At 59.8% G+C, this 114011-nt stretch carries 102 protein-coding genes and 1 rRNA gene (2 of these 103 running past the window's edge); 42 read left to right on the top strand and 61 right to left on the bottom strand.

All coding sequences use genetic code 11. The features are described from left to right. Both earP and ACA055_RS21375 read left to right on the top strand, forming a co-directional pair. A protein-coding gene (gene earP / locus ACA055_RS21380; protein ID WP_497680457.1) for an elongation factor P maturation arginine rhamnosyltransferase EarP crosses the window boundary here: on the top strand, positions 1-184 show its 3' portion. 959 nt of this gene lie to the left of the window's left edge; 184 of the gene's 1143 nt are visible here — the last part of the coding sequence; its start codon lies off the left edge, out of view; it ends in the stop codon at positions 182-184. A gap of 48 nt (positions 185-232) precedes the next feature. Then, complete coding sequence (locus ACA055_RS21375) at positions 233-802, top strand: elongation factor P (RefSeq protein WP_032626910.1); 570 nt, start codon at positions 233-235, stop codon at positions 800-802. Positions 803-992: 190 nt separating this feature from the next. Here the strand turns inward: ACA055_RS21375 and ACA055_RS21370 are convergent, their stop codons facing one another. From ACA055_RS21370 to ACA055_RS21355, 4 genes are all read right to left on the bottom strand, one after another. After that, positions 993-2009, bottom strand: a complete 1017-nt coding sequence (locus tag ACA055_RS21370; protein ID WP_497680456.1) for an alpha/beta hydrolase — start codon at positions 2007-2009, stop codon at positions 993-995. A gap of 32 nt (positions 2010-2041) precedes the next feature. Then, on the bottom strand, positions 2042-2461 hold the full coding sequence (locus tag ACA055_RS21365; RefSeq protein ID WP_027925717.1) for an organic hydroperoxide resistance protein: 420 nt from the start codon (positions 2459-2461) through the stop codon (positions 2042-2044). A gap of 350 nt (positions 2462-2811) precedes the next feature. Continuing rightward, positions 2812-3273, bottom strand: a complete 462-nt coding sequence (locus ACA055_RS21360; protein WP_497684461.1) for a MarR family winged helix-turn-helix transcriptional regulator — start codon at positions 3271-3273, stop codon at positions 2812-2814. Between the two features lie 69 nt (positions 3274-3342). Then, complete coding sequence (locus tag ACA055_RS21355; RefSeq protein ID WP_497680455.1) at positions 3343-4299, bottom strand: LysR family transcriptional regulator; 957 nt, start codon at positions 4297-4299, stop codon at positions 3343-3345. Positions 4300-4425: 126 nt separating this feature from the next. On the opposite strand from ACA055_RS21355, the gene ACA055_RS21350 reads away from it, so the two are divergent. Beyond that, entirely contained in the window at positions 4426-5160 is a 735-nt protein-coding gene (locus ACA055_RS21350; RefSeq protein ID WP_497680454.1) for a sulfite exporter TauE/SafE family protein, read from the top strand. Here the strand turns inward: ACA055_RS21350 and ACA055_RS21345 are convergent. Then, positions 5150-6004 carry a LysR substrate-binding domain-containing protein gene (locus ACA055_RS21345; RefSeq protein ID WP_497680453.1) on the bottom strand — a complete coding sequence of 285 codons (855 nt, stop codon included), beginning with the start codon at positions 6002-6004 and terminating at the stop codon, positions 5150-5152. The two genes, ACA055_RS21350 and ACA055_RS21345, sit on opposite strands and share 11 nt — an antisense overlap. Positions 6005-6100: 96 nt before the next feature. On the opposite strand from ACA055_RS21345, the gene ACA055_RS21340 reads away from it, so the two are divergent. Together ACA055_RS21340 and ACA055_RS21335 are read left to right on the top strand one after the other, a co-directional pair. Next, entirely contained in the window at positions 6101-6316 is a 216-nt protein-coding gene (locus ACA055_RS21340) for a DUF1127 domain-containing protein (RefSeq protein WP_497680452.1), read from the top strand. 64 nt (positions 6317-6380) lie between these two features. Beyond that, positions 6381-7610, top strand: a complete 1230-nt coding sequence (locus tag ACA055_RS21335; RefSeq protein WP_497680451.1) for a winged helix-turn-helix domain-containing protein — start codon at positions 6381-6383, stop codon at positions 7608-7610. A gap of 123 nt (positions 7611-7733) precedes the next feature. Here the strand turns inward: ACA055_RS21335 and ACA055_RS21330 are convergent, their stop codons facing one another. After that, complete coding sequence (locus ACA055_RS21330; RefSeq protein ID WP_497680450.1) at positions 7734-9080, bottom strand: class II 3-deoxy-7-phosphoheptulonate synthase; 1347 nt, start codon at positions 9078-9080, stop codon at positions 7734-7736. Between the two features lie 163 nt (positions 9081-9243). Here ACA055_RS21330 and ACA055_RS21325 point away from each other — a divergent pair, with 163 nt between their 5' ends. Continuing rightward, the gene (locus ACA055_RS21325) at positions 9244-9999 is read left to right on the top strand and encodes a spermidine synthase (RefSeq protein WP_497680449.1); all 756 of its coding nucleotides are present in this window, start codon (positions 9244-9246) and stop codon (positions 9997-9999) included. A gap of 109 nt (positions 10000-10108) precedes the next feature. Here ACA055_RS21325 and ACA055_RS21320 read toward each other — a convergent pair whose 3' ends face one another. After that, a complete protein-coding gene (locus tag ACA055_RS21320) occupies positions 10109-10900 on the bottom strand; it encodes a crotonase/enoyl-CoA hydratase family protein (protein ID WP_497680448.1) in 792 nt (263 codons plus the stop codon). A 422-nt stretch (positions 10901-11322) separates the two neighbouring features. On the opposite strand from ACA055_RS21320, the gene ACA055_RS21315 reads away from it, so the two are divergent. Further along, a complete protein-coding gene (locus tag ACA055_RS21315) occupies positions 11323-12996 on the top strand; it encodes a DEAD/DEAH box helicase (protein WP_008146183.1) in 1674 nt (557 codons plus the stop codon). Between the two features lie 198 nt (positions 12997-13194). On the opposite strand, the gene ACA055_RS21310 is transcribed toward ACA055_RS21315, so the two are convergent. Continuing rightward, complete coding sequence (locus ACA055_RS21310) at positions 13195-13962, bottom strand: DODA-type extradiol aromatic ring-opening family dioxygenase (protein WP_497680447.1); 768 nt, start codon at positions 13960-13962, stop codon at positions 13195-13197. Between the two features lie 103 nt (positions 13963-14065). On the opposite strand from ACA055_RS21310, the gene ACA055_RS21305 reads away from it, so the two are divergent. Next, a complete protein-coding gene (locus ACA055_RS21305) occupies positions 14066-14719 on the top strand; it encodes a thiopurine S-methyltransferase (RefSeq protein ID WP_497684460.1) in 654 nt (217 codons plus the stop codon). A 190-nt stretch (positions 14720-14909) separates the two neighbouring features. Here the strand turns inward: ACA055_RS21305 and htpX are convergent, their stop codons facing one another. Next, on the bottom strand, positions 14910-15797 hold the full coding sequence (htpX, locus tag ACA055_RS21300) for a protease HtpX (RefSeq protein ID WP_064676487.1): 888 nt from the start codon (positions 15795-15797) through the stop codon (positions 14910-14912). Positions 15798-16113: 316 nt separating this feature from the next. Further along, on the bottom strand, positions 16114-17325 hold the full coding sequence (locus tag ACA055_RS21295; RefSeq protein WP_247292446.1) for a pyridoxal phosphate-dependent aminotransferase: 1212 nt from the start codon (positions 17323-17325) through the stop codon (positions 16114-16116). 226 nt (positions 17326-17551) lie between these two features. Between ACA055_RS21295 and msrB the strand changes: the two genes are divergently transcribed. The 3 genes from msrB (at position 17552) to ACA055_RS21280 (ending at position 18994) form a co-directional block, all read left to right on the top strand. Continuing rightward, entirely contained in the window at positions 17552-17947 is a 396-nt protein-coding gene (gene msrB, locus ACA055_RS21290; RefSeq protein ID WP_497680446.1) for a peptide-methionine (R)-S-oxide reductase MsrB, read from the top strand. A 103-nt stretch (positions 17948-18050) separates the two neighbouring features. Further along, complete coding sequence (locus ACA055_RS21285) at positions 18051-18536, top strand: glutathione peroxidase (protein WP_497680445.1); 486 nt, start codon at positions 18051-18053, stop codon at positions 18534-18536. After that, complete coding sequence (locus ACA055_RS21280; RefSeq protein WP_214377578.1) at positions 18533-18994, top strand: MarR family winged helix-turn-helix transcriptional regulator; 462 nt, start codon at positions 18533-18535, stop codon at positions 18992-18994. Before ACA055_RS21285 ends, ACA055_RS21280 begins: the two co-directional genes overlap by 4 nt. On the opposite strand, the gene ACA055_RS21275 is transcribed toward ACA055_RS21280, so the two are convergent. Further along, positions 18978-21299, bottom strand: coding sequence for a hybrid sensor histidine kinase/response regulator (locus ACA055_RS21275; protein WP_497680444.1), 2322 nt, complete (start codon positions 21297-21299; stop codon positions 18978-18980). The genes ACA055_RS21280 and ACA055_RS21275 overlap by 17 nt on opposite strands. 168 nt (positions 21300-21467) lie before the next feature. On the opposite strand from ACA055_RS21275, the gene ACA055_RS21270 reads away from it, so the two are divergent. After that, positions 21468-22358 carry an ATP-binding protein gene (locus ACA055_RS21270; protein WP_497680443.1) on the top strand — a complete coding sequence of 297 codons (891 nt, stop codon included), beginning with the start codon at positions 21468-21470 and terminating at the stop codon, positions 22356-22358. Next, positions 22355-22837: a GAF domain-containing protein gene (locus ACA055_RS21265; RefSeq protein WP_497680442.1), complete on the top strand. Its 483-nt coding sequence runs from the start codon at positions 22355-22357 to the stop codon at positions 22835-22837. Before ACA055_RS21270 ends, ACA055_RS21265 begins: the two co-directional genes overlap by 4 nt. Here the strand turns inward: ACA055_RS21265 and ACA055_RS21260 are convergent, their stop codons facing one another. The 9 genes from ACA055_RS21260 to ACA055_RS21220 all read right to left on the bottom strand — a co-directional run bounded on the left by ACA055_RS21260 (position 22838) and on the right by ACA055_RS21220 (position 34676). Further along, positions 22838-25786, bottom strand: coding sequence for an HD domain-containing phosphohydrolase (locus ACA055_RS21260; RefSeq protein WP_497680441.1), 2949 nt, complete (start codon positions 25784-25786; stop codon positions 22838-22840). A gap of 49 nt (positions 25787-25835) precedes the next feature. Further along, on the bottom strand, positions 25836-29480 hold the full coding sequence (locus ACA055_RS21255; protein WP_497680440.1) for a transporter substrate-binding domain-containing protein: 3645 nt from the start codon (positions 29478-29480) through the stop codon (positions 25836-25838). 8 nt (positions 29481-29488) lie between these two features. After that, positions 29489-30115 (bottom strand): response regulator, encoded by a 627-nt coding sequence (locus ACA055_RS21250; protein WP_497680439.1) that lies wholly within the window; start codon positions 30113-30115, stop codon positions 29489-29491. 253 nt (positions 30116-30368) lie between these two features. Then, entirely contained in the window at positions 30369-30761 is a 393-nt protein-coding gene (locus ACA055_RS21245) for a response regulator (protein WP_497680438.1), read from the bottom strand. Between the two features lie 183 nt (positions 30762-30944). Further along, on the bottom strand, positions 30945-32273 hold the full coding sequence (locus tag ACA055_RS21240) for a deoxyguanosinetriphosphate triphosphohydrolase (RefSeq protein WP_497680437.1): 1329 nt from the start codon (positions 32271-32273) through the stop codon (positions 30945-30947). Between the two features lie 69 nt (positions 32274-32342). Next, a complete protein-coding gene (locus ACA055_RS21235) occupies positions 32343-33506 on the bottom strand; it encodes an EAL domain-containing protein (RefSeq protein WP_497680436.1) in 1164 nt (387 codons plus the stop codon). Between the two features lie 125 nt (positions 33507-33631). Next, entirely contained in the window at positions 33632-33973 is a 342-nt protein-coding gene (locus tag ACA055_RS21230; protein WP_497680435.1) for a hypothetical protein, read from the bottom strand. Further along, entirely contained in the window at positions 33970-34359 is a 390-nt protein-coding gene (locus ACA055_RS21225) for a phage holin family protein (protein ID WP_149417527.1), read from the bottom strand. The genes ACA055_RS21230 and ACA055_RS21225 overlap by 4 nt, the downstream gene beginning before the upstream one ends. A 2-nt stretch (positions 34360-34361) precedes the next feature. Continuing rightward, positions 34362-34676 (bottom strand): ElaB/YgaM/YqjD family protein, encoded by a 315-nt coding sequence (locus ACA055_RS21220; RefSeq protein WP_497680434.1) that lies wholly within the window; start codon positions 34674-34676, stop codon positions 34362-34364. A 326-nt stretch (positions 34677-35002) separates the two neighbouring features. On the opposite strand from ACA055_RS21220, the gene ACA055_RS21215 reads away from it, so the two are divergent. Next, on the top strand, positions 35003-36211 hold the full coding sequence (locus tag ACA055_RS21215; protein WP_497680433.1) for an ammonium transporter: 1209 nt from the start codon (positions 35003-35005) through the stop codon (positions 36209-36211). A 1-nt stretch (position 36212) separates the two neighbouring features. Here the strand turns inward: ACA055_RS21215 and ACA055_RS21210 are convergent, their stop codons facing one another. Beyond that, positions 36213-37925 carry a cation:proton antiporter gene (locus ACA055_RS21210; RefSeq protein WP_497680432.1) on the bottom strand — a complete coding sequence of 571 codons (1713 nt, stop codon included), beginning with the start codon at positions 37923-37925 and terminating at the stop codon, positions 36213-36215. Between the two features lie 206 nt (positions 37926-38131). Here ACA055_RS21210 and ACA055_RS21205 point away from each other — a divergent pair, with 206 nt between their 5' ends. The 3 genes from ACA055_RS21205 to ACA055_RS21195 all read left to right on the top strand — a co-directional run bounded on the left by ACA055_RS21205 (position 38132) and on the right by ACA055_RS21195 (position 39793). Beyond that, a complete protein-coding gene (locus tag ACA055_RS21205) occupies positions 38132-38368 on the top strand; it encodes a glutaredoxin family protein (protein ID WP_497680431.1) in 237 nt (78 codons plus the stop codon). A gap of 145 nt (positions 38369-38513) precedes the next feature. Continuing rightward, the gene (locus tag ACA055_RS21200) at positions 38514-38831 is read left to right on the top strand and encodes a transcriptional regulator (protein ID WP_497680430.1); all 318 of its coding nucleotides are present in this window, start codon (positions 38514-38516) and stop codon (positions 38829-38831) included. A 71-nt stretch (positions 38832-38902) separates the two neighbouring features. Next, on the top strand, positions 38903-39793 hold the full coding sequence (locus ACA055_RS21195) for a pseudouridine synthase (RefSeq protein WP_497680429.1): 891 nt from the start codon (positions 38903-38905) through the stop codon (positions 39791-39793). 70 nt (positions 39794-39863) lie between these two features. Here ACA055_RS21195 and ACA055_RS21190 read toward each other — a convergent pair whose 3' ends face one another. Together ACA055_RS21190 and mobA are read right to left on the bottom strand one after the other, a co-directional pair. Next, positions 39864-40085, bottom strand: coding sequence for a YgdI/YgdR family lipoprotein (locus ACA055_RS21190; RefSeq protein ID WP_497680428.1), 222 nt, complete (start codon positions 40083-40085; stop codon positions 39864-39866). Between the two features lie 76 nt (positions 40086-40161). Further along, the gene (gene mobA / locus ACA055_RS21185; protein ID WP_497680427.1) at positions 40162-40764 is read right to left on the bottom strand and encodes a molybdenum cofactor guanylyltransferase MobA; all 603 of its coding nucleotides are present in this window, start codon (positions 40762-40764) and stop codon (positions 40162-40164) included. A gap of 81 nt (positions 40765-40845) precedes the next feature. On the opposite strand from mobA, the gene moaB reads away from it, so the two are divergent. Together moaB and ACA055_RS21175 are read left to right on the top strand one after the other, a co-directional pair. Next, complete coding sequence (moaB, locus tag ACA055_RS21180; protein ID WP_497680426.1) at positions 40846-41385, top strand: molybdenum cofactor biosynthesis protein B; 540 nt, start codon at positions 40846-40848, stop codon at positions 41383-41385. Further along, positions 41369-42595 (top strand): molybdopterin molybdotransferase MoeA, encoded by a 1227-nt coding sequence (locus tag ACA055_RS21175; RefSeq protein WP_497680425.1) that lies wholly within the window; start codon positions 41369-41371, stop codon positions 42593-42595. Before moaB ends, ACA055_RS21175 begins: the two co-directional genes overlap by 17 nt. A gap of 66 nt (positions 42596-42661) precedes the next feature. On the opposite strand, the gene ACA055_RS21170 is transcribed toward ACA055_RS21175, so the two are convergent. Next, positions 42662-42970: a hypothetical protein gene (locus ACA055_RS21170; RefSeq protein WP_497680424.1), complete on the bottom strand. Its 309-nt coding sequence runs from the start codon at positions 42968-42970 to the stop codon at positions 42662-42664. 225 nt (positions 42971-43195) lie between these two features. Between ACA055_RS21170 and yegS the strand changes: the two genes are divergently transcribed. Then, positions 43196-44113 (top strand): lipid kinase YegS, encoded by a 918-nt coding sequence (gene yegS / locus ACA055_RS21165; RefSeq protein ID WP_497680423.1) that lies wholly within the window; start codon positions 43196-43198, stop codon positions 44111-44113. Here yegS and ACA055_RS21160 read toward each other — a convergent pair. The 3 genes from ACA055_RS21160 to ACA055_RS21150 all read right to left on the bottom strand — a co-directional run bounded on the left by ACA055_RS21160 (position 44097) and on the right by ACA055_RS21150 (position 46458). Beyond that, positions 44097-44756, bottom strand: coding sequence for a response regulator (locus ACA055_RS21160; RefSeq protein WP_497680422.1), 660 nt, complete (start codon positions 44754-44756; stop codon positions 44097-44099). The genes yegS and ACA055_RS21160 overlap by 17 nt on opposite strands. After that, on the bottom strand, positions 44753-45646 hold the full coding sequence (locus tag ACA055_RS21155) for a sensor histidine kinase (protein WP_497684459.1): 894 nt from the start codon (positions 45644-45646) through the stop codon (positions 44753-44755). Before ACA055_RS21155 ends, ACA055_RS21160 begins: the two co-directional genes overlap by 4 nt. A gap of 341 nt (positions 45647-45987) precedes the next feature. Further along, positions 45988-46458 carry a hypothetical protein gene (locus ACA055_RS21150; RefSeq protein WP_497680421.1) on the bottom strand — a complete coding sequence of 157 codons (471 nt, stop codon included), beginning with the start codon at positions 46456-46458 and terminating at the stop codon, positions 45988-45990. A 417-nt stretch (positions 46459-46875) separates the two neighbouring features. On the opposite strand from ACA055_RS21150, the gene ACA055_RS21145 reads away from it, so the two are divergent. Together ACA055_RS21145 and ACA055_RS21140 are read left to right on the top strand one after the other, a co-directional pair. After that, the gene (locus ACA055_RS21145; protein WP_109633560.1) at positions 46876-47811 is read left to right on the top strand and encodes a chemotaxis protein CheV; all 936 of its coding nucleotides are present in this window, start codon (positions 46876-46878) and stop codon (positions 47809-47811) included. Positions 47812-48007: 196 nt separating this feature from the next. Then, a complete protein-coding gene (locus ACA055_RS21140; RefSeq protein ID WP_497680420.1) occupies positions 48008-48814 on the top strand; it encodes an MOSC domain-containing protein in 807 nt (268 codons plus the stop codon). A gap of 70 nt (positions 48815-48884) precedes the next feature. Here the strand turns inward: ACA055_RS21140 and ppnP are convergent, their stop codons facing one another. The 8 genes from ppnP to ACA055_RS21100 all read right to left on the bottom strand — a co-directional run bounded on the left by ppnP (position 48885) and on the right by ACA055_RS21100 (position 58234). Continuing rightward, positions 48885-49169 carry a pyrimidine/purine nucleoside phosphorylase gene (gene ppnP / locus ACA055_RS21135; RefSeq protein WP_403103937.1) on the bottom strand — a complete coding sequence of 95 codons (285 nt, stop codon included), beginning with the start codon at positions 49167-49169 and terminating at the stop codon, positions 48885-48887. A 61-nt stretch (positions 49170-49230) separates the two neighbouring features. Then, entirely contained in the window at positions 49231-49782 is a 552-nt protein-coding gene (locus ACA055_RS21130; protein WP_497680419.1) for a 3'-5' exonuclease, read from the bottom strand. A 71-nt stretch (positions 49783-49853) separates the two neighbouring features. After that, entirely contained in the window at positions 49854-51815 is a 1962-nt protein-coding gene (locus ACA055_RS21125; protein ID WP_497680418.1) for an acetyl/propionyl/methylcrotonyl-CoA carboxylase subunit alpha, read from the bottom strand. Positions 51816-51934: 119 nt separating this feature from the next. Further along, the gene (locus ACA055_RS21120) at positions 51935-52732 is read right to left on the bottom strand and encodes an enoyl-CoA hydratase/isomerase family protein (RefSeq protein WP_497680417.1); all 798 of its coding nucleotides are present in this window, start codon (positions 52730-52732) and stop codon (positions 51935-51937) included. Next, positions 52729-53886, bottom strand: a complete 1158-nt coding sequence (atuD, locus tag ACA055_RS21115) for a citronellyl-CoA dehydrogenase (protein WP_497680416.1) — start codon at positions 53884-53886, stop codon at positions 52729-52731. The genes ACA055_RS21120 and atuD overlap by 4 nt, the downstream gene beginning before the upstream one ends. 40 nt (positions 53887-53926) lie before the next feature. Next, positions 53927-55543 carry a geranyl-CoA carboxylase subunit beta gene (atuC, locus tag ACA055_RS21110; protein ID WP_497680415.1) on the bottom strand — a complete coding sequence of 539 codons (1617 nt, stop codon included), beginning with the start codon at positions 55541-55543 and terminating at the stop codon, positions 53927-53929. A gap of 3 nt (positions 55544-55546) precedes the next feature. Next, positions 55547-56431, bottom strand: coding sequence for an SDR family oxidoreductase (locus tag ACA055_RS21105; RefSeq protein ID WP_497680414.1), 885 nt, complete (start codon positions 56429-56431; stop codon positions 55547-55549). 12 nt (positions 56432-56443) lie between these two features. Beyond that, the gene (locus ACA055_RS21100; protein ID WP_497680413.1) at positions 56444-58234 is read right to left on the bottom strand and encodes an acyclic terpene utilization AtuA family protein; all 1791 of its coding nucleotides are present in this window, start codon (positions 58232-58234) and stop codon (positions 56444-56446) included. Positions 58235-58425: 191 nt separating this feature from the next. Here ACA055_RS21100 and ACA055_RS21095 point away from each other — a divergent pair, with 191 nt between their 5' ends. From ACA055_RS21095 to ACA055_RS21085, 3 genes are all read left to right on the top strand, one after another. Continuing rightward, positions 58426-59052 carry a TetR/AcrR family transcriptional regulator gene (locus ACA055_RS21095; protein WP_497680412.1) on the top strand — a complete coding sequence of 209 codons (627 nt, stop codon included), beginning with the start codon at positions 58426-58428 and terminating at the stop codon, positions 59050-59052. Between the two features lie 93 nt (positions 59053-59145). Beyond that, positions 59146-59940, top strand: coding sequence for a substrate-binding periplasmic protein (locus ACA055_RS21090; protein ID WP_497680411.1), 795 nt, complete (start codon positions 59146-59148; stop codon positions 59938-59940). A 100-nt stretch (positions 59941-60040) separates the two neighbouring features. Then, positions 60041-61054, top strand: a complete 1014-nt coding sequence (locus tag ACA055_RS21085) for a GNAT family N-acetyltransferase (protein WP_497680410.1) — start codon at positions 60041-60043, stop codon at positions 61052-61054. Positions 61055-61210: 156 nt separating this feature from the next. Here the strand turns inward: ACA055_RS21085 and ACA055_RS21080 are convergent, their stop codons facing one another. After that, positions 61211-61759 (bottom strand): RNA polymerase factor sigma-70, encoded by a 549-nt coding sequence (locus ACA055_RS21080; RefSeq protein ID WP_497680409.1) that lies wholly within the window; start codon positions 61757-61759, stop codon positions 61211-61213. Between the two features lie 372 nt (positions 61760-62131). Here ACA055_RS21080 and ACA055_RS21075 point away from each other — a divergent pair, with 372 nt between their 5' ends. Then, entirely contained in the window at positions 62132-75115 is a 12984-nt protein-coding gene (locus ACA055_RS21075; protein WP_497680408.1) for a non-ribosomal peptide synthetase, read from the top strand. A 220-nt stretch (positions 75116-75335) separates the two neighbouring features. Next, positions 75336-76148, top strand: coding sequence for an alpha/beta fold hydrolase (locus ACA055_RS21070; protein ID WP_497680407.1), 813 nt, complete (start codon positions 75336-75338; stop codon positions 76146-76148). A gap of 148 nt (positions 76149-76296) precedes the next feature. Here the strand turns inward: ACA055_RS21070 and dsbG are convergent, their stop codons facing one another. The 4 genes from dsbG to ACA055_RS21050 all read right to left on the bottom strand — a co-directional run bounded on the left by dsbG (position 76297) and on the right by ACA055_RS21050 (position 80769). After that, entirely contained in the window at positions 76297-77064 is a 768-nt protein-coding gene (dsbG, locus tag ACA055_RS21065) for a thiol:disulfide interchange protein DsbG (RefSeq protein ID WP_497680406.1), read from the bottom strand. Further along, positions 77040-77906: a TlpA family protein disulfide reductase gene (locus tag ACA055_RS21060; RefSeq protein ID WP_497680405.1), complete on the bottom strand. Its 867-nt coding sequence runs from the start codon at positions 77904-77906 to the stop codon at positions 77040-77042. The genes dsbG and ACA055_RS21060 overlap by 25 nt, the downstream gene beginning before the upstream one ends. Continuing rightward, positions 77906-79648 (bottom strand): protein-disulfide reductase DsbD, encoded by a 1743-nt coding sequence (gene dsbD / locus ACA055_RS21055; RefSeq protein ID WP_497680404.1) that lies wholly within the window; start codon positions 79646-79648, stop codon positions 77906-77908. Before dsbD ends, ACA055_RS21060 begins: the two co-directional genes overlap by 1 nt. A gap of 140 nt (positions 79649-79788) precedes the next feature. Then, positions 79789-80769, bottom strand: coding sequence for a tetratricopeptide repeat protein (locus ACA055_RS21050; protein WP_497680403.1), 981 nt, complete (start codon positions 80767-80769; stop codon positions 79789-79791). 198 nt (positions 80770-80967) lie between these two features. Here ACA055_RS21050 and ACA055_RS21045 point away from each other — a divergent pair, with 198 nt between their 5' ends. The 5 genes from ACA055_RS21045 to ACA055_RS21025 all read left to right on the top strand — a co-directional run bounded on the left by ACA055_RS21045 (position 80968) and on the right by ACA055_RS21025 (position 85439). After that, positions 80968-81648 (top strand): response regulator, encoded by a 681-nt coding sequence (locus ACA055_RS21045; RefSeq protein ID WP_497680402.1) that lies wholly within the window; start codon positions 80968-80970, stop codon positions 81646-81648. Further along, complete coding sequence (locus ACA055_RS21040) at positions 81645-82970, top strand: ATP-binding protein (RefSeq protein WP_497680401.1); 1326 nt, start codon at positions 81645-81647, stop codon at positions 82968-82970. Before ACA055_RS21045 ends, ACA055_RS21040 begins: the two co-directional genes overlap by 4 nt. A 118-nt stretch (positions 82971-83088) precedes the next feature. Next, complete coding sequence (locus tag ACA055_RS21035; RefSeq protein ID WP_497680400.1) at positions 83089-83574, top strand: GNAT family N-acetyltransferase; 486 nt, start codon at positions 83089-83091, stop codon at positions 83572-83574. 143 nt (positions 83575-83717) lie between these two features. After that, the gene (locus ACA055_RS21030) at positions 83718-85130 is read left to right on the top strand and encodes an aspartate aminotransferase family protein (protein WP_497680399.1); all 1413 of its coding nucleotides are present in this window, start codon (positions 83718-83720) and stop codon (positions 85128-85130) included. Positions 85131-85211: 81 nt separating this feature from the next. Beyond that, the gene (locus ACA055_RS21025) at positions 85212-85439 is read left to right on the top strand and encodes an MbtH family protein (RefSeq protein ID WP_497680398.1); all 228 of its coding nucleotides are present in this window, start codon (positions 85212-85214) and stop codon (positions 85437-85439) included. Between the two features lie 179 nt (positions 85440-85618). Here ACA055_RS21025 and ACA055_RS21020 read toward each other — a convergent pair whose 3' ends face one another. From ACA055_RS21020 to ACA055_RS20985, 8 genes are read right to left on the bottom strand one after another with little or no spacing between them, the layout of a single operon-like run. Next, positions 85619-86590, bottom strand: a complete 972-nt coding sequence (locus tag ACA055_RS21020) for a metal ABC transporter substrate-binding protein (RefSeq protein WP_497680397.1) — start codon at positions 86588-86590, stop codon at positions 85619-85621. Continuing rightward, positions 86591-87490: a metal ABC transporter permease gene (locus ACA055_RS21015; protein WP_497680396.1), complete on the bottom strand. Its 900-nt coding sequence runs from the start codon at positions 87488-87490 to the stop codon at positions 86591-86593. It lies immediately after the preceding gene. Further along, positions 87490-88320 (bottom strand): metal ABC transporter ATP-binding protein, encoded by an 831-nt coding sequence (locus tag ACA055_RS21010; RefSeq protein ID WP_497680395.1) that lies wholly within the window; start codon positions 88318-88320, stop codon positions 87490-87492. Before ACA055_RS21010 ends, ACA055_RS21015 begins: the two co-directional genes overlap by 1 nt. Beyond that, the gene (locus ACA055_RS21005) at positions 88317-89246 is read right to left on the bottom strand and encodes a metal ABC transporter substrate-binding protein (RefSeq protein ID WP_497680394.1); all 930 of its coding nucleotides are present in this window, start codon (positions 89244-89246) and stop codon (positions 88317-88319) included. The genes ACA055_RS21010 and ACA055_RS21005 overlap by 4 nt, the downstream gene beginning before the upstream one ends. Before the next feature lie 35 nt (positions 89247-89281). After that, positions 89282-89854, bottom strand: coding sequence for a DUF6162 family protein (locus tag ACA055_RS21000; RefSeq protein ID WP_497680393.1), 573 nt, complete (start codon positions 89852-89854; stop codon positions 89282-89284). After that, positions 89851-90180, bottom strand: coding sequence for a hypothetical protein (locus ACA055_RS20995; protein ID WP_497680392.1), 330 nt, complete (start codon positions 90178-90180; stop codon positions 89851-89853). Before ACA055_RS20995 ends, ACA055_RS21000 begins: the two co-directional genes overlap by 4 nt. Further along, positions 90177-90719 carry a PA2404 family protein gene (locus ACA055_RS20990; RefSeq protein ID WP_497680391.1) on the bottom strand — a complete coding sequence of 181 codons (543 nt, stop codon included), beginning with the start codon at positions 90717-90719 and terminating at the stop codon, positions 90177-90179. The genes ACA055_RS20995 and ACA055_RS20990 overlap by 4 nt, the downstream gene beginning before the upstream one ends. After that, positions 90716-91927, bottom strand: a complete 1212-nt coding sequence (locus tag ACA055_RS20985) for a PepSY-associated TM helix domain-containing protein (protein WP_497680390.1) — start codon at positions 91925-91927, stop codon at positions 90716-90718. The genes ACA055_RS20990 and ACA055_RS20985 overlap by 4 nt, the downstream gene beginning before the upstream one ends. Before the next feature lie 423 nt (positions 91928-92350). Here ACA055_RS20985 and leuC point away from each other — a divergent pair, with 423 nt between their 5' ends. Both leuC and leuD read left to right on the top strand, forming a co-directional pair. After that, positions 92351-93772 carry a 3-isopropylmalate dehydratase large subunit gene (gene leuC / locus ACA055_RS20980; RefSeq protein ID WP_497680389.1) on the top strand — a complete coding sequence of 474 codons (1422 nt, stop codon included), beginning with the start codon at positions 92351-92353 and terminating at the stop codon, positions 93770-93772. Further along, positions 93769-94383 carry a 3-isopropylmalate dehydratase small subunit gene (gene leuD, locus ACA055_RS20975; RefSeq protein ID WP_497680388.1) on the top strand — a complete coding sequence of 205 codons (615 nt, stop codon included), beginning with the start codon at positions 93769-93771 and terminating at the stop codon, positions 94381-94383. Before leuC ends, leuD begins: the two co-directional genes overlap by 4 nt. Positions 94384-94501: 118 nt before the next feature. Here leuD and ACA055_RS20970 read toward each other — a convergent pair whose 3' ends face one another. From ACA055_RS20970 to soxR, 4 genes are all read right to left on the bottom strand, one after another. Next, on the bottom strand, positions 94502-95452 hold the full coding sequence (locus ACA055_RS20970) for a LysR substrate-binding domain-containing protein (RefSeq protein WP_497680387.1): 951 nt from the start codon (positions 95450-95452) through the stop codon (positions 94502-94504). A 42-nt stretch (positions 95453-95494) separates the two neighbouring features. After that, positions 95495-96370, bottom strand: coding sequence for an alpha/beta fold hydrolase (locus tag ACA055_RS20965; RefSeq protein WP_497680386.1), 876 nt, complete (start codon positions 96368-96370; stop codon positions 95495-95497). Positions 96371-96597: 227 nt separating this feature from the next. Further along, positions 96598-97056: a VOC family protein gene (locus ACA055_RS20960; RefSeq protein WP_497680385.1), complete on the bottom strand. Its 459-nt coding sequence runs from the start codon at positions 97054-97056 to the stop codon at positions 96598-96600. Between the two features lie 431 nt (positions 97057-97487). Then, entirely contained in the window at positions 97488-97955 is a 468-nt protein-coding gene (gene soxR / locus ACA055_RS20955) for a redox-sensitive transcriptional activator SoxR (protein ID WP_497680384.1), read from the bottom strand. Positions 97956-98050: 95 nt separating this feature from the next. Between soxR and ACA055_RS20950 the strand changes: the two genes are divergently transcribed. Next, positions 98051-98416, top strand: coding sequence for an antibiotic biosynthesis monooxygenase (locus tag ACA055_RS20950; protein WP_497680383.1), 366 nt, complete (start codon positions 98051-98053; stop codon positions 98414-98416). Here ACA055_RS20950 and ACA055_RS20945 read toward each other — a convergent pair. The 4 genes from ACA055_RS20945 to msuE form a co-directional block, all read right to left on the bottom strand. Beyond that, positions 98413-99516: a sigma-54 interaction domain-containing protein gene (locus ACA055_RS20945; RefSeq protein WP_497680382.1), complete on the bottom strand. Its 1104-nt coding sequence runs from the start codon at positions 99514-99516 to the stop codon at positions 98413-98415. The genes ACA055_RS20950 and ACA055_RS20945 overlap by 4 nt on opposite strands. Before the next feature lie 12 nt (positions 99517-99528). Beyond that, positions 99529-100716: an acyl-CoA dehydrogenase family protein gene (locus ACA055_RS20940; protein WP_497680381.1), complete on the bottom strand. Its 1188-nt coding sequence runs from the start codon at positions 100714-100716 to the stop codon at positions 99529-99531. Positions 100717-100850: 134 nt separating this feature from the next. Further along, complete coding sequence (gene ssuD / locus ACA055_RS20935) at positions 100851-101996, bottom strand: FMNH2-dependent alkanesulfonate monooxygenase (RefSeq protein WP_497680380.1); 1146 nt, start codon at positions 101994-101996, stop codon at positions 100851-100853. Positions 101997-102006: 10 nt separating this feature from the next. Continuing rightward, positions 102007-102570 carry an FMN reductase gene (gene msuE, locus ACA055_RS20930; RefSeq protein ID WP_497680379.1) on the bottom strand — a complete coding sequence of 188 codons (564 nt, stop codon included), beginning with the start codon at positions 102568-102570 and terminating at the stop codon, positions 102007-102009. Positions 102571-102969: 399 nt separating this feature from the next. Here msuE and ACA055_RS20925 point away from each other — a divergent pair, with 399 nt between their 5' ends. The 4 genes from ACA055_RS20925 to ACA055_RS20910 all read left to right on the top strand — a co-directional run bounded on the left by ACA055_RS20925 (position 102970) and on the right by ACA055_RS20910 (position 107190). Continuing rightward, a complete protein-coding gene (locus tag ACA055_RS20925) occupies positions 102970-103239 on the top strand; it encodes a hypothetical protein (RefSeq protein WP_497680378.1) in 270 nt (89 codons plus the stop codon). A 100-nt stretch (positions 103240-103339) separates the two neighbouring features. Then, entirely contained in the window at positions 103340-103954 is a 615-nt protein-coding gene (locus ACA055_RS20920) for a LysE family translocator (RefSeq protein WP_497680377.1), read from the top strand. Between the two features lie 204 nt (positions 103955-104158). Then, positions 104159-105316: a cysteine desulfurase family protein gene (locus tag ACA055_RS20915; protein ID WP_497680376.1), complete on the top strand. Its 1158-nt coding sequence runs from the start codon at positions 104159-104161 to the stop codon at positions 105314-105316. 65 nt (positions 105317-105381) lie between these two features. Further along, a complete protein-coding gene (locus ACA055_RS20910) occupies positions 105382-107190 on the top strand; it encodes an aminopeptidase P family protein (RefSeq protein ID WP_497680375.1) in 1809 nt (602 codons plus the stop codon). Here ACA055_RS20910 and ACA055_RS20905 read toward each other — a convergent pair. After that, a complete protein-coding gene (locus ACA055_RS20905) occupies positions 107183-108103 on the bottom strand; it encodes a LysR family transcriptional regulator (RefSeq protein WP_497680374.1) in 921 nt (306 codons plus the stop codon). The genes ACA055_RS20910 and ACA055_RS20905 overlap by 8 nt on opposite strands. Before the next feature lie 104 nt (positions 108104-108207). On the opposite strand from ACA055_RS20905, the gene ACA055_RS20900 reads away from it, so the two are divergent. Continuing rightward, positions 108208-109206: a zinc-dependent alcohol dehydrogenase family protein gene (locus tag ACA055_RS20900; RefSeq protein ID WP_497680373.1), complete on the top strand. Its 999-nt coding sequence runs from the start codon at positions 108208-108210 to the stop codon at positions 109204-109206. Here ACA055_RS20900 and ACA055_RS20895 read toward each other — a convergent pair. Next, a complete protein-coding gene (locus ACA055_RS20895; RefSeq protein WP_497680372.1) occupies positions 109203-109793 on the bottom strand; it encodes a 2-hydroxychromene-2-carboxylate isomerase in 591 nt (196 codons plus the stop codon). The two genes, ACA055_RS20900 and ACA055_RS20895, sit on opposite strands and share 4 nt — an antisense overlap. Before the next feature lie 36 nt (positions 109794-109829). Further along, positions 109830-110558: an SDR family oxidoreductase gene (locus tag ACA055_RS20890; RefSeq protein WP_497680371.1), complete on the bottom strand. Its 729-nt coding sequence runs from the start codon at positions 110556-110558 to the stop codon at positions 109830-109832. A gap of 92 nt (positions 110559-110650) precedes the next feature. Here ACA055_RS20890 and ACA055_RS20885 point away from each other — a divergent pair, with 92 nt between their 5' ends. Then, positions 110651-111211, top strand: coding sequence for a TetR/AcrR family transcriptional regulator (locus ACA055_RS20885; RefSeq protein ID WP_497680370.1), 561 nt, complete (start codon positions 110651-110653; stop codon positions 111209-111211). A gap of 15 nt (positions 111212-111226) precedes the next feature. On the opposite strand, the gene ACA055_RS20880 is transcribed toward ACA055_RS20885, so the two are convergent. Next, the gene (locus tag ACA055_RS20880) at positions 111227-111508 is read right to left on the bottom strand and encodes a hypothetical protein (RefSeq protein WP_497680369.1); all 282 of its coding nucleotides are present in this window, start codon (positions 111506-111508) and stop codon (positions 111227-111229) included. A 168-nt stretch (positions 111509-111676) separates the two neighbouring features. Next, entirely contained in the window at positions 111677-112564 is an 888-nt protein-coding gene (gene rhtA, locus ACA055_RS20875) for a threonine/homoserine exporter RhtA (RefSeq protein WP_497680368.1), read from the bottom strand. A gap of 670 nt (positions 112565-113234) precedes the next feature. Here rhtA and ACA055_RS20870 point away from each other — a divergent pair. Further along, positions 113235-114011 (top strand): 16S ribosomal RNA (locus ACA055_RS20870) (it continues 762 nt past the right edge of the window).

Below are 114011 nucleotides of genomic sequence, written 5' to 3'. Positions count from 1 at the left end.
CAGCGAGGCGATCAGCGGTCTATGGCGTGCCTGGAATGCAGGCGACAATATGACCGGGCATTGGCAATCAACCCGCAAACACGGGCCGGAACTGCAAAAGCATGCCGAAGCGTGGTGTCTGGAACAGGCCTTGCAGGCCGATCTTGCCGCAGCGCTGGTACAGTTTTATGTAAATTGGATATGATACGCGGCCTAGATTTTTGTAAATCCCATCCAAATTCGGATATTCGCAATGAAAACTGGTAAAGAACTGAAACCCGGTACCGTGATCCGTCTCGAGAACGATCCTTGGCTGGTTCAGAAAGCTGAATTCACCAAGTCCGGTCGTAACAGCGCGATCATGAAGACCAAGCTGAAAAACCTGCTGACCGGTTACAAGACCGAGATCGTTTACAGCGCAGACGACAAACTGGACGACGTAATCCTCGACCGCAAAGAAGCGACCCTGTCCTTCATCAGCGGCGACACCTACACGTTCATGGACACCACCGACTACACCATGTACGAGCTGAACGCTGAAGACATCGAAGCCGTTCTGCCTTTCGTTGAAGAAGGCATGACCGACGTTTGCGAAGCGATCTTCTTCGAAGAGCGTCTGGTTTCCGTAGAACTGCCGACCACTATCGTGCGTGTAGTTGACTACACCGAAGGCTCCGCTCGCGGTGACACTTCCGGTAAAGTAATGAAGCCTGCCAAGCTGAGCAACGGTACTGAATTGCAAGTTGCTGACTTCATCGAAATCGGTGACCGAATCGAAATCGATACCCGCGAAGGCGGTTCCTACAAAGGCCGTGCTAAATAAGCACAGCTTCAGGAATGAAAAAGCCCGACCATTGAGTCGGGCTTTTTTGTACCTGCCGGAAAACACGCGGACCAATTGTGGGAGCGGCGGTGCGGCGATCCGACTTGCTCGCGAAGGCGGAGTGTGAGGCCACATTGATGTCACTGACACTCCCACTTCGCGAGCAAGCCCGCTCCCACATTGATCTGCGTTATTTCTTCAGGTGCTGCTTGAGCTCTTCGGACGCCTGCAACATTGCTGAGCGCACCGCTGGCACCTGGCTGACCACGTTGAGCAAACCGTAGTCGTGGATCATGCCGTTGTAGCGAACCGCTGTGACCGGCACGCCGGCCTCGTCGAGTTTGCGGGCGTAGGCTTCACCTTCATCGCGCAGTACGTCGGCACCAGCGGTCTGCACCAGAGCAGGTGGCAGGCCCTTGAGTTGTGCGGTCGTTGCCCGCAGCGGCGAGGCGTAGATCTCGTTACGCTGTTTGGCGTCGGTGGTGTAGTTATCCCAGAACCACTTCATCATGTTTTTGGTGAGGAAGTGCCCCTCGGCAAACTGGTTGTAGGATGCGGTTTCGAAGTTCGCATCGGTCACCGGCCACAGCAGCACCTGGAATTTGATCGTCGGCGTGCCCTTGTCCTTGGCCATCAGCGCAACCACGGCTGCCATGTTGCCGCCGACGCTGTTACCGGCAACCGCCAGGCGCTTGCCATCGACGTTGATCTCTTTACCGTGCTCAGCCACCCATTTGGTCGCGGCGTATGCCTGGTTGATCGCCACCGGGTAATGCGCTTCCGGCGACGGGGTGTAATTGACGAACACCGCCGCCGCACCCGAACCCACGACCAGGTCCCGAACCAGGCGTTCGTGAGTCGGGAAATCTCCCAATACCCAGCCGCCCCCGTGGAAGAACATGAACACGGGCAGTTCGCCTTTGACCCCGGCCGGCCGGACGATGGTCAGGCTGAGCGGTTGGCCGTCGACTTGAATGGTCTTCTCGCTGACATCAGCCTTGGGCAGTGTCAGTTTCACCCCGGCCTGCGCGCCCACCAGCACTGCGCGGGCTTCTTTTGGCGTGAGTTGTTCCATCGGTTTGCCGGTGCCAGCATTCAGTGCGTCGAGGAATGCCTGGGTGTTGTGTTCAACCCCATTGCCTGCGATTGCATTGCCAATGGACAAGGCGAGAAGGGTACCGGTCAAGACTTTGCTGAAAGTGTTCATGTTTGTTTCCTGTTCGGCCTGGTGATCAGCGGTTAGACGGTAACGTGCAGGCGCACATCGACATTGCCGCGGGTGGCGTTGGAGTACGGGCAGACCTGGTGAGCGGCGTCGACCAGGCTTTGCGCATCGGCTTGTTCCAGACCCGGCAGGCTGATGTGCAGGTCGATGTCCAGACCGAAACCGCCAGGGATCTGACCGATGCCGACATGGGCGGTGATCGAGGCATCGTTCGGGATGGTGCGTTTGGTCTGGCTGGCAACAAACTTCAGCGCGCCAATGAAGCAGGCGGAGTAGCCGGCAGCGAACAGTTGCTCAGGGTTGGTCGCTGCGCCGCCAGCACCACCGAGTTCTTTCGGGGTGGCAAGTTTGACGTCGAGGATGTTGTCGCTGGAAACCGCACGACCGTCACGGCCGCCAGTGGAGGTTGCGATTGCGGTGTAGAGAGTTTGCATGGTTTGAGCCTCGTTTGATTCTGGTTGTTTGCGCTAAATGTTTGCGCGCTAAGTAACTGCGAGATAAATGTAGCTCGCGAATATTTAGCGCGCAATATAAATTTTGAAAAAAGTTTTGGCGAGGCCTTGGGGCGCGCAGCAATTGCTGAAAAGACTATTGAGTTAGAGCTGTCGGGACTGGTTTTTCGAAGGAGAATTTTTTTCGAGGGGGCGAGGTGGCAGGCACCCTAAGACAAGTGTGGGAGAGGGCTTGCTCGCGAAAGCGGTGTGTCAGTCAACATCAATGCTGGATGTCACTCCGCTTTCGCGAGCAAGCCCGCTCCCACAATGGGGAGATGGTGTTCTTTAGGTCAGAGGCTGTCTTGCAAATTACTGCGCAGCGTTTGCAACTCCGCTTGCAGCTTCTGCAGTCTCTCCAGGGTCATCCCGCTGGCGCCGAGGATGCACTGGGGAATGCCGCGCGCCTGTTCCCGCAAGGCGCGACCCTGTTCGGTCAATTCGACAATCACCACTCGTTCATCTTCGCGGCTGCGAGTGCGACTAAGGAAACCTTCGACTTCCAGGCGCTTGAGCAGCGGCGTCAGTGAGCCAGGATCGGTCAGCAGCCGCGTACTGATTTCGCCTACGGTCAAACCGTCCTGTTCCCACAACACCATCATCGCCAGGTATTGCGGATAGGTCAGGCCCAACGCTTGCAACAGCGGCTTATAGACCTTGGTCATCAGCAACGAAGTGGAATGCAGGGCAAAGCAGGCCTGATTATCCAGCAGTAGTTCGTCGCAGTTATCCGGGGTGTTGCGCTCGGTGGTCATCTCGAAGCCTTGAAAAGTGATCGTCATGAATCTAGCGGGCGAATCTTTAATGCGCTAGACAATTCTAGCCTAGTGCTGCTCCAGGGTGTTTTGCAGTGCCAAGTCCCACGGCGGGATCGGGCTGAAGCGCGTTTTCAGGTATTCCAGCAACAAGCGGCTGCGGGAATTGGGTTGTTGTTCCAGGCGCAAGGCGTAGATACCGGTGGATTCAGGTGGTGGCAGGCCATTTTCGCAAAACAGCGGCCGCAGTTCGCCGCGCAGCAGATACTCACTGGCCAGCCAGGTCGGCAAGTGCGCGATACCCAACCCGGCCAATGCGCCGCAAACCAATGCTTCAGCATTGTTGGCGCTCATGCGAATGCGTGCCGGGCGGTGCAAATGCATCTGCCCGTCCCGTTCGAAACGCCAGGCGAAGGGCGGGGCCAGGCCTTCCCAGTCGAGGCCGTCGTGTTCGTTCAACTGCGCTGGACCGCTCGGCACGCCACGACGCTTCAGATAGTCTGGGCTCGCGCAGGCAATGCGCACCATGCTCGCCAGCGGCGTGGCCACTAGACGCGTATCGGCCATTTGCCCGGCGCGCAGCACCAGATCGACCTTGCCCAGATTCAAACCCTGCATGTCGACAAAACTGTCGATCAGGTGCAGTTGCACGTCGAGGCCGGGATACAGCATCAGAAAATCAGCAATCACCGGCGCCAGATGCCGCCGCCCGAACGCGGCCGGGGCATCAATCCGGATCAAGCCTTCCGGCGCACTGCTCAGGGACACCGCTTCCGCCCGGGCTAGCCGCAGTTCAGCAACAATGCGCCGCGCGCGCTCGGCAAATGCCAGGCCTGCCGGAGTAGCACGTACAGCGTGAGTACTGCGAATGAACAGTTGGCTGCCGACGGCGTTTTCCAGGCTGTCGATACGCCGCGCGACCGCCGACGGGGTCAGCGGATGACGACGGGAAGCCGCGGAAAAACTGCCGGTTTCCAGCACGTCGAGAAACAGGCCCAACTGTTCCGTCAATTGATTGGGATTCATGGTTTTACCGCTGCTTGTGCGAAGTTGGCACAGCCATTGTGCGTTGCTATGCGTTTCGCCGCCAGCGTCAACTGCGTAGGATGAACGCCCTGACGTAATGGGAAATCGCCTGTGATTGAGTTTTTGATGTATCTGGTCTTTGGCGCCGCCTTAGGCACACTCGGTGGCATATTCGGTATTGGTGGCGGATTGATCGCGATTCCGCTGCTGGGCGTGTTGTTCGGCCTCGATCAGCAGATCGCCCAAGGCACGGCGCTGGTGATGGTAGTTCCGAACGTCATGCTGGCGTTGTGGCGTTATCACCAGCGCAACCGGATCGAATTGCGTCATGCGCTGCCGCTGGCCTCGATGGGTTTCTGCTTCGCCTGGATCGGCTCGATTTGGGCCGTGGGCATTGATGCGCAAACCATGCGCGTGGGATTTGTCGCGTTCCTGATCGCGCTGTCGGCCTATAACCTGGTGCGAATGTTCTACGCCAGCGCGCCGGCCTCTTCGCAGATGAATTACTCATGGCCCTGGCTGGGGGCGCTTGGTGCGGCATCCGGCACCATGGGCGGGTTGTTTGGCGTGGGTGGGGCGGTGGTCGCGACGCCGGTGCTGACCAGTATTTTCGGCACCACCCAGGTGGTCGCACAGGGTTTGTCGCTGGCGCTGGCGTTGCCGAGTACGGGCGTCACGCTGGTCACCTATGCCGCGCACCATCAGGTGGATTGGGTGATCGGTGTGCCCTTGGCAGTCGGCGGTCTGATGAGCATCAGTTGGGGCGTGAAGATCGCCCATGCCATGCCGGAACGACTGCTGCGCGGGCTGTTCTGCGGCTTCCTGGTGTTCTGCGCGGTGATGCTCGCCTTTAAAGTTTGAAACCTTCGACGATGTGTTCGGCCAGGCATTCGGTGATCGGCGAAGGATTGTGCAGGTTGCGCACCAGCATGATGCTGGCCTCGGGCAGTATGGGCAGGTCTTCGGCTTCACCGAGAATGCGCATGTCCGGGGTCACCAGGCTTTCCAGTTGCGCGGTCACCGCCAGCCCGGCGCTGACCACCGCCATGATCGCCGACAGGCTGTCGCTGTTGTACGCCACGCGGTAATCGCGACCCATCGCATCGAGGGCATTGCAGGCCCATATGCGGCAGAAGCAATCACTGTTGAACATCGCCAGCGGCAACGGCGTTTGCTCGTGGGCGCTGAAACATTGCGCTTCGGCCCAGACAAAACGCTCCTTGCGCAACAACTGGCCGATTTCGTTGCCCGGCTCGCGGGTGACGATGGTCAAGTCCAGGTCCTGGCGCATCAGCAATTGTTTTGATGATTCGCAGTGAACCTCGATCTGGATCAGCGGATACGACTGGGCAAATCGCCGCAGAATCCCCGGCAGAAATCGCATCACATAATCGTCCGGGGTGCCGATGCGCACCAGGCCGACCATGTGCGGCTCACGCAGGGTGTTGAACACTTCGCTGTGCAGCTTGAGGATGCGCCGGGCATAGCCAAGCAACACCTGGCCTTCGGCGGTCAGCCGCACTTGGCGTCCGTCGCGCTGGAACAACTGGCGCTGCAACACGTCCTCTTCCAGCCGCTTCATCTGCATGCTCACGGCTGACTGGGTGCGGTTGACCAGTTCACCGGCGCGGGTGAAACCGCCCTGATCGGCAATGGCGACAAAGGTGCGCAGCACTTCGGTGTCGATACTCGGGTAGGCAGACATTCATCAATCTCCGAGATGTGTTACATCAGAAACATTCGTTGGATTGATCTTAGCCCCGGCGCGACACTTGAGCCATCCTAAACGGAGGGCAACAAGATGAAAGGTCAAAAAGGTTATGCAGAGGTAGAAAAACATTCCATCCACCTGATATCGGATTTGCTGCACAAGTTTAATCGCTGGTACGAACTGCACCGCGAACGTGAAATGTTGGCGGGCATGAGTGATGAAGCGTTGAAGGACATCGGGCTGAGCCGTGCGGATGTCGAGCACGAAGCCATCCGCCCATTCTGGGATGACCCAATGCACAAATGAGTCATTGCCAACTACACAAACCGTCTCCCGGTGAGGTAGGTTGCGAGCAGACAAGGAGATGCTCATGCCCGCGACACTGTCCTTTTCCCTCAAACAGGCTCGGCGTCTGGCGCTGGCTGCCCAAGGATTCAACGGGCGCCAGCCGCCAGCGGCGATCAAACCGGTTCAGCTCAACCGGCTGATCGAACGACTGGGCATTCTGCAAATCGATTCGGTCAATGCGTTGGTGCGTTCGCACTACCTTCCCTTGTTTTCCCGCCTTGGTAATTACTCATCCGACTTGCTCGACCAGGCTGCCTGGAGTCAGGGGCGGCGACGCACGTTGTTCGAATATTGGGGCCATGAAGCGTCGTTGCTGCCGTTGTCGATGTACCCGTTGATGCGCTGGCGAATGTTGCGCGCGACCCGTGGCGAAGACATCTATCAGCAGCTGGCCCGTTTCGGTCGTGAGCAACAGGACACGATTCGCCGGGTGCTGGCGTCGGTTCAGGAATTGGGCGCACTGGGCGCCGGCAGCCTGTCGACCCGTCAGGAGCGGGCAGGGCCGTGGTGGGACTGGAGCGCGGAAAAGCATGCGCTGGAATGGTTGTTCGCCGCCGGTGAAGTGACGGTGGCCGGTCGGCGCGGGTTCGAACGCCTTTATGATTTGCCGGAGCGGGTGATTCCTTCGGCGATTCTTGCGCAGCCGCTGCTTAATGAGGCCGAAGCCCAGCGCGGTTTGTTACGGCATGCCGCGACGGCCTTGGGTGTGGCGACAGAAAAGGATCTGCGCGATTACTTTCGTCTCAGCCCCGGTGATGCCCGTCCGCGTTTGGCGGAGCTGGTCGAGGCCGGTGAACTGCTGACCTGCGAGGTCCAGGGGTGGCGGCAGCCGGCGTTTTGTCTGCCCGAGCCTAAGGTGCCGCGCAAGGTCGAGGCCAGTGCCTTGCTGTCACCCTTCGATTCGCTGATCTGGGAGCGCAGCCGCACCGAGCGCCTGTTCGATTTTCGCTATCGGCTGGAAATTTATACGCCGCCGGACAAGCGCGTCTTCGGCTATTACGTGCTGCCGTTTTTGCACAATGAACGAATTGCCGCGCGCGTCGACCTGCGCGCCGAGCGGGCGTTGGGCAGGCTGGCGGTGCATGCCGTGCATGAGGAGGAGCCGGGGCTGGATGACGAAGGGATGCTGGCGCTGGCGGTCAATCTGCGGCAGATGGCGGATTGGCTGGGGCTGGCGCAGGTTCAGTTGAATTGTCCGCGGGCGAGTGCGGCGCGGTTGCGGTTGGCGTTGGCTCAGACTGGTGGTGAGTGAACCGACGCCTTCGCGAGCAAGCCCGCTCCCACAGTTGACCGAGTTGTCCAGACGGACGCGGTCCAATGTGGGAGCGGGCTTGCTCGCGAAGGCGATGGATCAATCAACGACAGACTTACTGATTCACCGCCGAACTTGCTTCAGGGTCTCGGCAATCAGAAACGCCAATTCCAGCGATTGATCGGCATTCATCCGCGGATCGCAATGGGTGTGATACCGGTCCGACAACCCGTCTTCGGTGATCGGCCGCGCACCGCCAATGCACTCGGTGACATTCTGTCCGGTCATCTCGATATGGATGCCGCCGGCATAAGTGCCTTCCGCTTCGTGAACCTGGAAGAACTGCTTCACCTCGCCAAGGATCTGCGCGAAGTCGCGGGTCTTATAGCCGCTGCTGGCCTTGATGGTGTTGCCGTGCATCGGGTCGGAACTCCAGAGCACGTGCTTGCCTTCACGTTGCACGGCGCGAATCAGCTGCGGCAAGTGATCGCCGACCTTGTTCGCACCCATCCGCGCAATCAGGTTCAGACGGCCCGGATCGTTGTCCGGGTTGAGCACGTCGATCAGGCGGATCAGGTCTTCTGGGTTCATGCTTGGGCCGACCTTGACCCCGATCGGGTTGTTCACCCCACGCAGGAACTCGACATGCGCGCCATCGAGCTGACGGGTGCGGTCGCCGATCCACAGCATATGGGCCGAGCAATCGTAGTAATCGTTGGTCAGGCTGTCGCGACGCACGAAGGCTTCTTCGTAGTTGAGCAGCAGCGCTTCGTGGGCGGTGAAGAAACTGGTTTCGCGCAGTTGCGGCGAACTGTCCATGCCGCAGGCACGCATGAACGCCAGGGTTTCATCGATACGGTCGGCCAGGTGGCTGTACTTTTCCGCCAGCGCTGAGTTGGCAATGAAGTCCAGGTTCCACTTGTGCACCTGATGCAGGTCGGCAAAACCGCCCTGGGCGAAGGCGCGCAGCAGGTTCAGGGTGGCGGTGGACTGGTGATAGGACTGGAGCAGGCGCTCCGGGTCCGGCACGCGGCTTTTTTCATCGAAACCGATGCCGTTGACGATGTCGCCACGGTAGGCGGGCAGCGTCACGCCATCGATGGTTTCGTCGTTGGCCGAACGCGGTTTGGCGAATTGCCCGGCCATGCGCCCGACCTTGACCACCGGGCAACCGGCGGCGAAGGTCATGACGATCGCCATCTGCAGCAGCACTTTGAAGGTGTCGCGGATTTTCGCGGCGGAGAACTCGGCGAAGCTTTCAGCGCAGTCGCCGCCCTGCAACAGAAACGCTCGACCCTGAGTCACCTCGGCAAACTGACGGCGCAATTCCCGGGCTTCACCGGCAAACACCAGCGGCGGATAGCTGGCCAGGGTTTGCTCGACGTGCGCCAAGTGCGCGGCGTCGGGGTATTGGGGTTGTTGCTGGATCGGCAAGGCGCGCCAGCTGTCAGGGCTCCAGGGTTGGCTCATCACGGTCTCTAGTGTTTTACGCTCGGACGTCCATGTTATCAGCAAATTAGTGCGTGACCTGTTCCCGTCGCTTCGCGGACAATCGCGCCTTTGCCGCTTCATGTTGCGGTGTATTGCGTTGCTGTTTGCCACGTTGTAGGCCCGGTGACCATCAGGAGACGAAATGACTGAGGAGCGCGTCGAGCATCTGCTCGCCGAGGTACAGGATGAGTTCGGCGTGATTCGCGTGCTGGAAGTGGCCGACTACCGTTTTCTCGAGTTCGGTGATGCCATCGAACAGAGCTGCGTGTTCACGGCCGACCCGAGCTGGCTCGAATACGATTACACCCGGGCCATGCTGATTGGCGCGTTGTGTCACGAGCAGCCGGAAAGCGCGCTGTTCCTTGGCCTCGGTGCCGGTACGCTGACCCAAGCCTGCCTCAAGTTCCTGCCGCTGGAAGATGTCGAGGCCATCGAACTGCGCCCCGACGTGCCGCGCCTGGCCATCGAATACCTTGGGCTGGATGACGACCCGCGCCTGTATATCCGCGTCGGTGATGCGCTGGAGCTGCTCGACACGGCAGAACCGGCGGACCTGATTTTCGTCGACCTCTATACCGATGTCGGTCCGGGCGTCGGGCACTTGGCCTGGAACTTCCTGGAAAACTGTCAGAAACGCCTGAATCCGGGTGGCTGGCTGGTGATCAACCAGTGGGCCACCGACGATGGCAAGCCGCTGGGTGCGGCGTTGCTGCGCGGGCTTTATCACCGGCATTACTGGGAACTGCCGGTGAAGGAGGGCAACGTGATTCTGATCGTGCCTTCGGAGTTGGATCAGGATCTGGACATGGACGGCTTGCTCGCAAGGGCCGAAGGGCTGGCGCCGCGTCTGGGGTATTCGTTGCAGTCGTTGATCAAGGCGATTCGGCCAGCGACATAAGTGTTGCCTGTGAGGACCCCTTCGCGAGCAAGCCCGCTCCCACATTAGACTGCGATCCAATGTGGGAGCGGGCTTGCTCGCGAAGGCTATCTACCCGTCAATACATCCCTCAGAGCCCTTTGAAGACGCCCGGCCGTTTCTCGATCATCGACCGCACACCTTCCCTGGCATCCTCACTGGCCAACAACTTCTTCACCAACGACGGCAACGCCAGTGTTGCCGCGGTTTCCCCTTCGTAACGCGCCTGTCGGGCGGACATCAGCGTTGCCTGAACCCCAAGCGGCGCCTGCCGTGCAATCCGTTCTGCCAATTCAATCGCGCGGGGCAGTAAATCCTCACTGGCCATGACTTCCTGCACCAACCCCAGGTGCAAGGCGTCATGGGCGTCGAACTCGTCGCCGGTCAACAGCCAGCGCATGGCATTGCCCCATCCCGCCACCTGATGCAGACGCAACGTAGCGCCGCCGAACGGGAATATCCCGCGCTGCACTTCTTTCTGGGCAAAACGGGTGTTGCTGGCGCACAGGTTGATATCAGCGGCCAGCATCAATTCGATGCCGATGGTCAGGCAGTAGCCTTGCGCGGCGACAATCACCGGTTTGCTGACTCGCGGACCGGCCAATACACCCCACGGATCGCAACCACCGGGCGGTGCTTTCCAGCCTTCGGCCAGCGCGGTGCTGGCACTGAGCAGATCGAGCCCGGCGGTAAAGTGCTCACCATGGCCGAACACCACCGCCACTCGAGCCTCGCTGTCAGCCTCGAATTCGCCATAGGCCAGGCTCAGCTCGTTGAGTAGGGCGAGGTCGAAGGCGTTGCGCTTGGCCACCCGATCCAGGCCGATCATCAGGACGTGACCGTGCCTTTCACGGCTGACACGACTGGGGTTGGGCTCGTTCATGCTGCATTTCCTCTGGGCGGGGAAGGGGGATCAGACCGCAGGTCTGTGGCACAAGGGTGAACCGTTTTAGCGTCATCAGCAGCAGGGCCGGGCCTTTGAAAAATAGACCGTTGCACGATTATCCGCAAAGCCTGTGACAGAACGCTGTACACGCCAGTTTTCCGACAAATAAAGCTCCCTTTTTGGGCGAATTCCGGTATAGTGCGCGCCGGCCTTTAACCGGGCCGCGTTTAGGTAGCGCAATTCCCCGAAGTCAGCTTCGGCTGCACGTCCGCACAGCGGACTCTCCCTTAACGAATCTTTTTCATTCATTCGTTTTCGCAAATCCCCGCCGACAAAGCAGCCAGGGCGACTCTTGAGTCTTACACGGCATGCGCAGCTTTGGAGCATGGGTCTTTGCGGATGCACTTAGAGGCAGACCCATGACCCAGGAAACCGGCGGCTTCGCCGCTTTTAATCTTAATCCGAACATTCTTGCAGCCGTCATCGCGACTGGCTACGAAGAGCCTTCGGCTATTCAGCAGCAATCGATCCCGATCATCATGGCCGGTCACGACATGATTGGTCAGGCGCAAACCGGTACGGGTAAAACCGCTGCGTTCGCCCTGCCGATCCTGCACCGCATCGATCCTGCAAAGCGCGAGCCGCAAGCCCTGATCCTGGCGCCAACCCGTGAGTTGGCGCTGCAAGTAGCAACCGCTTTCGAAACCTACGCCAAGCAAATGCCGGGCGTTACCGTTGTGGCCGTTTACGGCGGCGCCCCTATGGGTCCACAACTGAAAGCAATCCGTAATGGCGCACAGATCGTTGTCGCCACGCCGGGCCGTCTGTGCGACCACCTGCGTCGCGACGAAAAAGTCCTGTCGACCGTGAACCACCTGGTTCTCGACGAAGCGGACGAAATGCTCAAACTGGGTTTCATGGACGACCTCGAAGTTATCTTCAAGGCTCTGCCGCCAACCCGTCAGACCGTATTGTTCTCGGCCACCCTGCCGCAGTCGATCCGTGCCATTGCCGAGCGCCATCTGCGCGATCCGCAACACGTGAAGATCCAGACCAAGACTCAGACCGTTACCGCGATCGAACAGGCTCACCTGTTGGTTCACGCTGACCAGAAGACCTCGGCTGTATTGAGCCTGCTGGAAGTGGAAGACTTCGACGCCCTGATCATGTTCGTGCGCACCAAGCAAGCGACCCTGGACCTGGCCAGTGCCCTGGAAGCCAAAGGCTACAAAGCCGCTGCGCTGAACGGTGACATTGCTCAGAACCAGCGTGAGCGCGTGATCGAATCCCTCAAGGATGGCCGTCTGGACATCGTTGTGGCGACTGACGTTGCTGCTCGTGGTCTGGACGTTCCGCGTATCACTCACGTGTTCAACGTTGATATGCCGTACGACCCGGAATCCTACGTTCACCGTATCGGCCGTACCGGCCGTGCCGGTCGCGAAGGTCGTGCATTGCTGCTGGTGACTCCGCGTGAGCGCCGCATGCTGCAAGTGATCGAGCGTGTAACCGGTCAGAAAGTTGCCGAAGTTCGCCTGCCGGACGCTCAGGCCGTTCTCGATGCCCGCATCAAGAAACTGACCAACAGCCTGTCGCCGCTGGTGGCCGATGCCGAATCGACTCACGGTGATCTGCTGGATCGCCTGACCGCCGACATCGGTTGCACCCCGCGTGCCCTGGCCGCAGCCCTGCTGCGCAAGGCAACCAACGCTCAAGCGCTGACCCTGGCTGCGATCGAGAAAGAACGTCCACTGGTGCCGAACAACGCACCGCGTGGCGATCGTCCAGAGCGTACCGGTGATCGTCCGGACCGTGGTGATCGTGAGCGTCGTGCTCCGGTTCCATTGGCCGAAGGTCGTGCTCGTTGCCGTACCGCGCTGGGTGCGCGTGATGGTATCGCTGCCAAGAACCTGCTGGGCGCTATCCTCAACGAGGGTGGCCTGGCGCGTGAAGCGATCGGTCGCATCCAGGTGCGTGACAGCTTCAGCCTCGTCGAGCTGCCGGAAGATGGTCTGGAGCGTCTGCTGACCAAGCTGAAGGACACTCGCGTTGCCGGTAAGCAGTTGAAGCTGCGTCGCTATCGCGAAGATTGATCCGCTCTCGGGCTGATTGATCGAACATAAAAAATCCCCGACTGGTTCGGGGATTTTTTTTGCCTGCTGTTTGTGCCAGGTCAGGAGAACGGTGGCGCTCCATTCGCGAGCAAGCCCGCTCCCACATTGGATCTGCACTGTTCACAAATCCCCTGTGGGAGCGGGCTTGCTCGCGAAGGAGGCGACTCGGTCTACCGGTCAGCCAAAGCGATAAATATCCATACCCAGCGCCCCCATGGTGAAACCCTGATGGGCAACGCTGAATTCACCCCCGGCACCGCGAGCAAAGTACAGCGGCAGCAAATGTTCGTCGCTGGGATGGCTGCGCACGGCGTTCGGTGCTTGCTGGCGATAATCGTGCAACGAGTCTTCGTCGTTCGCAGCGAGCTTCTCGATCATCCAGTCGCGAAACGCTTTCGCCCACGGCTCGACGCTTTCCGGGCCGGCGTGCCAGTCCAACTCACGCAGGTTGTGGGTGATGCTACCGGAACCGATCAGCAGCACGCCGTGACCGCGCAGGCTGGCCAGGGCATGGCCGACGCGGTTTTGCAGCTCCGGGCCACCGCGGGTCGGCAGCGAGACTTGCACCACCGGGATGTCGGCCTGCGGATACATCAACGACAAGGGCACCCAGACGCCATGGTCGAACGGCCGTTCGGTGTCGATACGTGCAGGCAGGCCATCGGTCTTCAGCAGTTCGACAACCTCTGTCGCCAGTTGCGGATCACCGGGTGCCGGGTATTGCACCTCGAACAAGGCCCGTGGAAAGCCGCCGAAGTCATGCCAGGTGTCTGGCTGGGGATTTCCGCTGACCAGCAGTTCATTACTTTCCCAGTGCGCGGAAACGATGACAATCGCCTTGGGTTTAGGTAATTCGGCGGCCAGGCGGGCGAGGGCAGGGCCACTGGCGCCCGGTTCCAGTGCCAACATGGGGGAACCATGGGATATATACAGGCTGGGGAACATGAATGAGCTCCTGAGGGGTAAGATGGCACCATCTTCAGTCAGATCATTGATCTAAATCTAATATAAGTTTTTGGGTCTTTTGATCGAATTTTCGGGATTAATTATGCAGCCGGAGTTTTGGCACAAGCGGTGGACGTCGAATCAGATCGGCTTTCACCTGCCGGAAGTGAATCCATATCTGCAACGGTACTGGCCGCAGCTCGGCCTGGAAGAAGGCGCGCGCGTACTGGTGCCGTTATGTGGGAAAAGCCTGGATCTGCTGTGGCTGGCAAAATGCGGTCACGAGGTATTGGGCATCGAGTTGTCGGAAAAAGCGGTGGAAGACTTTTTCCATGAGCACCAATTTGACCCGGATGTCAGCGATCAAGGACCCTTCACAGTCTATCGGGCGGGATCGATCGAGATCTGGTGTGGCGATTTCTTCGCATTGACTGCTGGCGATGTCGCTGACTGCAGCGCGCTGTACGACCGCGCGGCGTTGATCGCCTTGCCGCCGACAATGCGTGAGCAATACGCCGAGCATCTGAAGCGGATTCTGCCGAAGGATTCTCTGGGGCTGTTGATTACCCTGGATTACGACCAGGTGCAAAAGGACGGGCCGCCGTTTGCCGTGCTGGATGACGAAGTGCAACGGTTGTTTGGCGCTTCGTGGGCGCTGAAGGTCCTGGAAGACCAGGACGTCCTGGGTGAGAGCTGGAAGTTTATCGAGAGTGGCGTCACGCGGCTTGAAGAGCGGGTGTATCGGGTTTCGAGCTGATAACTGCGTCGACAGTGCCGGCCTCTTCGCGGGCAAGTCCGCTCCCACAGTTGATCGAGTCGTTCAGACGGGCGCGGTCTAATGTGGGAGCGGGCTTGCCCGCGAGGGGGCCAGAAAGAACACCGCACCCATCAGAAGACAAAAAAAAGGCCCGCATCGCTGCGGGCCTTTTCTTTTATCGCGGAACCTCTCAGCCCCGACGACGCAGTGCGTCAATACGCTCTTCCAGCGGTGGGTGGCTCATGAACATGCGAGCGAACCCTTGCTTGATGCCACCGTTGATGCCGAAGGCATTCAGGGTGTCGGGCATGTGCACTGGCAGCCCCTGTTCTGCACGAAGGCGTTGCAGTGCGCCAATCATCGCGCTGGTACCTGCCAGGCGAGCACCGGCTTCGTCGGCACGGAATTCACGTTTGCGCGAGAACCACATGACGATCGAGCTGGCCAGGATGCCCAGCACCAGTTCGGCGAAGATGGTCGCCACGTAGTAGGCGATACCCTGGCCTTCTTCGTTCTTGAAGATCACCTTGTCGACAAAGTTGCCGATGATCCGTGCGAAGAACATCACGAAGGTGTTCACCACGCCCTGGATCAGCGCCAGCGTAACCATGTCGCCATTGGCCACGTGGCCGATTTCGTGGGCCAGAACAGCTTTTACTTCATCCGGCGAGAAGCGTTCGAGCAAGCCCTGGCTGACCGCGACCAGAGCATCGTTCTTGTTCCAGCCGGTGGCGAAGGCGTTCGCCTCGTAGGCTGGGAAAATCCCGACTTCGGGCATCTTGATCCCGGCTTCGCGGGACAGTTGCTCGACGGTTTGCAGCAGCCATTGCTCGTGACGCGTGCGCGGTTGAGTGATGATCTGGGTGCTGGTGCTCATCTTCGCCATCCACTTGGAGATGAACAGCGAGAACAGCGAGCCGGCGAAACCAAAGACCGCACAGAAAATCAGCAGCTGATTGAGGTTGAGATCAACCCCGTTGGCCGCCATGAACCCGTTGAAGCCGAAAAGGCTCAGGGTGATGCTGGCAATCAGCACGACCGCCAGGTTAGTGGCCAAAAACAGCAGGATGCGCATCATGGTTGTAGAAATCTCCTCATGCTAAAGATGTAGCGTACTGCGGGGTATATAAGGTGCTGCACCGGGCTATTCAACCGAGTGACTATTTCAAACTGTGTCCTACGGCAAGAGTCTAGCTGCTTGCAGGGCATTTCCGACGTCGATACGGGAAGTGTTTGTCAGCCAATTAACGTCGCAAGCCCCGTCTTTGTTAGACACGAGCACGCAATGAGTCATCAGTCAGTGATAGAAGCAGCGATGTTTGCAGGGGCGCAAAGATATGTTGCTGAATCAATCACCGTGCGACTTCAGCAAGCGTCGCACGGTGACAGACCACTTACTGGCGATAGGACTTGAGGAAGTTGCCGATACGTCCGATGGCCATGTCCAGGTCATCCAGGCGCGGCAGGGTCACGACACGGAAGTGGTCCGGCCATGGCCAGTTGAAGGCTGTGCCTTGGACCACCAGCAGCTTCTCGGAGAGCAGCAGGTCGAGCACGAATTTCTCGTCGTTGTGAATCGGGCAGACTTTCGGGTCGATGCGCGGGAACGCATACAGCGCGCCCATCGGCTTGACGCAGCTCACACCCGGAATGTCGTTGAGCAGTTCCCAGGTGCGATTGCGCTGTTCCAGCAGCCGACCTTGCGGAAGTACCAGATCATTGATGCTCTGATAACCACCTAGGGCGGTCTGGATCGCGTGCTGGCTCGGCACGTTGGCACACAGGCGCATGTTCGCCAGCATGTCGATGCCTTCGATGTAGCTCTGGGCGTGGTGTTTCGGGCCGGAAATGGCGATCCAACCGGAACGGAAACCGGCGACGCGATAGGATTTGGACAGGCCGTTGAAGGTCAGGCACAGCAAATCCGGTGCGAGGGAGGCGGTGCAGATGTGCACGGCATCGTCGTACAGAATCTTGTCGTAGATCTCGTCGGAAAAAACCACCAGATTGTGCTGGCGAGCCAGTTCCAGCATGCCCAGCAGGACTTCCTTGGAATACACCGCGCCAGTCGGGTTGTTCGGGTTGATGATCACCAGCGCCTTGGTGTTCGGGGTGATCTTGGCCTTGATGTCGGCCAGGTCAGGCCACCAGTTGGCCTGCTCGTCGCACAGGTAATGCACCGGGTTGCCGCCCGACAGGCTGACCGCGGCGGTCCACAGCGGATAGTCGGGAGCCGGCACCAGCACTTCGTCGCCATTGTTGAGCAGGGCCTGCATCGACATCACGATCAGTTCGGAAACGCCGTTACCCAGATAGATATCTTCAATGCCGACGCCTTCCACCTGCTTTTGCTGGTAGTACTGCATGACGGCTTTGCGGGCGCTGAACAGGCCCTTGGAATCGCTGTAGCCCTGGGCGGTCGGCAGGTTACGAATCACGTCCTGGAGGATTTCATCCGGCGCTTCGAAACCAAAAGGCGCCGGGTTGCCGATGTTCAGCTTGAGGATGCGATGGCCTTCCTCTTCCAGGCGTTTGGCGTGCTTGAGCACTGGGCCGCGAATGTCGTAGCAGACGTTGGCGAGCTTGTTCGATTTGCTGACCTGCATGGCGATGTGTTCCCGAAAATGAACGATCCAGGCGGCGTATGAACTACCGTACTGGGAATCCTGCGTATTCACACAGGCCTGACGCCTTGAAGTGCAGCACCCATAAATCCGTTTGAATGCGCGTGGTCTGGCTGCCAGACTGGCGTTTGACGAGGCGCAATCATACGTGCCGCCCGATCCGTGGAAAAGGTACAGATCGGGCTTTTTCAGCTGCTGAGGTGTGATGATGGAAAAGTTGGATAAAACCCTGGAAGAATGGAAGGCGATGCTCGACCCAGAGCAGTACAACGTTTGCCGCCTCAAGGGCACTGAGCGCCCGTTCTCCGGCAAATACAACGACACTAAGACCGACGGCGTTTACCACTGCATCTGCTGCAATGAGCCGTTGTTCGATTCGAAAACCAAGTTTGATTCCGGCTGCGGCTGGCCGAGCTTCTACGCGCCGATCGGCGACAGTGCGATGGTCGAGATCCGTGACGTCAGCCACGGCATGATCCGCACCGAAGTGGTCTGCGCCAAGTGCGATGCGCACCTGGGGCACGTATTTCCGGACGGCCCGCCGCCCACCGGTCTGCGCTATTGCATCAATTCGGTGTGCCTGGACCTGGTGCCGCGGGTGTAAGAGGCCGGGAGCGATCTTTCGATCGCTCTTCGGATAATTAAATTGCACGCAATTCAATTGCTCGCTATGTTTGTCCTTTCTTCCTGGATATGGACTCTTTGCCATGAGCGACAACCTGCTGAGTATCCCTTGCACCACCATCAAGGGTGAGCAAAAGACCCTGGCGGATTTCGCCGGAAAAGCCGTGCTGGTGGTCAACACCGCGAGCAAATGCGGTTTTACCCCGCAATACAAAGGTCTCGAAGAACTGTGGAATACCTACAAGGATCAAGGCCTGGTGGTGCTCGGTTTTCCCTGCAATCAATTCGGCAAACAAGAGCCGGGCAACGAAGGGGCGATTTCCGAGTTCTGCGAGCTGAACTACGGCGTCAGTTTCCCGCTGTTCAAAAAGATTGAAGTCAATGGAGCCGACGCCCATCCGCTGTTCGTGCAGTTGAAAAAACGCGCACCGGGTGTACTTGGTTCCCAGGGCATCAAGTGGAACTTCACCAAGTTCCTGATCGGCAAGGACGGCCAGTTGGTCAAGCGCTTCGCTCCGGCGACCAAGCCGCAGGATTTGAGCGCCGAGATCGAAGCCCTGCTCAAATGAACACGTTGTCAGTCGATTCCCTGAAGCTCGACAGCCAACTGTGCTTCAAGCTGTACGCCGCTTCCCGCGCGGTGATCCGCGCCTACAAGCCGATGCTCGATCAGCTCGGCCTGACCTACCCGCAATACCTGGCGATGCTGGTGTTGTGGGAATGGCAGGAGGCCGCTCCCGAACAGCCGACGGTCAAGGCGCTGGGCGAACGCCTGGCGCTGGATTCCGGCACGCTGACGCCGTTGCTCAAGCGTCTTGAGCAACTGCAACTGGTTCAGCGTCAGCGTTCGGCACGGGATGAGCGGGAGGTGCATCTGAGCCTGTCGCCAACCGGCAAGGCGTTGCGTGATCAGGTCGGGCCGCTCAAGGCTCGTCTGCTGTGCGATAGCGGCGTTGATCTGGACCGCCTGAATGACCTGCGCGATGGCCTCGATCACCTGTTGGGGCAAATCAGATCACTGTCGTAGTGGGAATCCACAAGTCCAGCAGGGCGGCGAGTTCCTCCCGACGGAAAGGCTTGGCCAGGTAGTCGCTCATGCCCGCCGCACGACAGCGTTCGCGTTCTTCGGACATGGCGTTGGCGGTCAGGGCGACGATGGGCAGCTGCGGCCAACGCCCGCTACGCCGGATTTGCCGACTGGCCTCGTAGCCGTCCATGACCGGCATGTTGCAGTCCATCAGCACCAGATCGAATTCGCTGTGCTCCAGCTGATCCAGGGCCTCGCCACCGTGCGCGGCGACAATCACCTCGCAACCGAGTTTTCCGAGCATCCCCTTGGCCACCAATTGATTGACCGGGTTGTCCTCCACCAGCAGCACGCGTCCGCGTCGTTGGGGGGAGAGCAGGTCGAGCCGGGCATCGTTGATCGTATTGATTTCCGGCAGCAGGATGCGCCGCAGCGTCTGGTACAGCGCGTTGCGCGCCAGCGGCCGGGCCTGTTGCTGCAACGGGGCGAGGGCGCTGGCTTGTTCGATGGGCATGAAACTGCCGTAAGCGGTCACCAGCAGAATCGGCGCAGTACAGGAGGGACGCAGGCCGAACAGGCATTCAGGGCAATCGGTGATCACGACATCGGGGTTCAGTCCGATCAACGAGTCTTCGATGGAGCGCTGCTGATAGTCCAGCCCCCAGCCGGGCAACAGACTCTTGAGCAACTCCGCCAAACCACTGCTGGCGGCGGTGATCGCGATGATGCTGCCGCGCATGGTTGCGGGTGGTAGAGCCCGGGTGTGGCAAGGTAACGGCAAGTCCGCGCAGAACTGGCTGCCGAAGCCCACTTCCGAGCTGATGGTCAGGCGTCCTTGCATGGCTTCGCAAAGGTTAAAGGTCAGGGCCAGCCCCAGCCCGGTACCGCCAAATTGCCGGGTGATTCCGGCACCCGCCTGGGTGAAGGGCTGGAAGATCTTGAGCTGGGCGTCCTGGGCGATACCGATGCCCGTGTCGCAGACTTCGATTCTGACGCCGTCCTCGAACGTCGACAGGCGCACATCAACCCGACCGAAACGGGTGAATTTGAGCGCGTTGGACAACAGATTGCTGACGATCTGCCGCACCCGGGTCGGGTCCCCGAGCACCAGCGCCGGAAAGTGCGGATCGATCAGGCAGGCCAGCTCGACGCTCGGCGCGGCGTTCTGCGACAGCAGGTTGGCGGTGTCCTCGATCAACGAGCCGAGGTCGAACGGAATGTGTTCGAGCTCAAGTTGGCCGGCATCGAACTTCGACAGATCGAGAATATCGTTGAGCAGTTCTACCAGGACTTTGCCGGAGTCATGGGCGATAGACAGCTGTTGCTGTTGCTCGGCATTGAGTGGGCCATCCAGGGAAAGCGCGATCATCCCCAGCAAACCGTTGAGGGGCGTGCGGATCTCGTGGCTCATGTTGGCCAGGAACACCGAGCGCGCTTCGGCCATGTCCAGCGCGGTGCTGCGGGCTGTTTCCAGTTCCTCGTTGGATTGGCTGAGCCGGGTGTTGATGGCCTTGAGTTCCGCGGTGCGGGCCGAGACGATGTTTTCCAACTGCCCGAGGTAGTCGGTCAGGCGGTTTTCAGCGTTGCGCCGTTGCTGGATCTCGGTGGCGATGTTTTCGAATTGCTGGTTGGCCACTTTGACCAGTACGCCGATCTCATCGTTTTCATGGCCGGTCGGACACTCCAGCGACGTCGGCTCCGCGCTGCGCGGGTCGCGGCTGCTGAGTTCGCGGATCACCCGCGCAAACGGTTTGGTCAGCATCACATAGAACAGCGCCAGCAGGATGCCGGTCAGCAACAGGCTGCGGGCAAAGCCATTGAGCAGGGTTACCTCGGCCCGACGCAGGAAACGATTGCCGAAGGAATAGGTGTCGACGTCCAGGCGCAGGATGCCGAGGGATTCGCTCGGCAAGTGATCCAGGTAGAGACGGTCTTCGAACTGCCGGTTGGCGCCGAACAGAAAGTCGCTGATCACCCGATAACCGTTTTGCACCTCCGGGCGTTTGACGCTGGCCAGCACCGTCCCGTTGTTATCGGTCAACTGCGCGGCGATGATTGCGGGCGAGCGCAGCAGGCCCAGGGTCAGTTCTTGAGCGAGTTCAGCGTCGATGTTGTAGGCAATGCGGGAGGCAGGGTTATGGCTGATTTCCAGTAAAGACAGTATTTCGCGGTTGATGGAGGCGTCTTCGCTGGCATAATCGATGCCTATTTGCAGCAGACTGAGCAGCGTGCCCAGAATGAAACCGACCAGCACGGTAAGCCGGGCTTGCTTGTAGGACAGCCGGTTGGTGAACTTGATATCCATGGGGTGTTGAACCACTTCCGTTTCCCTTCGCTGCTCAAGCATAGTCGATCATGCATGGATACCGATGTTCTCGCGAGCCCTTGTGCAACAAGGGATGAACCGGACACCGAGCGCTGTGCTTCGTCGCTGTAGCGCCATCATTACTGTGAACGTGCCCGAGGAGAAGACGTGGATTCCCGATTGAATGCTTTTCTTGAACGCGCCGATGCCGTTCTGGCCCGTATCGAACCGCTGTTGCCCGCCCCCCGGCAGGCCATCGACTGGAATCAGTGCCTGGCCGCACGCTGGCAGCGCGAGGGGCGCAGCGGTTTTCTGCTGCCGCTTGAAGTCAGCCTCGACATGCGTCTGTCCGACCTGATCGGCGTCGACCGGCAACTGGAGCAACTGGGGCGCAACACCCAACAATTCCTCGATGGCATGCCGGCCAACCATGCCTTGCTCTGGGGCTCGCGTGGCACCGGCAAATCGTCGCTGGTGCGCGCCTTGCTGGCCGAACACGCCAAGGCCGGTCTGCGGCTGATCGAGATCGAGCGCGATCACCTGGCCGACTTGCCGCGAGTGGTCGAACAGATTGCCAAATTGCCCCAGCGTTTTGTGCTGTTCTGCGATGACCTGTCGTTCGAGTCGGGCGAGGGCGACTATCGCGTGCTCAAGAGCGTGCTCGACGGCTCTCTCGAACAGGCGCCGGATAATGTTCTGCTGTACGCCACGTCCAACCGCCGCCACTTGGTGCCGGAAAAGGAAAGCGATAACGAAAACTGGAAAAGGGTCGACGGCGAACTCCACCCCAGCGAAGCGGTGGAAGACAAGATCGCGCTGTCGGACCGTTTTGGCCTGTGGCTGTCGTTCTATCCGTTTACTCAGGAACACTTCCTCAATGTCGTCGAACACTGGATCGGTCAATTGGCCGACAAGTCCGGCCTGGCCTGGCAGCGCGACGAAGAACTGGACATCCTCGCGGTGCGCTGGGCCACGGGCCGCGGCAATCGCAATGGACGTTGCGCGTATCAATTTGCCCGCTATTGGGTCGGGCTCAAGCTGTTGGAGCACAAGGCATGATCGATTTACAAAAGAGCGGCCAGGGCCTCGAAGGCTACGGCATGCTGTGGGCGCAGCTGGAATCGTTGCTGGCGGACGAGCGGGATTTTATCGCCAATGCCGCACAGTTTTCAGCGTTTTTGTACAACCAGCTCGATGACCTGAACTGGGCCGGTTTCTACCTTAATCGCAATGAAGAGCTGGTGCTTGGCCCATTCCAGGGACAGATCGCCTGCGTGCGTATTCCGTTCGGCCGGGGCGTGTGCGGGACGGCGGCTGCGACCTTGCAGACTCAGTTGGTCGAGGACGTGCACGCGTTCCCCGGGCACATCGCTTGCGACAGCGCGTCGAATAGCGAGTTGGTCGTGCCACTGGTCAAGGACGGTCGGCTGATCGGTGTACTGGACCTCGACAGTCCGAAACTGGCGCGTTTTACCGCTCAAGACCAAGCCGGCATCGAACAACTGGCGGCGATTTTCCTGCGCCTGACCGATTGCTGATCACACCCTCAAGCCTGCCTTGACCAGCAGGCTTGAAGCATCCACCGCATCGATCTGCTGGGGATCAAGGAAGCGATCGGCGTACTGCAAATAGATTTCGGCGTTGATGAACAGCCCGAACAACTCAGGATCGATGTGGGCGTCACGGCACATGGTGGCCATGATCCCCAGCGCCTCGCTCAAGGACTTGGCTTTCTTGTAGGGGCGATCGGCGGCGGTCAGCGCTTCGAAAATATCGGCAATCGCCATCATCCGCGCCGGCAGGCTCATTTCTTCGCGCTTCAACTGTTTGGGATAACCGGTGCCATCCATTTTTTCGTGGTGGCCGCCGGCGATTTCCGCGACGTTGTTGAGGTGACCGGGGAAGGGCAGATGACTGAGCATCAGGATCGTCTGCACCATGTGGTGGTTGATGATGTAACGCTCCTCGCGCGTCAGGGTGCCCCGGGTAATGCTCAGGTTGTAAAGCTCGCCCCGGTTGTACTTGTAGCGCGGCACGTCGAGCTTGAAACCCCATGGATTGTCTTCCGGAATCAGCTCGGCTTCGGCACGCTCGAACAGATGCTCGGGTTTGTCCGCCAGCAGCGGCTCGCTGACCGGCAGGGGCGGCGCCGGTGTTCGGGCCTGGCGCCGGTTCTCTTCCCAGGAGACGCCCAGCCGGTCATCCAGCGTCCGGGTCCAGGTGCGCTGGGCCAGGCCGCGCAGGCGTTGCAGGTCGATCTCGGCCATCGCCTCGCCGCCCAGGTTGCAGCGGGCAACGAACGCAAAATCATCGTCCAGCCCCGCCAGACTGGCGTTGCGCAGGGCGGCCAAGTGCTGCTCGTCACCGCCCAAGGCAATGGCTTGCCAGTAGTTGATCCAGGCATCGCGCTTGAGCACTTCAAAACGGGTGCGGATTTCGTGGATGCGGTCGTTCAAGGTTTCCAGTTTCGTGGCTTTATCGACCACGTATTCCGGGGTGGTGACCTTGCCGCAGTCGTGCAGCCAGGCGGCGATGTGCAGCGCCTCCCACTCATCCTCGGTGGGTTGATAGGCGCTGAAGGCAGGTTCCTGGCTGGCTGCGGCGGCTTGGGCGAGCATCAGGGTCAGCGCCGGAACCCGCTGACAGTGGCCGCCGGTGTAGGGACTCTTGGCATCGATCGCGCCGGCCAGCAGTTGAATGAACGCGTCCAGCAGTTGTTTCTGTTTGGCTTGCAGACGCTGACTTTCGATACTCACGGCCGCCGCGCCGGAGACAGCCTGGAGAAACGCGATGCGGTCCGGGCGAAGTTTTTCCAGATCACTTTGGTTGCCGCTATCGCCCAGCAGCAGAACCAGCAAGCCCACGGTTTCGTTGTGACGATTGTGCAGCCGGATACCGATCAGATGGACCCGCGGACATTCCAGCGCCAGCAACACTTTCTGCAAGTCCCCGACTTGTTCGAAACCGAGATTGGCGACGATATTGTCGGTGTTCCCCAGCTGTTGCAGCCATGCAGGGCTTTGCGGGTCCTGAAGTCCGTGCCCGCGCAGGTCGAACGATGGCAATGCCTGAGAGGTGCCGTTGATGACCAGGCCATGGGGTTCCATGCGATCGCCATCGTTTTCCCGCAGGTAGATCAGCCCGGCCTGGGCCTGGCCGATTTTCACGGTTTCGAACAGCACCCGTTCCAACAGCGGGGCGAAACGGGTTTCGGCGCTCAGGCTGTCGGTGATCTGGAAAAAACTCGCCAGGGTGTCTTTCATGCGCGTCATCGACACGCTCAGTTGATCGACCTCAAGCACGGGTGAGCGCCGCGAGGCCGGAAAATTGAAATCGAAACTGCGAATCGCATCGGCTTCCTGCACCAGCGTGCGCAAGGGTTTGACCAGGATTCTCGACGTCAGCCAGCCCAACGGCAGACACAGCAACAGCGTGGCCAGGGTAATCAGCGCGCCTTGCCAGCGCATGCGGTAGGCATCGACGAGCAATTCATCTTCCGGCACCAGCAGTGCCAGTTGCAGTCCCTGGGGGCCGCCCTCCTGCATGCGGCTGCGGGCAACGATCCATTGACGTCCGGCGGCGTCCAGGCGATTGCCGCTGGGGGGATTGTTCAGCAGCGCACCGAGGCTGGGGCTCAGATCCGCCGCCTTGATCAGGCGAGCGGTCTGATCGTCGATGATCAGTTTGCCGCTGTCGGGATAAGCGATGGCATTGCCGTCGGCATCGAACAACACGATTTCGGTACTGGGCGTTACAACGTGTTTTGCCAGAGTTGCGGAGAGTTCGGCCAGCGTGAGATCGGCCCCCATGACCGCATTTTCACCACTGCGTCGGGCCAAGGTCGTGCCGACGTAGCGGGTGGAGAAAAAGAGGTAGGGTTCGGTGGTGATCTGATCGCTGTCGCTGCTGGCACTGGAGAACCAGGCGCGGGTTCGTGGATCGTAGCTTTCGTCGGGGTTGTCCTGACGGCTGAGGAGAACCAGTTCCTGATCGAAAAACAACGATTGGGAACGCAGCTGGCCGCTGCTGCCGTTTCGCTCGATGCTCCACACTTGATAAACCGCCGTGGCCGGGGCGTTAACGAGCGCTTTCAGGTCGGCGGTTCGCAGCGGACGAACCATGAAGAAATCGCCGTTGCCGTAGCCCAGATACAGCGAGGCCAGGTTGGGGTTGTCCTTGAGTGACTGGCTGAACGGTTTGAGCAGCGCCAGGCGTTGCTCCAGATCGGATGCCTTGGCCGCCGGGTTGTCCGCCAGCAGGCTCAGCAGATGACGAATCGGTTCATAGGTGTTGTGCAGGTCCAGCCGGACGTCTTGCTCGATGCGGTTGAAGAGTTTTTCACTGCTGGAAAGAATGATCTGCGTGGTTTGCCGATAGTTGAAAATGCCCAGCACCACCCCGGTCAGCAACAGCAGGAAGGTGAACATCACGCTGATATGGACATGCAGGGGAAACCGGCGTTGGTCCGGGCGCAGTGGGCTGGGCATTGCAGGTCTCTCCATGATGGTAAACACACTGCTCAGCGACCAAGCATAGTTAAGGCTCTGTCATTCTGCTTTTGTCGTTTTGTCCGATTTGTTGCTGCAATGCCTGCTCCAGTTCGAGCATGGCGCGCTCCATGGCCTTGCTGCAATCGGCCACTTCGTCATGATGAAACACGTCAGTACATGACTTCTCCAACGCCTCGCAACTGTCGATCAACCGCGAGGCCTGTACGATTCGAGCGGCACCCTTGATTTTGTGGGCGACATCGAGAAATGCCTGCGGGTCCGTTGACCGGGACAACGCCAGCAACGCTTGTCGGTCCAGGCGGTTGCTGTTCAGCAGTTCGGTCAACAATCTCTGGTTCAACACCGGGTTGCCACCCGTCAACATGTGCAGCCCTTTCATATTGAAAGCCGGATCGCGGACGGTCGGCCCGATACCTTCCAGCCACTGGCCCAAGGCTGTCAGAGTGAGGGGCTTGAACAAGCAGTCGTCCATCCCGGCTTGTTTGCAGCGTTGTATTTCTTCTGGTTGTGCGTTGGCGGTAAAACCCAGAATGGTGCAGGGCAGGCGACGGTTTTGCCGTTCATGTTGGCGGATGAGGCGGGCCAGTTCGTATCCATTCATGATCGGCATGTTGCAATCGACAATCACCAGATCGAACGGCTCGACGTTCCACGTCTCGAACCCCGCCTGGCCATCTGCTGCGACGCCGAACCGATGCCCCAGAAACTCCAGTTGCTGGCACATGAGCAAGCGATTGGCCGCGTGATCGTCGATGACCAGTACGTTTAACGGGGCAGTCGTGGGGGGAATTTGTGCTCCAGCCTTTTTCGGCGTGTATTCGAGTGGCAGTGTCTCCAGATACAACGAAACCTGGACCTGAGTGCCGATACCCGGCTGGCTGCTCAAGTCCAGGCTGCCGCCCATCATCTCGCACAGGCTGCGGCTGATCACCAGCCCAAGCCCCGCGCCCCCTCTGTCGGGCTGCCCGGCGTTATCGACCTGGGCGAAGGGTTCGAACAACCGCCGCTGATCCTGCTCGCTGATCCCGATGCCGCTGTCATGAACGTGCAACAGCATCTGGACCCGCGCCGGATCGGCCGTCGGGTGCAGGTCGACGGTGATTCTGATCTGTCCCTGCTCCGTAAACTTGATGGCGTTGCTGATCAGATTGGACAGCACCTGTTTGAACCGCATCGGGTCCAGCAGGACATCGATCGCGGGGTTGGCAGGATGAAACTCCAGCAGCAGTTCAAGACCTTTCTGGCGAGCCAGTCCATCGAAGATTCGCACTACAGAACCCACGATCTCGCCCGGATTGACGCGCTCGGGGCTCAAGCTCAGGCGCCCGGATTCGATGCGTGCAATGTCGAGAATGTCCCCGATCAGCTCCAGCAGATCCTTCGCCGAGTTGTACGCCACCTCGATGGCGGGACGATCCGGGTGGTCGTGATCGATACGCTTGAGCGTCAGCTCGAGCATGCCGATGACTGCATTCATCGGAGTGCGGATCTCATGACTCATGGTCGCCAGGAAAATGCTTTTGGCCCGGTTGGCTTCATCCGCGCGCTCTTTCGCACAGCGCAGATCATCGAACAGTTGGCGCCGTTCGCTGATGTCGATCCAGCCGCCGATGATGCCTTGCACTTCACCGCTCGAATCGCGGTAAGGAAGAATCCAGTGATAGATCGTCAGTCTGCGGCCACCGATGTGCAGCGGCCGATCGAGAATCAGCGGTATGCCCTCGGCAACGACACGCTGGTAGTCGGCCTGATACTCCCGGGCTTCGAACGCATTGCTCAGGGAGCCCTGCATGACGCCTTTGCCGATAACGTCCTCACGTTTCGCGCAGAAGGCTTCCAGGTAACTGTCATTGCAGCTTTGCAACAACCCCTGGCGATCGCGCACGTAAATCGGATGGGGCGTCCCGTTGACCAGTGAGCGCATGAATTCGAATTGATCGTTCAAGGCGCGCTCGGCCGCTTGCCGCTGCTTTATCTGGCGTCGCATGTACGCGTTCCAGGTAAAGGAAATCAGCAGCAGCAGGCCGGCACCGATAACGATCTGGTAGAACACGCGGTGATAATTGCGCCAGGTACTTTGCGAGGACGCCGAATAGCCCCGCCAGCGGCTGTTGATGATGCCCAGTTCTTCCGGTGCGATGCTCAGCAGCGCCTTGTTGAGGATGGAATTCAGTTCTTTGGCATCCCGGCCGGTCGCCAGGGAGAACGCGGCCTGCCGGGTGCCGATCGTGGTGCTGATCTGAAGGGTGTGCTCGAAGAGCCGCGACGAGATGAAATAGTTGGCGATCACCAGGGAGTTCACCGCACCTTCGGCTTTGCCCTCGGCGAGCAATTCCACGGCACTGAACGAGTCCGGGGTTTCAATCAGCCTGATCCCCGGAAACTCGCTGCGCAGGTAATCCACCAGCGGGTTGCCCTGAGGGATTGCCAGGCGTTTGTCCTGCAGTTGCGCAAGACTTGTCGGGCTACCGGTGGCTTTACGCGTCATCAGGACAAAGGAGTTTTGCAGATAGGGGCGGGTGAAGTTCAGCGTTGCTTCGCGTTGGGCGGTGGGGAGTAGTGCGGCGATCAAGTCAGCCTGATTGTTCCTGACCTGTTCAATCATCTCGCCATCGCTGCGGCTACGACGAATATCGAAACGCAAACCGGTGCGCAGTCGAATCAGCTCTAGCAAGTCGGCGGTAACGCCACGAAAGTTGCCATCGCTGTCGAAAAACGTCAGCGGTGCAAAGGCTTCATTGACCACCACGCGGACCACCGGATGTTGCGCCAACCAGCGCTCCTCGGTGTAGCTGAGCTGCAGTTTTTGATCGGTGAGCAAAATGTCACTGCCGGCACTCCAGCGTTTGGCGATGATCTCCCGCTCGCTGGTGGGGGTGTTCAGCAGCATCGCATTGATGATGCCGAGCAGTTCCGGGTTGTTTTTATGCACCGCAAAGCTGAAACCGTGGGCTTCGTGTTTGCCGAAGTTGGCCATGCGGATGTTGTTCAGGTACCCCTTGTTGATCGTGTAGTGGGTTGAAATGGTGTCGCCGAGAAAAACGTCGGCCTGGTCGAAGGCCACGGCATTGATTGCATTCTGGTAGGAGGGATAGGACGTGATGATCGCCTTTGGATACAGCGCCCTGACTTCCTCAAGCGGCAAATAGTGATACACCATGCTCAGCCGCAGACCGGCGAGGCCATCGGTCAGGGATCTGGTTTCTCCTTCGCGGGTCACAAGAACCGGCTGGTCTACGGCGTAGGGTGTGGAAAGCGCAATGTCCGGGCTGCGAGCCTCGAACCCATTGGCCGTGCCCAGCAAGTCGACCTCGCCGTTTTCGAGCGCCTCGATCGCCGCCCCCCGGGACGCGAAGCGTTGGACCTTGATCGGTAAACCGGTGGTCTTGCCAAGGATGCCGGCGTAATCGGCGGTGAAACCTTCATAGTCACGCCCGCTGATGCTGAGATCGAAGGGCGGATAATCCGGGGCGGAGGTGCCGAGGATCAGTTCACGTTTATGCCTGATCCATTGTCGTTGTGAGGTATCCAGTTGGACTTCCAGATGTCCGGCCGTTGAGCGGCTGAGCAGGGTGTAGGGCTCGCTGGCGTTCTGTGCCGCATGCAACGAGGTGCTCAGGCACAAACCTGCGGCCATCAGTATCAAATAATCCTTTATAGGACTGGGCATCCTGTCTCTCACACTAACGCGTTACGTTTTGCCATCTCGATGAGCTCAACCAAGGATTTGGCTTTGAGCTTTTGCATGAGTCGTTTTTTATAGGTGCTGACCGTCTTGTTGCTCAGAAACATGCCTTTGGCAATTTCCTTGTTGGTGCGGCCTTGGGCAAAGAGTTGCAATACCATTAACTCCCGGTCATTGACTGACTTGAACAACTCCAGCTCGGCATAACGAACGTCATCGCCACGAACAGGATTCAAGGCCTGACTTGGAAAATAGTTGTAACCTGACAATACCGCTTTTATGGCGCTGACCAGTTCACTCAGATCTTCTTGTTTACACACATATCCCGATGCGCCGGATTGCATGCAACGAATACCGAAAAGTGTCGGGCACTGTGCAGTTAATACCAATGTTTTCAGGGGCGTACTCATTGCGTTGAATCGGGCGAGCACTTCCAGGCCATCCAGTTTGGGAATGCTGATGTCGAGAATGACCAGGTCGGGCATGCATTCGCGAACCATCTGCATGGCGTCGACCCCGTTATCGGTCTCACCGACGACTTTGTAGCCTTCGTGTTCCAACAACATTCGAACGGCAAGGCGGATGACGGGGTGATCGTCGACAATAAAAACGGAGTTCATAATCAAATCCCATGCGAGCTCAAATAAAGCGCGCACCTTAGCTCAGATAATTGAGGTGACGCATGAACTGTCGGACCTGTAGCAGCAATATAGGAATAGTCCTACAAGCGAAGAAGAAATGGACTACGCATCAACTAGGTTTTTTATGAGGATGGGTGAAAGTTGCTGATATTTAGTCGGCGCGCCGAAAAGCTTGATTCGTAAGTTTCAAATTGTTTTCTAGTGAGATTTTTAGTTGTTTGGCACGGGTTCTTTATATTGATGCCAAGGTCAATAAGTTCCTGAATTCGGATTGTTTCAGCGGCCTGATCAAGTAACCCAGCAATGGCAATCCATGTTCGTTTGCCACTCTTTCAAGTCCATCCAGTTCAGCGGACGTCAAGCTGCTTAGAAGTATTGCCTGTCTGATCATCCCCCGATGACTGGCGAACTCGACCAAATCCAGCCCGGGCAAGTCGGGCAGGCATTGATCGCACAAAAGAATATCGAACGGTTGCACGGCCCCGAGCATTTGATGCAAGGCACCTTCGGCACTGTCGGTGGCGGTCAATTGAGTGAAGCCGTAACTCTCAAGCAGGTATTGAGTCGCCCTGAGTTGAAAGGGATGATCTTCCACCAGCAAAATGCGCAGATCGTCATTGAACATTGGATTATTCACGCTTCATCTATCGTACAGAGTGAAGCGGAATTATTTCGCGAGAATTCCGCGCAAGCGATCAGTTCACTCGCCGCGTGATGTAGGGCGATTCAGCGAACGTTGAATGCAGTTGGATTTTCAGGGGCTGATCAGCCATTCCAGGTGGCGTAATGGCTGATCAGCCAACAGGCATCAATGACTTGAGCGCCCCGTCATCTCCAGCGCCATGTCGCTGGCATAGCTGTCGGTCATGCCGGCAATGAAGTCAATCATCCGCAGAAACGAGGTGTGCAATGGGCCATGAGGATCGGGCGCATTGTTGCCCAACAGGTCGAGGATGCGCCGACTCTTGAAGGACGGCGTTCGACCATCGTGCTGTTCGAGCGCCGCGCCGCAGAAGGCGTTGAGCAGGATTTCCAACGTGGTGTAGGCGCCGATTTCGTGCAGGGTCTTGCGCTTGTCCTGGAAGATTTTCTTGCGCGCCATGTCCTTGGCATTCAGTACGCAACGTTTGGCGGGGCCATGCATGTGCTCCACCAGATCACCGGGTAGCGTGCCGGCCAGCAACGCGTCCTGTTGCTCGACGAAGGCACGGGCTGCGGCGTTGGTCAGGTGCTCGATGGCTTTGCCGCGCAGGATCGCCAGTTTGCGTCGACGTGAATCCTTGGGGCCGAGCTGACGATAGGTTTCCGGAAGATCATCACCCACCAGGTCCAGCAGCAGGGACTCGACTTCGGCGTACTCCAGCAACTCCATCTCGAGACCGTCTTCCAGATCGATCAGCGCGTAGCAGATGTCATCGGCAGCCTCCATCAAGTACACCAGGGGATGGCGTGCCCAGCGCTGTTCTTCGAGTTGTGGCAGGCCAAGTTTATGGGCGATCTGTTCCAACAGCGGCAGTTCGCTCTGGTAGCAGCCAAACTTGTGCTTCTTGTAGCCCAGAGAGTCAGCGTGTTTTGCCGTCCATGGGTACTTCAGATAAGTACCCAGCGTGGCGTAGGTCAGCCGGGTACCGCCGTCGAACTGGTGATACTCCAGCTGGGTGAGTACCCGGAAGCCCTGGGCGTTGCCCTCGAAATTGAGGAAGTCATTGCGTTCGGCTTCGCTCATTGCATCCAGCCAGCCGCGGCCGGCGGCTTGCTGGAACCAGTGACGAATCGCGTCTTCGCCGGAGTGACCGAAGGGCGGATTGCCGATGTCGTGGGCCAGGCAAGCCGATTGCACGACCATCCCCAGGTCACTCGGTTCGCACCAGTCGGGCAGCGCGCTGCGGATGGTTTCGCCGACGCGCATGCCCAGCGAACGGCCAACGCAACTGACTTCCAGCGAGTGGGTCAGGCGCGTGTGAATGTGATCGTTGCTGGTAACCGGATGGACCTGCGTCTTGCGCCCCAGACGGCGAAACGCGCCCGAGAAAATGATCCGGTCATGGTCTTTATGGAAAGGACTGCGGCCGAGTTCTTCCGGGCTGTGCAGAGGCTTTCCGAGGCGTTCGCGGGTAAGCAGGGTTTGCCAATCCAAGGCTGGTACTCTCCGTCAGGTGACTGATGACACTAGCTTCCGGGTTCGCGTCAGGACCTGCAAGGGGAACTACAGCCCGGCGGCGTCGATATCGATGAGCAGCAGTCGCTCGCCGTTGTCGAAAAATTGCCCGGCCGTGAGGCAGTACTGGTTGCTGGTGGCATCGCGATAAGTGTTGGAGAGCGTCAGTCGACGCTCATCCCAGCCCTCCGCCAGCAGATGGTAGAAGTAGGGGCGCCAGGACCAGTTGTGGCCCAGGTAGCGATTGTCGGACTCCCAGCCGTTGTTGCGCCATTCAAGGTTAGGTGTCAGTTGCGTGCCGTGGCGGTCGCATTGATAGAAGCGCAACAGCCACGGAAATGCATCCAGTTGCGGCAGGGCGCTGAGAGGGGCGCGGGCCTGAGCCCAGGCTTGCAGGATGGCCATCAGCTCGCAGAGTTGCTGGCGCATGATCATCAGACGAGCGCGCTCGGCCAGTTTCTGTTGTACGTAGCGCTGACGCAGTTGCGCGAAACGCTCGACAAAGGCGTGCGTGGTAAAGAAGTTTTCTTGCGCCTGGGCAAACAGAAAACCCTGCACGTAGCGCGAACCGCACTCCAGGGCAAAATTCAATTGGGCGTCGGTTTCCACCCCTTCGGCAATGATCCAGCAACCGGTTTTCTCCGCCATTTGTGCCAGCGCCTTGACCACATCGCTGCTCGGACCACCCAACGCGGCGGCCTGGAACAGCCGCATGTCGAGCTTGAGAATGTCCGGTTGCAAAGCCAGCACGCGATCAAGCTGAGAGTAACCCGCCCCGAAATCATCGATGGCGATCCGCGCGCCGGCTTGTCGGTAACGCGCTACCACTTCGGCCAGCCGCTGAATGTCGCCACCCAGTTCAGTGATTTCGAAGACGATTCGCTGAGCGTCGACGTTGTGCCTGCTCAGTTGCTTGAGGCTCGGCAACGGCTGGTCCGGGCGCAAGCGGTTGATCCAGCGCGGAGAGATGTTCAGGCTCAGGAACCAGTCCGATGGTGCCTCATGCAAACGGCTGAGGGCGTTATCGCGGATCTGGCGATCAAGGAGACGCAGGGCGATGGCGGGTGTTCGCGGGTCTGCGAACAGCGGTCCCACCGAGACCAGTGAACCGTCGGCCTGACGCAGTCGACCCAATGCCTCGACACCTGCGATACGGCCGGTGGCGGTATCGATGAACGGCTGGAAACAGGCGAGCGGTTGCCCGTCGATCACGAGGCCTCCTTAGTAAGGTCTTGTTCTTGGATGAATCCTGATGACCGGATAGGCACGCAGGGTTGAACCCCTCGATAGAGAGGTTCATCCCGGTGTCATTGCAAGAATGTAGCCAGAAAGTGGCTTCAGTGTTTGCGCGAAGAGCCCTGCATGACCAGCTTGAACAAAGGCCCCAGCGTGGTGCCCAGTTGAACCAGTCGAGTCAGGCTGCTGACGCCGCCGCTCTTGGCGCCCTTGCCGGTCAGAAAACCCAGCAGGGTGACAGCCGCCACGCCCCAGAGCGGGGCGTGCTTGATACCAAAACCATCGTGCAGGTTTTGCGTCATCCCGCGCACGCGCTGCAGCGGTTGCAGCAGTTGCGCGGATTCGTGGCGGATTTCCTGGCGATGCATTTCCATGCGCAGGCGGATCAGCGCCTTGCGCATTTCCGTGCGCGAGCTGTTGTGAGGCAGTTCAGGCAGGCTCATGGCAGCAGGCGCTCCCGATCGTTGGCCAGTTCTTCCAGGGTGCCGTGGAAGGGCGAGGACTCATCGAAAATCGCCGCTCTCAAGCGCATCCCGCAGAAGACGCAGGCAAGGGTGTAGAACACGCAGAGCGCGATGATGGCTGGCAGGCGGTAGGTGTCCCAAAACAGGATCAATACCAGCGTCGACAGCCCCACCAGCAACAGCAAGGCAAACACCAGCGCCAGGCCTGCAAACAGCAACAGGCTTACCGTGCGGGCTTTTTGTTCCTGCAATTCGATGCCGAACAGTTCGACATGGCTGTGCAGCAGTCCAAGGAAAGCGGCACCCAGGCGCCGCGGTGAGGAGCTTGGGCCCGTCGCGGACGAGCCGGATTCGCCGATCGCCATAATCAGCGCCGGGTTGCCAGCAGACCAATCAGGAAACCCACGCCGGCCGCGATCCCGACCGATTGCCATGGGTTGGCCTGGACATAGTCTTCAGTGGCAGTGACGGCGGCCTTGCCGCGTTCGCGCAGGGAGTCTTCGGTCAATTTCAAGGTTTCGCGGGCTCGCAGCAGGCTGTCGTGGATCTGCTCGCGCAGTTCATCGGCCTGATCGCCGGCCAACGTTGCGGTGTGTTCCAGCAGCCGTTCTGTGTCGCTGACCAACGTCTGAAAGTCGGTCATCAGGATTTCTTGAGCAGTCTTTGCCTTGATGCTGGCCATTGGTGATCTCCGTAAGTGGCTTCTGTTGCGTTCGAGTATGAGCCTTGCGCGAAGGTTCAGTACAAATGACTGGTACAACTTTTGCTATGTGGTGGTGCGTCTGCCTGCGCCGATGCGCTGTTGCCGGGCATGATTTCAGGAAAACCTTAACTCAAACAATCAAAACCCGCGCAATTGGCCCGGTCCTGATTTGCCTTGAAGAATTTTGTGCGCCAAAGCGGTTCATCGCGTGTGGCTCCCTGATTTGACAAGTCGCAACTTGGTGCATGAATGGTCTGCGCGAACTGCTTTGGTGCTTTTTTTCAGCCTTAAGGTCTGCCAACCCCATGGATAATCTGCAAAGCGCTGTGGACAGTCTGGTCCACAGCTCCAATACGTTGTTCATTCTGATCGGTGCGGTCATGGTGCTGGCCATGCACGCCGGTTTTGCCTTTCTCGAAGTCGGCACGGTTCGACAAAAGAACCAGGTCAACGCCTTGTCGAAGATCCTCAGCGACTTTGCCATTTCGACCCTGGCCTATTTCTTTATAGGCTATTGGATTTCCTATGGGGTCACCTTCATGCAACCGGCGGCGGTGATCAATGCCGATCATGGCTACGGGTTGGTGAAGTTCTTCTTTCTGCTGACGTTTGCAGCGGCGATCCCGGCAATCATTTCTGGCGGGATCGCCGAGCGCGCCCGGTTCGTCCCGCAGTTGTGTGCGACGGCACTGATCGTGGCGTTCATCTACCCCTTCTTTGAAGGGATGATCTGGAACGGTAACTTTGGCCTGCAAGCCTGGTTGCTGGTGCGCTTTGGCGCCAGCTTCCATGATTTCGCGGGTTCGGTGGTGGTCCACGCCATGGGCGGTTGGCTGGCGTTGGCGGCGGTGTTGTTGCTCGGGCCACGCGATGGTCGTTATCGCGAAGGGCGCCTGGTGGCGTTTGCCCCCTCGAGCATTCCTTTTCTGGCGCTGGGTTCGTGGATTCTGATTGTCGGCTGGTTCGGGTTCAACGTCATGAGTGCGCAGACCCTGCAAGGCGTCAGCGGGCTGGTGGCGATTAACTCGCTGATGGCTATGGTCGGCGGTACGGTGGCGGCGTTGATCGTCGGGCGCAATGACCCGGGCTTTCTGCATAACGGCCCGTTGGCCGGGCTGGTGGCGATCTGTGCCGGTTCCGATCTGATGCACCCGGTGGGTGCACTGGTGACCGGCGCCATTGCCGGGGCATTGTTCGTTTGGTGTTTTACCGCGGCTCAAGCCAAATGGCATATCGATGATGTGCTGGGTGTATGGCCATTGCATGGTCTGTGTGGCGTGTGGGGCGGGATCGCCTGCGGCATATTCGGCCAGAGCGCTTTGGGTGGCCTGGGCGGTGTGAGCCTGATCAGTCAGTTGATCGGCACCGCGTTGGGCGTGGTGGTGGCATTGGCCGGTGGTTTTGCGGTGTATGGCGTGATCAAGGCGTTCCATGGTCTGCGGCTGAGCCAGGAAGAAGAGTATTACGGTGCGGACCTGTCGGTGCACAAGATCGGCGCCGTGAGCCAGGACTGACTCAACGTTCTTCATCGTCTGCACCGGGATAAAAACCGTGTAGCAGGCGATAGCGGTCGTGCCGTACCTGATCGACCCGGTCCTGCACTTGCTGGCCGGGCAGTCCGAGCATGATCAGCGCATGGGAGGCGAGCATCAGGCTGGACTCCAGCAATTCGGGCACGACTTCGCTGGCACCGGCGGCCTTTAACTCGCTCAACTGACTGTCGTCGCGAGTACGCACCAGAATCGGCACGCTCGGGTTGTACCGGCGTGCCTCCTTGAGTACCAACAGCGCGATGTCAGTCTGGTCGACGGCAATCACCAGCAGTCTGGCGCGCTCCAGTCCTACGGCCACGAGCAGTTCGCCACGTCGGGAGTCGCCGTAATGCACACAGGTTTCAGCGACGGCGGCTTCCTGGACTCGCACTGGATCATTGTCCAGGGCGATGTAGGGTTGATTCTCATGGCGCAAAAAACGGCCAATGGATTGACCGACACGACCATAGCCACAAATCACGACATGGTTGTGCAAACCGGCGTTGAGCGCACTGATTTGCTCGAGTTGCGCTGCTTGATTGGGTTTGCGATGCAGGCGTGCCGCGATGTGGGGCGCCGCGCGCAGCAGCAACGGCGTGACCAGCATCGAGCAGAATGTCGCCGCCAGCAGAAGACCGCCAAATTCGGCGGGCATCAGTTTGTTTTGCTGCATCAGCGCCATCAGTGCAAAACAGAACTCGCCGCCCTGAGCCAATGCCAGGCCGCTACGCCAGGCGGTTTCACTGTCGCTGCCGCGCCATTTGACCAGTAGCGCAACCACGCTGCCCTTGATCAGCAGCAGCCCCAGCGTCAGGCCAAGGATCAGCAGGCCGTGGCTGGCGAACAATTGCACGTTGATCAGCATGCCGATACTGACGAAAAACACCCCGAGCAGGATGTCGCGGAACGGGCGCAGGTCAGCCTCGATCTGATGTCGGTAATGGCTTTCCCCCAGTAGCATGCCGGCGAGAAATGCACCCAAGGCCGGAGAGAGACCGAGCAGGTGAGTCAGCCAGGCCGTCAGCAAAACAATGACCAGCGCCAGCAACACGAACAGTTCCGGGGAGCGCGCCGCCGCCACTTCATGGAACAGCCGTGGTAGCAACCAGCGACTGGCCAGCAGCAGACCGACAAACAACACCACGGTCTTGCCCAGCGTCAATGGCAATGCCCAATACCAGACCTGGTCGCTGCTGCCGGCGAATACGGGCACCAGGGTCAGCAGCAACACTGCCACCACGTCCTGGAACAGCAGCACGGCAATGGCATTCTGGCCGTGGCTGCTGAAAATTTCGCCGAGACTGCTTAACTCCTTACTGACAATGGCGGTGGAGGACAGCGACAGGCCGGCGCCCAGCAACAGCGCGGGCGTTGTCGACATGCCAAGCAACATCAGCAAACCACTCAGCAGAATCCCGGTGCACAGTACTTGCAGGCTGCCTAGCCCGAACACCACCTTGCGTAACGCAAGCATTTTGGAGAGGGAAAACTCCAGCCCGAGGGTGAATAGCAGGAACACCACTCCCAATTCGGCGAGGTCTGGCAAATCTTCATTTTCATTCACCCAGTTGAATGCCGTCGGCCCGATCATCAGCCCCACGCACAGGTAACCCAGCACTGGTGGCAAGCGCAGGCGCTGGAACAGTGCGATGACCACCAGGGATGAGGCGAGGATGATCAACAGGTTGGCGAACACAACGTACTCCGGTGATGGGCTTAGCTTTCAAGCGTAGAGGCAAATACGGCGTGAGCATCGCGCAGACGGTATTGAAGGCGACTGATGTGCGTCAGGGTATTGCCGTGACCCATTGCCGTTCATGGCCCAAGGGCAGAGTATTCAATGGCTCGACGACTATTCGGTGCAAGCCTAGAATAATTACTTAATTTTTTGGTTGAGCGCTCATGCTTCCTGAATGTCAGCTGTTCGGCACCTTGGGGTGTCATCTCTGTGAAGTGGCCGAAGCCATGTTGATGGAATTTGTCGAACGCGGTCTGCTGGTGGAACTGGTGGATATCGCTGACGACGAAACATGGTTCGAAGCTTACAGCCTGCGTATTCCGGTGTTACGGCGGGTCGATACCGGCGCAGAGCTGGGCTGGCCGTTCTCCTCCGACCAAGTGGTAGCCTTCCTGCGTTAAGCGATTTTGCGATGCCCGTGCTCCCGTCCGTCGAACTTTTGCGATTGATCCCTTGGCTTAATCGGCGTTGATCGGATACTGTATGCGCATACAGTTATGCGCAATGCCTGCCGGGCAGGCGGCTCGGGCGTGAGAGGGATGAATCGTGGTCAATGTCGAACAATTGAAGAACAGCGTGAACCGGATGTCGGCAGACGTGGTGCGCGAGGCTGTCCTCGAATTGCGTCTGGATGGCCTGGTCACGGAAGGAAAAACCCCCTTCAATAAACTGCATTTCAATACCTGTTTTGCCGAAATCGAAGCCTTGTTCCAGCGTGCGGGCTATCACAAGCAGCTGGATGTCGTGGGTTATCAGGGTTTGTTGTATGCGCTGTATGACCCGGGGCGCTGGGAGGCGGTCGATGTGTTGCGCTGGCTCAAGGAGTTCACCGAAGCGGCAGCGCGCACGCAGGTACCGGCTTGAGGATTCTCTTCTAGGTTCAGTCCGGTTGCTGTTGGATAATGTTGCCCTGTATTGAGGGTTAGAGCTTTCGTATGTCCATTTCGTCTTTTTCTGCTGCACACAACCAGGCCAGCACGCTCTATTTGCCGCCGGGTTCGTGGCAGACCGTACTCGATTGCCTGTGCGAACACTTCAGCGCCATCGGTCGTGAACAATGGCTGGACAGGATTGCACGCGGTCGTGTCCTCGATGGTCACGGCCTGCCGATCACCTTGGATCTGCCTTACAAGGAAGGGTTGCGGATTCACTATTTTCGGGAAGTGCCGGACGAAAAGCCGATCCCGGTGGTCGAGTCGATTCTGTACGCGGACGAGCACCTGGTCGTGGCGGACAAGCCGCATTTTCTGCCAGTGACGCCGGCCGGTGAATACGTGGAGCAGACTTTGCTGAGGCGGTTGATCCGTCGACTGGATAACCCGAATTTAGTGCCGTTGCATCGTATTGACCGGCATACGGCGGGGCTGGTGCTTTTTTCCGCCAACCCTCGGAGTCGTTCAGCGTATCAGTCGTTGTTTCCTACTCGACAGATCGAAAAGCGCTATGAGGCCATTGCCCCAGCGTTGCCTGAGCTCACTTTTCCACTGGTCTACAAGAGCCGGCTTGTCGATGGCGAGCCGTTCTTCCGCATGCAGGAAGGCCCTGGCGTCAGCAATACCGAGACGGCGGTCGAGGTCAGGGAGAAGAGCGGTGATCTGTGGCGTTATGCGCTCTACCCGGTGACGGGCAAGAAGCATCAGTTGCGGGTGCACATGACCGCCTTGGGCGCGAGTATCTGCAATGACCCGTTTTACCCGCAAGTGCTCAAGGATGTTGAGGATGATTATGCCAATCCTTTGAAGCTGCTCGCGCAGGGGTTGCGGTTTGTAGATCCAGTCACAGGCCAGGAAAGAGACTTCGAAAGCGCCATCACTCTGCAATGGTAAGCACTGTTCTTCAGCCACGAAAAAGCCCGCATAACGCGGGCTTTTTTGTATCCGGTTGACGCCGTAAAGATTACAACTCTTTAACGGTACGAACCTGATCCTTGTTGACACGGGTTTGTTTGCCATCCAACTGCTCGAACTCGTAGAAACCCGATTCGTCATCGTATTGTGGTGCGTCGACGGCCTGGATTTCGCGACCGTCATTCAAGGTGATCACTGTAGGCGATGCGCAACCTGCAAGGGTCGCGAGGCCCAATGCGAGCATGAAAGTGGCGAGGGTCCGTTGAGTCATGAGTGTGTCTCCGAATATGAATTCTTTTAGTTACTGAGCTTGAGACGTGCGCGACACGCGCAAGTTCCTTCTCGTGTCAGTCTGACACACTGCCGTGTGTACTTAACAGTTCCGGCGTATTCAAATTGGCCAGGCGAGGATCGTTGTCGGGACATTGCAGGGCGTTGGCGCCCAGCTTGCGCATGAGACGACCCGGGCTGCGCTCCCCATCGTGCCAGGCACTTTCGAACGCTGCCGAGAGTGCTACGGGGATAATGCACAGCAAGGGCTCCCAGTGATCATCATGGCGTAGCATCAACGGTTGGTCCGGATGCTGGTTGGCAGCTTCGCGCATGTTCTGGAGCAGGGCGGCATCGATACGCGGCACGTCACAGGGCAATACCATCAGATGCGTATGGCGAGCGGCCTTCAGGCCTGCGCGAATACCGGCCAAGGGGCCCGGGAAGTCGCCTTCGTCGTCATGGACCAACTGGTCGGCGTAGGGCGCATATTTTTCCAGGTTTCTGTTGCAGGAAATAATCAGGTCATCAGTCAACGAGCGGGTCTTGCGATGCAAATGCGCAATCAGCGGCTCGCCGTGCCATTCCAGCAACCCTTTGTCCTGACCCCCCATGCGTTGGCCACGTCCTCCCGCCAGGAGCAGAATGGAGCAGGGCGGAAAATGTGTATTCGATGTCATGGCAGGTCTCCATGGGGGCGGCGGAAAAATGGGGCGCTGTGATATAACACCGGGCTGTTTCTCCTACAACTGGACGAGCCTATGAAAGCCAAGGCTGATGTACCTTTCGCGCCGCTGAACATCGCGGTGCTGACTGTCAGCGACACCCGTACCCTGGAAACCGATACTTCGGGCCAGGTCTTCGTCGACCGCTTGAGCGCCGCAGGTCATAACCTGGCGGCCCGGGTGCTGCTCAAAGATGACCTGTACAAAATCCGCGCGCAAGTCGCCAACTGGATTGCCGACGATGTGGTGCAGGTGGTGCTGATCACTGGCGGCACCGGCTTCACGGGGCGTGACAGCACTCCAGAAGCGGTGAGCTGCCTGCTGGACAAGCAGGTCGATGGTTTTGGTGAACTGTTCCGGCAAATATCGGTTGCCGATATCGGCACCTCGACGGTCCAGTCCCGGGCCCTGGCCGGTCTGGCCAATGGCACGCTCGTTTGCTGCCTGCCGGGTTCGACCAATGCCGTTCGCACCGGTTGGGATGGCATTCTCTCCGAGCAGCTGGATTCGCGTCACCGTCCGTGCAATTTCGTGACTCATCTGAAACAGGCGGCACCCTGTGAATCCCGCGGGTAAGCCAGGCAAGGCGGGCGCTCTGATGGCTGTCGAGGTGGCCTTGGCACGCTTGCTCGAAATGGCCGAAGCCTCACCGATTCGTGAGCGCGAGCGCTTGCCGTTGGCACAGGTTCAAGGCCGCGTGTTGGCCGATGACCTGATCTCGACGCTCGATTTGCCGCCTTGGCCGAACAGTGCCATGGACGGTTACGCCTTGCGCATGGCCGACTGGACGGGCGAGCCGATGGTCGTCAGCCAGAAGATTTTCGCCGGTCAAGCGCCGGAGCCCTTGAAGCCCGGTACCTGCGCACGAATCTTCACCGGTGCGCCTGTGCCGGCAGGTGCCGACTGCGTCGAGATGCAGGAAAACGCCGAGGTCCAGGCGGATGAGCGAGTTCGTTTCATCGAAACGATGAAGTCGGGACAAAACATCCGTCCACAAGGCCAGGAAACTACCGTCGGTGAGTTGATACTGCCCGCCGGTACGCGCCTGGGGCCGATCGAACAGGGACTGGCTGCATCCCTGGGGTGCGCCGAGCTGGAGGTGATTCGCAAAGTTCGCGTTGCGGTTCTGTCTACTGGGGATGAATTGATTGAGCCAGGTCAGGCGTTGGGACCAGGGCAGATCTACAACAGCAATCGAGTCTTGCTCTGCAGCTGGTTGCAGCGCATGGGTTGTGAGGTGATCGACGCAGGTATTCTTCCGGATGATTTAGCGACCACTCGTGCCCGTCTTGGCGAATTGAAGGATGTCGACCTGATCCTCTCGACCGGTGGCGTATCGGTGGGGGAGGCGGACTTCCTGGGCATTGCCTTGCGGGAAGACGGCGAGTTGACGTTGTGGAAACTCGCCATCAAACCCGGCAAGCCGCTGACGTTCGGTCATTTTCGCGGCGTACCTGTGATTGGTTTACCCGGCAACCCGGCGTCGACCCTGGTGACCTTTGCATTGTTGGCAAGACCCTATCTCCTGCGCCGTCAGGGCGTCAAAGAGGTTGAGCCCCTGAAGATTCAGGTGCCGGCAGGATTTGCCTGGCCAAAAGCAGGCAATCGGCGCGAGTACTTGCGTGGACGTCTGGAGAATGGACGGGCAATCATCTACAAGAATCAGAGCTCCGGTGTGCTGCGCAGCGCCGCCTGGGCCGATGGTCTGGTTGAGGTATTGGAGGAGCGCACGTTGATCGAAGGTGACTGTGTAAACTTCATCCCGATGAGCGAAGTTCTGAGCTGATCCCTGCCGCTGTCTTATCACGCCAACCCGGTTGATCGAACCGGGTTTTGCGTTCATGGGTGGCCCTTAAGACGCCAGGAGTGTCACGACCTGGTCGAAACGGCTATTGGCGATCCAGGCCAGAAGCCCGAGGACCACGGCTGTTCCGCCAGCGGAATAGGCAAGGCGGTGCTTGATGGATTTGACGTCACCACGGACTTCATCCATGTCTCGTCGGATGTATTTGAGGTGTGTCTCCAGTTCAACGACGCGAGGTTCCATATTCACTTCTCCAGTGGGTTTTGCGCTGTCTTTGAATTCAGCTTGATGATTGGTGCGTTTTTCTGCGAATGGTGCGACCGGAATGACCGGTGACCGGAGGTTTTGGCTTTGCATGGCACGTCCCTGTGTATTTCTGCTGATGGCTGATAACCGCAGACACCAAAGTGTACCAATCGCACTTATCGGTCAATTGAGCCGATTCCTCACGTTTTGTAAGAAAAATCCCGCCTTGTAGGACTCAAGACTGCGCGACTCGAAATAATTGAATTTCTTGCGACTTTTATGAAGGGTAATGGGGTCAACATCTTCCATACGGACTCAATCATGGGAGTGACAACAATGAGCGAACGCAAGGCGCTGTTGATTCTGCATGGCAAGCAGGCGCTCAACGAGGCGGTTCGTGCTGCCGTCGAGGGCAAGCGTCAACAAGGTTGGGAGCTGGCCGTTCGACTGACCTGGGAGGCGGGCGACGCACAGCGGCTGGTGAATGAAGCGTTGCAAGCAGGCTATAGGCACGTCATCGCGGGCGGCGGTGACGGCACCTTGCGTGATATTGCCGAGGCCTTGGCGGCGCATTCGACGCCGGCCAGCCTGGTGCTGTTGCCCCTGGGGACGGCCAATGATTTCGCGCGTGCCGCCGGTGTGCCGCTGGAGCCCGCTGAGGCACTCGATCTTCTCGACATTGCCCCCAGTGCCATTGATCTGGGAGAGGTCGGTGGGCAGGTGTTTCTGAACATGGCTACGGGTGGTTTTGGCAGCCAGGTCACGGCAAACACCTCGGAGGACCTGAAAAAAGTGCTCGGAGGCGCGGCTTACCTGTTCACGGGTTTATCACGTTTCAGTGAGCTGCATGCCGCCTATGGCGAATTGCAGGGACCGGATTTCCATTGGAGTGGCGAGTTGCTCGCATTGGGCATCGGTAACGGCCGCCAAGCTGGCGGTGGTCATGTGCTGTGCCCGCAGGCACTGGCGGACGATGGTCTGCTGGACATCAGTATTCTGCCTGCGCCGCAGGAAGTGGTGGGTACGTTGAAAACTTTGCTGGCTGACGGATTCGGTATCGACAACATGTTTGTGCGCGCACGCTTGCCATGGGTCGAGATCAAGGTCGCGGAAGGCCTTTATATCAACCTCGATGGTGAACCTCTGGAGGGCGAAAATCTGCGGTTTACTGCGCGTCCGGCGGCACTGCGGGTGCATTTGCCCGAGAACTCGCCGCTACTGAGTGCGTCCGCAATAGCTAATCATCCAGACTGATGATCTGCTCGCGCACGGCAAACAGCACCAGGCCTGCCACGTCGTAGATCTGCAGGCGCTTCATGATCTGCGAGCGATGGGTTTCGACTGTCTTGATGCTCAGGCCCAGGCCATTGGCGATTTCCCGGGTGGATTTTCCGCGGACAATCAATCGCAGGATTTCCAGCTGTCGTGCCGTCAAGTTGTGAGAGTCGGCGGGCTCCGGCTGGTGTTTCTGGGACCGGGTCAGCGCCTGGGTGATGACGGTGTGGGCGATGGCCGGGCTCAGGTAGCGTTCGTTGTTACGCAAGGCATCCAGGGCATGTTCGAGTTCGGTGGCCGTGGTGTCCTTGAGCAGGTAGCCATGGGCGCCGGATTCCAATGCCTGCATGATGAGGGCCGGGTCGGTGTGCATTGACAGGATCAGCACTTTGCTCTGCGGGCGCACTCGCTTGAGTCGCTGCAATGCTTCTAGGCCGCCGGTTTCCTTCATGGAAATATCCAGCAGTACGATGTCCGGAGACAGTTGCTCGACCATTTCGAGCAACTGTGAGCCGTCATTGGCCTCGCCGATTACCGCGTAGCCGGGAATATCCAGCACCAGGGCGCGTACGCCTGCCCTGATAAGCGAGTGGTCATCCACCAGAAGTAAGTTACAAGTCAATGCATAACCTTATTCGAACTGGCCCGTTCGAGCGCACGAGGCGCCCAGGGGAAGAGAGCTTCGATTTGAGTGCCTTTGCCCGGTTCGCTGGTCACGCTCAATGTGCCGCCCAATTGATCGATGCGTTCGGACATCCCGGCCATACCGCGTTGTCCCTCGCGACCCGGATCTGTCGCTGGCGCGAAACCCAGACCATCATCGCTGATCAACAGCGCCAGGCCCTGCGGCAGTCGTTGCAGGCGGACCAGCAAATTTTTTGCATCGGCATGGCGCAATATATTGGTCACCGCTTCCTGGGTAATTCGAAAGGCGGCGAGGGCCATTTCCTCCGGAATACCCGTCAAGCGTTGATGGCATTCCAGGCTCCAGTGCACCGACGTATTGGCCAGTGTCTTAAGCAAGTGCGCACGCAGGCTGGCTTCAAGACCGAGGCTGGCCAACTGCCGAGGATTCAGAATGGCCGATACATTACGAACTTTGGCCAGGGTTTCGTCCAGCGTGTCACAGAGCATTGAGCATTGCGCCTGAAGTTCTTCGGGCATCCGGCGTTTGAGCCATTCACTTTGAAGTTTTGCGGCGGTCAACAATTGGCCGATGTCGTCATGCAGTTCCCGACTGAGCCGGTGACGCTCGTTTTCCTGAACCTCCAATAATCGGTCGGCCAGTTCCTGGGGTTGAAATTTTATCGACTTGAGCGAGATTCGATGCTGAACCCAGACAGCTGTCAGCATCGCAATATTGAGCACCAGCAGGCTCAGTGGCAGCCGAGCGGACAGGCTGTAGACCAGAAGGCTGCCCAGCGCCGAACAGGTACACAGCAACAGCGTGAACCGGCGCGCGTTTGTTCGTGAGGTTGGCCATTGGATGATTGACTTGAGGCTGGCGTACATAGCGGATGGAGCCAATGGATGTTCGCTGCGGGAAGACCGGTCATGGTGAATGATGGGTCTCGGTGTGGAGATACTCTGCCATTAATTGACGTCAACTAATGGGCGGCATAATACCACTTAAGATACCGTTGGTCGCGTTTGGTATATATATCCGCAGAGTCAGGAAACATGAGTTTCTGGAAGGTAGTTCCACAATGGAAAAAGTTGTGCAGCGGGAATGGTTTATTTGTTTCGAGTTGTCGTTGGCAGATATGAAATCTTCAATTGCGACATAACCGTGCACAAGTTGGTGTGCCGGTCATGGCAATAAAAAAACGGGGCACGGCATAAATTTGATGAATTTAAGCTTGCCGACCTGAATAGGAAACGAGCGTGAACGGTTTGGAATTAGTGGGTGGCTGAAACTGACTGTGTCCAACCTGAAAAGCAAAAGCTTCGATGAGAGAAGTCTGCTCACTGTCGTCAAGGGTGAGTTGGCCCGTGGTCTGATCGATGAGCTCGAGCTGCCAGGCGATCAACGTCAGGCAATCTTTCAGCGCCCCCAGGGCCTGATCGTGCAGATCCATGTGGTTCTGGGCATGGTTCAGCAAGCCATGAATATGTAGCGAAAACTCCGAAACGGCGGCCAGTGCAAGGGCATCCGCCTTGCTGGACAGTTTGAGGAGGTTGCTGAGCATGCAGTCGATGGCGTCCTTGTCATTGCTGATCAGTTGCAAATGACAGAGGCATTCCTCGGTTTTAGCCAGGAGCATTTCAGCTTCTACGAGAAACTCTGGGAGCCGTTGAGCCCACTGTTTACGATCGTTCGGCATGTTTATCTCCACAACGTCATGTCAAATGAGGGAATGCCGTGTGTGTCGTCGAGCCGGCCGGCCTGGGTGCAGGCGGGGAAACACGAGAGGGTGGATGGCCACTGACCTGCGATCGCACACAAAAGCCTGACTCCGTTCATGCAATGAGAATGGCGTCACATTAATGGCTATTAGATATTGCGAATATCAGGTTGGGCCTGATTGTTACTAGGGGAATCCCTTACACAGGGGAACCAAACGCACGAACCATGGTCGTGTCGTCGGAAATGAAGCGGATGAAATCACAGCGCCAGTAAAGCATGATGTTAATGTGACATCAATGCCTGAGCATGGCATTTTGTGTGGGGGTCAAGGTCCGGCAACAACAGCCGATAACCCCCTTTAGTGAATTCATCAGAACAAGCCCAGGAGTCATTGATGGCCGGCATTCTCGACACGGTAGACCAACGCACGCAACTGGTGGGTGAGAATCGCCTGGAAATTCTCATGTTCCGGCTGGCCGGGCGACAGTTGTTCGCGATCAACGTCTTCAAGGTCCAGGAAGTGCTGCAACTGCCGAAGCTGACTCTGATGCCCCAGCGCCATCCCTTTGTTTGCGGCGTGGTCAACCTGCGTGGCCAGACCCTGCCGGTGATCGATCTGTCCCAGGCCATCGGCATGCGTCCGCTGGTGCCAAGTCCCACCAGTACGATCATCGTGACCGAGTACAACCGTTCGGTGCAGGCGTTCCTGGTCGGTGGCGTCGACCGTATCGTCAACATGAACTGGGAAGCCATCCTGCCGCCGCCGGCCAGCGCCGGTCGCCAGCACTACCTGACGGCCATCAGCAAGGTCGACGATCAGTTGGTGGAAATCATCGACGTCGAAAAAGTCCTGGCCGAAATCGTCCCGTACAACGCCAAGGTGTCGCGCGAAAAACTCGACGATCCGGTTCTGGAACGTGCCCGTGGCCGCGAAGTGCTGCTGGTGGACGATTCCAACGTGGCCCTGTCGCAATTGCGCGACACCCTCGGTCAGTTGGGCGTGAAGATGCACATTGCCAGCGATGGCTTGAAGGCGCTGAACATGCTCAAGGCCTGGGCCGATACCGGCGTTTCCATGACTGACAAACTGCTGATGGTCTTCACCGATGCAGAAATGCCGGAAATGGACGGCTACCGCCTCACCACCGAAATCCGTAACGACCCGCGGCTGCGTGGCCTTTATGTGGTGCTGCACACGTCGTTGTCCGGCAGCTTCAACGACTCGATGGTCAAGAAGGTCGGTTGCGACAACTTCCTCTCCAAATTCCAGCCGGACAAACTCGTCGACGTGGTGCGTCAGCGCCTGATGCTCGATGAAGTGCCTGCCTGATTCCGACACGAGCGATCAACCGGTGGGAGCAGACTTGCTCGCGAAAGCGGTAGGACAGTCAGCTTAAATGTTGAATGTTGAACCGCCCTCGCGAGCAAGCCCGCTCCCACAAGGTGTGCAGTGTCCAATTCTCAGCCTTTGATTCGGCGACCAAGCTCGTATAGGGTGGCATTTTTTGCCCACCAGGGAGCTGGCCATGCTGCGTCTGAGCGCGCTTTACCGTTATCCGTTGAAATCCGGCAAGGGCGAGTCCCTGCAGCAGATCGGTCTCGACATGCTGGGCCTGGATGGTGACCGACGCTGGATGCTGGTGGACGAAGCCAGCGGGCGCTTCATGACCCAGCGTACGGTGGCGCAGATGAGTCAGCTGTCGGCGTTGTGGAATGCCGACGGTGGCTTGACCCTCAGTGCCCCCGGCCGTTCAGCGATCGATATCGCCTTGCCCACCAGTGATGCCGAGTTACGTGGCGTCACCATCTTCCGCGACACCTTGCGTGTGCCCGATGCCGGTGACGCGGCGGGTGCCTGGCTCAGCGAGTTCATTGGCAAGCCGACGCGCCTGGTGCAAGTGCCCGTTGAACGTGCGCGGACCACTCAGGCCGGTTATGGCAAGGACGACGATAAGGTGGCCTTCGCTGATGGCTTTCCGCTGCTGCTGATTGGGCAGGCGTCGCTGGAAGACTTGTCGCAAAAGGTCGGGCGTCCGCTGGAGATGCTGCGTTTTCGACCGAACCTGGTGATCGAAGGCAGCGACGCGTATGCCGAGGATGGCTGGAAGCGCATTCGCATCGGCGATGTCGAGTTCCGTGTAGTCAAGTCGTGCTCACGTTGCATTCTGACCACGATCGACCCGCAGACCGGCGTGCGCAGCGAAGATCGCGAACCGTTGGCGACGTTGCAGAAATACCGTTCCGAGGCCGACGGCGCGATGTTCGGGCAGAACCTGGTCAATGATGGTAATGGCCGGCTTGAAGTCGGCATGCCGGTGACCATCCTCGAATAAAAGCCCTTGAAATAAAAATGCCCGTGTCCAAGGACACGGGCATTTTTTTTGTCGCTGTGAACCCTCGGGTTTAGCCGCGGTATTCGCACAGGTAAGCGGTGTCGACGGCCACTTTCAGCTGGAACTTGCTGTTGGCAGGCACGTTGAACTGACTGCCGGCGGCGAAGGTTTCCCAGTCGGTGCTGTCCGGCAGTTTAACGCTCAGGGCACCGGTCACCACGTGCATGATTTCACGCTGGCTGGTGCCGAATTCGTATTCGCCCGGTGCCATGACGCCGATGGTCGCCGGACCTTCAGCGGTGCCAAAGGCGATCGACTTGACGGTGCCGTCGAAGTACTCGTTGACTTTAAACATGGGCGATTCCTCGAAAAGGGCTTAAAAGGGCCGGCCAGTATGCACAAGGGACCCGGCGCCGTCACCTCTCCAAAGGAGGGAGAATCTGCGGTAACAGACGCGCCGTATTGCGCGCATCTTCCAGCGCCCGGTGTTGCTGGCCATTGAATTGCAGGCCAGCCAGTTGCAGGGCGCCGTTGAGCCCGAGCGGACGCTCCAGTCGACGGGCCTTGGCAAAACGCTGTTTGAGGTTCATGTGCGGAAGGCGGCTCAGGGCGCTGTCGAGCTGCAGGCGCTGCCATTCCTGAAGCAGCTGCTTGCGATCGTAGTCGCCCCAACTGACCCAGCCTTCCAGATGCGAATGATGTGGCCCCAGCCACTGCTCGAACGACGGCCAGACCTCGGTCAGCGGCTCGGCCGCATCGACGTTGGCCTGGGTGATGTGCGTCAGCTCCCGGCAAAACGGCGTCAGCAGTGGCCGCCGCAGTGGCCGCACGAAGCGCTGGAAATGATCCACTTCACGCCCTTTGCGGTCCACCAGGGTGGCGCCGATTTCGATAATTTCCATTTCCGTTACTGGCCAACCACCGTCATCGGTGGTGGCTTCCAGATCAATGACCAGCCAGTGAGGCATCGCAGGGTTCCTGGTATCCGCGTCCTGATAGGGCTTGAGCGTAGCCAAACCCGGCGGATCCGCCTAGCGGCTTATTCGACCTCCAACAAAATCTGACGATTTTTCACCTGATCGCCGACCCTGACCTGCAAGCGCTTGAGCACCCCGTCGATGCCCGACTTGAGCGGATGCTCCATTTTCATGGCTTCCAGCACCACCAGTAACTGACCTTTGCTGACCGGGCTGCCCTCACTGACCAGTACATCAACGATCGCGCCGTCCATCGGTGCCTTGAGAGTACCGGTGCTGACGCTGGCCTGGCGACTGATCAATGCCTGGGTTCGATCCTCCAGCCGTAGACTGCCAGGGCGGGTGAACAGCCAAAGCTGCCCGGCCTCCAGACGATAGGCATGCCGCTGCCGGATACCGTCGATTTCCAGGGTGGTCCGGCGTCCGTCGCACTGGATCACTTTCAGCTCAAGGGTCTGGTTGGCGACTTGAATCCGGTACGGTTCGCCAGGTACAGCGTTCAGTTCCACCGGCCAATCCTGATCTTCCTGGCCGATCCGATAGTGCAGGGGCACGCTGGCGTTACTGCGCCAACCGGCCAGGGGCGGGCGATGAACCTGGGCCGATGCCTGATAGAACAGTGCCACGGCGATCGCCAGTTCTTCGGCGCTCGGTGCATGGGGATGCAGGCAGGGATGGTCAGAAAAATGCTGCGGGATGAAACCGGTGCTGAACCCGCCACTGATAAATTGCGGGTGTTCCAATAGGCTGGCGAGCAAGCGCTGGTTGCTTTGCATGCCCAGCAGCACGCTGTCCTGCACCGCCCGCAGCAGCTTGCGCCGGGCTTCTTCGCGAGTAGCGCCATGGGCAATGATCTTGCCCAGCAGCGGATCATAGAAAGCGCTCACGTTCTGACCTTCGATCAGGCCGTGGTCGAACCGCACGCCGTCCTGCAGCGCGGGTTCCCAGGTCGCGATACGCCCGGTTTGCGGCAGAAAACCCTTGGCCGGGTCTTCGGCATACAAGCGCACTTCCATGGCATGGCCGTTGAGCTGCACCTGTTCCTGACGCAGCGGCAGCGGTTGTCCTTCGGCGATGTTCAATTGCCAGGCCACCAGGTCCAGCCCGGTGATCAGCTCGGTCACCGGGTGTTCCACTTGCAGTCGGGTGTTCATCTCCAGAAAGTAAAATCGGCCCTGCGCATCCAGCAGAAATTCCACCGTGCCGGCGCCGACGTAATTGACCGCGCGACCGGTCTTGAGCGCCGCTTCACCCATGGCCTGGCGCAATTCGGCGGTCATCACCGGGCAGGGGGCTTCTTCGATGACTTTCTGATGCCGTCGCTGGATCGAACAGTCGCGCTCCCCGAGGTAGATCAGGTTGCCATGGTGGTCGCCGAACAATTGAACTTCGACATGACGGGGATCGATCAGCGCCTGTTCGAGGATCAGTTCGTCGCTGCCAAATCCGTGCTGCGCTTCGGAGCGCGCGGTGCGGATCTGCTCCAGCAGATCACCGGCGTCGTGCACCAGACGCATGCCGCGCCCACCGCCGCCGGCGCTGGCCTTGATCATCAGCGGATAGCCAATACGCGCGGCTTCGCGGGTCAGGGTCGCGTCGTCCTGTTCGGCGCCTTGATAGCCTTTGATGCACGGCACGCCTGCGTTGATCATGGCGACTTTCGAGAGGCGCTTGCTGCCCATCAACTCAATGGCTTCGGGGCTGGGGCCGATGAAGGTGATGCCGGCGTGGTGGCAGGCGAGGGCGAATCCGGCGTTTTCCGAGAGAAAGCCGTAGCCGGGGTGAATCGCGTCTGCACCGGTGCGCCGGGCGGCGTCGATGATCGCCGCAATGTTCAGGTACGACTGCTGCACTGGCGCCGGGCCGATGTTCACGGCTTCGTCGGCCATTTGCACATGCAGCGCATCGGCGTCGGCATCGCTGAACACGGCGACCGTGCGGTAACCCAGCGCCTGGGCGGTGCGCTGGATGCGGCAGGCGATTTCACCGCGGTTGGCGATCAGGATTTTTCTGAATCCGGGCATGGGTTCTTCCCTTGGGTTTTGCTGTGAATGTGCGGGCCTCTTCGCGAGCAAGCCCGCTCCCACATTGGATTTGTATCGGTCACAAAACCCCTGTGGTAGCGGGCTTGCCCGCGAAGCTTTTAAAGAGCCCACCCCGGTTTACGTTTTTGCACGAAGGCCATGGTCCCTTCGACTCCTTCAGCCCCGGTCACCGCTTCGCTGAACCACTGCGCCGCTTCATCCAGCAATGCACCCGATGGCTGCCCGGCACTCGCCAGCAAGAGTTTTTTGGTCAGCGCATTGGCCCCCGGTGCGCAGCACAACACATGCGCCAACACCTCATCGAGGCGCTCGGCCAGCGCTTGCGCGTCATGCTCGACAAAATGCACCAGCCCCATGCGCCGCGCCTGTGTACCGTCGAAACGCGCGGCGGTCAGGGCCAGTCGACGGGTCTGGGTCAAGCCGATGCGCTGGACCACGAACGGCGCGATTTGCGCCGGCAGCAGGCCGAGGCTGGTTTCCGGCAGGCCGAACTGCGCCTGATGATCGGCCATCGCCACGTCGCTGACGCAGGCGAGACCCAAGCCACCACCGAGCACCGCGCCTTGTAGCACCGTGATGACCACCTGCGGTGCGTGTTGCACTTCTTCAAGCAGCGCGCCGAACGCACGGTTCAGATCGCGGTAAGCCGTTGGACCCTGGGCACGGGCATTGGCCATGTCCTTGATGTCGCCGCCGGCGCAGAAGTGCCCGCCGGCACCGCCGATTATCAGGGCTCGAATGTCTCGGTCATCGCGCACTGACGCCAGCACCGCGCGCAGTTCGGCAACCATCTGCAAGCTCATGGCATTGCGGGTTTCCGGGCGGTTGAGGGTGATGTGCAGGACGCCGTTATGCAGCTCCAGCAACAGGGTCTGGTAAACGGGCAGGGTGCTCATTTCTTTTTCCCCGGCAGGATACCCATGAGTTTGCAGATGATCCCCAGCATGATTTCGTCGGCCCCGCCGCCGATCGACACCAGCCGCACGTCGCGGTAAGCCCGGGCCACCGGGTTGTCCCACATGAAGCCCATGCCGCCCCAATATTGCAGGCAACTGTCACTGACTTCGCGCCCCAGCCGCCCGGCCTTAAGTTTGGCCATGGACGCCAGACGCGTGACGTCCTGGCCTTTGATGTATTGCTCGGTGGCCTGATAGACCAGCGCCCGCAGGCATTCGATTTCGGTTTGCAGTTCCGCCAGACGAAAGTGAATGACCTGGTTGTCGATCAGCGCATTGCCGAACGTTTTGCGTTCCTTGCAGTACTCGATGGTGCTGTCGATGCAGTACTCCAGGCCTTTGATCATGTTTGCCGCGCCGAACAGGCGTTCCTCCTGGAACTGCAACATCTGCATCATGAAACCGGCGCCTTCATGGCCGATGCGATTGCGCTGCGGCACACGAACGTTGTCGAAAAACACCTGGGCGGTTTCCGAGCTGCGCATGCCGAGCTTGTCCAGGTGCGAGCTCAGGCTAATGCCGGGGGTGTTCATCGGCACCATGATCAGCGATTTGTTGATGTGCGGCTTGTCGTCCGAGGTGTTGGCCAGCAGGCAAATAAAGTCGGCGCTTGGCGAGTTGGTGATCCACATTTTGCTGCCGTTGATCACGTAGTCATCACCGTCCTTGCGGGCGGTGGTTTTCAATCCGGCCACATCGGAACCGGCGCCGACTTCAGAGACGCCGATGCAGCCGACCTGTTCGCCGGTAATCGCCGGCCTTAGAAATTCTTCGCGCAATTCATCGGAGCCAAAACGCGCCAACGCCGGGGTGCACATGTCGGTCTGCACCCCGATGGACATCGGAATACCACCGCAATGAATGGTGCCGAACTCTTCGGCAGCGACGATCGAATAGCTGTAGTCGAGCCCCATGCCGCCGAACTTTTCCGGTTTGGAAATCCCCAGCAGACCCAGTTCGCCAGCCTTGCGGAAGATTTCGTGGATCGGAAAGCGCCCAGCCTTTTCCCATTCTTCGACGTGCGGGTTGATCTCATGATCGACGAACTGGCGGACGGTGCGACGCAGTGCTTCGTGTTCCTGGGTGAAGATCATTTTTATTGTTCTCCTCTGATCCGTATTGATCCCGCTCTTATTAAAAGCGCGCTACACCAAAACTGTTGGCTTGCAACGGACGCACTTCGGCCTCATGGCAAATATCCAGCAAGTACCCAAGCAACGTCCGCGTATCCCGCGGATCGATCAACCCGTCGTCCCACAGACTGGCGCTGCCATAGAGCGCGGTGGACTGACTGTCGAGTTTTTGCGCGGTGACCTGTTCCAGCATGTCGAGCATTTTCGGGTCGGGCACCAGGCCGTCCTTGGCCTGTTTGGCCTCGGTAACGATCCGTAGCACCTTGCCCGCCTGGGCGCCGCCCATCACCGCGGTGCGGCTGTTGGGCCAGGCGAAGATGAAGCGCGGGTCGAGGCCGCGGCCGCACATGGCGTAGTTGCCGGCGCCATAGGAACCGCCGACAACGATGGTCAGTTTAGGCACCCGGGCATTGGCCACCGCCTGAATCATCTTCGCCCCATGCTTGATCACGCCTTGCTGTTCCGATTCGGTGCCGACCATGAACCCGGTGGTGTTGTGGAAAAACAGCAGCGGTGTCTGACTCTGGTCGCAGAGCTGAATGAACTGCGCGGCCTTGCTCGCACCCTTGGGCGTGATCGGGCCGTTGTTGCCGATGAACCCGCAGGCGCGGCCCTGAATCTGTAGATGACCGCAGACGGTCTGCTGATCGAACTCACCCTTGAACTCGAGGAAGTTCGAGCCGTCGGCAATACGGGCGATGATCTCGCGCACGTCGTAGGGTTTTTTCGGGTCATCCGGGATCAGGCCCAGCAGTTCGTCGATGGGGTAGAGCGGTTCTTCCCACCGACGTTCAGGTAACCATGACAGCTGATCGTTCCACGACAACAGGCTGACAATCTCGCGCACCAGGCGCACGCCGTCGGCGTCGTTTTCGGCGAGGTATTCGGCGGTGCCGGCGGTTTGCGCATGCATCTCGGCGCCGCCCAATTCTTCATCGGTGGCGACTTCACCGGTCGCCGCTTTGAGTAGTGGAGGGCCGGCCAGAAACAGCTTGGCTTTGCCGCGCACCACCACCACGTAATCCGATAATCCCGGTTGATAAGCGCCGCCCGCCGTGGCCGAGCCGTGGACCACGGTGATCTGCGGCAGGCCCATGGCCGACATCCGCGCCTGATTGGCAAAACTGCGCGCGCCTTCGACGAAAATTTCCGCCGCATAGTTGAGGTTGGCACCGCCGCTTTCGGCGAGGGTGATCACCGGAAGTTTGTTCTCCATGGCGATTTGTTGCAGGCGCAGGGATTTTTTCAACCCGCTGGGGGAGATGGTCCCGCCCTTGATGGCACTGTTGTTCGCCACCACCAGTACGCGAACACCGGACACATAGCCGATCCCGGCGATCAACCCGCCACCGGCCGAGCTGCCGTCCTTGTCGTCGTGCAGTTTGTAGCCGGCCAGGCTCGCTAGTTCGAGGAACGGTGCGCCGGGGTCCAGCAGCAGGTTGAGGCGTTCCCGGGGCAGCAGTTGCCCGCGCTTGTCGAACCTGGGTTTGGCCTCGGCCGCCTTGTTCAGCAGGTTTTGCTCGAGCTGGCGGACTTGCTCGATGCCCACCAGCATCGCCGCGCGGTTACGGGCGAACTGTTCACTGAAGGGGTCCACTTGCGACTGGATGATCGGCATGGCTTATTCCTTGTCCTTGAGCACGTCCGGCTGCAATACGTCTGGAAGGTATGCACGATGGAAGCCGTTGTACGACTCACTGTTCGTCGCCTTGTGAATCGGCCATGCGCGCCCGCCCAGGCTTGCCGCACCATCAATGCGCAAGGTGCTGCCGCTGATAAAACCCGCCGCCGGGCTGAGCAGGAAAACGATCGCCGCGCTGACTTCCGATTCAGTGCCGATGCGTTTGAGTGGCACGTGTTCGCGCAACGTGGGAATCACTGCTTTGAACGCGCCTTCGTAAGTGTCCATGCCGCTCGACGCGATCCAGCCCGGCGCCACGGCATTGACCCGCACTCCGGCGTAACCCCATTCGAACGCGGCAGTCTTCGTGAGGTTGTCCATACCCGAGCGCGCCGCGCCCGAGTGGCCCATGCCGGGCATGCCGCCCCACATGTCGGCGAGCATGTTGACGATGGCGCCGCCGTGCTTGCTCATGGATTGATTGAAGACTTCCCGGGCCATCAGAAAACCGCCCACCAGGTTGGTACGCATCACGGTTTCGAAACCCTTCTGATTGATCGAGGCCAGGGGCGAGGGGTATTGCCCGCCGGCATTGTTCACCAGACCGTGAATCGGGCCATGCTCGCGGATCAGTTCGCTGACCAGATACCTGACCGCTTCTTCTTCGCGAATATCACAGGCCTTCCAACTGGCTTTACCGCCGTCTTCGGCAATCTCGGTCGCGACGGCTTTCAACTTGTCGACCTTGCGTCCGATCAACAGCACATGGGCGCCGAGGGCTGCCAATTCGTGGGCGGTGCAACGGCCAATGCCGCTGCCGCCGCCGGTGACGATAATAGTTTGGCCAGCAAACAAATCGGCTTTGAAAATCGAATCGTAGGCCACGGCGGCAGTCCTCTAGTTGACCTGGTCGGCGATGCGCTGAGGCACCGGAATCTGGATTTCCAGCAACTGCTGGGCAAAGGCTTTGCCTTGCGGATCAATCCGCAGGCTGGCCACGCCACCGCCACCGAGGGCGTTCTCCAACAGAAAATTAAGGCTGTGGGTGCCGGGCAGATACCAGCGCTCGACACGGCCGTGGATGGGGTCGAGGACATGACTCATCCAATCGACAATCACCTCGGGTGTCAGGGCTTCGGCGATCCACGGCAAATACTCGGGCTCGCGGGCCATGACCCCGATGTTGCTGTGATTGCCCTTGTCTCCGGAGCGCGCCACCGCGAGTTTGATCAGGGCCACGCTGGCATCGGCGCGGTCTGTGGGTTTGGGTGCTTCGAACGGTATGGGCAAGTCAGCGGTAGCGAGCGTATCGAGGGCGGGCAGGGCGCAGGGGTGGCGCTGGCCGTTGAGATCAATGTCCAGCGTGCAGGCGGTTTTGTCGATGAGGAACGAGAACAGCCGGATCAGCGGATACACCGTCGGCCGTCCGCCGACGATCCCGGTCAACCCCGGCGCCATGCCAGTGGCGGCCTGGGCGATTTCCCGGGAAAACACGATCAGCGCTTGTTTGTTCGGATGGCGCACCGCAAGTTTGATCACCACTTCGCGGCTGTCCTGGCGCTGGCCATGGGGGCCGTAAGTGGCTTCGCTGCCGAGCAGTTCGATGTTCACTTCGCTGTAGGGTGGCCAGCCGCGCTGGCTGAAGATTTCCGAAGTCTTGTTGATGATCGCTTCGCTGACGCGCCGAGCCTTGTCAACCGCATCGATTCCGGCGATCAGGCAACTGGCGGTGCAACGGAAACCGTCCGGATACGTCGCACTGACCTTGTACTGATCGGTTGGCGGCAGGCCTTTTGCGCCATGCACCCGGACTGCGTTTTTGCCTTGTTGCTGGAGTTTGACCTGACTGAAATCGCAGACGACGTCGGGCAGCAAATAGGCCTGCGGGTTACCGATTTCATAGAGCATCTGCTCGCCCACCGTCAGCGGCGTGACCAGTCCGCCCGAGCCGTCGGGCTTGCTGACGATGAACTGGCTGTCGGCGCTGACTTCAACGATGGGGAAGCCGATGTGTTCGTAGTCGGGCACATCGCGCCAGTCAGTGAAATTGCCGCCGGTGCACTGGGCGCCACATTCGATGATGTGACCGGCCAACGCGGCTTGGGCGAGTTTGTCGTAGTCGTGCCACGACCAGTCGAACTCGTGCACCAGCGCCGCACTGACCACGGCACTGTCGACTACGCGCCCGGTGATCACAATATCCGCGCCAAGGCGCAAGGCTTCGACGATGCCCGGTGCGCCGAGGTAGGCGTTGGTCGAAACGCACATCGGCGGCAGGGGCGCACCGCTGAACATTTCATGAATGCCACGAGTACTCAGCTGTTTGAATTGCGGCTGCAGGTCATCACCCAGCAGCACGGCGATCTTCAGCGCGACCCCGGCCTTGTCGCAAGCCGCTTGCAGGGCTGCGGCGCAGGCCTGTGGATTGACCCCGCCGGCGTTGCTGATGACGCGGATTTTTTGCCCGGCGAGCTGAGTGAGCAGGGGGCTGAGGACTTCGATGAAGTCACTGGCGTAGCCGGCCTGGGGATCTTTCATTCGGGCGCCGGCCATGATCGACATCGTGATCTCGGCCAGATAATCGAAGACCAGATAGTCCAAGCGCCCGCCTTCCACCAGTTGCGCGGCGGCGGTCGAGGTGTCGCCCCAGAAGGCGCTGGCGCATCCGATGCGAATTGTTTTAGGCACAGTCAACTCCATAGCCACCTCCGACAACAGTGCATCGAGACTACCAAGCAAGCGCTTGGTTTGTAAACGGCTTAAATTTCTTCTGCCCGAGCGCTTGCTTGGTCGCCCCGGCCAGCTTAAATTGCCCGCGCAACCCCGCAGTTTTAGGGGGTGAACGGCGCATTTGATTGATCGACTGTAGGAGAGAACGGGTGGACGAGCAAAAAGCCCTGAGGGTGATGCGCGAGTTGGTCGACAACGGCCAATTGACCGACCCGGACAGCGCCCGCGGCAAATTGCTGCAAGTGGCCGCTCACCTGTTTCGCAACAAAGGCTACGAGCGCACCACGGTGCGCGATCTGGCTGGCGCCGTGGGCATTCAGTCGGGCAGCATTTTTCATCACTTCAAAAGCAAGGACGAGATCCTGCGGGCGGTGATGGAGGAAACCATTCGCTACAACACCGCGTTGATGCGTGCCTCCCTGGCCGAGGCCGACAGCGTGCGCGAGCGGGTTCTGGCGCTGATTCGCTGCGAATTGCAGTCGATCATGGGCGGCAGCGGCGAGGCCATGGCCGTGTTGGTCTATGAATGGCGTTCGCTGTCCGCAGACGGGCAGGCGAAAGTGTTGGCGTTGCGTGACATTTATGAAGACCTCTGGCTGCAGGTGCTGGGGGAGGCCAAAGACGCCGGTTTCATCCGCGGCGATGTGTTCGTCACCCGACGTTTTTTGACCGGTGCACTGTCCTGGACCACCACCTGGTTTCGCACGGGCGGCAGCATGAGTCTCGATCAATTGGCCGAGGAAGCATTGATTCTGGTGTTGGAAGAGAAACAATAGTGTTGTCTTGGTCAGCAGGAAACTGGCTAACTGGCCGAAACCGCCTAGCTTGAATGCATTGATGCGTCTTTTCTCGGGGAGTGGGTTGTTTTGATGTCTTCGCCAATTCGGATGGCCTCGCGGCTTTTGCTGACGGTGCTTGCGGCGTTATGCATGGTGCCGTCCCAGGCTTCGCAACTGGTGCGGATCGGTGCCGCACATTTCCCGCCTTATACCGTGCGCCCGGAATCCGGCGCCGACACCGGGCTGTTGCCGCAACTGGTCGAGGCGCTCAATGCCTTGCAAAGCGAGTATCAGTTCGTGCTCGTACCGACTTCCATTCCCCGGCGCTTCGGTGACTTCAAGCAAGGCCGGGTGGACATGGCGATTTTCGAGAACCCCGATTGGGGCTGGAAAGACATCCCCCACGTCACCGTCGACATGGGCCTGGAAGACGCCGAGATTTTTGTCGCGCATTGCCAGCCTCAACGCGCGCAGAACTACTTTGCCGACCTCGCCGGCAAGCGTCTGGCACTGTTCAGTGGTTATCACTACGAATTCGCCAACTTCAACGCCGACCCTAAAACTCTCGCGAAAGACTACAACGCCACGCTGACCTATTCCCATGACAGCAACCTGCTGATGGTGCTGCGCGGGCGGGCAGACATTGCTTTGGTGACGCGCTCTTACCTGAGCGACTACTTGCTGCGCAACGAAAAAGTCGCCAATCAGTTGCTGGTGTCCCAGCGGATCGATCAGATCTATCATCACTACGCCATTCTTCGCCCCACCGCACCGATCAGCGGTGAGGCATTCGGCAAGTTGCTCCAGGGTTTGCGGGACAATGGCCAGATGCTGAAGATATTCGATCCCTACAAAATCGCCGTCGTGCCGATACCGGGCAACTGAGATCGCGCCACAGGTCGCGTATTTACCGACTTCTCTTAAATTTCCCGGGCGGGATCACGTCACATCGTTGAACTGTCGACGATTATCGTGAGCCCGACCCATGCCCAATCCGAATGACCTGACTGCCCTGGCGTTGCCGACAGGCAGTAGCCTTGTAGCTGATGAAACCGAAAGCCGACTGAGCCTCAGCCTGGAAGGGCAGCCGCTGATCGAGCTACGCCTCAACCGCGCGCCAGCGTTACAGGTGCAACTTGAGGCACGAAGTGGTCGCCCCGACACTCAAGCCGTGTGGGCGGCGTGTTATTGGCTGTTTGCCCGCGACCCGGCCTGCCATCACCTGACCTGGCAACTCGATGAAGCACCCGCCGAAGCCGTGCTCAGCGGCTTGTTGATCCCCACCGATATCGCCGGCCAGTATCGTTGCGAACGCACGCTGTTCTGGCAGCTGCCGCAGCCTTGGCTGGGTCAGGCGCTGACGAGCAGTTATCCGCAGCAGATGGTTATCAGTGGCGGCAAGCGCCATCCATTGCGGCCGGTGAAACCGCGAGGCGAGGTGTATCGGCGCTTTGATGCGCGGCTGGGGGCGTGGATTTCGCTGCGTACCGTGGACATCGATCACGACCTTGCGCGGTTCAATCGCTGGCAGAACAGTCCGCGGGTAGCGAGTTTCTGGCAGGAGGAGGGCAGCCTGGAGAAGCATCGCGAATACCTGAGCAAACTCGAAGCCGATCCCCACACCCTGACGCTGATCGGCTGTTTCGACGATCAGCCGTTCGCCTATTTCGAAGCTTACTGGGCCAAGGAAGATCGCATCGCCCCGTTCTACGATGCGGGCGATTACGACCGTGGCATTCACATGCTGGTGGGCGAAGAGAACCATCGCGGCCCGCACAAGGTGGTGAGCTGGTTATCGGCGCTGGTGCATTACCTGTTTCTCGACGATCCGCGCACCCAGCGAGTGGTCGCCGAGCCTCGTGCCGACAACGCGAAGATGATCGGGCACATGCAGAACCAGGGTTTCCACTGCGAGAAAGAGTTCGATTTCCCGCACAAGCGCGCAGCGTTGATGGTGTTGGGGCGCGAGCGGTTTTTTGATCGGTGCACGTTGGCGTGACAGGTAAGGCTCAAGGTCTGCGTTGATCTTGAGCCCGCCTTCGCGAGCAAGCCCGCTCCCACATTGAATTTCCAGCGAACACAAAAATTTGTGAACACCAGAGATCAAATGTGGGAGCGGGCTTGCTCGCGAAGGGGGCGACGCAAATTTCAGATATCAACGACGGGCGAAGGTATCCACGCGGTTGCCCGACACCTTGCGGCAGTGCACCAGCGCATCACGGATCATGAAGTTCACCAGCGTCGGCGAGACGCCCAGTTCCTTGGCGATGTCCTTTTGCGGCACGCCGTGCAGGCGGTACATCTCGAACGCGTAGCGGGTGCGGCTCGGCAACTCGGTCAGCGCGTCGGCAATGTGTTCCAGCGTCGAGAAGTTGATGTGCGAGGTTTCCGGCGAAGCGCCCTGGATCACGACGTTCAGGCCTTCTTCTTCAGGGCCCGAATACTTCTGCTCCAACGCCTGTTTGCGGTAGTGGTCGATCGCCAGGTTGCGCACGATCTGGAACAGGTAACTGAGCTGAGCCTTGAACGAAGACGTGATCTGCGGCGCTGACTGCAACCTGAAGAACGCATCCTGCACCACATCTTCAGCACGTGACCGGCAGCCGGTAATGCGGGCTGCAATCTTGACCAGAATCAGTCGATTGTCGACGAATGCCTGAAGTAGCGGTGAATCGCACCTGCTTGTGGATACTTGTTCCGTCATGGAAATCACCCTGCTGCAAATAGGTTAGTGGGGCGGCAAGCAACCTGCGCTGCCCTACACATCGAGCGACAAATTATGTTGAATGATAATGATTGTCAATTGAGAAAGAGAATTAATGATCCACAAAGGTGCAGAGTGAGAACTGCGACACGCTGCCGCACCGCAGCCCAGTTGACGATCGAGCCCGCGGACTAATTATTTCAAGACGTCATCCGTTCTCATTGGTGAATGGTTCCGGGCGGCAGTCCCGGTTACCACAGCATTCCCAATGCCTTGCGCGGTCGGCGAAGACCGCGTCCTGCACGCCCTCGAATGGGGCGTGACGTAAGAAACCCGATTCCATTTGCAAGCCGAATTCAGGCAGGAAACCTCATGACCGACGCGTTCGAACTCCCAAGCAATCTGGTCCAAGCCCTCCAGCGCCGCGCGGCCCTGACGCCGGATCGGGTGGCCTTGCGTTTTCTCGCCGAAACCCCGGATCAGGCTGTGGTGCTCAGTTATCGCGAACTGGATCAGCGGGCGCGAACCATTGCAGGCGCGTTGCAGGCCGAGGCGGCGTTGGGTGATCGCGCGGTGCTGCTGTTTCCCAGTGGCCCGGATTACGTCGCCGCATTCTTTGGTTGCCTGTATGCCGGTGTGATCGCGGTGCCGGCCTATCCGCCGGAGTCGACGCGTCGTCATCACCAGGAGCGTCTGCTGTCGATCATCAGCGATGCCGAGCCGCGTCTGCTGCTGACCAGCGCCGGCCTGCGCGATGCGTTGCTGCAAATCGAAGGGGCTCCGCCATTGCTCTGTGTCGATACCCTCGACAGCGCATTGGCCGAACGCTGGGTCGCGCCGGATCTGCAAGACGATGATATCGCGTTCCTGCAATACACCTCCGGTTCCACCGCGTTGCCTAAAGGCGTGCAAGTCAGCCACGGCAACCTGGTGGCCAACGAACTGCTGATTCGCAACGGCTTCGGCATCGACCTGAACCCCGACGACGTGATCGTCAGCTGGTTGCCGCTGTACCACGACATGGGCCTGATCGGCGGTCTGTTGCAGCCGATTTTCAGCGGCGTGCCCTGCGTGTTGATGTCGCCAGCGTACTTCCTGGGCCGACCGTTGCGTTGGCTGGAAGCGATCAGCGAATACGGCGGCACCATCAGCGGCGGGCCGGATTTTGCCTATCGATTGTGCAGCGAGCGGGTCAGTGAATCGGCCTTGGAGCGCCTCGACCTCAGCGGCTGGCGCGTGGCGTATTCCGGTTCCGAACCGATTCGTCTCGACACCCTGGAGCGCTTCGCCGAGAAGTTCGCGGCCTGCGGATTCACCGAGGACAGCTTCATGGCGTCTTACGGGTTGGCCGAAGCCACGTTGTTCGTGGCCGGCAGCCCTCGTGGCCAGGGCATTGGCAACTTGCGGGTGGACGATCAGGCCCTGGCGCAGAACCGTGCCGAGCCGGGCGAGGGCGCCGCGATCATGAGCTGCGGCATCAGCCAGCCGGATCACGCGGTGCTGATTGTCGATCCGATGGCGCTCAACGAACTGGCCGACAACGCTGTCGGCGAAGTCTGGGCGGCCGGGCCAAGCATCGCCCACGGCTACTGGCGCAACCCTGAGGCTTCCGCCAAGACCTTCGTTCAGCACGTCGGTCGAACCTGGCTGCGTACCGGCGATCTGGGCTTTGTGTGCAACGGTGAATTGTTCATCACCGGCCGCCTGAAAGACATGCTGATCGTTCGCGGTCACAACCTTTATCCGCAAGACATCGAACAGACCATCGAGCGCGAAGTGGAAGTGGTACGCAAAGGTCGTGTCGCCGCTTTTGCCGTCAACATCAACGGCCAGGAAGGCATTGGCATCGCGGCGGAAATCAGCCGCAGCGTGCAGAAAATCCTCCCGCCCGACGCCTTGATCAAGGCCATTCGCCAAGCCGTGGCCGAGGCGTATCAGGAAGCGCCGAGCGTGGTGGTGTTGCTCAATCCGGGCGCGCTGCCCAAGACCTCCAGTGGCAAACTGCAACGCTCGGCGTGCCGCAATCGTCTGGCGGACGGCAGCCTCGACAGCTATGCGGTGTTCCCGTCGGCAGAAGTCGAAAACGGATCCGGAACAGCGTCAGGTTCCGAGCTGCAAACCTTGATCGGCCAGATCTGGTGCGAGCAGTTGCAGGTCAAGCAGGTCAACGCCGACGACCACTTCTTCCTGCTTGGCGGCAACTCCATCGCCGCCACTCAAGTGGTCGCGCGTCTGCGCGAAGAACTCGGTTTGGAGCTGAATCTGCGCCTGCTGTTCGAAGCGCCGACGCTGGGTGCGTTTACCGCCTCTGTCGCTGCGCAACAACAGGACGGCGGGCTGGCCCAAGGCGCGATCACCACGTTGTCGCGCGCAGAAGCGATGCCGCAATCCCTGGCACAAAACCGTCTGTGGATCACCTGGCAACTCGACCCGCACAGCAGCGCCTACAACATTCCCGGCGCTTTACGCCTGCGCGGCGAACTGGACGAAGACGCCTTGCGCTCCAGTTTCCAGCAACTGATCGAGCGTCACGAATCCCTGCGCACGCGCTTCTTCGAACGTGACGGTGTGGCGCTGCAACAGGTCGGTGCCGCGGGTATTTTTAATCTGCAATTGATCGACATCAGCGACATGCCCATCGCCGAGCGTGAAGCCTGTGCCCTGCAAATCCGAGAGGACGAAGCGCGCACCCAGTTCGATCTGGAAAAAGGCCCGTTGCTGTGGGTGACGTTGGTACGTCTTGATGATGAAGATCACCAACTGCTGGTGACGCTGCACCACATCATCGCTGACGGCTGGTCGCTGAACGTGCTGATCGACGAGTTCTCGCGGCTGTATGCGGCGGCGTCCCAAGGACAACAGGTGGCGCTTGCGGCGCTACCGACCCAGTACGCTGACTACGGCAGTTGGCAGCGCCAGTGGTTGGCGCAAGGTGAGGGCGAGCGGCAACTGGCGTACTGGAAGGCGCAGCTGGGCGACGAGCACCCGACCCTGAGCCTGGCCACCGACCATCCGCGCGCGGCGCAACAGACTCACAGCGCCGCTCGCCACACCGTGCGTTTGGGCGCGACCTTAAGTGATGCCATTCGCCAGACCGCCCAGACCCATGAATCAACTTCATTCATGGTGTTGCTCGCGGCGTTCCAGAGCTTGCTGCACCGCTACAGCGGCCAGCGCGACATCCGCATCGGCGTGCCCAACGCCAACCGTCCGCGCCTGGAAACCCAGGGGCTGATCGGCTTCTTCATCAACACCCAGGTGCTGCGCGCCGAGGTGGATTCGCGGCTGCCATTCGATGAACTGCTGGCGCAAACCCGTCACGCCGCATTGGGCGCGCAGGCCCATCAGGATCTGCCGTTCGAACAACTGCTCGAAGCGTTCCCGCAGGCGCGCGAACAAGGCTTGTTCCAGGTCATGTTCAACCACCAGCAGCGCGACTTGAGCGCACTGCGTCGCCTTCCTGGATTACTTGCCGAAGAGTTGCCATGGCACAGCCGCGAAGCCAAGTTCGACTTGCAACTGCACAGCGAGGAAGACCGCAACGGGCGTCTGAGCCTGTCCTTCGACTACGCCAGCGAGCTGTTCGACGCCGCGACGATCGAACGTCTGGCCGAGCATTTCGCCAACCTGTTGCGGGCCATCTGTGAGCAACCGACAACCGCCATCGGCGACCTGCCACTGCTGACGCCGTGCGAGCACGATCAGCAATCGGCCTGGAGCGCCGCACCGTGCACTCCGGCCAGCCAATGGCTGCCGGAACTGCTCAATGAACAAGCGCGCCTGACCCCGGAACGTATTGCATTGATGTGGGACGGCGGTCAGCTGGACTTCGCCGAACTGCACACCCAGGCCAATCGCCTGGCCCATTACCTGCGCGACAAAGGCGTCGGCCCGGATGTCTGCGTGGCCATCGCTGCCCAACGTTCGCCGCAACTGCTGATCGGCCTGCTGGCGATCATCAAGGCCGGTGGCGCCTACGTGCCGCTGGACCCGGATTACCCGGCCGAACGCCTGGCCTACATGCTCAATGACAGCGGCGTCGAATTGTTGCTGACGCAAACCCAGTTGCTTGATCGCCTGCCTGCCACCGACGGCGTCAGTGTGATCGCCATGGACGCCCTGCATCTGGAGAGCTGGCCGAGCCATACGCCGGGTCTGCATTTGCACGGCGAAAACCTGGCCTACGTGATTTACACCTCTGGCTCAACCGGCCAACCGAAGGGCGTCGGCAATACCCATGCGGCCCTCGCCGAACGCCTGCAATGGATGCAGAACACCTATCGCCTGAACGAAACCGACCTGTTGATGCAAAAAGCGCCGATCAGTTTCGACGTGTCGGTGTGGGAGTGCTTCTGGCCGCTGATCACAGGGGCGCGGTTGCTGATCGCCGGCCCCGGTGAACACCGTGATCCACACCGTATCGCGCAGCTGGTTCAGCAGTACGGCGTGACCACGCTGCACTTCGTGCCACCGTTGCTTGCGCTGTTTATCGACGAACCGCTCACTGCCGCATGCACCAGCCTGCGCCGTGTGTTCTCTGGCGGCGAAGCCTTGCCTGCCGAACTGCGCAACCGCGTGCTGCAACAACTGCCCGCCGTTCAATTGCACAACCGCTACGGCCCGACCGAAACCGCGATCAACGTGACCCACTGGCACTGCTCAACGGCCGATGGCGAGCGTTCGCCGATTGGTCGTCCACTGGGCAACGTGCTGTGCCGTGTACTTGATGGCGAGCTCAATCCAGTGCCGGCCGGCGTGCCGGGTGAGCTGTGCATCAGCGGCATCGGCCTGGCCCGAGGCTACCTCGGCCGTCCTGCGCTGACCGCTGAACGCTTTGTGGTCGATCCACTGGGCGAGCAGGGCGCACGCTTGTACCGCACGGGTGACCGTGCACGCTGGACCGCCGAGGGCGTGATCGAATACCTCGGCCGTCTCGATCAGCAGGTCAAGTTGCGCGGCTTCCGTGTCGAACCGGAAGAAATCGAAGCGCGGCTGCTGGCCCAGGACGGCGTCGCTCAAGCGGTGGTGCTGGTGCGCGAAACAGCGGCCGGCGGACAGTTGATCGGTTACTACACTGCAAATGAAACCAACGAAACTGAAGACGCTCAAACCGCGCGCCTGAAATCTGCGCTGGCGGCTGAACTGCCCGAATACATGGTCCCGGCGCAGCTGATGCGTCTGGACGAAATGCCCCTGAGCCCCAGTGGCAAACTCGATCGTCGTGCCCTGCCGGAACCGCAGTGGCAAATCCGCGAACACGTTGAACCGGTCTCTGCCCTTGAGCAGCAAATCGCCGGCATCTGGCGCGAAGTATTGGGCCTTGCGCAAATCGGTCTGCGCGACGATTTCTTCGCCCTCGGTGGCCACTCGCTGCTGGCCACGCAAATCATTTCTCGCACCCGTCAGGCCTGCGACGTCGAATTACCGCTGCGAGCGTTGTTCGAGAACAGCGAGCTGGGCGCATTTGCCGAACAGGTCCGACTGATTCAAGTCAGCGGCAACACCAACAAACAACCGCCGATCGAGACAGTCGACCGCAGCCAATCGGTGCCGCTGTCATATTCCCAGCAGCGCATGTGGTTCCTCTGGCAGATGGAGCCGGACAGCCCGGCCTACAACGTCGGCGGTATGGCGCGGCTGCGCGGGGTGCTCGATGTCGGGCGCTTCGAAGCGGCGTTACAAGCGCTGATCATGCGCCACGAAACCCTGCGTACCACGTTCCCGAGTGTCAACGGCGTGGCTCGGCAACAGGTGCACCCGGACGCCGGCATGCGCATGGACTGGAAGGATTTCTCTGCGCTGGATGCCACCAGCCGCGAATGGCAGGTGCAGCAACTGGCGGATGACGAAGCTCACCGGCCGTTCGACCTGGAAACCGGACCGCTGCTGCGGGCCTGCCTGGTCAAGACCGCCGAGCAGGAACATTACCTGGTGCTGACCTTGCACCACATCGTCACCGAAGGCTGGGCGATGGACATCTTCGCCCGGGAATTGAGCGCGCTCTACGAAGCCTTCGTCGATGACCGCGAATCACCGCTGGCACCGTTGCCGGTGCAGTACCTGGACTACAGCGTCTGGCAGCGTCAGTGGCTGGAGTCCGGCGAGCGCCAGCGCCAACTCGACTATTGGACTGCGCAACTGGGTCGCGAACATCCGCTGCTGGAACTGCCGGCCGACCGTCCGCGTCCCCCGGTGCAAAGTCACCAGGGTGAGCTGTTCCGTTTCGACCTGAGCGATGACCTCGCCGCCCGGGTCCGTGCCTTCAACGCGCAAAACGGTCTGACCCTGTTCATGACCATGACCGCCGCGCTGGCCGTGCTGCTTTACCGCTACAGCGGCCAGACCGATTTGCGTATTGGCGCGCCGGTAGCTAACCGGATTCGTCCGGAAAGCGAAGGGCTGATCGGCGCGTTTCTCAACACCCAAGTGTTGCGTTGCCAGCTCGACGGGCAGATGTCCGTGGGTGAGTTGTTCGAGCAGGTTCGCCACACCGTGATCGAAGGCCAGTCCCATCAGGACCTGCCGTTCGATCATCTGGTGGAAGCCCTGCAGCCACCGCGCAGCGCCGCTTACAACCCGCTGTTCCAGGTAATGTGCAACGTGCAGCGCTGGGAGTTCCAACAGAGCCGCACTTTGGCCGGCATGACCGTTGAGTACCTGGCCAACGATGCCCGGGCGACCAAGTTCGACCTCAACCTGGAAGTCACCGACCTCGACCATCGCCTGGGTTGCTGCCTGACCTACAGCACCGATCTGTTCGACGAACCACGCATTGCGCGCATGGCCGGGCACTGGCGCAATCTGCTCGAAGCGCTGTTGGCTGATCCGCAACAGCGCCTCAGTGAGCTGCCGCTTCTTGAAGTCAAGGAACAGAAGAACCTGCTCGACAGCCTCGGCATCGAGCCGGGCGAACACCGTCTGGATCAGTGCATTCATCACCTGTTCAGCGAGCAGGCATTGGTGCGCAAGGATGCGCCGGCACTGACCTTCGCCGGGAAAACCCTGAGCTACGCCGAACTCGACAGCCGCGCCAATCGCTTGGCCTGGATGCTCCGCGAGCGGGGTGTCGGGCCGCAGGTTCGGGTCGGTCTGGCGTTGGAGCGATCCCTGGAAATGGTCATCGGCCTGCTGGCGATCCTCAAGGCGGGCGGTGCCTATGTGCCGCTGGACCCGGAGTATCCGCTGGACCGCTTGCACTACATGATCGAAGACAGCGGCATCGGCCTGCTGCTCAGCGACGCCGCGATGTTCGATGCCCTCGGTGAACTGCCGGCCACCGTCGCGCGCTGGTGCCTCGAACACGACGCCGCCGCACTGGCCAATTACCCGGCCACCGAGTTGCCGTTTATCAGCCTGCCGCAACATCAGGCGTACCTGATTTACACCTCGGGCTCCACCGGCAAGCCGAAAGGCGTGGTGGTGTCCCACGGGGAAATCGCCATGCACTGCCGCGCCGTGATCGAACGTTTCGGCATGCGTGCGGACGACTGCGAGCTGCATTTCTATTCGATCAACTTCGACGCCGCCACCGAGCGTCTGTTGGTGCCATTGCTCAGCGGCGCACAGGTCGTGCTGCGGGCTCAGGGCCAGTGGGACGCCGAAGAAATTTGCGGGCTGATCCGCCGTCACAACATCAACATTCTCGGCTTCACTCCAAGCTACGGCAGCCAGTTGGCACAATGGCTGGCGACCCGGAACGAAACCCTGCCGGTGCGCATGTGCATCACCGGCGGCGAGGCCCTGACCGGCGAACACTTGGCGCGAATTCGCGCAGCGTTCAAACCGAGCCTGTTCTTCAACGCCTATGGTCCGACCGAAACCGTGGTCATGCCGCTGGCCAGTCTGGCGCCTGAACAACTGGAAGAAGGCCTGGGCAGTGTGCCGATCGGCAGCGTGATCGGCGCTCGTGTGGCTTACATCCTCGATGCCGATCTGGCCTTGGTGCCGCAAGGCGCGACCGGCGAGTTGTACGTTGGCGGTGCCGGTCTGGCGCAGGGTTATCACGAGCGCGCGGGCATGACGGCCGAGCGCTTTGTGGCGGATCCGTTCGCCAACAACGGCGGGCGTATCTATCGCACCGGCGACCTGGTGCGCCAGCGCACCGATGGTCTGGTGGAGTACCTTGGGCGCATCGACCATCAAGTGAAGATTCGCGGTTTCCGCATCGAACTGGGCGAGATCGAAACCCGTCTGCTGGAACACGCGTCGGTACGCGAAGCGGTGGTGCTGGCCCTCGATGCACCGAGTGGCAAGCAATTGGTCGGCTATCTGGTGACCGAGGTCGCCGAACAGGACGAAGCGCAACACGCCGCACTGCGCGAATCCCTCAAAGCGCACCTCAAATCGCAACTGCCGGATTACATGGTGCCGACGCACCTGATTCTGCTGGCCAGCATGCCGCTGACCGCCAACGGCAAACTCGACCGCCGTGCGCTACCAGCGCCAGACCCGGAGCTCAATCGTCAGGACTACGTGGCACCCAGCAACGAACTTGAGCTGACGCTGACGGGGATCTGGTGCGAAGTGCTGAACGTCGAACAGGTCGGCCTCAACGACAACTTCTTCGAACTGGGCGGCGACTCGATTCTGTCTATTCAGGTGGTCAGTCGTGCGCGCCAGCAGGGTATCCACTTCAGCCCGCGGGACCTGTTCCAGCACCAGACCGTGCAGACCCTTGCCGCCGTGGCCACCCGCACCGAGCAAGTGACGGCCGAGCAAGGTTTGCTCACGGGCGAATCGCGCCTGACGCCGATCCAGCACTGGTTCTTCGACACGGACATCCCCGAGCGTCAACACTGGAACCAGGCATTGCTGCTGGAGCCGACCGTGACGCTGGAACCCCATCGCCTGGAGCAAGCGCTGCTGGCGGTGATCGAACAGCACGACGCCTTGCGCCTGCGTTTCACGGAAGTGGCAGGCCAATGGCAGGCCGGGCACCAGGCGGTTTCCGACGCTGCGGTGCTGTGGCAGGTGCGCGTGCCGTCCATGGACAAATGCGCCACATTGTTCGCCGATGCCCAGCGCACACTCGACCTCGAACAGGGGCCGCTGGTGCGTGCCTTGCTGGTCGACGGTCCGCGAGACCAGCAACGGCTGTTCATCGCCATTCACCACCTGGTGGTGGACGGGGTCTCGTGGCGGGTCTTGCTGGATGATCTGCAAACGGCGTATCGCCAACTGAACGCTCGACAGTCGGTCAAACTGCCGGCGAAAACCAGTGCCTTCAAGGACTGGGCCGCACGCTTGCAGGCCTATGCCGGCAGCGAATCCTTGCGTGAAGAACTGAGCTGGTGGCAGGCGCAACTGGCAGGTCCAAGCGCCGAATTGCCGTATGAGCGTCCCGAGGGCGGCCGGCAGAATCGTCATGCGCAAACCGTCAGCGTGCGCCTCGACAGCGAGCGGACTCGTCAATTACTGCAACAAGCCCCAAGTGCTTATCGCACCCAGGTCAACGATCTGCTGTTGACCGCATTGGCCCGCGTGCTGTGCCGCTGGAGCGGTCACGAATCGGCACTGATTCAACTTGAAGGCCATGGCCGCGAAACCCTGTTCGATGAGATCGACCTGACCCGCACCGTCGGTTGGTTCACCAGCGCTTATCCGCTACGTCTGATGCCTGAGAAAGAGCAGGGCGCATCCATCAAGGCGATCAAGGAACAACTGCGTGCCGTGCCACATAAAGGCCTGGGTTATGGCGTACTGCGTTATCTCGCCGACGACCTGTGCCGCACGACCATGGCCGCGCTGCCGGTGGCGCCGATCACCTTCAACTACCTCGGCCAGTTCGACCAAAGCTTCGGCAATGACGCGTTGTTCCGTCCGCTGGATGAGCCGGTCGGTGCCGCACACGATCCAAAAGCCCCGCTGCCCAATGAGCTGAGCGTCGACAGTCAGGTCTACGGCGGCGAACTGGTGCTGCGCTGGACTTTCAGTGCCGAACGCCATGATCCGCAAACCATCACCGACCTGGCAGATGCTTACCTCGGCGAATTGCAAAGCCTGATCGAACATTGCCTGAACGACGATGCGGGCGGCCTGACGCCATCGGACTTCCCCCTGGCCAAACTGACTCAGCCGCAACTCGATGCGCTGCCGATTCCGGCGGCCGTCATCGAAGACGTCTACCCGCTGACCCCGATGCAGGAAGGCATGCTGTTGCACACCTTGCTGGAACCGGGCACCGGCCTTTACTTCATGCAGGATCGCTACCGCATCAACAGCGAACTCGACCCACAGCGGTTCGCCCAGGCCTGGCAAGCGGTGATCGCCCGTCACGAAGCCCTGCGCGCATCGTTCTGCTGGAACGTCGGCGAAGACATGCTGCAAGTGATTCACAAGCCTGGCAGCACACCGATCGAGTATCTGGATTGGACGGCTATCGTCGAAGCCGAGCAAGAACCAAAGCTGCAAGCGCTGCTCAAAAGCGAGCGCGAGGCCGGGTTCGATTTGCTCAACCAGGCACCGTTCCACCTGCGTTTGATCAAGGTAGGCGCGGCGCGTTACTGGTTCATGATGAGCAACCACCACATCCTCATCGATGCCTGGTGCCGTTCGTTGCTGATGAACGATTTCTTCGAGATCTACACTGCCCTCGGCGAAGGCCGGGAAGCGCAACTGGCCGTGCCGCCGCGCTATCGCGACTACATCGGCTGGCTGCAACGCCAGAGCCTGGCCGAAGCGCGGCAGTGGTGGAAACACAACCTGCAAGGCTTCGAGCGGACCACGCCGATTCCGAGCGACCGACCGTTCCTGCGCGAACATGCCGGTGATAGCGGCGGCATGATCGTCGGCGACCGTTACACCCGGCTCGATGCCCGTGACGGTGCGCAACTGCGGGAGCTGGCCCAGGCCCATCAGCTGACCATCAACACCTTCGCCCAGGCAGCGTGGGCCTTGGTACTACGCCGCTTGAGCGGTGATCGCGACGTGTTGTTCGGCGTCACGGTGGCCGGGCGCCCGGTGGAAATGCCGGAGATGCAGCGTACCGTCGGGCTGTTTATCAACAGCATCGCGCTGCGGGTGAAAATGCCGGAAGACGATCAGCGTTGCAGCGTGCGCCAATGGCTGAGCGGCTTGCTCGACAGCAACATGCAGCTGCGCGAGTACGAGTATTTGCCGCTGGTGACCATCCAGGAAAACAGCGAACTGCCCAAGGGCCAGCCGCTGTTCGACAGCCTGTTCGTGTTCGAAAACGCCCCCGTGGAAGTCTCGGTGCTGGACCGTGCGCAAAGCCTTAACGCGACATCGGATTCGGGCCGCACCCACACCAACTTCCCGTTGACGGCGGTGTGTTATCCGGGCGATGACCTGGGCCTGCACCTGTCCTACGATCAGCGTTATTTCGACGAGTCCACCGTCGAGCGCATGCTTGGTGAGTTCAAGCGCTTGCTGCTGGCGCTGGTGGAAGGTTTCCATGGCGACATGGCCGACTTGCCGCTGTTGGGCGCCGAGGAGCAGGACTTCCTCATTCATGGCTGCAACCAGAGCGAACACGACTACCCGCTGGAGCAAAGCTACATCGAGTTGTTCGAAGCCCAGGTCGCTCAACATCCGCAGCGCGTGGCCGCCAGTTGCCTGGATCAGCAGCACAGTTACCTTGAGCTGAACCAGCGCAGCAACCGCCTCGGTCATGCCTTGGTCGCCGCCGGTGTCGGGCTCGATCAACCGGTGGCGTTGCTCGCCGAACGCAATCTTGATTTGCTGGGCATGATCATCGGCAGCTTCAAGGCGGGTGCCGGTTATCTGCCACTGGACCCAGGCCTGCCGAGTCAGCGCCTGAGCCGGATCATCGACCTGAGTCGCACGCCGTTGCTGGTCTGCACCCAGGCGTGTCGCGAGCAAGCCGTGGCATTGCTGGATGAGTTCGGTTGCGCCAACCGGCCGAAGTTGTTGGTCTGGGAGGACGTGCAGGAGAGTGATGTGTCTGTCGCCAATCCGGGCATTTACAGCGGGCCGGATAACCTCGCCTACGTGATCTACACCTCGGGTTCCACGGGTCTGCCGAAGGGTGTGATGGTCGAGCAGCGCGGCATGCTCAACAATCAGTTGAGCAAGCTGCCGTATCTGAATCTGAGCGATGCCGACGTGATCGCCCAGACCGCCTCGCAAAGCTTCGACATTTCGGTCTGGCAGTTCCTCGCCGCGCCGTTGTTCGGTGCTCGGGTGGACATCGTGCCGAACACCATCGCCCACGATCCGCAAGGTTTGCTGGCGCATGTCCAGAGCCATGGCATCACCGTGCTGGAAAGTGTGCCATCGCTGATTCAGGGCATGCTCGCCCAGGACCGCATGAGCCTCGACGGGTTGCGCTGGATGCTGCCGACCGGTGAGGCGATGCCGCCGGAACTGGCGCACCAATGGCTGCTGCGTTATCCGGACATCGGGCTGGTGAATGCCTACGGTCCGGCGGAATGCTCGGACGACGTGGCGTTTTTCCGCGTCGACATGGCTTCGACTCGCGGCAGTTATTTGCCGATCGGCACGCCCACCGACAACAACCGTTTGTACCTGCTCGATGGAGCGCTGGAACTGGTGCCGTTGGGCGCGGTGGGTGAATTGTGCGTCGCCGGCACCGGGGTCGGGCGCGGCTATGTCAGCGACCCGTTGCGCACCGCTCAGGTGTTTGTGCCGAACCCGTTTGGTGAACCGGGCGACCGGTTGTATCGCACTGGCGATCTGGCCCGTCGTCGCAGCGACGGCGTGTTGGAATACGTCGGGCGCATTGACCATCAAGTGAAGATTCGCGGTTACCGCATCGAACTGGGTGAAATTGAAGCGCGCTTGCACGAACAACCGGAAGTCCGCGAGGCGGCGGTGGGTGTGCAGGAAGGCGTGAACGGCAAGCATCTGGTGGGTTATCTGGTAGCCGTGGATTCGGCGCTCAATCCGACTGAACGACTGGAGCGCATCAAACAACGCCTGCGCGCCGAATTGCCGGAATACATGGTGCCGCTGCACTGGTTGTGGCTCGACAAAATGCCGCTCAACGCCAACGGCAAACTGGATCGCAAGGCGCTGCCGGCCCTGGAAATCGGTCAGTTGCAGAGCCAGGACTACCAGGCGCCGCGCAGTGAACTGGAGCAGACCCTGGCCGGTATCTGGGCCGAGGTGCTGAAGGTCGAGAAGGTGGGTGTTCGCGACAACTTCTTCGAACTGGGCGGGCATTCGCTACTGGCGACGCAAATTGCCTCGCGGGTGCAGAAAGCCCTGCAACGTGATGTGCCCTTGCGGGCAATGTTCGAATGCAGCACGGTGGAAGAGTTGGCCGAGTACATCGACGGGTTGGCGGCGAGCGACATCACCGAGGAGAAGGCGGATCGGTTGAATGATCTGATGGCGGCGTTGGAGGGCCTTTGATTCTTTAGCGTCTATGAAGGCCCCTTCGCGAGCAAGCCCGCTCCCACATTAGACCGTGTCTACCATGAGTACGCGGTCAACTGTGGGAGCGGACTTGCTCGCGAAGGCATCAGCCCAGACACCATAAGGCACCCTGTACAAACGAGTACATCCTCGCGATTGACTACGGACCGTCAGCGGCTCAGTCTTCCTCCTCCATTTTTTCACGCGGAGACAGTCAATGCCCTTCGTAACGGTAGACGGACAAGCGCTTCACTACATTGATCAAGGCACGGGCCCCACGGTTCTGCTGGCCGGCAGTTATCTGTGGGACCAAGCCATGTGGGCGCCGCAGATTGCCGCGCTGTCGCAGCACTATCGGGTCATTGCCTTGGACCTCTGGGGCCATGGTGAATCCGGACCTCTGCCTGAAGGCACATCGTCGCTGGACGACGTGGCACGCCAGGCCTTGGCGCTGCTCGATCATCTGGATATCGACCGGGTGACGCTGGTCGGCTTGTCGGTCGGCGGCATGTGGGGCGTGCGTCTGGCACTGTCGGCACCGCAGCGGCTGAACGGTCTGGTGCTGATGGACACCTACGTCGGTGTCGAGCCGGAACCGACTCGCCAATACTATTTCTCACTGTTCAAGCAGATCGAAGACACCGGTGTGATCTCGCCGCAGCTGCTGGATATCGTGGTGCCGATATTCTTCCGGCCGGGGATCGATCCGCAGTCGGCGCTGTACCAGGACTTCCGCGCCAAACTGGCCGCGCTGCCGCCGCAACGTCTGCGGGAGAGCATCGTGCCGATGGGGCGGATCACGTTTGGTCGGGATGATTTGTTGCCGCGCCTGGGCGAGCTCAATCCTGAAACCACGTTGGTGATGTGTGGTGATCAGGACAAACCGCGACCACCGTCCGAAACCCGAGAGATGGCCGAGTTGATCGGCTGCCCTTATGTACTGGTGCCGGAGGCGGGGCATATCTCCAATCTGGAGAACCCGCAGTTTGTCACTGAGGCGCTGCTGAAGTTTCTGGCTGAGAGAAATTAGTCGATCTTGATGACGCCATCGCGGGCAAGCCCGCTCCCACAGTGATTTTATGGTGTGCACAAATGATGTGTTCACCACCGTTCCTTGTGGGAGCGGCCTTGCCCGCGATGGCGTCAGTGTTATCACCGTAAATTCGACGGCCGAATACTTACTTCGGCCCGAGAATCTTCATCAACTTGTCCGGCGACGGTGCACCTTGTTGCTGTTGCAACTCGCCTTTGTCATCCATGTAGAAAATTGCCGGAGTTGCAGACAACTCCAGGTCTTCCATCAACTGCATGTTCGCCGCCAGTTTCGCCTGAATCGCTGGTGGCACATCTTTCAATGCCTTGAGTTTACTGCCCTTGCCAGCCTTCTCATGTTCTTCCAATGCTTTCTGCGGGTCCTTGGCGGCGAGTAACGTGGCGGATTTGCCGGGGCTGTCTTCGCGAATGATGCCGACCATGATGTGTCGCAGTTGCACCTTGCCGGCCTTCACCCACGGCCGTGCCTGTTCCCAGAACATGTTGCAGTAAGGGCAGTTCGGGTCGCTGAACATGTAAACCACCCGCGGTGCGTCTTTGTTGCCGTCAGCGATCCAGTTGCTCGCTTCCATCTTGCCCCACACTTCCTTGGCCATCGGTGCATAGACCAGTTTCTGCAAGGGCGCGGAGCTCAGGTCATTGCCGTCGGCGTCATACAGATTGCCCAGCAACACATGTTTGCCATCCGGGGTCAGGTACAACGCCATGCCGCGGTTCTGGTATTGCGCCGCATAACCGCGCAAACCGCCCGGCGCATCGAACTGGCCGACGATTTTCGCGCCTTTGGCTTCGATCTTCTTGATGGCGTCAGGCAGCTCTTCAGCCTGCACCGACGGCAGGTGCAGCAGGGCTGCACCGAGGGTCAGCGTCAGCAGGTGGCGGAGGCGGGGCATGGCAGTTTCCTTGAGGAGGTGGCCGGTGTGGCGGGATTCGGGGTGTCGAAGTTTTCCAGGGCGCGGGCCAGGCTGGCTTCTGACAGTTCGCCAAGATGGCTGCCCAGCAGGCGACCGTCGTTGCTATAGAACAGCGTAGTCGGCAATGCCATGGAGCCGACGGCCTGGCCCAAACGGCCACTGCCGTCGAACAGTACGTTGGACAGGCTCAGGCCCTGGGTTTCCAGAAAGGTGCTGACGCTTTGCATGCTTTCGGCCTGATTGACGAACAGGAAGGTCAGGTCCGGGCGCTGTTGCTGAGCGTTTTCCAGCACGGGCATTTCCCGGCGACACGGTGGACACCAGGTGGCCCAGAGATTGATAACCAACGGGCCGCCCTTGTAGTCGGACAGTTGCACGATTTCACCGGCGGCATTGCGCAGGGTGATTTCCGGAAGGCGCGTGCCTTGTTCGTAGATCGCCAGGGAGAACGTCGCCAGCAGCCAGAACGCCAGGCCGCTGCCCACGCCAAAACCCAGGGGACGGCGCAAGCCCGGACGCCGCCAGCCGCGATACAACGCGGCGAGCAGCAGCACGATTACGCCCGGCCAGGCGAGGAAACCACCGTCGCGCAGGTCGATCATCTGCCACGGATCGTCACGATAATGGGCCCAATAAACGGCCACGAAACCCACCCGTGCCGCCAGCATACCGAGCAGGAACAGGCTGAACAGCACCGACTCGGGATTCTCGCCACCGCGCTTGGCCACCCGCCAGCCGACAAACGTCGCCAGCGCCAATGCACTGATCAGCAGCAGGTGATTAAGCGCGATGGCAAAAGTGCCGAGGGTAAAGGTCAGCATTAACGGGCGTCTCGGGTGGTGGTCCAGCGTTGCAGGAAAGTGTCGGCATCGACCTCACCGGTGATGCGCTGGCTGCGACGCTCGACGCCGTCGGTGCCGATCCACAGCAGGCTCGGTGGCCCCGGCACTTTATAACGGCCGAGCAATTCGCGGCTGGCGGCATTGTCGGCGGTGACGTCCAGCCGTAGCAAGCGCACATCACTCAGGGCTTGCAGCACCTGGGGTTTGCCGAAGACCTGTTTTTCCATGACCTTGCACGACACGCACCAGTCGGCGTAGTAATCCAGCAGCACCCATTGGCCCTGAGCCTGTGCCGCGTCGAGTTCTCGTTGGAGCGCAGCGGGGTCCTTGATGGAAGTGAAGGCGTCATGGCCCGTTGGAACGGCGGCAACGGCCGAGTTGGACGCGCGGTAGACCTGCAACGGTTTGAGCAGATCATCGCTGCCACCGGCGGCGCCGACCATCAGCAGGCTGCCCCACACGCCCAGCAGCAGCGAGCTGGCACCGAACAGATGGGCGATGCGACCAAAGCCTTCCGACTGCTTCCAGGCGCTGTAGGCAGCGATCAACAGCAAAGCACCGCACAAACCGACCCACAGGGATTGATCCAGCACCGGGCGCAGCATCAGCAACGCGGTGGCAAGGAACAAGAAGCCGAACACACCTTTGAGCAGGTTCATCCAGGCGCCGGGTTTAGGCAGGAATCGATTGCCGACGGTCACCAGCAACAACAGCGGCACCCCTATGCCGATGCCCATGGCAAACAGAATCAGCCCGCCATGCAGCGCATTGCCGCTTTGCGCGATATAGAGCAGGGCGCCGGCCAGCGGGGCGGTCATGCACGGACCCACCAGCAGACCGGACAATGCCCCCAGCACACCGGCGCCGATCAGGCTGCCCCCGCGCTGACTGCGCGAGACATTTTCCAACCGGTCGCGCACGGCCACCGGCAGTTGCAACTCGAAGAAACCGAACATCGGCAACGCCAGCAGCACAAACACCGCGGCAAAACTGCCCAGCAACCAAGGATTTTGCAGCAGCGCCTGAAGGTTGGCCCCGAGCAGCGCCGCCAAGACGCCCATCGCCGCATACACCAGCGCCATGCTGATGACATAACTGCTGGCGAGGGCGAAACCACGTTTGGGCGTGGCGCCGCTGCCGACGATCAAACCGGCCAGAATCGGCAGCATCGGCAGAGAGCACGGGGTGAACGCCAGCAGCAGCCCCAAGCCAAAGAACACCAGCAGGCTCCAGCCCAGCGCCCGTTGTTGCAGGTCGCTGGCCAAGGCTTGATCCGGCGCCTGGTTGGCCACAGGCGGAGCAGATTTGCCGCCCAGATCAACTACCTGGGTTTGCGGCGGATAACACAAACCAGCATCGGCACAGCCCTGGAACCCCACCTTGATTTGACCCGTGGCCCCGGCCGGGATCTTCAGTTCCAAGCCCTGGCGATAGACCTGCTGTTCACCGAAAAACTCGTCACTGTGAGCTTCACCTTCAGGCAGTACCGGTTTTTGCTCCGCAGGCAATCCATCGAACTTCAGTCGTTGTTGGTACAGGTAGTAACCGTCGGCAATCTGCCAGAACAGCTGGGTTTCACCCGACTCCAGGCGCTCGGAAGTGAAGATGAACGCTTTTTCGACGGGGAGAAAGTCGGGTTTGCTTTCGAACGGATTGTTCCCGGGCGCCGCTTGAGCAAGGCTGGCGCACAGCCAGAGGAAAAAAACAAAAATACCGCGCATCGACAAAGCCTTAGAAATTGCAATTGTCGAGCACGATGATGGCTGCCGATTAACCGGGTGTTAACGAGATGGACAGGCTGGTTTGCCAGATTGATTCGCGCTGAAACCCTGGACTGACAGCGCGAATCGCCCTCGGTGACTTACCGAAGATCGCTATAGGTCAATCTGAATTCCGACATCGGCGGATGCGTACGCTTCCACTCTTGCGCAAATGTCTTGGCCGCTTCTATGTCAGCGCTGGACATGTCTTGGGCGATGATTGAAAGATTGTCCAGTGCGGTGCTGTAGCGCGTGGATTCCCGAGAAGTATCGAGCACCAGCCAAATGAGGCCGTAACTTTTGATCAGATCCTTCTCGAAGCCATATTCGGTGTCGACGCCGTCCTCATCCTCAAAAACGCCACCGAGCCCATAGCCGTAATCGAGCACGGCGTTGATATCGTTTAATTGCGCTCTTTTGATCAGCCACTCTTTCCTGGCGGGAAGATCATGACTGATGGGGGGGCGGTTGCTGTACCAGTTCATCGCTCGGGAGAACCCCGCCTCGGCGGCTCGTTTGAGCCAGCTGTCGATAGTGGCTCGGCGTTCAATTGCATCCGGAATCAGGGTGTGGTCCGTGTCGTACACGATTGCCAGTATGTATTGCCCTTCCAGAAAACCTGCTTCAGCCGATTTTTTGAGCCAGGCGATATCTTTGGTCATTTCATAAAGTTGCAACATGGCTTCGCCGTCGCCGTCGCCGTCGCCGCTGGCGACACGCGCTTGCGCAAGTGTTTTGGCCTGTTCGAGGGACGCGTCATCAGCCAATCGCAGCAGGGCGTAGATGTCACCCTGAGCCGCTGCCAGCGCGTACCAATCTTTGTCGGCGTGGGTTTTATCCTCTTCCTTGAGGCTGGTTTCCCGGCGTCTGATAACTTCTGCGAGTGCGTACTGCGATTCACGATCCCCAGCCGTGGCGGCAATGGTCAGATAAGCCTCCGATTCCCGGAATTCCCCCAGTTTGTAAAGTTCCAGACCCTTTTTCCGGGCGTTTTCTTGCTGATCGGTCAACCGGGTAATCAGCGAGCTCAGTGCATTGAGCAAGCTGAACAGCGTCGTCAAAGCGGATGAGTGTGTATACATAGTCAATACCTGTGTTGATGGATGATTTGGGTGGTACGCAACACAGGTTATTCAGGCGAGAAGGCGCGGGTGCGTTACATATGTATAGGGCGCTCGGCGAACCACCAGTCTTGAGAACAAACAGCAATCGCCAGCCCAAGGCATAATCCTGGTTTAATCCGGTGCCCTTTTAATCAACGCTTTTCTACAGGTTCCCCCATGCACGTACTGGTTTGCGAAGACGATGAGCTGATCGCCAGCGGCATTGTCGCCGGCCTGACCGCCCAGGGCCTGACCGTGGAGCATGTCGCCACGGCATCCGCCGCCCGAGCGATGCTCAAGGTGGCCGAGTTCGACGTGATGGTGCTCGACCTGGGTTTGCCTGACGAAGATGGCCTCAAGTTGTTGCAGCAGTTGCGCCACAACGGTCTGGAATTGCCGGTGTTGATCCTCACGGCTCGGGACTCGGTCACCGACCGCGTCGACGGATTGCAGGCCGGCGCCGACGATTATCTGCTCAAGCCTTTCGACCTGCGTGAACTCGCCGCGCGCCTGCACACCTTGTTGCGCCGGGTGGCAGGGCGCAGTGTCAACCTGATCGAACATGGCCGCCTGACCTACGACCCGAGCAGTCGCGAAACCCTGCTCGGCGGCCAGCCGGTGGATTTGTCCCGGCGTGAGCAGTCCCTGTTGCAGGCCTTGCTGCATAACCGTGGGCGGGTGCTGTCCACCGAACAACTCAAAGACAGCGTCTACGGTTTCAACGACGAACTGGAAAGCAACGCCCTCAACGTCCATATCCATCACCTGCGGCGTAAACTCGGCAACGGGATTGTCGAGACCGTGCGCGGCCTGGGCTATCGCCTGGGGCCGGCCGATGGCGGAGAGCAATCAAAGTGATGAGCCTGCGTTTGCGCCTGAGCCTGACACTCGGCGCCGCTTTTGCGCTGATCTGGGCCCTGGCTGCGGCCTGGATGCTCAGCGACTTGCGCAATCAAATGATGTTTTCCCTCGACCAGCGGCTGGTGGCGTCGGCGCGCATGGTCGCCGGCCTGATGGAGCAATTGCCAGCGTTGCCGAGCAAGGGCGAAGGCACCCATTTCAGTGCGGAACAACTGAACATTCCCGGCGGCATGGCGTGCCAGGTCAGCTCGTTGCGTGGCGAAATCCTCGCTCGCAGTCACACGGATCCGCAACAAACCCTCGAAGCCGAGAAAATGGGCTTCCATGATCAAATGATCGACGGCGCGCCGTGGCGCAGCTTCACCCTGGCCCGCGGCGATCTGCGCATCACCACCGCCGACCGGCAGATCGAGCGTGAAGCCCTGAACATGTCGATTCTGCTGGCTGCTTCGGTGCCGGTGGGCGTGGCGTTGCTTGGCTGCCTGTGCCTGCTCTGGCTGGGTATCGGCCAGGGGTTGGCGCCGCTCAACCGCATGCGCGATGCCTTGATGCGCCGCAGCGCCGATTCCCTGGAACCCTTGCAGATCCAGCCGCTACCCAGCGAATTGCAACCGTTACTCGACACGCAGAACCAGCTGTTCCAACGGATCGGCAAGACCATCGAACGAGAACGCCGCCTGACCGGTGACGCGGCTCACGAATTGCGCAGCCCGCTGACGGCGATCAAGACCCACCTGCAAGTGGCGCGCATGACTGACGGCGCGGCCCGGGATCAGTCCCTGGCCCGGGCCGAAGAGGGTGCCGATCGCCTGCACCGCACCCTTGAACAATTACTGCTGCTGGCGCGGGTCGAGGGCAGTTTGTCGTTCGACGATGGCGTGCAATGCAGCGCCGAACAAGTGGCGAAACTGGCGATTCAGGACGCGGGCAGCGGTGATCGTCAGCGCATCAAGTTTCAGTTGCCGGCCAGGATGTCTCACGCTCCGGTGCAAATGCCTGCGGTGCTGTCGATTGCCGCGCTGCGTAACCTGCTGGACAACGCGCTGCGCCATACCCCGGACGACGGGGCGGTGGAGTTGAGTCTGGAAACCACCGGCAACCGCGTGCAGTTCGTAGTACGCGACCATGGCCCGGGCATCGCCGAAGACGACCTGCAACACCTGACCCAACGCTTCTGGCGCAACGGCCAAAGCACCGGCTGTGGTCTCGGCCTGGCCATTGTCCAGGCCATCGTCCAGCGTTGCGGCTGCACCCTGCATTTCGACAGCCGGCCGGACGGGTTGCGGGTTGAGCTGAGCATGCCGTTGCAGCCGGTCTGACAAGCACCACATTAGTGCTGCGTTGCACATCAAATGTAACCTCTCTCCATTAGCCACCCGCCCCCCGCAGCGCTATCGTCCCCGGCAGCTTGACTCAATGGATTGAGGTAACAGCGCCATGGATGCATCGATTCACATTTGCAAGGCAACCCCGGTCGACGCCGGCATCATCAGCCGCATCATCGAGCGTTCCATCCGCGTCGGTTGCGCGCTCGACCACCGCAACGAACCGCTTACCGTTGCTACCTGGACCCACAACAAAACCATCGACCATATTCAGCCGTGGCTCACGGACCAACGGTTGTACCTGAACATTGCCTTGTTGCAGGACAAACCGGTCGGTGTGGCCATGGCCGCGATCAGCGGCAAGGTAGCGTTCTGTTACGTGCAGCCGGAATGGTTTCGTCGGGGGGCCGGACAAGCGCTGGTGCAGGATCTCGAAGGCTGGTTGATTGATCAGGGGTTGCGTACGGCACGACTCAACAGCACCCGGACCAGCGAGGCGTTTTACCGTCATCTGGGTTACCAGCCCTGCGCCCAGACCTTCATGGTCGGGGGCCTCCACGCCATTCCCATGCACAAAGGTCTGGTGCCACCTGTGTAGAAAGCTGATCACGGGTCTAAATCCTTGAACGTCTGATGCGTTTCCAGAACAGGAAAACCTGCAAGTGCGCCCCATGACCGGAACGCGCACCTGCCCGGTGTGCAGTTTTGGTCACTATCAACAGCGTATTGAGGGGTCGAGAGATGTCAGTCGCTACCAGCCTTATGGAAGATCAGTCGGCCCGGATCACTCCGGCGCCGGCCGAGACGCTTTATCAGTTCAACGAATCGCCGTTGTTGGCCCGTCAGAGCCAGCAGGAGTCCAATGCCCGCAGCTACCCGCGACGCATTCCCCTGGCACTCAAGCGCGCCAAGGGCATTTATGTCGAAGACGTTGAAGGCCGCACGTTCATCGATTGCCTGGCCGGCGCCGGGACCCTGGCCTTGGGGCATAACCATCCGGTGGTGATCGAAGCGATCCAGCAAGTGCTGACCGATGAGCTGCCGCTGCATACCCTCGACCTGACGACGCCGGTCAAGGATCAATTCGTTCAGGACCTGTTCGGTTTGCTGCCGCCGGCCCTGGCCGCTGAAGCAAAAATCCAGTTTTGCGGCCCGACCGGTACCGACGCGGTGGAAGCTGCGTTGAAGTTGGTACGCACCGCCACCGGGCGCAGCACTGTGCTGTCGTTCCAGGGCGGTTACCACGGCATGAGCCAGGGCGCGCTGAGCCTGATGGGCAGCCTGGGGCCGAAAAAGCCGTTGGGCGCCTTGCTCAGCAGCGGCGTGCAGTTCATGCCGTACCCCTACGATTACCGCTGCCCGTTCGGTCTCGGCGGTGCGCGGGGTGTACAGGTCAATTTGAATTATCTGGAAAACCTGCTCAATGATCCTGAGGCCGGGGTGCAATTGCCGGCAGCGGTAATCGTCGAAGTGGTGCAGGGCGAGGGCGGGGTAATCCCCGCTGATCTCGACTGGTTGCGCGGCCTGCGACGCATCACCGAAAAGGCTGGCGTGGCGCTGATCGTCGATGAGATTCAGAGCGGTTTTGCCCGCACCGGCAAGATGTTCGCCTTCGAGCACGCCGGGATCATTCCGGATGTGGTGGTGATGTCCAAAGCCATCGGCGGCAGCCTGCCGCTGGCGGTGGTGGTCTACCGCGACTGGCTCGACACCTGGCTGCCAGGCGCTCATGCCGGAACCTTCCGCGGTAATCAGATGGCCATGGCCGCGGGCTCCGCGGTGATGCGTTACCTGGTTGAACACAAGGTCTGCGAACACGCCGCCGCCATGGGCGAACGCTTGAGCGAGCACCTGCGCATCCTGCAACGGGACTTCCCGCAACTGGGTGACATTCGCGGCCGCGGCCTGATGCTCGGCGTCGAACTGGTCGATCCGACCGGCGCGCCGGATGCACAGGGACATCCACCGATTTTCGGGCGTCTGGCGCCATTGGTGCAGCGTGAGTGCCTCAAGCGAGGTTTGATCCTGGAACTGGGTGGCCGCCACGGTGGCGTGGTGCGTTTCCTGCCGCCGCTGGTGATCACCGCTGCGGAAATCGACAGGGTCGCGGAGATTTTCGGCCGGGCCATGGCCGCTGCCACCGCCAGCCTCTAAATTTTCCGGCACCTGGAACGTTCCTTCTACATACCGGCTGCGCACGCAGTGCAGCCCACCCTACAGCGATGGAGAAACACCATGACGTCAGTATTCGACCGCGAGGACATCCTCTTTCAGGTCGTAGTCAACCACGAAGAGCAATACTCGATCTGGCCCGACTACAAGGCCGTGCCAGAAGGCTGGCGCACCGTGGGCAAGAGTGGTCTGAAGAAAGAGTGCCTGGCTTATATCGAGGAAACCTGGACTGACATGCGCCCGCTGAGCCTGCGTCAGAAGATGGAAGAACAGGCGGCTGTGATTCACTAAAGTCACCGCGCAAAAAAGAAGCCCGCTGGACCGGTAAGGTCAGCGGGCTTTTTCTGGTCTGGGATTTTTGTTGCCTGTCAGGCGAATATCGCGGCCCGCTCCAATGGGGGATTTGTGTGTGATGCAAAACTTGTGGGAGCGGGCTTGCTCGCGAAGAACGATAACGCGGTGCAACTGATTCAAACGCCGCTCAACCCCTTGATCACCAAATCCACATTCCCTTCAAGCTCGGCCACCGGATCCGCCGCATCGACACTCAACACCACCAACCGGCTGCCAGCCTCGGCAATCACCGCTTTCACCGCGTCCGACGGCTGCCGATGATGCAGCACGACCGCCACATCATTGTCCTTGAGCATCGCGCCCAATTGTTTGAGCGCTTCAGGTGTCCACTCGGCATCCGGCCGAGCATCAAGACCGATCAGCTCCAGGTTGAGACCGCCGATCAGGTAGCCAAAGTGATCGCTCAGGCTCATCACACTGAGGTTGTAGGCACTGGCCAAACGCGATTCGCTGTCGGCGCTGAACTTGAGCAAACGCTGCTTGAGCGCCGCCAGGTTGCTCTCGATCTTCGGCTTGGCGTCGGGCGCCAGGCGTACAAGATCTGCCGCTATCACATCTGCCATGCGGCCCATGTTGTTGCTGGAAAACCATGGCTGGCTGTTCAAGCCATCGACCTTGTTGTCAGGCTGCACAGCGATGCCGGGCAGGGCGCCATCCACCGGGCGTGCGGCATCGATTTCAATGATGCGGATGTTGCTGCGACGAGCATTCGGGTACAACGGATCATCGGGCCACAAAGAGCGCAGACCAATCACCGCATCGGCGTCAGTCGCCAGTTTGGCCAGTGCAGGCGCACCGCGACCGGTGAAATAAGCGGTCTGACGGCTGCCGGGAAGATTGGCCGGAGCCGCACGCTCGATCTTGATGTCGGTGCCTTCCAGCAGCAATGCGCCCAAACCATACGTCACGGGCAACGCCGCCAGAACCAGTATTTTGTGAGTGGAGGTCGAAGCGAAGAGCGCGGTATTGCCGACGCCTTGATTGGCCACCAGGCGCATCGGTTCAAAAGTATCCGTGGCGAACGCGCTGAAACAAACGGGCCCGCACAGGGCCACGGCCAGGGTCAGTTGACGCAGAGAAAAAGACATTTATCCGAGGTTCCCTTTCAGACTTGGAACGACGCCGCGTGCAATGGCAGACAGGGCGAAGGCAATACCGGCCACCAGAATGATCGCGGCGCCAGACGGAATAGGCAGGTCGAAGACAATCGGCGCGAGAATCCCGCACAGCGTACTGACCGTGGCAATCAACACCGAGCACCAGAAGAAGCCCTTGAGCGACTGACTGAGCAAGCGTGCCGCTGCCGCCGGAATTACCAGCAGGGCGCCCACCAGAATTGCGCCGATGACTTTTACCGCCGCAACGGTGATCAAGGTCACCAGAATCACGAACAGGTAATCCAGGGTCTTCACCGCCACGCCACGGACCGCCGCCAGTTGCGGGTTGAAACTGGCCAGCATGATGCGGTTATACAGCGGCAAGGCCAGCGCCATCACCAGCGAACCGACGATGGCCAGCACCAGCAAGTCATTGCCGTTGACCGTCAGCACCGAGCCGAACAGTACGTTTTCCAGAATGTGCACGTTGATCTTGCCCGCCAGAGTCAATAGCAGGCTGGCACCCAGTGCCAACGACACGGAAAGAAAGACGCCGATCAACGTGTCCGGGGCCAGGCCGGTGCGGTTGCGCAGGTAGTTGAGCAGAATGCCGAACAGCAGGCAGTAACCGAACAGGCTGCCGTAAGGCCCGGTGTAGGGTTCGCCGAGCAGAATGCCGATGGCCACGCCCGTCAGCGCTGCGTGACCTACCGCTTCGGAGAAAAACGCGAAGCGCTTGACCACCACCAACGTACCCAACCCGCCCAGCACCGGACCGATCAGCAACCCGGCGAGCAGTGCGTTGACCACAAATCCATAGGCCAGCGCTTCGGGCAGATAACCCGCCGAGGCCCAACCCTGGACCATCAAACGAAAGGCTTCGTAACTCATCAGGCAGCGCTCCGTGGATGAGTGGAAAACAGGGTCAGCAAGCGATCCGGTGTCAGAGCCTGTTGCGGCGTGGCATCGAACAACACCCGGCGATTGAGCCCGGTGACGCGATCCGCCAGACGCCCGACCGCTTCCAGATCATGCTCGATCCACAGCACGGTGATTCCAGCGGTGCGCCAGTCGCCGAGCAGCCGTTCGAACACACGGATGCCCGCCTCATCGAGGGCCGACATCGGCTCGTCGAGCACCAGCAATTGCGGCGACGGGATCAGCCCCTGCGCCAGCAATACCCGCTGGCGCTCACCACCGGACAGCGCGCCCATGCGTCGCTTGCGCTTGTCCTGCATGCCAACCCGTTCCAACGCCTCGCCAATCGCTGCGGCGTAGTGCTTGCTCAAACCGAGAAAAGCCGGACGTCGTTGGCACATGGCGGCCATGAAATCGTCGACGGTCATCGGCAAGCCCCGGTCGAATTCCAGCGCCTGTGGTACATAGCCGATGGTCCCCGGAGTGCCAGGCCATTGCAGGCTCAAGCGACCCTGATGGGGCATCTGCCCGAGCAGGGTTTTGATCAGCGAACTCTTGCCGCCACCGTTGGGGCCGACCAGTGCATGCACGCTGCCGGGCTGGACTTGAAAGGTCACGTTGTCGAGGATCGTCGTGCGCCCGAGGGTTAGGCTGACGTCGGCGAACTCCAGGGTCGGGCCCGATACCTGCGAGCTTGCTCGCGATTGCGGTGTGTCATTCAAGGATGATGGCGACTGACCGGGCGTCTTCGCGAGCAAGCCCGCTCCCACAGAGGATTCGCTGATGGTTTCTTTAGCCGTCATTTTCCCGACTCCTGAATCGCCCGGACCACGGTGTTGAGGTTGCCGGTCATTTCCTTTTCGTATTTGTCAGCCGTGTACTCGCCATAGGAGATGTGCGACAGCGGGTACAGCTTCACGCCGGATTCGCGTTGGATGGTGTCGACATAGCTGGATGGGAAATCCATCTCCGAGAAGATCACTTTCACGTCCAGTTCACGCAGTTGGTCGATGGTTTTTTTCAGCTGGCTCGGGCTCGGTTCGATGCCGTGGGCCGGCTCGACCACGGCGGTCACTTCCAGGCCGAACTCGCGCAGCAAGTAGTCGTAAGCGGCGTGCACGGTGGCGACCCGCAGTTCGGCGTTCGGCGCCTGGGTCAGTTTCGCCAGGGCGTCGGCGCGCATCTGGCGTAGGCGTTTGCCGTAGGCGCGGGCGTTCTGGGTGTAGGTCTTGGCGTTGGCCGGGTCGAGTTTGCCCAGTTCCCGGGCGATGTTATTGACCTGGGCAATTGAGGCGCTGATCGACAGGAACGTGTGCGGGTTGACGACCTTGCCCGCGCCCCGGGCGGCGACACCGGTAGCGGCCAGCAGGGGCACGTTTTCGTTGGCTTCGATCACCGCGACATTCGGCGTTTCACTGGCGGCGATCATGCGATCGGCGAAGTCATCGTGGCCGACGCCGTTGAGCACCACCACGTCCAGCCCGCTGATGCGCTTGATGTCTTCGGCCCGGGGCTCGTAGGCGTGGGGGTTGAAACCGGCCGGAATCAGCGGCACCACCTCGGCCTTATCGCCGACAATATTGGCCACGTAGCTGTAATAAGGGTGCAGGGTAATGCCGATGCGCAGGCGCTTGGCCTCCTCGGCACTGGCCAGGGGTGTCAGCAGAGTGGCCAACAGGCCGACCAGCAGCACGCGCAAGAAGGGACGACGTTGAGATGAAATTGGCATGGGAAAGCGGTCTTCTCTCGGGTGAAGGCGAGGGTTCAGTGCCGGTGCTGGCGGGTCACGCCGGCATCGAATTGCGCGACGATCTGCTGCCAGCCGGCGCTTTCGAGCGCAGCGTCAGTGAGGTCTGTCGGGGCGGTGAGGGCTTTGCCGCGGTTGAGCCAGACGTCCGGAGCGTCGTCATCGGCGGTCAGGCGCATCAGAAACGAACCGGCCACGGTGGGCGTCTGGCTCTGCCCGAAGTAGGCCTTGGCCTCGAGCAACTGCCAGGCATGGCCGCCACGGCTGACGGAACTGGCATCCTGAGCGAACGGCGCAAAGCCTTCCTCGGCGAGGGCTGCCGGGGCGGGGAGCACTTGTTGTTCCTGGCGCAGCAGATGAATCTCGTCCAGGGTCACGCGCAAATCGGCGTAGATGCCTTGCTCGGAGGCGCTCAAATCGCGGCGCGCATCCAGCTGATGGCTGCTCACGCTATTCACTTCCTGGGACTCGCCGCGCCAGGCAACCACCGAGCCGGCAACCGCCAGGATCATCAGGCACAACAGCAAGACATAGAGGGTTTCATGGCCGGCACCGGCCGGACGGACGACTTGCGTGGTGGGCGTAGTCATGGGGCTTGGATGTCCGCTTGGTCGATTTCGACGACGTGGCCGGGGCCGGCATCAAACAGCACGTAGAACTCGGCGCCGGGTTTCTTGAAAGTGAGGGTCGAATCGGCGCCCAGTTTGCCCGGTACCAGGATGGTCTCGTCATAGCCGATCACGTCCAGAGTCACCCCCGGCGCGCCGCTGCCATCGGAAAAACCGCCGGTGCATTGAATCTGTTCGGCGTCGATAGCCTTGCACTCGCACATCGGGTTGTGGGCCAGGGCGCTGGCGCTGAAACCGGCGCACAGCACCAGCAACGCGGCGCTGAGAGGACGGATAGCGTTGATCATGGTTTGCCTCCTTGTGTATTCAGCCAGGCGAGGGTAGCGGGGGAGGCCTGACTCAGAGGAATGGACGCCTGATGCATGGCGCCATCCCAGCCTTCCATGGTGATCCACAGCTCGGCGTCGGCCTTGGTTTTTTCCGGGATCGGCAGCATCGCGCCCATGCGGTACGGCGTGCCGAAGAAAATCACCCCGGCGGCGCGCAGGCTGCGCGGTTTGCCGATGCGCAGGTAAGTCGCCTTGACCTGGTCGCGGCAGCTGTCGCACAGCGCCGCGTTGAAGTTCTTCATGTAACCGGCCGGGCCATCGGGCCGCGGTGCTTCGTTGCGCAACTCGGCCAGGCGCACGCTCCACGGCCCGACCTGAACCTCACCGATTTCCCGCTCACCCAGACCGGTGTCACCGCGAAACAGCGCGGCATCGGCGAAGTACTTGGGCATGAAACCCAGGGGAACCAGCAACAGCAGAACGTTGATGTGGAAGCGCCATTTGTGCCAGAAACGGCTTAGCTTTGAAGCCGGTTTTTCCGCGATGAACAGGCTCATTGGCTGATCTCCGTTGTCTCGCGGCTGTTGGCCGTAGCGGTTTCATCGATGTCGGCAGCGCGTGGACGCTTGTTGCTGCGCTTCAGGGCATTGGCCGTGGCCAGAGCGGTGCGCTTGGTCCAGATCAGCAGGCCGCTGAGGACCATCATGCTCAGGAGCAGACCGAAGAAGAACCAGATCAGTTTGATCCAGAGACCGCCGAAATCGCCGGTGTGCAGCGGCCGCATGGATTCGGTCACCAGCTCCAGGCCAGAGCGGTCCGACAGCAAGCGGGTGGCGACGATGTCACCGGTGTAGGGGTTGACCTCGGCGGTCTGGAACATCAACGGATACCAACTGCGTCCGCCAACCGACAGGTAGCTATAGGCGTTGGCAGGCAGGCTGACAAAGCTGTCTTCCAAGCCGGGAATGCGTTCCTTGGCCTGCGCAATCGCGGCCTCCAGGCTGATCATCGGCGCCGGCGAGCCATCGGTGGTTACCGGCACGCCTTCGCGCGGGACCACCAATGCCACTGGCGCCGTGGAAATTGAAACCTGGTTATCGAACATGAACGCTTCAATCAGGAACCAGGTGCTGGTGACGGAAATCACCGCGATGAACCAGATCGACCAGATGCCGCTGAGGCGGTGAAAGTCGCCCCAGAAAATCCGTGCGCCGTGACGAATGCGCAAGGTCGGTCGCAAGAAGCCTTTCCAGAAGCGCTTGTAGACCACCAGCCCGGTCACCAGCGACGCCAGCATTGGCAGACTGAGGAACGACACCAGGTACCAGCCCCAGCTGTAGCCATTGGTGAACGGCACCAGCCACCAGCCGTGCAGGGCGCGGGTAAATGCCTTGAAATTGAATTGCGGGGCCGTGCCCTGAATATCGCCGGTGTACGGGTTGACGTAGACCGTCACGGAGCGCCCGTCGGGGTAGCTGACCTCCACATCCAGCGCAAAGTGCGATTCGTCGGGACGACTGATGGACTCGACGAGAGTGTTGGGCTCAGCCTTTTTGATGGCGGCGATGATCTGGTCGTAGTTGAGCAGCGGCGCATCGTCGGAGGGTTGGCTGGCGCGCATTTGCGGGTTGGCCAGCCAGACGATTTCCTGGCTGACCACCGCCAGGGTGCCGGTCACGCAGACGATCAGCACGAAAAACCAGATCGGCAGCGCGAGCCAGCTATGGACCAGAAACCAGAGTTTTGAACGGGATTTCTTCGACATGATTAAAGGTCTTGTTTCGATGAGAGGGCCTCTGCTGCGGGCTTCGTAGCGAGGAGGTCCATGAAAGGTCCGGCCGTGGCTTTTGCCTACGCGGTCTGACTGCATCTATATAAGACGGATGAGCATCGAAAATCCCGAAGGGCTATATGAAAGAAAATGTTTCGCGTTCCTGCAACGCATCACCCTGTGGGAGCGGGCTTGCTCGCGAAGGCGTCGGAACATCCAACATCACTATGTCAGACAGATCGCATTCGCGAGCAAGCCCGCTCCCACAGGTTCTGTTTTCACATTTGATGAAGGTGGTGCGTCGATCCAACACGAAACATGGTTCACGGGATCACTTTCAGGCCATTGATGGGTTCGGGCCACTCCCTAAGATGGAGCGCAGACGCCTGTCACCCGCGAGCCTGAGCGAGCACACCCATGACCCCAGCAAGAACCCTCTACGACAAACACATCGATTCTCATACGGTGTGTCGCCTCGATGACCAGGGCCATGTCCTGTTGTACATCGATCGGCAAGTCATCAACGAATACACCAGCCCCCAGGCCTTTAGCGGTTTGCGCGAGGCCAAACGCGGGGTCTGGCGTGCCGGAACCGCGTTGGCGGTGGTGGATCACGTCAACCCTACGGCACCGGTACGCACCGCCGCCATGCCCGACCCCGGAGGCGCGCGGCAGGTGTCGTATCTGGCGGAGAACTGCCGGGATTTCGGCATCGAACTGCTCGACATCCTCGACAAGCGCCAAGGCATCGAACACGTCATTGCACCGGAGCAGGGCTTCATCCTGCCAGGCATGGTGATTGCCGCGGGTGACAGTCACACCTCCACGTATGGCGCTCTCGGTGCGTTCGGCTTCGGCATCGGTACATCCGAGATCGAACACCTGCTGGCGTCCCAGACTCTGGTCTACAAACGCCTGAAAAGCATGCGCGTGACAGTTGAGAACGCGTTGGCACCGGGGCTGACGTCCAAGGACGTGATCATGGCGCTGATCGGCCGGATCGGCGCGTCGGGTGCCACTGGTTATGCCATCGAATTTTGCGGTTCGACCATCGATGCCCTGAGCGTCGAAGCACGCATGACCATTTGCAACATGGCCGTGGAGGCCGGCGCCCGGGGCGCATTCATGGCGCCGGACGAAAAAGTCTTCGCCTACCTCAAGGGCAAGCCCCGCGCGCCCAAAGGCGAGTTGTGGGAGCGCGCCGTCGAGAAATGGCGCGCCTTGCACAGTGACTCGCACGCCCAGTTCGACCGTGAGGTTCATTTGGACGCCAGCGCTCTGGAGCCCATGGTGACCTGGGGCACCAGCCCGGATCAGGCCGCACCGATTGGTGCTCGCGTCCCTGATCCGCAAGACGTCAGCGACCTGATTCTGCGGCAGGACATGCGCCGCGCCCTGAACTACATGGGCCTGGAAGCGGGCATGCCGCTGAGCGAAATCGTCATCAGCCACGCGTTTATCGGCTCGTGCACCAACGCGCGCATCGAAGACCTGCGCGATGCCGCCAGCGTCGTGCGTGGCAAACAAGTCGCCAAGCATGTGCGGGCGATGATCGTGCCCGGTTCTACCGAAGTCCGTAACCAGGCCGAAGCCGAGGGGCTGGCGGCGATCTTTATCGACGCCGGGTTCGAGTGGCGGCAGTCCGGTTGTTCGATGTGCCTGGCCATGAACGATGACGTGCTGGCGCCCGGCGACCGCTGCGCGTCCAGCACCAACCGCAATTTTGAAGGCCGACAGGGCGCTGGCGCCCGCACTCACCTGATGAGTCCGGCCATGGTCGCCGCCGCTGCGATCACCGGCCGCCTCACCGACATCCGACACTTCGGAGACCGCCCATGAGCCTGCAACCTTTCACCCAGGTCAGCGGCAAGGCCGCGCCGATGCTGGCGGCCAACATCGACACCGACGTGATCATGCCCAAGCAGTTTCTCAAGGGCATCGACCGCAAGGGGCTGGATCGCGGCTTTTTTTTCGATCTGCGGTTTTTTCCGGATGGTTCGCTCAACCCTGAGTTCGTACTGAACCAGCCGGCGTGGCAGGGCGCGAGCTTCATGGTGGTCGGGCCGAATTTCGGCTGCGGATCGAGCCGGGAACATGCGGTCTGGGGTTTGAAACAGATGGGTATCCGGGCGCTGATCGGCAGCAGTTTTGCCGGGATCTTCTATGACAATTGCCAGCGTAACGGGGTGTTGTTGATCACCCTGGAAGAATCGCAATCGCAGCGCCTCGGTCGGGTGGTCAGTCAACCTGACAGTGCGCAGATTGATGTGGATCTCGAGTCGCAGCAGATTCGACTGCAGGACGGGCAGGTTATCGCGTTCGACATCGACACCTTGCGCAAGACTTCACTGTTGCTCGGCCTCGATGCCATCGGCAGCACGCTTCAGCGTAGCGACCAAATCAAACTTTTCGAACGCGAGCATCTGACCGCCAACCCCTGGCTAAGCTAAACGCAAATCCCCTTTGGGAGCGGGCTTGCTCGCGAAGGCGGTGGTTCAGTCGACATCAATGTTGAATGGCCCACTGCTTTCGCGAGCAAGCCCGCTCCCACAGGTTGGATTGCATTGGCTACACCGACAACCCCTTGAAATGCTCCTGCAAAAACTCCACACACGCCCGCAACTTTCCGGAATACGCCAGCCGCGTCGGGTACACCGCCCAGACGTTGGCGCTTTGGGTGTACGCCGGCAGCAACTGGACCAACAGTCCCTGGTCCAGCAGCGGTTTCACATCCCACAAGGAGCGCAGCAACACCCCGCGCCCATCCAGTGCCCACTGCAAGACAATCTCCCCGCTGTTGGACGACAACGGCCCGCTGACCCGCACGCTGTCCTGAACCCCGTCACGCTCCAGATTCCACACGCCGAACGCGTTGTCCCGTTCCTTGAGCACCAGGCAGTCGTGTTGCTCCAGATCGCTCAGTGTTTCAGGCATACCCCGACGTTGCAGATACGCCGGCGCCGCACACAGTACCCGTCGGTTAGTCACCAGCCGCCGACCGATGTGCTGACCGGGAATGTCATCACCGACACGAATCTCCAGGTCGAAACCTTCGCTCACGATGTCCACCACCCGGTCGAACAAGTCCAGGCGAATCTCCAGGTCGGGATAACGTTCGGCCAGTAACGACAGGGCCGGCGCCACGTGAATGCGCCCGAAACCGAAACTGGTGCACAGGTGCAGACGCCCGCGCGGACTGTCATGGGCGTCGGAGAGTTCGTCATGCAGTTGCTGAAAGTCATCGAGAATCCGCAAGGCCCAGCGCTGGACCCGCTCGCCGTCTTCGGTGAGGGCGATGCGGCGGCTGGTGCGGTGCAGCAGACGGGTGCCGAGGGTGGTTTCGAGAATCTGGATGCGTTTGCTGACGTAGGCGGGCGACAGGCCCAGTTCATCCGCGGCGGCGGCGAAACCGCTCTTGCGGATGACGGTGAGCAATACGCGCAGGTCTTCGGGTAGGGGCACGGTGTCTTTCTTGATGGTCATGTCAGAGCGAACACTGGCGGCATGAGCCGCCAGCATAGCATCGCCGCAACAGGGGAATCCGGCAGTAAAACCCGGGGATCAGCGCAGGAAACCCAGCACTTCGGCGAGCAGCAGTTCAGGCGCTTCTTCGGCGATGTAATGACCGGTGGGCAAGGCTTTTCCGCGGACATCGGTGGCGACGTGTTGCCATTCCTTGAGCGGTTCGAAGCAACGCCCGACCGTGCCTTCAGCGCCCCACAACACCAGCAATGGCAGGTTCACGTGCCGACCGGCCGCGATATCGGCGCGGTCGTGGTCCAGATCAATACTGGCGCTGGCGCGGTAGTCCTCGCAGATCCCGCGTGCGGTGCCCGACAGTTTCAGGCAGCGCAGGTATTCGCCAAAGGCTTCAGGGGTGAACGGCTTGAGCCCGGCGCTGCGGCTACCCATCACGCTGCGCAGATAGGCTTCGGGGTCAGCTTCAATCAGGGTTTCCGGCAGCGGCGCCGGGCGGATCAGGAAAAACCAGTGCCAGTAGGCACGGGCAAAGGCTTCGTTGGTTTGCGCGTACATCGACAGGGTCGGCGCGATGTCGAGCAGCACCATGCGCTGCACGGCATCGGGATGATCCAGCGCCAGGCGATGAGCGACGCGGGCACCACGGTCGTGGGCCAGCACCGAGAATCGGTCGAAACCCAGGGACTTCATCAGCTCGACGCCGTCCTTGGCCATTTCGCGTTTGCAATAGTGGGTGTGGTGATCGTTGGCCGGCGGTTTTCCGCTGTCGCCGTAACCGCGCAGGTCGGCGGCGATCACGGTGAAGTGTTCGGCCAGTTGTTCGGCGACCTTGTGCCAGATGACGTGGGTCTGCGGATGGCCGTGCAGCAGTAACAAGCCCGGCCCGCTGCCGCCGATGCGGTAAGCAATATCCACACCGTTGACGTGGCGCTCGTCTTTGAGGAATCCGGCGAACATGGGGTGACTCCTTGCAATAGATGCCGCCATCCTGAAATCCCTGGGTGCTTACGGCAAGGTGTGAAGCGTGGTGTGCCTGTTCATGAAATGTGTACAAGGAGGGCGGTGCGGTGTCTGTGCGGGCCTCTTCGCGAGCAAGCCCGCTCCCACATTGGATCTGCGGTGTACACAAAGCCAATGTGGGAGCGGGCTTGCTCGCGAAAGGGCCCTGTCAGGTACCGAAAATCTCAACCCTGCTGAAACATTTCCTTGGCCCGCTGCTCAATCTGCTCCTGAGACAAGTCCTCCTTGTGCGTGGCCAGAAACCACAGATGGCCGTAGGGATCTTTCAAAGTCCCCGTGCGGTCGCCATAAAACTGATCCTTGACCTCGGACACCACCGTTGCACCGGCATCAATGGCCTGTTTAAAAGACGTGTCCACATCGTTCACATACAAATGCAGCCCCACGGAAGGGGAATTGTCAGGATTGCTCAGTGGACCCTGATCGCACGGCGTGCCCAGCATGATCGGGCAATCACCGATGCGCAGTTCGGCGTGGCCGATACCGCCGTCGGGCATGGCCAGGCGCATGGTTTCGGTAGCGCCAAAGGCTTTCTTGTAGAACTCGATGGCTTCGGCAGCTTTTTGAATGCCCAGATAAGGCGTGATGCTGTGATAACCCTCTGGAATAGGTTTGATACTCATGATGGATCTCCCTGTTCTTGTCGTGAGTTGATGAGATTGAATCGCTGGTCTGCGGCAACTCGATAATTGTAGGTGCCGCCGAAGGCTGCGATCTCTTGATTTTTGATCTTCAGCACTCGCCAAGTTCACAAAAGTTCGAAGTCTGCGGCAGCGCCTGCAGGCGTGATTCGAGCAATAACGCCACTGTTTAACCATGAACAGCGAAGCAACAGATTGTTCGGGTTCATCACCGTGAAGTCATGGGGATAGCCTTGAGTCGCCCGAAGTCATTGGCTTTGGCGCTCGGCACAGAAGCTGCAATGACTCTCGTCATCACTGGTGCCGAGAGTCTTGTATGTCTGAGTCTGCCGTTTATCCGATCAACCCAGCGGCCGCCCATCGATCGCCGACGAAGCCGAAGGGAGCGTGGCTTGCTCGCGAACGCCGCACCGCTATTTCCGATCGGTCTGCGACTCAAGCAGCTGCGCCCCCGGCCCCTGTTCCCCCAGCACATCGCCAAAATTACGCAACGGACACGCCTCCATCGACAGACACCCGCACCCGATACAGCCATTGAGCCGGTCCCGCAGCAAGGTCAGCTGATTGATCCGTTCATCCAGATCCCGACTCCACTGCGCCGACAACACCTTCCAGTCCTCCGCCGTCGGTGCGCGGTTATCCGGCAGGGACTTGAGCGCCTCGCCAATCTCCGCCAAGGGAATGCCCAGCCGCTGGGCCACTTTGATCAGTGCCACCCGCCGCAATACTTCCCGTGGGTATCGCCGCTGATTGCCTTGATTGCGTTGGCTTTTGATCAGTCCCTTGGACTCGTAAAAGTGCAGCGCTGTCACCGCCACGCCGCTGCGCGCAGCCACTTGGCCGACGGTCAGTTCCTTGTGCAGGTTTTCCGAGGTGATCATTTTAAAAATGCCTCTTGACCTCTAGTTAACTCGAGGTTTTACCCTGCACGCCTTCGGATCGCAAGATCCGTCTTACGTATGAGTGGGGGCTATTCATGCAAGCGCCAGAAAAAAATCGCAGCTTCACCCAACTGATCGAATTCGAGATCGAACCTCACCAGCAACCCGCATTGGTGTCGGCGCTGTCGGCACAAACCGAACGCCTGGCCCAGCGCTACTCAGGTTTTCTGAGCGCCAGTATCCAGACCAGCGACGACGGCCGGCGGGTACTCAATTACCTGCAATGGCAATCCCGCGAGGCGGGGGAGGCCGCGTTTCAGAGTTTTGAAAGCGGCGAACAGGATTTCTGGCAACTGATCCGCGCTCATCAGGCGAAAACCGTGACCTTCGGCTCGTTCCAGGTGCTGCACAGTCTGGAACGCAGCCACGACAACGCGCTGCATTGCAATCTAGTGAGTTAGATCGACAGCTGCATCAGGCGCTCGCCCTGTACGTTTTCCGTGGGTCGGCGCTTGTTCACCGCCAGCTCGCCGATCTTGATCAGCCGCGTGCGCGTCACGTTGCGGCTCAAGCCGAGCAGGGCGGCGGTGTGTACCTGGTTGTAATGGCTGAAGCGATAGGCCGCCCGCAGCAGCGCGTCTTCGACTTTCTCGTGCAGCGCGCCGGCCTGTTCCTCGAAGAGTTTCTGAAAGGCGCGGTCGAGCAAGGCTTGCGCTGAGTCGTCGACGTTGTTGTGGTAATCGTCCTGACGCTCGATGCGCATGTTCGACAGGCGCAGGTCATCGCGTTCGATCACGCCGTTGCGGCAGATCAGCAGGGTGTGGTGAATGACGTTTTCCAGTTCGCGGATGTTGCCCGGCCAACTGTAGCTGCGCAGTTTCAGTTCGGCCTCTTTGCTGATGGTGATGGTGCCGTAGCCCAGACGCTGGCTGTAGGCTTCGACGAAATGCCGGGTCAGCGGCAGGATGTCACCGGGGCGATCGCGAAGCGGGCTCAATTCCAGGCTGACCACGTCGAGGCGGTAATACAGGTCCTCGCGAAAGTGCCCGGCGTTGATGGCTTTTTCCAGTTGCACGTTGGTTGCCGCGAGCACACGCACGTCGATGGGAATGCTCTTGCGCGAACCCAGTCGCACCACTTCGCGTTCCTGCAAAACTCGCAGCAACTTGACCTGAATTGCCATCGGCAGATCGCCTATTTCATCGAGGAACAACGTGCCGCCGTCGGCCTCTTCGAACCAGCCGGCCTTGGCGCTCAGCGCACCGGTGAAGGCACCTTTTTCATGACCGAACAGCTCGGCTTCCACCAGGGATTCGGAGAACGCGCCGCAGTTCACTGCCACGAATGGCCGGTTGCGCCGGGCGCTGAGGTTGTGGATATGCCGCGCCACCAGCTCCTTGCCGGTGCCTGTTTCGCCGATGATCAGCACGCTGGCTTCACTCGGTGCGACCTGCTGTAAATGCGCGAGCAAGGCTTGGGATTTCGGGTCTTCGAACACCTGGGCAGTGGCGCGGATCGAAGTGGCCAGGGCGGGCGAGGGCGGTAAGGTCAGGAGCTGCATGGGAGGCAATCTCTATGAATAGAAGGTTGGAATCGGCAGGGACTGGTTCAGTGCCCAGTCACCCAGTTCATGGAGTTTGTAATCCACCGGGTCGTGCAGGGTTTGCGTGCGCAGGTTGCGCCAGTGGCGGTCCAGTCGCAGCGAGGCGTGGGTGGAACGGGCACCCGTGACCTCGAACAATCGGTTACAGATTTCCAGGCCGTTTCGCGTGGCGGCGACCTTGGCTGTGGCGATGGCGGTTGCCAGATGTCCGCGTTCCTCGACGCTGAGATTCGGACCTTTGGCCCAGGCTTTGTCGAGCAACCCGGCAGCACGCTCCACCAGCAGTCGAACGCTTTCGAGGGCGACCCAGAATTCGCCGTAATGGCCGAGTACATAAGGGTCCTGTCGCACGTCCTGAGTGCTGGATTTGTGCCACGGACGGGTTTCGGTAAGGGTGTATTGCCGCGCTTCCTCGAAGGCACCTTCGGCGATGCCGAGGAACATGTGCGTAAAGGTGAGTTGGGCAATCAATGGCCGCAGGCAAGCGAACGGTGTGCTCAGCGGGCCCGGGTCGAGCAGCAATTCTGACTCTTCGACCCGCACCCGTTCGAACGTCGCGCTGCCGCTGTCGGTCTGGCGCTGGCCCATGTTGTTCCAGTCATTGTGCAGGGTGATGCCACTGCGACCGCTGGGGATGGCGGCGATCAACAGTTTGCCGCCGGCGCTTTCGTCCACCGCCGAGGCGATCAGCATTTGCGAATCGCTGGCACCGGAGCAGAAGCTTTTCTTGCCGGAAAATTCACGCCAGCCGCCGAGGTTTTTCACCACGGTGCGGGTGTCCAGCGGGTTGAGGGCGTTGCCCCAGAACCAGTTCTTGCGGGCGGTCTGTTCGTACCACGGTTGCCACTGCTCGGGCCGGGCGAACAGGCGCACGGTGGCGAGCATCAAGTGATGAAAGCCAAAAACATGGGCAATCGAACTGTCGACCTTGGCGAACTCTCGCACGACACCCAGGGTTTCACTCCAGCTCGCGCCGAGGCCGCCGAACTGGACGGGAATACTTAACGCCAGCAGGCCGCTTTGGCGCAGCGCGTCACGTTCAGCCTTGGGCGTGCCGCCGCGCTCGTCACGCTCGACGGCGGTCAGGGCAAACTCAGCGGCCAACTGGCGGGCGGTCTGCAACGGAGTTAACAGGGCGTTTTGCGGCTTGGCAGTCACGCGGGGTTCCTTATGGATATCGACACAATCCCCTGTGGGAGGGGTTTGTTCGCGAAGGCGTCGTAACATTCAAAATAAATGTCGACTGTACGGACGCTTTCGCGAGCAAGCCCGCTCCCACAGGTATTGCGTGGTCAGGCCGTGGCTTTGGCAGGCAGCACATCATTGGCGATCATTTCGCCAAACGGCCCGGTGAGGTTGGTGACGCCGCGCCCGGCAAGGCTGGCGTACGGTTCCGGCAACAGCGGGAACACCAGCTCGGCAAAGCGATAGGCTTCTTCAAGGTGCGGATAACCAGAGAAGATGAAACTCTCGATCCCCAGGTCCGCGTATTCCTTGATCCGCGCCGCCACTTGCTGCGGACCGCCCACCAATGCCGTCCCGGCACCACCGCGCACCAGACCGACGCCGGCCCACAGGTTGGGCGAGATCTCCAGGTTGTCGCGACGCCCGTCATGTAAAGCCGCCATGCGTCGCTGACCTTCCGAATCAAACCGCGAGAACGACTTCTGCGCGGCGGCGATGGTGTCGTCGCTGATGTGCTCGATCAATTTGTCGGCGGCTTTCCAGGCCTCTTCGGCGGTCTCGCGAACAATCACGTGCAAGCGAATCCCGAACTTCACCGTGCGCCCGTTGCGTGCTGCACGCTCACGGACATCGGCGAGTTTTTCCGCCACGGCAGCCGGTGGCTCGCCCCAGGTCAGGTAGACATCGACCTGCTCGGCGGCGAGTTCATGGGCCGCCTCTGATGAACCGCCGAAGTACAACGGCGGATAGGGTTTCTGCACGGGTGGATACAGCGCCTTGGCGTTCTGCACTTGCAGGTGTTTGCCTTCGAAATCCACCGATTCACCTTGCAGCACCCGGCGCCAGATTTTCAGGAACTCATCGGTGACTTCGTAGCGTTCACTGTGATCGAGGAAGATGCCGTCGCCACGATTCTCGTCGGGGTCGCCACCGGTCACCACGTTGATCAGCAGACGGCCGTTGGATAAGCGATCCAGCGTGGCGGCCATGCGGGCCGAGACTGTCGGCGAGATGATCCCCGGTCGAATCGCCACCAGATAACGCAGGCGTTCGGTCAGTGGCACCAGGGCCGAGGCGATCACCCACGAGTCCTCGCAGGAACGTCCAGTGGGAATCAGCACGCCGTGGTAGCCAAGGCTGTCGGCAGCTTGCGCCACTTGTTTCAGGTAGTTGAGGGTCACCGGGCGCGCGCCTTGGGTCGTGCCCAGGTAATGGCCGTCGCCGTGGGTGGGCAGAAACCAGAAAACATCCATGAAGAAATCCTTAAGCGATTTTCAGCAGATTTTTGGGGTGCGCGCCGAACAACGGCGCGGCGCGTTCTGCAGCAAGGCGTATGCGGGCCTTCAAGGGCTCACTGGTTATTTGGTAATTGGAGAAATCGGCTTCGGTGGCGTAGACGCCAATCGGCAATGTCAGGGCTTGGAAGAAACTGAACAACGGGCGCAGCTGATGATCGAGCACCAGCGCATGCCGCTCGCTGCCACCGGTGGCCGCCAGCAGTACCGGCGTGTCGATCAACGCGTTGAGGTCGATCAGATCGAACAGGTGCTTGAGCAGGCCAGGGTATGAGCCGCGATAAACCGGTGCGGCGACGATCAGCAGGTCGGCGTTCTCGATGGCCTGCAGCTCGGCTTCGATGTCCGCGCTCAGTTCCTGGCGAGACAGTGCCGCGCCCAATGGCCGGGCAATGTCGCCCAGTTCGATCAGCTTGCTCTCGATCGGCAATTGCTCGGCCAGTTGTGCCAGTAGCGCCTGGGTCAGCACCAAAGTGCGGGACGGACGCCAGGTACCGCCGGAGAGGGCAACGACTTTCAATGGACGCGACATGATCAGTTCCTTTTTAAACAGTTGCTCTGGGAGCAGTGAGTAGTCACTGGGTTGAGCAAGAGCTGTACCAATCCCTCGGGGCCACGTTTTACGGGGCTTTCAGCGCATGGATGGGTGAGCGCTGTTCGATTTGAAGGGCTGTTTGTTGATTGACTGTTGCCGGGCAAACAGTTGCGTGGGCAACAGTGCGTGAGGCGATGGGGTTGTTATAAAGGCTGATTGTTATTCCGTAAAAGACCATAAATTAATATTTATAGGTCATATGGGAATATGGGGTGTTGAATCCAAGGGGTGTTTAGCAAAACGAATAACGACTATCGAGAACGTTGATTTCTACCCGTTCAGTGGCGCGAGTAGCCTGTGTTCATTGCCCCGAACCCAGATGCCAGGACGCCAATCATGAAACCTCTACTCGCCACTTTCTTGCTGCTCGCCGCCTCGGTTCTCGCCGGATGTGCCAGCCACGTTTCCCCGGAACTGCGGCCCTACACCGCTGAAGAAAGCAAGGAACTGGCCTTGGAGGCGTTGAACCGCCGCGGTTTGTCCTTCGACGAATACCACGCGAAAAAAGCCGAATTGCTCGGCGAGCCGCAAAAGACTTTCAAGTTCGACAACCAAGGCGAAATGAATGCCGAGCGAGCTGTACAACTTCATGGTCGCCCAAGCTGAGCGACAACTGTACTGCTTGAAGTTTTGCGCAACTGTCCGTGGGTTTCCCTCAGTGCGTGCGATAGGGTCAACACCTGACTGACCTGATGGACTGCCGCTCATGACGCTTTCACTCGATCTGCTGCTGGGCTTTGCCCTGTTTGCGCTCGTCACCTCGATCACTCCGGGCCCGAACAACACCATGTTGCTGGCATCGGGCGTGAACTTCGGCTTTAACCGCACCATCCCCCACATGCTCGGCATTACTTGTGGTTTCTTTGTGCTGGTTGTGGCGGTCGGTTTCGGTCTGGGCGCAGTGTTTCAAACCTATCCCTTGCTCTACAGCGTGCTGCGTTACGTCGGCGCGGCGTACTTGCTGTACCTGGCGTGGAAAATCGCCCATTCCGGGCCAGTCTCGGATGGCGAGCAGAGCGAGGCGAAGCCGATCAGTTACCTGGGCGCCGCCGCCTTTCAGTGGGTCAATCCCAAGGCCTGGATCATGGCCATCGGTGCCATCAGCACCTACACGCCGATGCAGGGCTATTTCACCAACGTGATCGTGATTGCCGCCGTCTTCGCGCTGATCAACCTGCCGAGCGTTGGTGTGTGGGCCGCTTGCGGCACGCTGTTGCGCAATGTGCTGAAGGACCGTCGCTGGTTGCGCCTGTTCAACTGGGGCATGGCCGCGCTGCTGGTGGTTTCGTTGTATCCGTTATTGCTTGAAAGCTTTAGCTAACGCATTGCTTCAACCGGTTGCCCGATGCCTGTTAAGCTCGCTTTTCAGGAGCGTTCCTACGCACTTTTAAATGAAGTTGTTCTTCTTTAATGGCATCCGATCAGGTATTTCTAACGCTCTGAACGATCGGCGCAGCTCACGAGGCTGCGTTTTGACATTTCGGTGACGAGCTTCCTGATCCCGGAACACGCTCTGCGAGTCCTTATGAATAAACGTCCGCTGTATTTCGACTACGCCGCCACCACGCCGGTGGATGAGCGAGTCATCAAGGTCATGGTCGAGTGCCTGGGTTTTACCGGCAACTTCGGCAACCCGGCGTCCAGCTCCCATGCGTTCGGCCAACAGGCCCGGCAATCGGTCGAGCAGGCACGGCATCAAGTGGCGGAACTGGTCGGCGCCCAGGCGGAGCAGATCGTCTGGACCTCCGGCGCCACCGAATCCAACAACCTTGCCCTCAAGGGCGTGGCCCAGGCCCGTGGGGTATCAGGCGGCCATATCATCACCAGCCAGATCGAACACAAGGCGATCCTCGACACCGCGAAACAATTGCAGGATGCCGGTGTGGCAGTGACTTATCTGGTGCCGGATGCGCAAGGTCTGATCACCCCGCAAGCCGTCAGCGAGGCGATGCGCGAGGACACCTTTCTGGTGTCGCTGATGCTGGTCAACAACGAACTGGGCACCGTCAATGACATCCCGGCTATCGGCCAGGTGGTGCGTGATCGCGATGCGCTGTTCCATGTCGACGCGGCTCAGGGCGCGGGTAAAGTGGCGATCGACCTGGGCCGGTGGCCGGTGGATCTGATGTCCTTCTCGGCGCACAAAATCTACGGTCCCAAAGGCATCGGTGCGTTGTACGTTGGCCCTCGCGCGCAACAGCGTTTGCAGGCGCAGATTCACGGTGGCGGCCACGAGGGCGGTTTGCGTTCCGGCACCCTGGCGACGCACCAGATTGCCGCCATGGGCGTGGCGTTCGCGTTGGCGGCGACATTGTTCGATGAAGAAAAAGCCACGATCGTGCGTCTGCGTGAACGGTTGCTCGAACAATTGCTGAGCATCCCCGGCGTTCGCCTCAATGGCAGCCCGTCCCAGCGCATTCCCCATACCCTGAGCCTGACCTTCGACGAGGGCGAGTTCAATTCCGCAGCGTTGAGCCATTCGATCGCGTTTTCCGCGACTTCGGCCTGCAACTCCGCCAGCAATGCTCCATCCCACGTGCTGCTGGCCCTGGGGCACGATGCCCGCTCGGCGAGCCGCACCATTCGCTTGAGCCTGGGGCGTTTCACCACCGAGCAGGATATCGACCAAGCAGTGCAAATGATTAAAACGGCCTGCGCCAGTGCTCCGGCATTCTGGCAGTAGCGCTTTAAAGCGCCGGCGTTGATCGGCACTCAACAATAATGATGAAGTGGTTAGCAGGAGACACGATGAGTACGCAGCTTTCGATCAATGGATCGGTGCCCGAGCGCCTGGCGCAAACCCGCGAGCTGATGAGCCGGGAGGGCATTCATGCCCTGCTGGTGCCGTCGGCCGACCCGCACCTGTCGGAATATCTGCCGGGTTACTGGCAAGGGCGGCAATGGCTGTCGGGCTTCCATGGCTCGGTCGGCACGCTGATCGTGACGCCGGACTTTGCCGGCGTCTGGGCCGACAGTCGTTACTGGGAACAAGCCAGCAAGGAACTCAAGGGCAGCGGTATCGAACTGGTCAAGTTGCAACCGGGTCAACCCGGCCCGCTGGATTGGCTGGCGGAGCAAACCCCGGAAGGTGGTGTCGTCGCGGTGGATGGTGCGGTGATGGCTGTTGCCTCGGCGCGTACTTTGGGTGGCAAACTCGAAGAGCGAGGCGCACGCCTGCGTACCGACATCGACCTGTTGAACGAAGTCTGGAGCGACCGTCCGACGCTGCCAAACGAGCCAATCTATCAACACCTGCCGCCGCAAGCGACCGTCAGCCGTGGCGAAAAACTCGCCAAGTTGCGTGAAGTCTTGAAAGAGCGCGGGGCTGACTGGCATTTCATCGCCACCCTCGACGACATCGCCTGGCTGTTCAACCTGCGCGGCGGCGATGTGTCGTTCAATCCGGTGTTCGTCTCTTTCGCCTTGATCAGCCAGCAGCGGGCCACCTTGTTCGTGGCTCTGAGCAAAGTTGATGCCGAATTACGCGCAATCCTTGAGCAGGATGGCGTGACCCTGCGCGATTACAGCGAAGTGGCCGATGCCTTGCGCGCCGTGCCGAGCGGCGCGAGCCTGCAAGTCGATCCGGCGCGAGTGACTGCCGGTCTGCTGGATAACCTGAACAGTGGCGTGAAACTGGTCGAAGGTTTGAACCCGACGACCCTGGCCAAATCGCAGAAAAGCCTGGCCGATGCCGAGCACATTCGTCAGGCCATGGAGCAGGACGGCGCGGCACTGTGCGAGTTCTTCACCTGGCTGGACACGGCGTTGGGTCGTGAGCGCATCACTGAACTGACCATCGACGAACACCTGACGGCCGCGCGTACCCGACGTCCGGGTTACGTGTCGCTGAGCTTCAACACCATCGCGGCGTTCAACGCCAATGGCGCAATGCCGCACTACCACGCCACCGAGGAAGAACACGCGGTGATTGAGGGTGACGGTCTGTTGCTGATCGACTCTGGCGGTCAATACCTGGGTGGTACCACCGACATCACGCGGATGGTGCCGGTCGGTACGCCGACGGATGAGCAGAAACGCGATTGCACCCGCGTGCTCAAAGGCGTGATTGCCTTGTCCCGCGCACAGTTCCCGAAAGGCATTTTGTCGCCGTTGCTGGACTCTATTGCCCGTGCGCCGATCTGGGCTGAAAGTGTCGACTACGGTCACGGCACCGGCCATGGCGTCGGCTATTTCCTGAACGTTCACGAAGGTCCGCAAGTCATCGCCTATCAGGCCGCCGCGGCACCGCAAACGGCGATGCAGCCGGGCATGATCACTTCCATCGAGCCGGGCACCTATCGTCCGGGCCGCTGGGGTGTGCGAATCGAGAACCTGGTGTTGAACCGTGAAGCAGGCAAGAGCGAGTTCGGCGAGTTCCTGAAGTTCGAAACCCTGACCCTGTGCCCGATCGACACTCGCTGCCTGGAACCGTCGCTGCTGACCGAAGACGAAAAGCAGTGGTTCAACGCCTACCACGCCGAGGTGCGCGAGCGCTTGAGTCCGTTGCTCGACGGTGCGGCCCTTGAGTGGTTGAACACTCGAACCGCCGCTATCTGATCGGCCGCAGTTCAGGCGCTTGTTCGAGCGCCTGGCTCATGTAATCGACAAAGGCTTTGATCCTGGCGGATTGGCGACGATTCGCCGGGGACACGGCGTGAATCGGCAGCGATTGCGGGGTGTAGTCCTGCAAAATCGCCGTCACCCGCCCAGCCTTCAGATCCTCGCTGAATAGCCATACCGGCGACAGCGCAATCCCCAATCCCCCCAGCACCATCTCGCGAATCGCTTCGGAGTTGTTGCTTTGCGCATTGCCCTTGATCCGCACTTCATGGCGTCTGGCATCTTTCTCGTAAACCCACAGGTTTTGACTGTTCAGCAGGTTGAACAGGAGGCAATTGTGCGCGCTCAATGCCTGCGGCGTTTGCGGCTGGCCGTATTGCGCCAGGTACTCAGGCGCTGCAACGGTCACCCGGTGGGTAGTGCCGATACGGCGGGCGATCAAGCCGCTGTCATTTAGCTCGCCGATCCTGAACGTGACATCCAGGCCTTCGCTGACCAAGTCTTGATTCTGATCGCTCAATTGCAGGTCGATGTCGATCTCGGGATGGCGTTTGAGGAATTCCGGTAGTCGCGGCGCAATCTGCAATCGCCCGAAGCTGACCGATGAGCCGATTCTCAGATGCCCGGCGATGGTTTCCCGGCCGGATTGGAAGCTGTGCTCTGCCGCGTCCACTGATGCGAGGATCTGTCGGCATTCGTTGTAGTACCGCTGGCCTTCGTCAGTCAGGGATAGCTTGCGGGTGCTGCGGGCAATCAGCTTTCCACCCAGCCGGGTTTCCAGTGCGCTCAGCACTTTGCTGATAGTCGGCTGGCTGGTCTGCAATTCCCGGGCAACCGCAGAAAAGCTGCCGCGCTCCACTACCCGGACGAAGATAGCCATCGCATTGAGTTTGTCCACTGGGTTCCTCATTGATGCTGTATGGGCATGGTCACTATAGCTATTTGGCGTCTTATCGACATGAGTGGGTTGGCGGAAGATTGATCCTACAGCCACCTCTGACGGGAAATTGCGAAATGACTGACCCACTTGAAATGCGCGTTCTGATTGTCGACTCGGCTAACGCACCGCTACGCTTGGCTTCCATTCAACGACCTGTACCTGGAGCGGGCCAGGTGTTGGTCAGGATCCAGGCCAGTGGTGTGAACCCTCTGGACGGGAAAATCCGTTCCGGTCAGGCCGCCCATGCGCGACAACCGCTGCCGGCGGTATTGGGCCTGGATCTGGCCGGAACTGTTGAGGCATTGGGGGAGGGCGTCAGTGGATGGCGGCCGGGTGATGAGGTCTATGCCATGGCCACTGGCATCGGAGGGGCGCAGGGTTCGCTGGCGGAATACGCTGCGGTCGATGCAAGACTGCTGGCGCGCAAACCGGGCAATCTGACTATGCGTGAGGCGGCGGGGTTGCCGTTGGTACTGATCACGGCGTGGGAGGGCCTGGTGGACCGTGTTCGGGTGCGGGAGGGGCAGAAAGTGCTGATTCACGGTGGGGCGGGTGGCGTAGGTCATGTGGCGGTGCAAATCGCCCGGGCATTCGGTGCCGAGGTGTTCGCCACGGGGTCAATCGGCCAGCAATCGATCATCGAAGGGTTCGGTGCGACGTTTATCGATTACCGCAAATCCTCCGTTGAGGAGTACGTGGCGGAGCATACCGCTGGAGAGGGGTTCGACGTCGTCTACGACACGGTGGGTGGGGAAACCCTGGATGCGTCGTTCAAGGCTGCTCGTGTTTATGACGGTCATGTGGTGAGTTGCCTTGGTTGGGGACAGCACAGCCTTGCCCCGCTTTCGTTTCGTGGGGCGACATATTCCGGTGTGTTTACCTTGTTGCCATTGCTGACCGGCAAGGGGCGAGAGCATCACGGGGAGATTCTTCGTGAGGCGGCTCGGTTGATCGAAGCGGGCCAACTCAAACCCTTTCTCGACCCTCGGCAGTTCACGTTGCAAACCGCCGAGGCCGCCCATGAGCTGCTCATTTCGGGAGCTGCGCAGGGGCGGTTGGTCATCGAGATTTAACTCAGGGCTTCAAGGACGAAGTCCAACCGATCTTGGCCGAAGAACAGCTGGTTATCGACAAACATGCTCGGAGCGCCGAACACGGCTCGCTGGACTGCTTTCTCGGTGTTGTCCTTGAGCGTGGCTTTGACTTCTTCATCGGCGGTCAGGGCCAGTACTTCATTGGGATCGAAACCGTTTTGTGTCAGCACTGCCGCGACAGTTGCCGGGTCGTCGAGGCTGCGGCCCTCGACCCAAAGGGCATTAAACAGGCACTGGATAAACGCTGGAAAACGATCGGGGTGGCGCAACTGCATGCCCGTGACCGCGCGCATGAGCATCAGGGTGTTGATAGGGAAATGCGGATTGAATTTCAGCGGCACGCCGTAACGTCTGGCATAGCGGTCCAAGTCCTGAAACATGTAGCGACCCTTGGCCGGAATGGTCGCCGGGGAAGCGTTTCCGGTGGCTTTGAATACGCCGCCCAGCAGTATCGGAACGTAGATCAGCTGACTGTCGGTCTGCTCGCAAATCTTTGGCAGTTGGGTGTACGCCAGGTAGGTGGCGGGGCTGCCGAGGTCGAAAAAGAACTCCACGCTTTTGCTCATGGTTATTGCACTCTGCTTATTGTTATAGGGGAGGGCTTACCAGCGTTCGTTCCAGGGGCGCAGGTCCAGCTCGAAGGTCCAGGCGTCGCGGGGCTGGCTGTGCAAGTACCAATAATTCTCGGCGATGTGCTCGGGATTGAGGATGCCGTCCTGGTCCTTGGTCGCGTACTTTTCGGGGAAACTGTCGCGGATAAAATCGGTATCAATGGCGCCGTCCACTACCACATGGGCAACGTGAATGTTCATGGGGCCCAGTTCGCGAGCCATGCTTTGTGCCAGCGCCCGAATCCCGTGCTTGGCGCCGGCGAATGCCGCAAACCCTGCTGCACCACGCATGCCGGCGGTGGCCCCGGTGAACAGGATGGTGCCCCGTTGACGCTTGGCCATGCGCTTGGCTACTTCTCGGGCATTGAGAAATCCTGAAAAACAGGCCATTTCCCAGATCTTGAAATACTTGCGGGCGGTTTCTTCGAGAATGCTGCACGGCACGTTGGCACCGATGTTGAAGACGAACGCTTCGATGGGGCCGATCTGGCTTTCGATCTGCTCGACCAATGCAATCACGTCGTCTTCCTTGCGCGCATCACAGGCAAAGCCGTGAGCTTCACCGCCATTGGCCTTGATGGCATCCACCAGCGGCTGGAGTTTGTCCGCGCTGCGCCGGGTGACGCATGCGACGAAGCCTTCTTGGGCAAAACGTTTTGCGATGGCGCCGCCGGTGGCATCACCCGCGCCGACAACCAGTACGACCTTCTTGTTATTCATGGGTAGGGTCCTTTTGCTAAACGATCGTTAACTGAACGAACGTTATGCTACGATTCGACTAGCGTCAAGGCAATCAACCTGAGGGCAAGGCAATGCGTTACTCGGCCAATCACAAGCTGGAAACCAAAGAAAAACTGCTGGAAAGCAGCGCGGTGTCGGCCAAGAAGTCTGGATTTTCTACCGTCGGTGTCGACGGCTTGATGAAGGCGATTGGCTTGAGTGGCGGGGCGTTTTACAGTCACTTTTCGTCGAAGGACGAACTGTTCGCTTCAATCGTCGAGCGTGAGTTGTGTCAAAGCCTGGCCCGTCTGGGAGCCGACCAGGACCGAGGCAAGCTTGAGCGTTGTCTGAAGCATTACCTGACTATGGCTCATGTCGAGCACCCGGAATCCGGTTGTGCTCTGCCGGCCTTGGGAGCAGAAATTGCCCGTTCAGATATCCTGATTCGCCAGCAGGCGGAGAACTGGATTTGTCGGCTTCAGGAGAGTTGGGCGCAGGTTCTGGAAAGTGACAGCCTGGCCTGGGCGATTCTGTCGCAATGCATCGGTGCATTGGTGGTGGCGCGGATGCTGGCTACGCCAGACCTCCAGCGGCGGGTGCTGAAGTCCAGTTACGATGAGATTGGCCGCCAGATCGCAGGTCCTAGAACCTGACAAGGCGGCATCAACCTATTTGCAGATGACGATCATGCTGCGGCTGGTATAGCCGGCGGGGTTGAGGCCGAACGGGTAATCACCGGGTTCTTCCACGCTATCCCCCGATTTGGCAATAACCTTGTACCCCTTGGGTGCGCAAGAGTTGGCGGCGCTGGTGTAGCATTTGTCCCAGGATGACGAAAGCCCGGAACAGTTGATATGAAGTCCTTTCTTGTTGCGTTTGACATGAGTTTCCGATGTCGCCGCGCAACCCGCAACTGCAAGTACGGCGATCAGTATCAAAATTCGTTTCATTGCTGTCCTTAATAGCGTCCCCGGATCTTGCGCCCGGGTTAGGCTGTATTCGCTTTCGCTTGAAGCGTTTTATATCCCTACCTTGAAAAGTCCATGACTGACACTGGGTTACGGGCCTAAACATGGCCTAATTGAGCGGCAAATACCAGACCCGCGTCAAATCCTGTCTCAATCCGCCGCGACCGCAGGCTTTGCGTTACTCCCCATGGTCATGGTCGCGCCGACGGAAGCCAGAATGATGCACATGATGGCCATCCACTGTGACAGCGTGAGGTATTCCTGGAGGAACAACAGGCCGGACAGTGCGCCGATCGCAGGTTCAATGCTCATCAGCGTGCCGAAGGTCCGGGCCGGCATTCGGGTGAGGGCGACCATCTCCAGCGTGTAGGGCAGCGCGGTGGAGAGAAGGGCGACACCGATGGCCACTGGGATCAGAGATGGAGTCAGCAGTGCAGCGCCAGCATGGACAATGCCGATAGGGGCTACGAACAAAGCGGCAATCATCACCCCCAGTGCTGCGGTCTGCACGCCATTGTCGGCACCGGCCTTTTGGCCGAACAGGATGTACAGCGCCCAGCAGACCCCTGCGCCCAAAGCATAGCCGGCGCCTACCAGATCGATTCCCGCGGCCGCAGTTCCTATAGGTATTAACAGCAGCAAACCTGCGGCGGCCAGGGCTATCCAAAGAAAGTCGATCGCGCGACGTGAGGCATAGATTGCGACCGCCAGTGGTCCGGTGAACTCCAGCGCTACTGCGATACCTAGAGGTACTGTCTGCAACGACATATAAAAGAGGAAGTTCATGCCGCCCAGCGCCATCCCGTAGACGATGACAGTGCGCAGGGATTTAGCAGTGAGTTTCGCCCGCCATGGGCGCAGTAGCAGCACCATGATCACGCTGGCGAAGATCAGGCGCAGGGTGGTCGTTCCCTGAGCGCCAATGACAGGGAACATGCTTTTGGCCAGGGAGGCTCCCGACTGGATCGATGCCATGGCTATTAATAGCAGGCCAACCGAGAACAGGGTTGAGGCAAGACTGCGAGGCTGGTCATTCATTGCGTGGCATCATCCAAAGTAGGAAGCGAGAGCGTCGTTCTATGTGTTGGGCAATATACTGCGCAATCGCTACCGGTCCGTCTATATATAAGCAGTGTTTTTGAGCATCTTGATAGAAAGGTGTAATTAACGGTTGACGGCAGATTCTGGACGTCTATAATTCGCCCCACTTCCGGCGCAGTCGAAACGGAAAACTCCTTGGTAAACAAAGAGTTGCGCAGTTTTCGACAGCGAGTTGCTTCAGGTCATCGAAGCCTGGAAGGAGTTGAAAGGGCAGGGTTGTGTGGCTCTTTTGACGGTTCGATCTTCTCGGTCGACAGCGGTGAAAAAGAGGTGTTGACAGCAGCGAGTAACGCTGTAGAATTCGCCTCCCGCTAACGAGAGATCGAAAGCGCAAGTGGTTGAAGTTGCAGAGGAAACTTTGAAAACTTCGGAAAATAACCGCTTGACAGCAACAGAGGCTGCTGTAGAATGCGCGCCTCGGTTGAGACGAAAGATCTTAACCAACCGCTCTTTAACAACTGAATCAAGCAATTCGTGTGGGTGCTTGTGGAGTCAGACTGATAGTCAACAAGATTATCAGCATCACAAGTTACTCCGCGAGAAATCAAAGATGTAGCCAACGATTGCTGAGCCAAGTTTAGGGTTTCTTAAAAACCCAAAGATGTTTGAACTGAAGAGTTTGATCATGGCTCAGATTGAACGCTGGCGGCAGGCCTAACACATGCAAGTCGAGCGGCAGCACGGGTACTTGTACCTGGTGGCGAGCGGCGGACGGGTGAGTAATGCCTAGGAATCTGCCTGGTAGTGGGGGATAACGCTCGGAAACGGACGCTAATACCGCATACGTCCTACGGGAGAAAGCAGGGGACCTTCGGGCCTTGCGCTATCAGATGAGCCTAGGTCGGATTAGCTAGTTGGTGAGGTAATGGCTCACCAAGGCGACGATCCGTAACTGGTCTGAGAGGATGATCAGTCACACTGGAACTGAGACACGGTCCAGACTCCTACGGGAGGCAGCAGTGGGGAATATTGGACAATGGGCGAAAGCCTGATCCAGCCATGCCGCGTGTGTGAAGAAGGTCTTCGGATTGTAAAGCACTTTAAGTTGGGAGGAAGGGCAGTTACCTAATACGTATCTGTTTTGACGTTACCGACAGAATAAGCACCGGCTAACTCTGTGCCAGCAGCCGCGGTAATACAGAGGGTGCAAGCGTTAATCGGAATTACTGGGCGTAAAGCGCGCGTAGGTGGTTCGTTAAGTTGGATGTGAAATCCCCGGGCTCAACCTGGGAACTGCATTCAAAACTGTCGAGCTAGAGTATGGTAGAGGGTGGTGGAATTTCCTGTGTAGCGGTGAAATGCGTAGATATAGGAAGGAACACCAGTGGCGAAGGCGACCACCTGGACTGATACTGACACTGAGGTGCGAAAGCGTGGGGAGCAA

This window comes from Pseudomonas sp. LBUM1657, assembly GCF_059716075.1.
This window is presented reverse-complemented; position numbering and strand designations above follow the sequence as displayed.

What these genes read in the sequence shown, in the direction of transcription:
- ACA055_RS21375 (WP_032626910.1), top strand. Translation starts at nt 233, where the DNA reads ATGAAAACTGGTAAAGAACTGAAACCCGGTACCGTGATCCGTCTCGAG.
- ACA055_RS21370 (WP_497680456.1), bottom strand. Translation starts at nt 2,009, where the DNA reads ATGAACACTTTCAGCAAAGTCTTGACCGGTACCCTTCTCGCCTTGTCC.
- ACA055_RS21365 (WP_027925717.1), bottom strand. Translation starts at nt 2,461, where the DNA reads ATGCAAACTCTCTACACCGCAATCGCAACCTCCACTGGCGGCCGTGAC.
- ACA055_RS21360 (WP_497684461.1), bottom strand. Translation starts at nt 3,273, where the DNA reads ATGACCACCGAGCGCAACACCCCGGATAACTGCGACGAACTACTGCTG.
- ACA055_RS21355 (WP_497680455.1), bottom strand. Translation starts at nt 4,299, where the DNA reads ATGAATCCCAATCAATTGACGGAACAGTTGGGCCTGTTTCTCGACGTG.
- ACA055_RS21350 (WP_497680454.1), top strand. Translation starts at nt 4,426, where the DNA reads ATGTATCTGGTCTTTGGCGCCGCCTTAGGCACACTCGGTGGCATATTC.
- ACA055_RS21345 (WP_497680453.1), bottom strand. Translation starts at nt 6,004, where the DNA reads ATGTCTGCCTACCCGAGTATCGACACCGAAGTGCTGCGCACCTTTGTC.
- ACA055_RS21340 (WP_497680452.1), top strand. Translation starts at nt 6,101, where the DNA reads ATGAAAGGTCAAAAAGGTTATGCAGAGGTAGAAAAACATTCCATCCAC.
- ACA055_RS21335 (WP_497680451.1), top strand. Translation starts at nt 6,381, where the DNA reads ATGCCCGCGACACTGTCCTTTTCCCTCAAACAGGCTCGGCGTCTGGCG.
- ACA055_RS21330 (WP_497680450.1), bottom strand. Translation starts at nt 9,080, where the DNA reads ATGAGCCAACCCTGGAGCCCTGACAGCTGGCGCGCCTTGCCGATCCAG.
- ACA055_RS21325 (WP_497680449.1), top strand. Translation starts at nt 9,244, where the DNA reads ATGACTGAGGAGCGCGTCGAGCATCTGCTCGCCGAGGTACAGGATGAG.
- ACA055_RS21320 (WP_497680448.1), bottom strand. Translation starts at nt 10,900, where the DNA reads ATGAACGAGCCCAACCCCAGTCGTGTCAGCCGTGAAAGGCACGGTCAC.
- ACA055_RS21315 (WP_008146183.1), top strand. Translation starts at nt 11,323, where the DNA reads ATGACCCAGGAAACCGGCGGCTTCGCCGCTTTTAATCTTAATCCGAAC.
- ACA055_RS21310 (WP_497680447.1), bottom strand. Translation starts at nt 13,962, where the DNA reads ATGTTCCCCAGCCTGTATATATCCCATGGTTCCCCCATGTTGGCACTG.
- ACA055_RS21305 (WP_497684460.1), top strand. Translation starts at nt 14,066, where the DNA reads ATGCAGCCGGAGTTTTGGCACAAGCGGTGGACGTCGAATCAGATCGGC.
- htpX (WP_064676487.1), bottom strand. Translation starts at nt 15,797, where the DNA reads ATGATGCGCATCCTGCTGTTTTTGGCCACTAACCTGGCGGTCGTGCTG.
- ACA055_RS21295 (WP_247292446.1), bottom strand. Translation starts at nt 17,325, where the DNA reads ATGCAGGTCAGCAAATCGAACAAGCTCGCCAACGTCTGCTACGACATT.
- msrB (WP_497680446.1), top strand. Translation starts at nt 17,552, where the DNA reads ATGGAAAAGTTGGATAAAACCCTGGAAGAATGGAAGGCGATGCTCGAC.
- ACA055_RS21285 (WP_497680445.1), top strand. Translation starts at nt 18,051, where the DNA reads ATGAGCGACAACCTGCTGAGTATCCCTTGCACCACCATCAAGGGTGAG.
- ACA055_RS21280 (WP_214377578.1), top strand. Translation starts at nt 18,533, where the DNA reads ATGAACACGTTGTCAGTCGATTCCCTGAAGCTCGACAGCCAACTGTGC.
- ACA055_RS21275 (WP_497680444.1), bottom strand. Translation starts at nt 21,299, where the DNA reads ATGGATATCAAGTTCACCAACCGGCTGTCCTACAAGCAAGCCCGGCTT.
- ACA055_RS21265 (WP_497680442.1), top strand. Translation starts at nt 22,355, where the DNA reads ATGATCGATTTACAAAAGAGCGGCCAGGGCCTCGAAGGCTACGGCATG.
- ACA055_RS21260 (WP_497680441.1), bottom strand. Translation starts at nt 25,786, where the DNA reads ATGCCCAGCCCACTGCGCCCGGACCAACGCCGGTTTCCCCTGCATGTC.
- ACA055_RS21255 (WP_497680440.1), bottom strand. Translation starts at nt 29,480, where the DNA reads ATGCCCAGTCCTATAAAGGATTATTTGATACTGATGGCCGCAGGTTTG.
- ACA055_RS21250 (WP_497680439.1), bottom strand. Translation starts at nt 30,115, where the DNA reads ATGAACTCCGTTTTTATTGTCGACGATCACCCCGTCATCCGCCTTGCC.
- ACA055_RS21245 (WP_497680438.1), bottom strand. Translation starts at nt 30,761, where the DNA reads ATGTTCAATGACGATCTGCGCATTTTGCTGGTGGAAGATCATCCCTTT.
- ACA055_RS21230 (WP_497680435.1), bottom strand. Translation starts at nt 33,973, where the DNA reads ATGAGCCTGCCTGAACTGCCTCACAACAGCTCGCGCACGGAAATGCGC.
- ACA055_RS21225 (WP_149417527.1), bottom strand. Translation starts at nt 34,359, where the DNA reads ATGGCGATCGGCGAATCCGGCTCGTCCGCGACGGGCCCAAGCTCCTCA.
- ACA055_RS21220 (WP_497680434.1), bottom strand. Translation starts at nt 34,676, where the DNA reads ATGGCCAGCATCAAGGCAAAGACTGCTCAAGAAATCCTGATGACCGAC.
- ACA055_RS21215 (WP_497680433.1), top strand. Translation starts at nt 35,003, where the DNA reads ATGGATAATCTGCAAAGCGCTGTGGACAGTCTGGTCCACAGCTCCAAT.
- ACA055_RS21205 (WP_497680431.1), top strand. Translation starts at nt 38,132, where the DNA reads ATGCTTCCTGAATGTCAGCTGTTCGGCACCTTGGGGTGTCATCTCTGT.
- ACA055_RS21195 (WP_497680429.1), top strand. Translation starts at nt 38,903, where the DNA reads ATGTCCATTTCGTCTTTTTCTGCTGCACACAACCAGGCCAGCACGCTC.
- ACA055_RS21190 (WP_497680428.1), bottom strand. Translation starts at nt 40,085, where the DNA reads ATGACTCAACGGACCCTCGCCACTTTCATGCTCGCATTGGGCCTCGCG.
- mobA (WP_497680427.1), bottom strand. Translation starts at nt 40,764, where the DNA reads ATGACATCGAATACACATTTTCCGCCCTGCTCCATTCTGCTCCTGGCG.
- moaB (WP_497680426.1), top strand. Translation starts at nt 40,846, where the DNA reads ATGAAAGCCAAGGCTGATGTACCTTTCGCGCCGCTGAACATCGCGGTG.
- ACA055_RS21170 (WP_497680424.1), bottom strand. Translation starts at nt 42,970, where the DNA reads ATGCAAAGCCAAAACCTCCGGTCACCGGTCATTCCGGTCGCACCATTC.
- yegS (WP_497680423.1), top strand. Translation starts at nt 43,196, where the DNA reads ATGAGCGAACGCAAGGCGCTGTTGATTCTGCATGGCAAGCAGGCGCTC.
- ACA055_RS21155 (WP_497684459.1), bottom strand. Translation starts at nt 45,646, where the DNA reads ATGTACGCCAGCCTCAAGTCAATCATCCAATGGCCAACCTCACGAACA.
- ACA055_RS21150 (WP_497680421.1), bottom strand. Translation starts at nt 46,458, where the DNA reads ATGCCGAACGATCGTAAACAGTGGGCTCAACGGCTCCCAGAGTTTCTC.
- ACA055_RS21145 (WP_109633560.1), top strand. Translation starts at nt 46,876, where the DNA reads ATGGCCGGCATTCTCGACACGGTAGACCAACGCACGCAACTGGTGGGT.
- ACA055_RS21140 (WP_497680420.1), top strand. Translation starts at nt 48,008, where the DNA reads ATGCTGCGTCTGAGCGCGCTTTACCGTTATCCGTTGAAATCCGGCAAG.
- ppnP (WP_403103937.1), bottom strand. Translation starts at nt 49,169, where the DNA reads ATGTTTAAAGTCAACGAGTACTTCGACGGCACCGTCAAGTCGATCGCC.
- ACA055_RS21130 (WP_497680419.1), bottom strand. Translation starts at nt 49,782, where the DNA reads ATGCCTCACTGGCTGGTCATTGATCTGGAAGCCACCACCGATGACGGT.
- ACA055_RS21125 (WP_497680418.1), bottom strand. Translation starts at nt 51,815, where the DNA reads ATGCCCGGATTCAGAAAAATCCTGATCGCCAACCGCGGTGAAATCGCC.
- ACA055_RS21120 (WP_497680417.1), bottom strand. Translation starts at nt 52,732, where the DNA reads ATGAGCACCCTGCCCGTTTACCAGACCCTGTTGCTGGAGCTGCATAAC.
- atuD (WP_497680416.1), bottom strand. Translation starts at nt 53,886, where the DNA reads ATGATCTTCACCCAGGAACACGAAGCACTGCGTCGCACCGTCCGCCAG.
- atuC (WP_497680415.1), bottom strand. Translation starts at nt 55,543, where the DNA reads ATGCCGATCATCCAGTCGCAAGTGGACCCCTTCAGTGAACAGTTCGCC.
- ACA055_RS21090 (WP_497680411.1), top strand. Translation starts at nt 59,146, where the DNA reads ATGTCTTCGCCAATTCGGATGGCCTCGCGGCTTTTGCTGACGGTGCTT.
- ACA055_RS21085 (WP_497680410.1), top strand. Translation starts at nt 60,041, where the DNA reads ATGCCCAATCCGAATGACCTGACTGCCCTGGCGTTGCCGACAGGCAGT.
- ACA055_RS21080 (WP_497680409.1), bottom strand. Translation starts at nt 61,759, where the DNA reads ATGACGGAACAAGTATCCACAAGCAGGTGCGATTCACCGCTACTTCAG.
- ACA055_RS21075 (WP_497680408.1), top strand. Translation starts at nt 62,132, where the DNA reads ATGACCGACGCGTTCGAACTCCCAAGCAATCTGGTCCAAGCCCTCCAG.
- ACA055_RS21070 (WP_497680407.1), top strand. Translation starts at nt 75,336, where the DNA reads ATGCCCTTCGTAACGGTAGACGGACAAGCGCTTCACTACATTGATCAA.
- dsbG (WP_497680406.1), bottom strand. Translation starts at nt 77,064, where the DNA reads ATGCCCCGCCTCCGCCACCTGCTGACGCTGACCCTCGGTGCAGCCCTG.
- ACA055_RS21060 (WP_497680405.1), bottom strand. Translation starts at nt 77,906, where the DNA reads ATGCTGACCTTTACCCTCGGCACTTTTGCCATCGCGCTTAATCACCTG.
- dsbD (WP_497680404.1), bottom strand. Translation starts at nt 79,648, where the DNA reads ATGCGCGGTATTTTTGTTTTTTTCCTCTGGCTGTGCGCCAGCCTTGCT.
- ACA055_RS21050 (WP_497680403.1), bottom strand. Translation starts at nt 80,769, where the DNA reads ATGTATACACACTCATCCGCTTTGACGACGCTGTTCAGCTTGCTCAAT.
- ACA055_RS21045 (WP_497680402.1), top strand. Translation starts at nt 80,968, where the DNA reads ATGCACGTACTGGTTTGCGAAGACGATGAGCTGATCGCCAGCGGCATT.
- ACA055_RS21035 (WP_497680400.1), top strand. Translation starts at nt 83,089, where the DNA reads ATGGATGCATCGATTCACATTTGCAAGGCAACCCCGGTCGACGCCGGC.
- ACA055_RS21030 (WP_497680399.1), top strand. Translation starts at nt 83,718, where the DNA reads ATGTCAGTCGCTACCAGCCTTATGGAAGATCAGTCGGCCCGGATCACT.
- ACA055_RS21025 (WP_497680398.1), top strand. Translation starts at nt 85,212, where the DNA reads ATGACGTCAGTATTCGACCGCGAGGACATCCTCTTTCAGGTCGTAGTC.
- ACA055_RS21020 (WP_497680397.1), bottom strand. Translation starts at nt 86,590, where the DNA reads ATGTCTTTTTCTCTGCGTCAACTGACCCTGGCCGTGGCCCTGTGCGGG.
- ACA055_RS21015 (WP_497680396.1), bottom strand. Translation starts at nt 87,490, where the DNA reads ATGAGTTACGAAGCCTTTCGTTTGATGGTCCAGGGTTGGGCCTCGGCG.
- ACA055_RS21010 (WP_497680395.1), bottom strand. Translation starts at nt 88,320, where the DNA reads ATGACGGCTAAAGAAACCATCAGCGAATCCTCTGTGGGAGCGGGCTTG.
- ACA055_RS21005 (WP_497680394.1), bottom strand. Translation starts at nt 89,246, where the DNA reads ATGCCAATTTCATCTCAACGTCGTCCCTTCTTGCGCGTGCTGCTGGTC.
- ACA055_RS21000 (WP_497680393.1), bottom strand. Translation starts at nt 89,854, where the DNA reads ATGACTACGCCCACCACGCAAGTCGTCCGTCCGGCCGGTGCCGGCCAT.
- ACA055_RS20995 (WP_497680392.1), bottom strand. Translation starts at nt 90,180, where the DNA reads ATGATCAACGCTATCCGTCCTCTCAGCGCCGCGTTGCTGGTGCTGTGC.
- ACA055_RS20990 (WP_497680391.1), bottom strand. Translation starts at nt 90,719, where the DNA reads ATGAGCCTGTTCATCGCGGAAAAACCGGCTTCAAAGCTAAGCCGTTTC.
- ACA055_RS20985 (WP_497680390.1), bottom strand. Translation starts at nt 91,927, where the DNA reads ATGTCGAAGAAATCCCGTTCAAAACTCTGGTTTCTGGTCCATAGCTGG.
- leuC (WP_497680389.1), top strand. Translation starts at nt 92,351, where the DNA reads ATGACCCCAGCAAGAACCCTCTACGACAAACACATCGATTCTCATACG.
- leuD (WP_497680388.1), top strand. Translation starts at nt 93,769, where the DNA reads ATGAGCCTGCAACCTTTCACCCAGGTCAGCGGCAAGGCCGCGCCGATG.
- ACA055_RS20970 (WP_497680387.1), bottom strand. Translation starts at nt 95,452, where the DNA reads ATGCTGGCGGCTCATGCCGCCAGTGTTCGCTCTGACATGACCATCAAG.
- ACA055_RS20965 (WP_497680386.1), bottom strand. Translation starts at nt 96,370, where the DNA reads ATGTTCGCCGGATTCCTCAAAGACGAGCGCCACGTCAACGGTGTGGAT.
- ACA055_RS20960 (WP_497680385.1), bottom strand. Translation starts at nt 97,056, where the DNA reads ATGAGTATCAAACCTATTCCAGAGGGTTATCACAGCATCACGCCTTAT.
- soxR (WP_497680384.1), bottom strand. Translation starts at nt 97,955, where the DNA reads ATGATCACCTCGGAAAACCTGCACAAGGAACTGACCGTCGGCCAAGTG.
- ACA055_RS20950 (WP_497680383.1), top strand. Translation starts at nt 98,051, where the DNA reads ATGCAAGCGCCAGAAAAAAATCGCAGCTTCACCCAACTGATCGAATTC.
- ACA055_RS20945 (WP_497680382.1), bottom strand. Translation starts at nt 99,516, where the DNA reads ATGCAGCTCCTGACCTTACCGCCCTCGCCCGCCCTGGCCACTTCGATC.
- ssuD (WP_497680380.1), bottom strand. Translation starts at nt 101,996, where the DNA reads ATGGATGTTTTCTGGTTTCTGCCCACCCACGGCGACGGCCATTACCTG.
- msuE (WP_497680379.1), bottom strand. Translation starts at nt 102,570, where the DNA reads ATGTCGCGTCCATTGAAAGTCGTTGCCCTCTCCGGCGGTACCTGGCGT.
- ACA055_RS20925 (WP_497680378.1), top strand. Translation starts at nt 102,970, where the DNA reads ATGAAACCTCTACTCGCCACTTTCTTGCTGCTCGCCGCCTCGGTTCTC.
- ACA055_RS20920 (WP_497680377.1), top strand. Translation starts at nt 103,340, where the DNA reads ATGACGCTTTCACTCGATCTGCTGCTGGGCTTTGCCCTGTTTGCGCTC.
- ACA055_RS20915 (WP_497680376.1), top strand. Translation starts at nt 104,159, where the DNA reads ATGAATAAACGTCCGCTGTATTTCGACTACGCCGCCACCACGCCGGTG.
- ACA055_RS20910 (WP_497680375.1), top strand. Translation starts at nt 105,382, where the DNA reads ATGAGTACGCAGCTTTCGATCAATGGATCGGTGCCCGAGCGCCTGGCG.
- ACA055_RS20905 (WP_497680374.1), bottom strand. Translation starts at nt 108,103, where the DNA reads ATGAGGAACCCAGTGGACAAACTCAATGCGATGGCTATCTTCGTCCGG.
- ACA055_RS20900 (WP_497680373.1), top strand. Translation starts at nt 108,208, where the DNA reads ATGACTGACCCACTTGAAATGCGCGTTCTGATTGTCGACTCGGCTAAC.
- ACA055_RS20895 (WP_497680372.1), bottom strand. Translation starts at nt 109,793, where the DNA reads ATGAGCAAAAGCGTGGAGTTCTTTTTCGACCTCGGCAGCCCCGCCACC.
- ACA055_RS20890 (WP_497680371.1), bottom strand. Translation starts at nt 110,558, where the DNA reads ATGAATAACAAGAAGGTCGTACTGGTTGTCGGCGCGGGTGATGCCACC.
- ACA055_RS20885 (WP_497680370.1), top strand. Translation starts at nt 110,651, where the DNA reads ATGCGTTACTCGGCCAATCACAAGCTGGAAACCAAAGAAAAACTGCTG.
- ACA055_RS20880 (WP_497680369.1), bottom strand. Translation starts at nt 111,508, where the DNA reads ATGAAACGAATTTTGATACTGATCGCCGTACTTGCAGTTGCGGGTTGC.
- rhtA (WP_497680368.1), bottom strand. Translation starts at nt 112,564, where the DNA reads ATGAATGACCAGCCTCGCAGTCTTGCCTCAACCCTGTTCTCGGTTGGC.